The organism is Tatumella sp. JGM130 (genome assembly GCF_018257525.1).
GTDB lineage: Bacteria > Pseudomonadota > Gammaproteobacteria > Enterobacterales > Enterobacteriaceae > Tatumella > Tatumella punctata.
The window spans coordinates 1-115,343 of the sequence record NZ_JAERJS010000006.1; the positions used below are offsets into that span (position 1 = coordinate 1).

General features: G+C 49.5%; 105 protein-coding genes, 2 tRNA genes and 2 pseudogenes (1 of these 109 running past the window's edge). 45 read left to right on the forward strand and 64 right to left on the reverse strand.

All coding sequences use genetic code 11. The features are described 5' to 3' along the window. Position 1: 1 nt before the first annotated feature. Positions 2 to 77 (reverse strand) — tRNA-Gly (locus JK211_RS04225). A 146-nt stretch (positions 78 to 223) separates the two neighbouring features. After that, positions 224 to 772 carry an oligoribonuclease gene (gene orn, locus JK211_RS04230; RefSeq protein WP_212707433.1) on the reverse strand — a complete coding sequence of 183 codons (549 nt, stop codon included), beginning with the start codon at positions 770 to 772 and terminating at the stop codon, positions 224 to 226. Positions 773 to 874: 102 nt separating this feature from the next. Between orn and rsgA the strand changes: the two genes are divergently transcribed. The 3 genes from rsgA to mscM all read left to right on the forward strand — a co-directional run bounded on the left by rsgA (position 875) and on the right by mscM (position 6,267). Then, positions 875 to 1,927 (forward strand): small ribosomal subunit biogenesis GTPase RsgA, encoded by a 1,053-nt coding sequence (gene rsgA / locus JK211_RS04235; RefSeq protein WP_212707434.1) that lies wholly within the window; start codon positions 875 to 877, stop codon positions 1,925 to 1,927. Between the two features lie 91 nt (positions 1,928 to 2,018). Then, positions 2,019 to 2,915, forward strand: a complete 897-nt coding sequence (gene asd, locus JK211_RS04240; RefSeq protein WP_212707435.1) for an archaetidylserine decarboxylase — start codon at positions 2,019 to 2,021, stop codon at positions 2,913 to 2,915. Positions 2,916 to 2,931: 16 nt separating this feature from the next. Next, complete coding sequence (mscM, locus tag JK211_RS04245; RefSeq protein WP_212707561.1) at positions 2,932 to 6,267, forward strand: miniconductance mechanosensitive channel MscM; 3,336 nt, start codon at positions 2,932 to 2,934, stop codon at positions 6,265 to 6,267. Positions 6,268 to 6,313: 46 nt separating this feature from the next. Here the strand turns inward: mscM and epmA are convergent, their stop codons facing one another. From epmA to efp, 3 genes are all read right to left on the reverse strand, one after another. Continuing rightward, positions 6,314 to 7,291: an elongation factor P--(R)-beta-lysine ligase gene (gene epmA / locus JK211_RS04250; RefSeq protein WP_212707436.1), complete on the reverse strand. Its 978-nt coding sequence runs from the start codon at positions 7,289 to 7,291 to the stop codon at positions 6,314 to 6,316. A gap of 311 nt (positions 7,292 to 7,602) precedes the next feature. After that, entirely contained in the window at positions 7,603 to 7,734 is a 132-nt protein-coding gene (locus tag JK211_RS04255) for an entericidin A/B family lipoprotein (protein ID WP_212707437.1), read from the reverse strand. 54 nt (positions 7,735 to 7,788) lie between these two features. Further along, on the reverse strand, positions 7,789 to 8,355 hold the full coding sequence (efp, locus tag JK211_RS04260) for an elongation factor P (RefSeq protein ID WP_212707438.1): 567 nt from the start codon (positions 8,353 to 8,355) through the stop codon (positions 7,789 to 7,791). Positions 8,356 to 8,395: 40 nt separating this feature from the next. Here efp and epmB point away from each other — a divergent pair, with 40 nt between their 5' ends. Together epmB and JK211_RS04270 are read left to right on the forward strand one after the other, a co-directional pair. Continuing rightward, positions 8,396 to 9,424, forward strand: coding sequence for an EF-P beta-lysylation protein EpmB (gene epmB, locus JK211_RS04265; protein ID WP_212707439.1), 1,029 nt, complete (start codon positions 8,396 to 8,398; stop codon positions 9,422 to 9,424). A 153-nt stretch (positions 9,425 to 9,577) separates the two neighbouring features. Then, positions 9,578 to 10,006, forward strand: a complete 429-nt coding sequence (locus JK211_RS04270) for a DUF1090 domain-containing protein (RefSeq protein ID WP_212707440.1) — start codon at positions 9,578 to 9,580, stop codon at positions 10,004 to 10,006. 91 nt (positions 10,007 to 10,097) lie between these two features. On the opposite strand, the gene JK211_RS04275 is transcribed toward JK211_RS04270, so the two are convergent. The 4 genes from JK211_RS04275 to JK211_RS04290 all read right to left on the reverse strand — a co-directional run bounded on the left by JK211_RS04275 (position 10,098) and on the right by JK211_RS04290 (position 13,546). Further along, positions 10,098 to 10,451 (reverse strand): DUF4156 domain-containing protein, encoded by a 354-nt coding sequence (locus tag JK211_RS04275; protein WP_212707441.1) that lies wholly within the window; start codon positions 10,449 to 10,451, stop codon positions 10,098 to 10,100. A gap of 312 nt (positions 10,452 to 10,763) precedes the next feature. Next, positions 10,764 to 12,410 (reverse strand): chaperonin GroEL, encoded by a 1,647-nt coding sequence (gene groL, locus JK211_RS04280; protein ID WP_212707442.1) that lies wholly within the window; start codon positions 12,408 to 12,410, stop codon positions 10,764 to 10,766. A gap of 47 nt (positions 12,411 to 12,457) precedes the next feature. Next, on the reverse strand, positions 12,458 to 12,751 hold the full coding sequence (locus JK211_RS04285; RefSeq protein ID WP_025901066.1) for a co-chaperone GroES: 294 nt from the start codon (positions 12,749 to 12,751) through the stop codon (positions 12,458 to 12,460). A gap of 324 nt (positions 12,752 to 13,075) precedes the next feature. Continuing rightward, positions 13,076 to 13,546: an FxsA family protein gene (locus tag JK211_RS04290; protein ID WP_212707443.1), complete on the reverse strand. Its 471-nt coding sequence runs from the start codon at positions 13,544 to 13,546 to the stop codon at positions 13,076 to 13,078. Positions 13,547 to 13,922: 376 nt separating this feature from the next. Here JK211_RS04290 and aspA point away from each other — a divergent pair, with 376 nt between their 5' ends. From aspA to JK211_RS04320, 6 genes are all read left to right on the forward strand, one after another. Beyond that, positions 13,923 to 15,356 (forward strand): aspartate ammonia-lyase, encoded by a 1,434-nt coding sequence (gene aspA, locus JK211_RS04295; RefSeq protein ID WP_212707444.1) that lies wholly within the window; start codon positions 13,923 to 13,925, stop codon positions 15,354 to 15,356. A 138-nt stretch (positions 15,357 to 15,494) separates the two neighbouring features. Continuing rightward, positions 15,495 to 15,818, forward strand: a complete 324-nt coding sequence (cutA, locus tag JK211_RS04300) for a divalent cation tolerance protein CutA (RefSeq protein ID WP_212707445.1) — start codon at positions 15,495 to 15,497, stop codon at positions 15,816 to 15,818. Then, complete coding sequence (locus tag JK211_RS04305) at positions 15,794 to 17,521, forward strand: protein-disulfide reductase DsbD (protein WP_212707446.1); 1,728 nt, start codon at positions 15,794 to 15,796, stop codon at positions 17,519 to 17,521. Before cutA ends, JK211_RS04305 begins: the two co-directional genes overlap by 25 nt. A gap of 51 nt (positions 17,522 to 17,572) precedes the next feature. After that, the gene (locus JK211_RS04310) at positions 17,573 to 18,139 is read left to right on the forward strand and encodes a transcriptional regulator (protein WP_212707447.1); all 567 of its coding nucleotides are present in this window, start codon (positions 17,573 to 17,575) and stop codon (positions 18,137 to 18,139) included. Positions 18,140 to 18,700: 561 nt separating this feature from the next. Beyond that, positions 18,701 to 18,776: transfer RNA gene (locus JK211_RS04315), tRNA-Phe, on the forward strand. Between the two features lie 625 nt (positions 18,777 to 19,401). Continuing rightward, positions 19,402 to 20,577 (forward strand): site-specific integrase, encoded by a 1,176-nt coding sequence (locus JK211_RS04320; protein ID WP_212707448.1) that lies wholly within the window; start codon positions 19,402 to 19,404, stop codon positions 20,575 to 20,577. Positions 20,578 to 20,643: 66 nt separating this feature from the next. On the opposite strand, the gene JK211_RS04325 is transcribed toward JK211_RS04320, so the two are convergent. Beyond that, complete coding sequence (locus JK211_RS04325; RefSeq protein WP_212707449.1) at positions 20,644 to 22,554, reverse strand: DUF927 domain-containing protein; 1,911 nt, start codon at positions 22,552 to 22,554, stop codon at positions 20,644 to 20,646. 102 nt (positions 22,555 to 22,656) lie between these two features. After that, positions 22,657 to 23,835, reverse strand: coding sequence for a site-specific integrase (locus tag JK211_RS04330; RefSeq protein ID WP_212707450.1), 1,179 nt, complete (start codon positions 23,833 to 23,835; stop codon positions 22,657 to 22,659). Positions 23,836 to 24,158: 323 nt separating this feature from the next. Between JK211_RS04330 and JK211_RS04335 the strand changes: the two genes are divergently transcribed. The 8 genes and pseudogenes from JK211_RS04335 (at position 24,159) to JK211_RS04370 (ending at position 29,474) form a co-directional block, all read left to right on the forward strand. After that, positions 24,159 to 24,512 carry a hypothetical protein gene (locus JK211_RS04335; protein ID WP_212707451.1) on the forward strand — a complete coding sequence of 118 codons (354 nt, stop codon included), beginning with the start codon at positions 24,159 to 24,161 and terminating at the stop codon, positions 24,510 to 24,512. Further along, on the forward strand, positions 24,505 to 24,951 hold the full coding sequence (locus tag JK211_RS04340; RefSeq protein WP_212707452.1) for a hypothetical protein: 447 nt from the start codon (positions 24,505 to 24,507) through the stop codon (positions 24,949 to 24,951). The genes JK211_RS04335 and JK211_RS04340 overlap by 8 nt, the downstream gene beginning before the upstream one ends. A gap of 66 nt (positions 24,952 to 25,017) precedes the next feature. Then, positions 25,018 to 25,497 carry a lecithin retinol acyltransferase family protein gene (locus tag JK211_RS04345; RefSeq protein ID WP_249213755.1) on the forward strand — a complete coding sequence of 160 codons (480 nt, stop codon included), beginning with the start codon at positions 25,018 to 25,020 and terminating at the stop codon, positions 25,495 to 25,497. 77 nt (positions 25,498 to 25,574) lie between these two features. Further along, positions 25,575 to 25,886, forward strand: a complete 312-nt coding sequence (locus tag JK211_RS04350; RefSeq protein ID WP_212707453.1) for a hypothetical protein — start codon at positions 25,575 to 25,577, stop codon at positions 25,884 to 25,886. A gap of 287 nt (positions 25,887 to 26,173) precedes the next feature. After that, positions 26,174 to 27,244 carry a glycosyltransferase gene (locus tag JK211_RS04355; RefSeq protein ID WP_212707454.1) on the forward strand — a complete coding sequence of 357 codons (1,071 nt, stop codon included), beginning with the start codon at positions 26,174 to 26,176 and terminating at the stop codon, positions 27,242 to 27,244. Between the two features lies 1 nt (position 27,245). Then, a complete protein-coding gene (locus JK211_RS04360) occupies positions 27,246 to 28,496 on the forward strand; it encodes an O-antigen ligase (protein ID WP_212707455.1) in 1,251 nt (416 codons plus the stop codon). Positions 28,497 to 29,116: 620 nt separating this feature from the next. Further along, positions 29,117 to 29,320: pseudogene (locus tag JK211_RS04365) on the forward strand (IS3 family transposase); the annotation flags it as partial. A gap of 43 nt (positions 29,321 to 29,363) precedes the next feature. Continuing rightward, positions 29,364 to 29,474, forward strand: coding sequence for an IS3 family transposase (locus tag JK211_RS04370; RefSeq protein ID WP_371734580.1), 111 nt, complete (start codon positions 29,364 to 29,366; stop codon positions 29,472 to 29,474). Positions 29,475 to 29,605: 131 nt separating this feature from the next. Here JK211_RS04370 and JK211_RS04375 read toward each other — a convergent pair whose 3' ends face one another. Beyond that, positions 29,606 to 30,340, reverse strand: coding sequence for an aspartate/glutamate racemase family protein (locus tag JK211_RS04375; protein WP_212707457.1), 735 nt, complete (start codon positions 30,338 to 30,340; stop codon positions 29,606 to 29,608). A gap of 650 nt (positions 30,341 to 30,990) precedes the next feature. After that, the gene (locus tag JK211_RS04380; RefSeq protein ID WP_212707563.1) at positions 30,991 to 31,476 is read right to left on the reverse strand and encodes a cold-shock protein; all 486 of its coding nucleotides are present in this window, start codon (positions 31,474 to 31,476) and stop codon (positions 30,991 to 30,993) included. Between the two features lie 368 nt (positions 31,477 to 31,844). Here JK211_RS04380 and frmR point away from each other — a divergent pair, with 368 nt between their 5' ends. From frmR to copC, 5 genes are all read left to right on the forward strand, one after another. After that, positions 31,845 to 32,120, forward strand: coding sequence for a formaldehyde-responsive transcriptional repressor FrmR (gene frmR / locus JK211_RS04385; RefSeq protein WP_212707458.1), 276 nt, complete (start codon positions 31,845 to 31,847; stop codon positions 32,118 to 32,120). 32 nt (positions 32,121 to 32,152) lie between these two features. Further along, on the forward strand, positions 32,153 to 33,262 hold the full coding sequence (locus JK211_RS04390; protein WP_212707459.1) for an S-(hydroxymethyl)glutathione dehydrogenase/class III alcohol dehydrogenase: 1,110 nt from the start codon (positions 32,153 to 32,155) through the stop codon (positions 33,260 to 33,262). Between the two features lie 302 nt (positions 33,263 to 33,564). After that, positions 33,565 to 34,635 (forward strand): solute carrier family 23 protein, encoded by a 1,071-nt coding sequence (locus tag JK211_RS04395; RefSeq protein WP_256441130.1) that lies wholly within the window; start codon positions 33,565 to 33,567, stop codon positions 34,633 to 34,635. A gap of 320 nt (positions 34,636 to 34,955) precedes the next feature. After that, complete coding sequence (locus JK211_RS04400) at positions 34,956 to 35,405, forward strand: DUF2946 family protein (protein WP_212707461.1); 450 nt, start codon at positions 34,956 to 34,958, stop codon at positions 35,403 to 35,405. 155 nt (positions 35,406 to 35,560) lie between these two features. After that, positions 35,561 to 35,935: a copper homeostasis periplasmic binding protein CopC gene (gene copC / locus JK211_RS04405; RefSeq protein WP_212707462.1), complete on the forward strand. Its 375-nt coding sequence runs from the start codon at positions 35,561 to 35,563 to the stop codon at positions 35,933 to 35,935. Between the two features lie 151 nt (positions 35,936 to 36,086). Here the strand turns inward: copC and JK211_RS04410 are convergent, their stop codons facing one another. After that, the gene (locus JK211_RS04410; RefSeq protein ID WP_212707463.1) at positions 36,087 to 36,767 is read right to left on the reverse strand and encodes a hypothetical protein; all 681 of its coding nucleotides are present in this window, start codon (positions 36,765 to 36,767) and stop codon (positions 36,087 to 36,089) included. 421 nt (positions 36,768 to 37,188) lie between these two features. Here JK211_RS04410 and JK211_RS04415 point away from each other — a divergent pair, with 421 nt between their 5' ends. Next, positions 37,189 to 38,658, forward strand: coding sequence for a peptide MFS transporter (locus JK211_RS04415; protein ID WP_212707464.1), 1,470 nt, complete (start codon positions 37,189 to 37,191; stop codon positions 38,656 to 38,658). A 54-nt stretch (positions 38,659 to 38,712) separates the two neighbouring features. On the opposite strand, the gene JK211_RS04420 is transcribed toward JK211_RS04415, so the two are convergent. The 3 genes from JK211_RS04420 to JK211_RS04430 form a co-directional block, all read right to left on the reverse strand. Further along, positions 38,713 to 39,924: an MFS transporter gene (locus JK211_RS04420; RefSeq protein ID WP_212707465.1), complete on the reverse strand. Its 1,212-nt coding sequence runs from the start codon at positions 39,922 to 39,924 to the stop codon at positions 38,713 to 38,715. Positions 39,925 to 40,040: 116 nt separating this feature from the next. Next, entirely contained in the window at positions 40,041 to 40,937 is an 897-nt protein-coding gene (locus JK211_RS04425) for a LysR family transcriptional regulator (RefSeq protein ID WP_212707466.1), read from the reverse strand. A gap of 13 nt (positions 40,938 to 40,950) precedes the next feature. Further along, complete coding sequence (locus JK211_RS04430; RefSeq protein WP_212707467.1) at positions 40,951 to 41,445, reverse strand: OsmC family protein; 495 nt, start codon at positions 41,443 to 41,445, stop codon at positions 40,951 to 40,953. A gap of 490 nt (positions 41,446 to 41,935) precedes the next feature. Here JK211_RS04430 and JK211_RS04435 point away from each other — a divergent pair, with 490 nt between their 5' ends. Next, positions 41,936 to 42,808 carry a nucleoside-specific channel-forming protein Tsx gene (locus JK211_RS04435; protein ID WP_212707468.1) on the forward strand — a complete coding sequence of 291 codons (873 nt, stop codon included), beginning with the start codon at positions 41,936 to 41,938 and terminating at the stop codon, positions 42,806 to 42,808. Positions 42,809 to 43,045: 237 nt separating this feature from the next. After that, positions 43,046 to 44,461, forward strand: a pseudogene (locus JK211_RS04440) (MFS transporter). Positions 44,462 to 44,518: 57 nt separating this feature from the next. Here the strand turns inward: JK211_RS04440 and JK211_RS04445 are convergent. From JK211_RS04445 to JK211_RS04455, 3 genes are read right to left on the reverse strand one after another with little or no spacing between them, the layout of a single operon-like run. Continuing rightward, the gene (locus JK211_RS04445) at positions 44,519 to 45,841 is read right to left on the reverse strand and encodes a cytochrome c (RefSeq protein WP_212707469.1); all 1,323 of its coding nucleotides are present in this window, start codon (positions 45,839 to 45,841) and stop codon (positions 44,519 to 44,521) included. A 12-nt stretch (positions 45,842 to 45,853) separates the two neighbouring features. Further along, entirely contained in the window at positions 45,854 to 47,638 is a 1,785-nt protein-coding gene (locus tag JK211_RS04450; RefSeq protein WP_212707470.1) for a GMC family oxidoreductase, read from the reverse strand. A gap of 2 nt (positions 47,639 to 47,640) precedes the next feature. After that, entirely contained in the window at positions 47,641 to 48,378 is a 738-nt protein-coding gene (locus JK211_RS04455; RefSeq protein ID WP_212707471.1) for a gluconate 2-dehydrogenase subunit 3 family protein, read from the reverse strand. A gap of 301 nt (positions 48,379 to 48,679) precedes the next feature. Here JK211_RS04455 and sbmA point away from each other — a divergent pair, with 301 nt between their 5' ends. Beyond that, positions 48,680 to 49,915 (forward strand): peptide antibiotic transporter SbmA, encoded by a 1,236-nt coding sequence (gene sbmA, locus JK211_RS04460; RefSeq protein ID WP_212707472.1) that lies wholly within the window; start codon positions 48,680 to 48,682, stop codon positions 49,913 to 49,915. A gap of 215 nt (positions 49,916 to 50,130) precedes the next feature. Continuing rightward, complete coding sequence (locus tag JK211_RS04465) at positions 50,131 to 51,048, forward strand: ParB/Srx family N-terminal domain-containing protein (RefSeq protein ID WP_212707473.1); 918 nt, start codon at positions 50,131 to 50,133, stop codon at positions 51,046 to 51,048. Between the two features lie 88 nt (positions 51,049 to 51,136). Here the strand turns inward: JK211_RS04465 and JK211_RS04470 are convergent, their stop codons facing one another. The 3 genes from JK211_RS04470 to gltP all read right to left on the reverse strand — a co-directional run bounded on the left by JK211_RS04470 (position 51,137) and on the right by gltP (position 54,765). Next, complete coding sequence (locus JK211_RS04470) at positions 51,137 to 52,180, reverse strand: YncE family protein (protein ID WP_212707474.1); 1,044 nt, start codon at positions 52,178 to 52,180, stop codon at positions 51,137 to 51,139. 224 nt (positions 52,181 to 52,404) lie between these two features. Then, on the reverse strand, positions 52,405 to 53,322 hold the full coding sequence (gene murQ / locus JK211_RS04475) for an N-acetylmuramic acid 6-phosphate etherase (protein WP_212707475.1): 918 nt from the start codon (positions 53,320 to 53,322) through the stop codon (positions 52,405 to 52,407). A 135-nt stretch (positions 53,323 to 53,457) separates the two neighbouring features. Beyond that, a complete protein-coding gene (gltP, locus tag JK211_RS04480) occupies positions 53,458 to 54,765 on the reverse strand; it encodes a glutamate/aspartate:proton symporter GltP (protein ID WP_212707476.1) in 1,308 nt (435 codons plus the stop codon). Between the two features lie 515 nt (positions 54,766 to 55,280). On the opposite strand from gltP, the gene acs reads away from it, so the two are divergent. Then, complete coding sequence (gene acs, locus JK211_RS04485) at positions 55,281 to 57,236, forward strand: acetate--CoA ligase (protein WP_212707477.1); 1,956 nt, start codon at positions 55,281 to 55,283, stop codon at positions 57,234 to 57,236. Between the two features lie 57 nt (positions 57,237 to 57,293). Here acs and JK211_RS04490 read toward each other — a convergent pair whose 3' ends face one another. From JK211_RS04490 to JK211_RS04500, 3 genes are all read right to left on the reverse strand, one after another. Beyond that, complete coding sequence (locus JK211_RS04490) at positions 57,294 to 57,836, reverse strand: YfaZ family outer membrane protein (RefSeq protein WP_212707478.1); 543 nt, start codon at positions 57,834 to 57,836, stop codon at positions 57,294 to 57,296. 127 nt (positions 57,837 to 57,963) lie between these two features. Further along, a complete protein-coding gene (locus tag JK211_RS04495; RefSeq protein ID WP_212707479.1) occupies positions 57,964 to 58,662 on the reverse strand; it encodes an LrgB family protein in 699 nt (232 codons plus the stop codon). Next, entirely contained in the window at positions 58,655 to 59,083 is a 429-nt protein-coding gene (locus JK211_RS04500) for a CidA/LrgA family protein (RefSeq protein ID WP_212707480.1), read from the reverse strand. Before JK211_RS04500 ends, JK211_RS04495 begins: the two co-directional genes overlap by 8 nt. A gap of 102 nt (positions 59,084 to 59,185) precedes the next feature. On the opposite strand from JK211_RS04500, the gene JK211_RS04505 reads away from it, so the two are divergent. After that, positions 59,186 to 60,088, forward strand: coding sequence for a LysR family transcriptional regulator (locus JK211_RS04505; protein WP_212707481.1), 903 nt, complete (start codon positions 59,186 to 59,188; stop codon positions 60,086 to 60,088). A 37-nt stretch (positions 60,089 to 60,125) separates the two neighbouring features. Here the strand turns inward: JK211_RS04505 and JK211_RS04510 are convergent, their stop codons facing one another. Continuing rightward, positions 60,126 to 61,775 carry a Na+/H+ antiporter gene (locus JK211_RS04510; RefSeq protein WP_212707482.1) on the reverse strand — a complete coding sequence of 550 codons (1,650 nt, stop codon included), beginning with the start codon at positions 61,773 to 61,775 and terminating at the stop codon, positions 60,126 to 60,128. A gap of 133 nt (positions 61,776 to 61,908) precedes the next feature. Further along, positions 61,909 to 62,433: a redox-sensitive transcriptional activator SoxR gene (gene soxR / locus JK211_RS04515; RefSeq protein WP_212707483.1), complete on the reverse strand. Its 525-nt coding sequence runs from the start codon at positions 62,431 to 62,433 to the stop codon at positions 61,909 to 61,911. A gap of 102 nt (positions 62,434 to 62,535) precedes the next feature. Between soxR and soxS the strand changes: the two genes are divergently transcribed. After that, complete coding sequence (soxS, locus tag JK211_RS04520) at positions 62,536 to 62,928, forward strand: superoxide response transcriptional regulator SoxS (RefSeq protein ID WP_212707484.1); 393 nt, start codon at positions 62,536 to 62,538, stop codon at positions 62,926 to 62,928. Between the two features lie 210 nt (positions 62,929 to 63,138). After that, on the forward strand, positions 63,139 to 63,420 hold the full coding sequence (locus tag JK211_RS04525) for a YjcB family protein (RefSeq protein WP_212707485.1): 282 nt from the start codon (positions 63,139 to 63,141) through the stop codon (positions 63,418 to 63,420). Positions 63,421 to 63,620: 200 nt separating this feature from the next. Here the strand turns inward: JK211_RS04525 and JK211_RS04530 are convergent, their stop codons facing one another. Continuing rightward, a complete protein-coding gene (locus JK211_RS04530; protein WP_212707486.1) occupies positions 63,621 to 65,996 on the reverse strand; it encodes a glucose/quinate/shikimate family membrane-bound PQQ-dependent dehydrogenase in 2,376 nt (791 codons plus the stop codon). 734 nt (positions 65,997 to 66,730) lie between these two features. On the opposite strand from JK211_RS04530, the gene JK211_RS04535 reads away from it, so the two are divergent. Beyond that, complete coding sequence (locus tag JK211_RS04535; RefSeq protein ID WP_212707487.1) at positions 66,731 to 67,369, forward strand: LysE family translocator; 639 nt, start codon at positions 66,731 to 66,733, stop codon at positions 67,367 to 67,369. A 114-nt stretch (positions 67,370 to 67,483) separates the two neighbouring features. Here JK211_RS04535 and JK211_RS04540 read toward each other — a convergent pair whose 3' ends face one another. The 6 genes from JK211_RS04540 to JK211_RS04565 all read right to left on the reverse strand — a co-directional run bounded on the left by JK211_RS04540 (position 67,484) and on the right by JK211_RS04565 (position 73,904). Continuing rightward, the gene (locus JK211_RS04540) at positions 67,484 to 68,881 is read right to left on the reverse strand and encodes a cytosine permease (RefSeq protein WP_212707488.1); all 1,398 of its coding nucleotides are present in this window, start codon (positions 68,879 to 68,881) and stop codon (positions 67,484 to 67,486) included. Positions 68,882 to 69,048: 167 nt separating this feature from the next. After that, positions 69,049 to 70,518 (reverse strand): aldehyde dehydrogenase, encoded by a 1,470-nt coding sequence (locus tag JK211_RS04545; protein ID WP_249213044.1) that lies wholly within the window; start codon positions 70,516 to 70,518, stop codon positions 69,049 to 69,051. An 8-nt stretch (positions 70,519 to 70,526) separates the two neighbouring features. Beyond that, positions 70,527 to 71,564, reverse strand: a complete 1,038-nt coding sequence (locus JK211_RS04550) for an LLM class flavin-dependent oxidoreductase (RefSeq protein ID WP_212707489.1) — start codon at positions 71,562 to 71,564, stop codon at positions 70,527 to 70,529. Further along, positions 71,561 to 72,499 (reverse strand): flavin reductase family protein, encoded by a 939-nt coding sequence (locus JK211_RS04555; protein WP_212707490.1) that lies wholly within the window; start codon positions 72,497 to 72,499, stop codon positions 71,561 to 71,563. Before JK211_RS04555 ends, JK211_RS04550 begins: the two co-directional genes overlap by 4 nt. A 3-nt stretch (positions 72,500 to 72,502) precedes the next feature. Next, on the reverse strand, positions 72,503 to 73,330 hold the full coding sequence (locus tag JK211_RS04560) for an alpha/beta fold hydrolase (protein WP_212707491.1): 828 nt from the start codon (positions 73,328 to 73,330) through the stop codon (positions 72,503 to 72,505). Then, the gene (locus JK211_RS04565; RefSeq protein WP_212707492.1) at positions 73,302 to 73,904 is read right to left on the reverse strand and encodes an amino acid synthesis family protein; all 603 of its coding nucleotides are present in this window, start codon (positions 73,902 to 73,904) and stop codon (positions 73,302 to 73,304) included. Before JK211_RS04565 ends, JK211_RS04560 begins: the two co-directional genes overlap by 29 nt. A gap of 498 nt (positions 73,905 to 74,402) precedes the next feature. Between JK211_RS04565 and JK211_RS04570 the strand changes: the two genes are divergently transcribed. Together JK211_RS04570 and JK211_RS04575 are read left to right on the forward strand one after the other, a co-directional pair. After that, positions 74,403 to 75,083, forward strand: a complete 681-nt coding sequence (locus JK211_RS04570; RefSeq protein WP_212707493.1) for a GntR family transcriptional regulator — start codon at positions 74,403 to 74,405, stop codon at positions 75,081 to 75,083. Continuing rightward, positions 75,083 to 75,367, forward strand: a complete 285-nt coding sequence (locus JK211_RS04575; RefSeq protein ID WP_212707494.1) for a DUF1330 domain-containing protein — start codon at positions 75,083 to 75,085, stop codon at positions 75,365 to 75,367. Before JK211_RS04570 ends, JK211_RS04575 begins: the two co-directional genes overlap by 1 nt. A 180-nt stretch (positions 75,368 to 75,547) precedes the next feature. Here the strand turns inward: JK211_RS04575 and JK211_RS04580 are convergent, their stop codons facing one another. From JK211_RS04580 to purU, 8 genes are read right to left on the reverse strand one after another with little or no spacing between them, the layout of a single operon-like run. Then, positions 75,548 to 76,165 (reverse strand): XRE family transcriptional regulator, encoded by a 618-nt coding sequence (locus JK211_RS04580; RefSeq protein WP_212707495.1) that lies wholly within the window; start codon positions 76,163 to 76,165, stop codon positions 75,548 to 75,550. Next, the gene (locus JK211_RS04585) at positions 76,162 to 76,965 is read right to left on the reverse strand and encodes an IclR family transcriptional regulator (protein WP_212707496.1); all 804 of its coding nucleotides are present in this window, start codon (positions 76,963 to 76,965) and stop codon (positions 76,162 to 76,164) included. The genes JK211_RS04580 and JK211_RS04585 overlap by 4 nt, the downstream gene beginning before the upstream one ends. A gap of 59 nt (positions 76,966 to 77,024) precedes the next feature. Further along, positions 77,025 to 77,609: a sarcosine oxidase subunit gamma family protein gene (locus JK211_RS04590; protein ID WP_212707497.1), complete on the reverse strand. Its 585-nt coding sequence runs from the start codon at positions 77,607 to 77,609 to the stop codon at positions 77,025 to 77,027. Next, positions 77,609 to 80,527: a 2Fe-2S iron-sulfur cluster-binding protein gene (locus JK211_RS04595; RefSeq protein ID WP_212707498.1), complete on the reverse strand. Its 2,919-nt coding sequence runs from the start codon at positions 80,525 to 80,527 to the stop codon at positions 77,609 to 77,611. Before JK211_RS04595 ends, JK211_RS04590 begins: the two co-directional genes overlap by 1 nt. Next, positions 80,524 to 80,841 (reverse strand): sarcosine oxidase subunit delta, encoded by a 318-nt coding sequence (locus JK211_RS04600; RefSeq protein WP_212707499.1) that lies wholly within the window; start codon positions 80,839 to 80,841, stop codon positions 80,524 to 80,526. Before JK211_RS04600 ends, JK211_RS04595 begins: the two co-directional genes overlap by 4 nt. Before the next feature lie 11 nt (positions 80,842 to 80,852). Further along, positions 80,853 to 82,094: an FAD-dependent oxidoreductase gene (locus JK211_RS04605; protein ID WP_212707500.1), complete on the reverse strand. Its 1,242-nt coding sequence runs from the start codon at positions 82,092 to 82,094 to the stop codon at positions 80,853 to 80,855. 14 nt (positions 82,095 to 82,108) lie between these two features. Next, entirely contained in the window at positions 82,109 to 83,020 is a 912-nt protein-coding gene (locus JK211_RS04610) for a bifunctional 5,10-methylenetetrahydrofolate dehydrogenase/5,10-methenyltetrahydrofolate cyclohydrolase (protein WP_212707501.1), read from the reverse strand. Next, the gene (gene purU, locus JK211_RS04615) at positions 83,020 to 83,883 is read right to left on the reverse strand and encodes a formyltetrahydrofolate deformylase (protein ID WP_212707502.1); all 864 of its coding nucleotides are present in this window, start codon (positions 83,881 to 83,883) and stop codon (positions 83,020 to 83,022) included. The genes JK211_RS04610 and purU overlap by 1 nt, the downstream gene beginning before the upstream one ends. Positions 83,884 to 84,424: 541 nt before the next feature. Here purU and glnT point away from each other — a divergent pair. From glnT to JK211_RS04640, 5 genes are all read left to right on the forward strand, one after another. Beyond that, positions 84,425 to 85,759: a type III glutamate--ammonia ligase gene (gene glnT, locus JK211_RS04620; RefSeq protein ID WP_212707503.1), complete on the forward strand. Its 1,335-nt coding sequence runs from the start codon at positions 84,425 to 84,427 to the stop codon at positions 85,757 to 85,759. Positions 85,760 to 85,788: 29 nt separating this feature from the next. Continuing rightward, positions 85,789 to 86,709: a glutamine amidotransferase family protein gene (locus JK211_RS04625; RefSeq protein ID WP_212707504.1), complete on the forward strand. Its 921-nt coding sequence runs from the start codon at positions 85,789 to 85,791 to the stop codon at positions 86,707 to 86,709. A 2-nt stretch (positions 86,710 to 86,711) separates the two neighbouring features. After that, positions 86,712 to 87,392, forward strand: coding sequence for a protein glxC (locus JK211_RS04630; protein WP_212707505.1), 681 nt, complete (start codon positions 86,712 to 86,714; stop codon positions 87,390 to 87,392). Between the two features lie 14 nt (positions 87,393 to 87,406). Next, on the forward strand, positions 87,407 to 88,732 hold the full coding sequence (locus JK211_RS04635; protein ID WP_212707506.1) for an FMN-binding glutamate synthase family protein: 1,326 nt from the start codon (positions 87,407 to 87,409) through the stop codon (positions 88,730 to 88,732). Positions 88,733 to 88,796: 64 nt separating this feature from the next. After that, on the forward strand, positions 88,797 to 90,095 hold the full coding sequence (locus tag JK211_RS04640) for an ammonium transporter (RefSeq protein WP_249213756.1): 1,299 nt from the start codon (positions 88,797 to 88,799) through the stop codon (positions 90,093 to 90,095). 86 nt (positions 90,096 to 90,181) lie between these two features. Here JK211_RS04640 and JK211_RS04645 read toward each other — a convergent pair whose 3' ends face one another. Further along, the gene (locus JK211_RS04645; RefSeq protein ID WP_212707507.1) at positions 90,182 to 90,541 is read right to left on the reverse strand and encodes a helix-turn-helix domain-containing protein; all 360 of its coding nucleotides are present in this window, start codon (positions 90,539 to 90,541) and stop codon (positions 90,182 to 90,184) included. 80 nt (positions 90,542 to 90,621) lie between these two features. Between JK211_RS04645 and JK211_RS04650 the strand changes: the two genes are divergently transcribed. Next, a complete protein-coding gene (locus JK211_RS04650) occupies positions 90,622 to 91,602 on the forward strand; it encodes an NAD(P)-dependent alcohol dehydrogenase (protein WP_212707508.1) in 981 nt (326 codons plus the stop codon). Positions 91,603 to 91,738: 136 nt separating this feature from the next. Here the strand turns inward: JK211_RS04650 and JK211_RS04655 are convergent, their stop codons facing one another. The 13 genes from JK211_RS04655 to JK211_RS04715 all read right to left on the reverse strand — a co-directional run bounded on the left by JK211_RS04655 (position 91,739) and on the right by JK211_RS04715 (position 102,789). After that, entirely contained in the window at positions 91,739 to 92,344 is a 606-nt protein-coding gene (locus JK211_RS04655) for a hypothetical protein (RefSeq protein WP_212707509.1), read from the reverse strand. Positions 92,345 to 92,359: 15 nt separating this feature from the next. Further along, positions 92,360 to 92,878: a hypothetical protein gene (locus tag JK211_RS04660; protein WP_212707510.1), complete on the reverse strand. Its 519-nt coding sequence runs from the start codon at positions 92,876 to 92,878 to the stop codon at positions 92,360 to 92,362. Positions 92,879 to 92,959: 81 nt separating this feature from the next. Beyond that, positions 92,960 to 94,375 carry a shufflon system plasmid conjugative transfer pilus tip adhesin PilV gene (gene pilV / locus JK211_RS04665; RefSeq protein ID WP_212707511.1) on the reverse strand — a complete coding sequence of 472 codons (1,416 nt, stop codon included), beginning with the start codon at positions 94,373 to 94,375 and terminating at the stop codon, positions 92,960 to 92,962. Between the two features lie 7 nt (positions 94,376 to 94,382). Then, positions 94,383 to 94,997, reverse strand: a complete 615-nt coding sequence (locus JK211_RS04670) for a prepilin peptidase (RefSeq protein ID WP_212707512.1) — start codon at positions 94,995 to 94,997, stop codon at positions 94,383 to 94,385. Beyond that, positions 94,997 to 95,464 carry a lytic transglycosylase domain-containing protein gene (locus JK211_RS04675; RefSeq protein WP_212707513.1) on the reverse strand — a complete coding sequence of 156 codons (468 nt, stop codon included), beginning with the start codon at positions 95,462 to 95,464 and terminating at the stop codon, positions 94,997 to 94,999. Before JK211_RS04675 ends, JK211_RS04670 begins: the two co-directional genes overlap by 1 nt. 4 nt (positions 95,465 to 95,468) lie before the next feature. After that, entirely contained in the window at positions 95,469 to 96,050 is a 582-nt protein-coding gene (locus tag JK211_RS04680) for a type 4 pilus major pilin (RefSeq protein WP_212707514.1), read from the reverse strand. A 15-nt stretch (positions 96,051 to 96,065) separates the two neighbouring features. Next, positions 96,066 to 97,148, reverse strand: a complete 1,083-nt coding sequence (locus JK211_RS04685) for a type II secretion system F family protein (RefSeq protein ID WP_212707515.1) — start codon at positions 97,146 to 97,148, stop codon at positions 96,066 to 96,068. Then, positions 97,145 to 98,632, reverse strand: a complete 1,488-nt coding sequence (locus JK211_RS04690) for a GspE/PulE family protein (RefSeq protein WP_249213042.1) — start codon at positions 98,630 to 98,632, stop codon at positions 97,145 to 97,147. The genes JK211_RS04685 and JK211_RS04690 overlap by 4 nt, the downstream gene beginning before the upstream one ends. Continuing rightward, the gene (gene pilP / locus JK211_RS04695) at positions 98,625 to 99,155 is read right to left on the reverse strand and encodes a type IV pilus biogenesis protein PilP (protein WP_212707516.1); all 531 of its coding nucleotides are present in this window, start codon (positions 99,153 to 99,155) and stop codon (positions 98,625 to 98,627) included. The genes JK211_RS04690 and pilP overlap by 8 nt, the downstream gene beginning before the upstream one ends. After that, entirely contained in the window at positions 99,142 to 100,410 is a 1,269-nt protein-coding gene (gene pilO2, locus JK211_RS04700) for a type 4b pilus protein PilO2 (RefSeq protein ID WP_212707517.1), read from the reverse strand. The genes pilP and pilO2 overlap by 14 nt, the downstream gene beginning before the upstream one ends. Before the next feature lie 5 nt (positions 100,411 to 100,415). Continuing rightward, positions 100,416 to 102,035, reverse strand: a complete 1,620-nt coding sequence (locus JK211_RS04705) for a PilN family type IVB pilus formation outer membrane protein (RefSeq protein WP_212707518.1) — start codon at positions 102,033 to 102,035, stop codon at positions 100,416 to 100,418. Between the two features lie 8 nt (positions 102,036 to 102,043). After that, positions 102,044 to 102,445: a type IV pilus biogenesis protein PilM gene (locus JK211_RS04710; RefSeq protein ID WP_212707519.1), complete on the reverse strand. Its 402-nt coding sequence runs from the start codon at positions 102,443 to 102,445 to the stop codon at positions 102,044 to 102,046. A gap of 11 nt (positions 102,446 to 102,456) precedes the next feature. Further along, positions 102,457 to 102,789 carry a toxin co-regulated pilus biosynthesis Q family protein gene (locus tag JK211_RS04715; RefSeq protein ID WP_256441131.1) on the reverse strand — a complete coding sequence of 111 codons (333 nt, stop codon included), beginning with the start codon at positions 102,787 to 102,789 and terminating at the stop codon, positions 102,457 to 102,459. 886 nt (positions 102,790 to 103,675) lie between these two features. Between JK211_RS04715 and JK211_RS04720 the strand changes: the two genes are divergently transcribed. Then, positions 103,676 to 104,272: a hypothetical protein gene (locus JK211_RS04720; protein ID WP_212707521.1), complete on the forward strand. Its 597-nt coding sequence runs from the start codon at positions 103,676 to 103,678 to the stop codon at positions 104,270 to 104,272. 603 nt (positions 104,273 to 104,875) lie between these two features. Here the strand turns inward: JK211_RS04720 and ssb1 are convergent. Continuing rightward, on the reverse strand, positions 104,876 to 105,424 hold the full coding sequence (ssb1, locus tag JK211_RS04725) for a single-stranded DNA-binding protein (protein ID WP_212707522.1): 549 nt from the start codon (positions 105,422 to 105,424) through the stop codon (positions 104,876 to 104,878). 455 nt (positions 105,425 to 105,879) lie between these two features. Here ssb1 and uvrA point away from each other — a divergent pair, with 455 nt between their 5' ends. Then, the gene (gene uvrA / locus JK211_RS04730; protein ID WP_212707523.1) at positions 105,880 to 108,711 is read left to right on the forward strand and encodes an excinuclease ABC subunit UvrA; all 2,832 of its coding nucleotides are present in this window, start codon (positions 105,880 to 105,882) and stop codon (positions 108,709 to 108,711) included. A 190-nt stretch (positions 108,712 to 108,901) separates the two neighbouring features. Next, the gene (locus JK211_RS04735; RefSeq protein ID WP_212707567.1) at positions 108,902 to 109,966 is read left to right on the forward strand and encodes an NAD(P)-dependent alcohol dehydrogenase; all 1,065 of its coding nucleotides are present in this window, start codon (positions 108,902 to 108,904) and stop codon (positions 109,964 to 109,966) included. A 270-nt stretch (positions 109,967 to 110,236) separates the two neighbouring features. Here JK211_RS04735 and JK211_RS04740 read toward each other — a convergent pair whose 3' ends face one another. From JK211_RS04740 to dnaB, 6 genes are all read right to left on the reverse strand, one after another. Beyond that, positions 110,237 to 110,551 (reverse strand): helix-turn-helix transcriptional regulator, encoded by a 315-nt coding sequence (locus JK211_RS04740; protein WP_212707524.1) that lies wholly within the window; start codon positions 110,549 to 110,551, stop codon positions 110,237 to 110,239. A gap of 15 nt (positions 110,552 to 110,566) precedes the next feature. Beyond that, positions 110,567 to 111,658: an alkene reductase gene (locus JK211_RS04745; protein WP_249213759.1), complete on the reverse strand. Its 1,092-nt coding sequence runs from the start codon at positions 111,656 to 111,658 to the stop codon at positions 110,567 to 110,569. A gap of 234 nt (positions 111,659 to 111,892) precedes the next feature. Continuing rightward, positions 111,893 to 113,086 carry an amino acid aminotransferase gene (locus JK211_RS04750; RefSeq protein ID WP_212707526.1) on the reverse strand — a complete coding sequence of 398 codons (1,194 nt, stop codon included), beginning with the start codon at positions 113,084 to 113,086 and terminating at the stop codon, positions 111,893 to 111,895. Between the two features lie 50 nt (positions 113,087 to 113,136). Further along, positions 113,137 to 113,757, reverse strand: coding sequence for a YitT family protein (locus JK211_RS04755; protein ID WP_212707527.1), 621 nt, complete (start codon positions 113,755 to 113,757; stop codon positions 113,137 to 113,139). Positions 113,758 to 114,001: 244 nt separating this feature from the next. Then, positions 114,002 to 114,484: an Lrp/AsnC family transcriptional regulator gene (locus JK211_RS04760; protein ID WP_212707528.1), complete on the reverse strand. Its 483-nt coding sequence runs from the start codon at positions 114,482 to 114,484 to the stop codon at positions 114,002 to 114,004. Positions 114,485 to 114,582: 98 nt separating this feature from the next. Further along, on the reverse strand, positions 114,583 to 115,343 hold the 3' portion of the coding sequence (gene dnaB, locus JK211_RS04765; RefSeq protein ID WP_212707529.1) for a replicative DNA helicase. Its footprint extends 646 nt past the window's final position; 761 of the gene's 1,407 nt are visible here — the last part of the coding sequence; its start codon lies beyond the right edge, outside the window — the gene reads right to left on this strand; it ends in the stop codon at positions 114,583 to 114,585.

A 115,343-nucleotide genomic window follows, 5' to 3' on the forward strand; every position in this document is an offset into this window, starting at 1 on the left:
CTGGAGCGGGAAACGAGACTCGAACTCGCGACCCCGACCTTGGCAAGGTCGTGCTCTACCAACTGAGCTATTCCCGCGCCGGTAACGTATAAAATTCTTCATCGTTACGGGGTGCGAATTATACGAGAATAATTTCCCTGCGCAAGCCCCGCAGATGATATTTTTCGTCTATCCGTGCTGACTGCTGGTTTAATCGGCAAATTGCTGAGTAATCCGCCTGTTTTCAGAGTTTAAGAAAATTTTCGCGGTAATAACGCAGCTCAGCCACCGATTCACGGATATCGTCCAGTGCCTGGTGGGTCCCTGTCTTTTTAAAACCCGGCAGAATTTCAGGTTTCCAGCGCCGCGCCAGCTCTTTTAATGTGCTGACATCAATAGCGCGATAATGGAACCATGCTTCAAGTTCCGGCATATATTTATATAAAAAACGGCGGTCCTGGCCGATACTGTTACCGCAAATAGGTGAAGCGTTCGCCGGTACCCACTGCTTCAAAAACTCCAGTGTTGCCAGCTCAGCAGCACGGTCATCGTGATTGCTGTTTCTGACACGTTCAACCAGCCCGCTCCCCGTATGGGTACGGACATTCCAGTCATCCATCAGGGCAAGCTGCTCATCTGACTGACGGACCGCAATAACCGGCCCTTCCGCCAGAATATTCAGGTCAGCATCGGTGACCAGGGTAGCAATTTCAATTATCCGATCCCGTTCCGGATCCAGTCCGGTCATTTCGAGATCGATCCAAATCAGGTTATTTTCCCTTGCTGTTGCCATGCTTATCTCTCACCGTTGCTAAAATCGTCTATTGATGACTATTAATGGTATCATAGCCGTTTTGTACCGTCGGGCGAAGTCCGGCACAACATGAGAGGAAGTGTGAGCAAAAATAAACTGTCAAAAGGTCAGCAACGCCGTGTCAATGCTAACCATCAGCGACGCCTGAAGCCACGTGTTGAGAAAGCGGAGCCGGATGACAGCCTTTTTGGTGAACCGCAGGAAGGTATCGTCATCAGTCGCCTGGGGATGCATGCCGACGTGGAAGACCACCAGGGAAATACCCTGCGCTGTAATCTTCGCCGTACTCTCCGTTCACTGGTCACCGGCGACCGTGTGGTCTGGCGTGCGCCGAAAAGCGGTACGGGGAAAGGTATTGTCGAAGCAGTACATGAAAGGACTTCGGTACTTAACCGTCCCGATTATTATGACGGCCTGAAACCTGTTGCCGCGAATATTGACCAGATAGTCATTGTGTCGGCTATCCTGCCAGAATTATCGCTGAATATTATTGACCGTTACCTGATTGCCTGCGAAACCCTGAATATCGCGCCATTACTGGTGCTCAACAAGACCGATTTACTGGACGAAGAAGCACGTCATTTTGTTGACCAGCAAATGGATATCTACCGCAATATCGGTTATCAGGTACTGATGGTATCCAGCCATAACCAGCAGGGGTTACAGCCTTTAGAGCAAGCGCTCACTGACAGAATCAGTATTTTTGCCGGACAGTCCGGCGTCGGGAAATCCAGCTTACTGAATACCTTGCTGGGACTGACAGTGGCTGGTGAAAATGAAATCCTGACCAACGAAGTCTCTGATAATTCAGGTCTGGGGCAACATACCACCACCGCAGCACGATTGTATCATTTTCCGAAAGGCGGCGACGTTATTGACTCGCCGGGAGTCCGGGAGTTTGGTCTCTGGCACCTCGATGCAGAACAAGTCACCCGCGGATTCGTCGAATTCGCTGACTATATTGGTCACTGTAAATTCCGTGACTGTAAACATGATACAGATCCGGGCTGTGCTATCCGCCAGGCAGTAGAAGACGGCAAAATTAATGAAATCCGCTTCGACAGCTATCACCGGATTCTGGAAAGTATGGCTTCAGTGAAAGTCAGAAAAAATTTTTCTGTCAGTGAGGACTGACTGACATAGCGGCGGGTTTCGCCATCTCATTAAGGCATCGCTCGCGTTCGCCTTTTTTATTTTAAACGTCGTGATTACGCCAGGAGGCAAAATGCTGGAACGAATCAAACTTGGCATTAACGCAATTTTACCCAAAAAACAGTTAACCGAACTGGCCGGGTGGGCAGCAAGCCGTCGCGGTGGCTGGCTGACCCGTACTCTGATTGATATTTTTGTCTGGTATTACAAAGTTGATATGTCAGAGGCTGCACAGAAGAACACCTCTGCCTACCCGACATTTAATGATTTCTTTGTCCGCCCCCTTAAAGAAGGTGCGCGGCCTGTCGATAATAACCCGAACCACCTGATTCAGCCCGCCGATGGTGCTGTGAGTCAGGCCGGACGGATTGAAGAAGACCAGATTTTTCAGGCCAAAGGCCATTATTACTCTCTGCAAGCCTTACTGGCGGGTAACGACACGCGGGCTGCCGACTTCCTGAACGGCCAGTTTATTACGACCTACCTTGCTCCGCGCGACTATCACCGTGTTCATATGCCATGTAATGGTATTTTACGAGAGATGGTCTATGTCCCCGGCGATCTGTACTCGGTTAACCCGTTAACTGCACGCAATATCCCGAATCTGTTTGCCCGTAACGAGCGGGTTATCTGTTATTTCGATACAGACTTTGGCCCTATGGCTCAGATTCTGGTCGGTGCCACCATTGTCGGCAGTATCGAAACTGTCTGGGCAGGAACGATTACTCCGCCACGCGAAGGTGTGATCAAACGCTGGCATTATCCGGCAGCGGATGCTGAAGGCGCCGTAGTGCTACTGAAAGGCGACGAGATGGGCCGCTTTAAACTGGGCTCTACGGTAATTAACTTGTTTGCCCGCAATAAAGTTATCTTCAGTGAGTCTCTGGAAGCCGAAACGAAAACCCGTCTCGGCCAGCCACTGGCTACCCCGTATACGGATATCAGCACCGACAGCACTGTCACAGGATAAACCGGAGAACGATAACGTGCGCGCGATTGTGGTTTTACTGCTGGGATTAACGCTCAGTTTTTCACTGTATGCGGCCTCTGTTCCTGATGCAACACAGCTAAAACAGGCACTGGAAGAGGCCAGAAGCGCTAAAATCAGTGCCGCCCAGACCGAGCAGGTACAGTTATTACAGGCTGCACTTGAGTCTATCGATCAGCGCACGGCGTCTCTTGAACAGGCTCGTCAGTATCAGTCTGTTATTGATAATTTCCCTAAACTGTCTAAACAACTGAGGCAGCAAATTGCCTCAGTCACAGATAACCCTAAAACCGTTAACCCGTCGCTTAATAGCAGTGACCTGGAACAGGAAATCCTGCGGGCCAGTAGCCAGTTACTGGAAGAAGGCCGTCAGGCTCAGCAGGAACAGGATCGGGCACGGGAAATCAGCGACTCGTTAACCCAGCTGCCTCAGCAGCAAACAGAAGCCCGCCGAGCTCTGGCTGACAGTGATCGCCGTATCCAGGGTCAGCAAACTGCGGCGACCCGGCTGGGACAGGCCAGAGTCTGGGCCAGAGAGGCCGGAAATGCAGCCAGTAAAGCGCGGGTAAATGAGCTGGAGCTGGCACAGTTGTCTGCCAGTAACCGTCAGGAACTTGCCCGCCTGCGGGCCGAGCTCCACCAGAAAACGATGTCACAACTGGATGCCTATCTGCAGGCATTGCGTAATCAGCTAAATAATCAGCGTCAGCAGGAAGCCCAGCAGGCGCTGGAGCGTACCGAGCAGTTAGCAGAGAACAGCGGCGAACTTCCGCCGGGGATCAGCGAACAGTTCAATATTAACCGTGATCTTTCAGCGGACCTCAATCAGCAGGCCCAGCGTATGGATCTGGTGACCTCCCAGCAGCGGCTGGCGGCTAACCAGACATTACAGGTTCGTCAGGCCCTCAGCACGTTACGTGAACAGTCACAATGGCTGGGAGAGTCCAATTTACTGGGAGAAGCATTGCGGGCACAGGTGGCCCGTTTACCGGAAGTGCCTAAGTCGCAACAGATTGACAGTGAAATGGGAGAGTTACGGGTTCAGCGTCTCCACTATGAAGATCTGCTTAATCGTCAGGCAAGTCTGCATTCACTGACCCAGGAAAACGGTACAGCACTGACCAGTGAGCAGGTAAAGATTCTTGACGCCCAGTTAAAAACCCAGCGGGAATTACTCAATTCACTGATTTCGGGATGTGATTCGCTGATCCTTGAAATTACCAAGCTGAAAGTAGCTAACACACAGCTACAGGATGCTCTGAACGATGTCAAAGATGCCACCCATCGTTATCTGTTCTGGACCGCTGATGTCGGCCCGGTCACTCTGCATTATCCGGTGCAGGTTGCCCAGGACTTATCCCGGTTGCTGTCACTGGATACCTTTGGCCAGCTGGGTAAGGCCTTTATGATGATGTTCACTGCCAGGGAGTCGATTATTCCGGTGGTGGGCGCATTATTCCTGGTGGCGATAAGTCTCAGTTCCCGCCGCCATTACCGGGCCTTTCTGGCGCGCGCGGCCTCTAAAGTCGGTAAAGTAACACTGGACAGTTTCAGTCTGACTGTACGTACGGTGTTCTGGTCGATTCTGGTCGCCCTGCCCCTGCCGGTGCTATGGGCTGCGCTCGGTTACGGCCTGCAACATGCCTGGCCCTATCCTATCGCGGTCGCCATTGGCGACGGGGTAACCGCAACCCTGCCGGTATTATGGGCATTTATGATCAGTGCATCGTTTGCCCGGCCTCACGGGCTGTTTATTGCTCATTTCCGCTGGCCGCAGGCCAGTGTGGCCAGAGCAATGCGCTACTATTCGCTGACCGTCGGGGTCATTGTCCCTTTGATCATGGTGCTGATTACTTTCGATAATCTGGATGACAGACAGTTTTCTGCTTCACTCGGCCGCCTGAGCTTTATTCTTATCTGTATCGCCCTGACTGTCGTCACTAATGCCCTGAAACGGGCCGGCCTGCCGCTTTATTTTGACAGGCAGGGCAACAGCGACAATATGACTAACACCCTGCTGTGGGATGTCATGATGGCTATCCCGCCTATCGCAGCACTGGCATCCTGTGTCGGTTATCTGGCAACAGCGCAGGCCCTGCTTGCCCGGCTGGAAAGTTCACTGGGCATCTGGTTTGTACTGCTGGTGATTTATCATATTATCCGTCGCTGGATGCTGATTCAGCGACGCAGAATTGAATTCGACCGTGCACGGCAAAAACGTGCCGATATGCTGGCCAGCCGTGCCCGCAGCGGAGAAGAAGAAAAGGAACACCACGGTTCTGCCACAGAAGCGCCTGACATTGAAGAGCCGGTGGTGGATCTTGATACCATCAGTGCGCAATCACTGCGGCTGGTACGTTCTCTGCTTACCCTGGTCGCTCTGGTATCCCTGATTCTGCTGTGGTCAGAACTGCATTCGGCATTCTCTTTTCTGGAAAATATTCCGTTATGGGATGCCGGTTCAGGGACTGCCGCCGGTGAAACTATTCAGTCTGTGACTCTCGGGGCGGTACTGATTGCCATTCTGGTACTGATTATCACCCTGCAGCTGGTGCGGAATATGCCGGCCCTGCTGGAACTGGCAATATTACAACATCTCAGCCTGACCCCGGGGACCGGATATGCTATTACCACCCTGACCAAATATCTGTTAATGATCATCGGGGTAATGACAGCATTTTCTATGCTGGGAATAGACTGGGCAAAACTGCAATGGCTGGTCGCCGCCTTAGGTGTCGGGCTGGGCTTCGGACTACAGGAGATTTTTGCAAACTTTATTTCCGGCCTGATTATTTTGTTCGAAAAACCGATCCGCATCGGCGATACCGTAACTATCCGTGAACTGACCGGCACCATTTCCCGCATCAATACCCGGGCAACCACCATCACAGACTGGGATCGTAAAGAGATTATTGTGCCAAACCGGGCATTTATTACCGAACAGTTTGTGAACTGGTCATTGTCCGATGCTGTTACCCGTGTGGTTCTGACCATTCCGGCCCCTGCTCACGTTAACAGTGAACTGGTCACCCGGGTGCTGAAACAGGCAGCTGAACGCTGCAGTTACGTACTCAGTACCCCACCGCCGGAGGCCTTTCTGGTCGATCTTCAGCAAGGGATACAGTTATTTGAATTGCGTATTTATGCGGCCGAAATGGGGCACCGCATGCCATTACGTCATGAGCTTCATCAGTTAATTTTGCATGGTTTCGCGCAAAACGACATTGAGATGCCCTTCCCGCCATTCCAGGTGCGGATGGAAAAGGTCGGCAGTGCATTACCGGGCAGCCAGGGAACACCTGCGACCAAAACTTATAAATCAGGCGGACTATAAATTCGGGGAGAGTTACTGGCCCGGAAGAATTCAGGGCCAGTGGCTGTCAGCAGCGATCAACAGGGAAAGCGATCACCTCACTCAGCGATGTGGCTTTCAGTGCCAGCATAATCAGGCGGTCGACCCCCAGCGCAACTCCGGAACAATCGGGCATGCCATACTCAAGGGCTGCCAGCAAAAACTGATCTATCGGTTGTTCAGGCAGTCCCCGCGCGACACGACGCCGGTTGTCCTGCTCAAAACGCTGCCGCTGCTCATCGCCGTTAGTCAGTTCACGAAAGCCATTTGCCAGTTCGATGCCTTTGTAATAGACCTCAAAACGCTCAGCAACACGGTGGTCTTCGGTACTGATTTCGGCCAGTGAGGCCTGTGATGCCGGGAAGTGGTACACAAATGCCGGTTTATCCTGACCAATATGGGGTTCAACACCCAGCATAAATAACAGCTGCAATAGGGTGTCAATATCATCTTCAGATGCGGCTAAATCACCGGCTCCCAGGCTAGCAGCCACCGCCACTAACGCATCTTTATCCGCAGACAACGGATCAATGTTCAGGCAACGAATAAATGCCTGCTGATAAGACAGTGTTTCGCCACTGTCACATTCCAGAATCTGCTGCAGAAGATCATCCACTTCATTCATCAGCCGGTACATATCATAGTGCGGACGGTACCATTCCAGCATGGTGAATTCAGGATTATGATGCCGGCCGGCTTCTTCGTTACGGAAACTGCGGTTCATCTGATATATAGGGCCACTGCCGGCGGCCAGTAACCGCTTCATATGATATTCAGGGCTGGTCATAAGCCACAGGTCACGGCCCTCAGAGGCCCCCGGGCCGACAAACCGGGTACGGAAAGGCACCAGATGAATATCGGTCACCGTTGCCTGGCTCATGGCTGGAGTATCTACTTCAAGGACACCGCGATCTGCAAAAAAACGCCGGATATCCGCCAGAATAGCCGCACGTTTAAGTAGATTAGCTACCGGGGCGCTGGGTTGCCAGGTTGCGGTTTCGTTCATCTGTAGTACTCCTGATCTGACAAAAGGGAGGCAGTCTACATGCATGCAACTTAAACGACAAACAATCTTGTCCTATGACCGGTCTGAATACAGGACAAAAAAGGTGACAGCCGCTCACCCAGCGACCAGCCAGCCGCAGGCCTCCGCCAGCCAGTAAAATTGCTCCGTGAGAGCATAAAGAGAATACAGGGATATTCTGTCAGCGGAGCGACATAACAACCGGCATCCGTCGAAGATGAACTGATAGCCTGTCAATCCGGCAGTAAAACAGCAGACAACACAGCAGCCATCAGGTGCGCTTTGTCCGCGTTTTATTCAGCGACTCTGGAGATAGCATTACCGAGGTGCGAAACATCCTCACCAAAACCATGAAAGGTATTACATCCGCTCAGGACTGATGTCAGTAAACAGAGTAACAGGATCTGCAGGCTGCGTTTTTTCATTTTCTTCAATCCGTCATGCAGGCGCACCGCTGCGATGCGATGCGCCTGACAGACTTACTTAACGCGTGATACGTATTCGCCGGAACGGGTGTCAACTCTAATGACTTCACCAATCTGAACGAATAATGGTACTTTGACTACCGCACCGGTTGTCAGGGTTGCAGGTTTACCACCGGTACCGGCAGTATCACCTTTCAGGCCGGGATCGGTCTGGGTAATTTCTGCTTCGATAAAGTTCGGCGGAGTGATAGCGATCGGGTTACCGTTCCACAGAGTAACGATACATTCTGCCTGATCCTGCAGCCATTTACCGTTTTCGCCTACAGCTTTCTCATCCGCAGCCAGCTGTTCGAAGGTATTGTTATTCATGAAGTGCCAGAACTCACCGTCGTTGTACAGATAAGTCAGAGTCACATCAACAACATCCGCACCTTCAGCAGAGTCAGTAGACTTGAACGTTTTTTCGATCAGTTTACCGGTCAGCAGACGACGCATTTTTACACGGGCAAAAGCCTGACCTTTACCAGGTTTAACAAACTCACTCGCTTCGATGGCATAAGGTTCGCCATCAAACATAATTTTAAGACCGTTACGAAAATCGTTGCTAGAATATGTTGCCATGAAGGCCCTCGACATATGGATACTGGACTAAGCCAAAAAAATGGCAAACATTGTAACCCTAAATACCCCCTCCAGAGAAGATTGGTTGCATCAACTTGCGGAAGTTGTCACCGAACCTGATGAATTACTGAAACTTTTAAATCTGGAACACCTGCCGGCACTGAGTGCCGGAGCCGATGCACGCCGGTTATTTGCCTTACGGGTACCGCGTGCTTTTATCCGGCGGATGGAAAAAGGCAATCCGGATGATCCGTTATTACGCCAGGTACTGACTCTGCAGGAAGAGTTTATTGTCACCCCCGGCTACAGTACCGATCCGCTGGAAGAGCAGCAAAGCGCGGTCCCCGGCGTACTGCATAAGTACCGTAACCGGGCGTTATTACTGGTCAAGGGCGGCTGCGCGGTGAACTGCCGTTATTGTTTCCGCCGCCATTTCCCTTATCAGGATAATCAGGGAAATAAGCGAAACTGGCGCGCTGCGCTGGACTATATTCGCCAGCATCCGGAACTGGATGAAATTATTTTTTCCGGCGGTGACCCGTTGATGGCCAAAGATCATGAACTGGACTGGCTGATCAGCGAACTGGAGTCAATACCGCATATTCGCCGGCTAAGGATCCACAGCAGGCTGCCGGTCGTTATTCCGGCACGGATTACTGATGGCCTGTGTCAGCGTCTGACCGGCACAAGGCTGCAGGTCATTATGGTGACCCATATTAACCATGCCAATGAGATAGACCAGCCACTGAAAGATGCCATGGGTCTGCTGAAAAAAGCAGGTGTGACCCTGCTGAATCAAAGCGTGTTATTACGCAGGGTGAACGATGATGCCGGGACGCTGGCGGCGCTGAGTAACGCCCTGTTTGACTCCGGCATTTTGCCCTATTATCTGCACGTATTAGATAAAGTTCAGGGCGCTGCACATTTTTATGTCTCTGATGATCAAGCACGACAAATCATGCGCCAGTTGCTGACGCAAGTATCAGGCTATATGGTGCCAAAACTGGCCCGGGAAATCGGCGGGGAGCCAAGCAAAACCCCCCTGGATTTACAACTAAGACAAAACTGAAAGAGAATATTTACTGATCAAACGCAGCTAAACTGCGTCATAAAACCTCTATTATCCCCGCCACGGCTTGTCCGGGGCTGTCAATTGCCCGGACAACGTTGTTTTGTTGCGCCTGTCCGGCACAACGCGAAAAACGATATCTAAGGATAATTTATGAAAAGAACAGTAACTGCCCTGAGCCTGACCTTAGTTTCTCTGCTGACGATTAATGCTGCCAGTGCCGCAGAAAGTTGTGCTGATAAGCGCGCTTCTATCGAGAAAGAAATCAGCTATGCGCGCCAGCATAACAACACCTTTAAACTGGCGGGGCTGCAGAAAGCACTCGATGAAGTGAATACCCATTGTACTGCCGCATCAGTGCGTAACGATGCACAGCAGGCGGTGAGAAAGGCCGAAAAGAAACTGAGCGAAAAACAGAATGATTTGCGGGAAGCTGAACAGGATTTGAACCAGGCCATTGCCCGTGACAACAAAAGCAAAATTAATAAATATCAGGAAAAAGTGACTGAGAAAAAACAGGACCTCGAGAAACTGACCCGCCATCTTGATCAGCTGAATAGTGAACTGAACTCACTGAAATAATACTACTGCGACAGACAGAGGCCCTGCTTCCGTCTGTCCCTGTCGGTGCGCGGGGAAAGTCCCCGCCACTACCGCGACTATTCAGACAGTGTTACGGGCATTTATAAATCTGTCCCGACATTTTTGTCGCCACCGGCACAAAACTGGAGACAATCGACAGTCCCGGGGTGCTGGCACCATAGATCACATTACCGCCCATTTCGGCCGCTTTATTACGCAAGTCATTTGCCGCACCGCGCATGGAACTGCCCCCCTCAGCCCCCTGACCTGATAACCAGTTACTTTGTTCCCCGATGGCATTACCGAGGAATTTACACTGTGCAGAAGGCTGCTCATCGACAAAACGGACACTCTGACCACTGGACGTCAACTGATTACCGGCAGAACTACATCCCGTCAACATTGCAGCAGCCAGAAACAGCCCTGCAGAGATTTTTAAACGCATATTCTTCCTCATTATTTTCGTTATGCCAGAACCGACAACCATGGCAGCATTTAACCAGAGAGAGGGAAATATAATCCGCAATAGTGTTTTACACCATAGCGTCTGACAAATTAAAAAACCAGCCACATAATGCACTGGCACACAATCTCCGTCTGATACGGAGCCTGACTGTTATAACACAAGTTTATGACGAAAAAAAAAGACCCGGATCCAAAGGATACCGGGTCTGCGGATGAACAATGAAACAATCAGACAGCAGCAATGCCCTGACCGACTGCGGTTGTACTTACCCGCAGGTAAGTACAGCCGGTATTACATCATGCCGCCCATGCCGCCCATGCCACCCATACCGCCGGCAGCACCTAAGTCAGCTTTGTCTTCTTTCGCCAGGTCAGTCACCATGCACTCGGTAGTGATCATCAGACCAGCAACAGATGCAGCATACTGCAGCGCTGAACGGGTAACTTTGGTCGGATCCAGGATACCGAAGTCGATCATGTTACCGTACTCTTCGGTTGCTGCGTTGTAACCGAAGTTACCTTCACCGTTCTTCACTTTGTCAGCCACAACAGAAGGTTCTTCACCGGCGTTGTCGACGATCTGACGCAGCGGAGCTTCCATCGCACGCAGTGCCACGCGGATACCCACGTTCTGGTCTTCGTTCTGACCAGTCAGCTCTGCAATCTGTGCAGCGACACGTACCAGAGCAACACCACCACCGGCAACCACGCCTTCTTCAACTGCTGCACGGGTTGCGTGCAGAGCATCTTCAACGCGGGCTTTTTTCTCTTTCATTTCAACTTCAGTCGCTGCGCCGACTTTCAGCACGGCAACACCACCGGCCAGTTTCGCTACGCGCTCCTGCAGTTTTTCTTTGTCATAATCAGACGTTGCTTCTTCGATCTGCTGACGGATCTGAGTCACACGACCCTTGATTGCAGATTCGTCACCGATACCATCAATGATAGTGGTGGTGTCTTTGCTGATAACAACACGTTTAGCCTGACCCAGATCTTCCAGGGCAGCTTTTTCCAGCTCCATACCGATCTCTTCAGAGATAACAGTGCCACCGGTCAGGATAGCGATATCCTGCAGCATTGCTTTACGACGGTCACCGAAGCCTGGTGCTTTAACCGCAGCAACTTTCACGATACCACGCATGGTGTTAACAACCAGAGTTGCCAGCGCTTCACCTTCAACATCTTCTGCAATGATCAGCAGGGGTTTGCTTGCTTTAGCAACCGCTTCCAGTACTGGCAGCAGCTCACGGATGTTAGAGATTTTCTTATCCGCTAACAGGATGAAAGGCTGTTCCAGTTCAACGGCACCGGTTTCCGGTTTGTTGATGAAGTAAGGAGACAGGTAACCACGGTCGAACTGCATACCTTCAACCACGTCCAGCTCGTCCTGCAGACCGGTACCTTCTTCAACGGTGATAACACCTTCTTTACCGACTTTTTCCATCGCCTGAGCAATCAGAGTACCGACAGACTCGTCAGAGTTTGCAGAGATAGTACCTACCTGAGCAACGGCTTTAGAATCAGAACAAGGAACAGACAGGGCTTTCAGTTTTTCAACTGCAGCAACGACAGCTTTATCGATACCACGTTTCAGGTCCATCGGGTTCATACCCGCAGCAACTGCTTTCAGACCTTCGTTAACGATAGACTGAGCCAGAACGGTCGCAGTGGTAGTACCATCACCGGCCGCGTCGTTAGCTTTAGAAGCAACTTCTTTAACCATCTGTGCACCCATGTTTTCGAACTTGTCTTCCAGCTCGATTTCACGCGCAACAGAAACACCATCTTTAGTGATGGTCGGTGCACCAAAAGATTTATCCAGCACAACGTTACGGCCTTTCGGGCCCAGGGTAACTTTTACTGCATCTGCCAGTACGTTAACACCACGCAGCATTTTCACCCGCGCGTCATTACCAAATTTTACGTCTTTAGCTGCCATTTGAGATATTCCTTAAATTTAGTTCGTTGGTGGAATAGATTGCCGGATTACTCGGTTACCACGGCCAGGATGTCGTTTTCTGAAATGATCAGCACTTCCTGGTTATCAATTTTCTCAGTTTTAGCGCCGTAACCTTCGTTGAAAATAACGACATCACCCACTTTCACGTCCAGTGGTTTAACTTCGCCGCTTTCAAGAATGCGGCCATTGCCTACGGCCAGCACTTCACCACGGGTAGATTTCCCCGCAGCAGAACCGGTCAGAACGATGCCGCCAGCAGATTTAGCTTCTACTTCTTTACGCTTGACGATAACGCGATCGTGCAATGGACGAATAGTCATTTTGATAGCTCTCCTTTGAAATGCCCAGTCACTGGTTTATTTAGGTTGAATACCGGCCGTTCAGGCATCGGCTTCATGCAACCAGAGATAGGGTCAGGGGAAGAACCTTTCAAGGGTAAAAAAAATAATTTTTTTAATTTGGATAACAATCACTGTTTCCCATGAGATTGCAGAACAGTCTGCCGCATTATGGGCATAACTGGCCTTCGGGACACCATAAAATGCTGAATTTATCTGTAACCGTAACAAAAAGGGCGGCATTCCGCCGCCCCCGAAAAAACCGTTCAAATCCAGCCCCCCCACCTGCGGGACCAAAGCCAGAGCCTAACGGTTATCTGAAGAGTGATCATCTTTATGTTCGATCACATGCTGGTTTTTACGTTCAAACTCGCCTTCAACGGTAAAACCGCCGTCATTCGCCGCCGCTCCTCCGCCGCGCCAGACTTTCAGGTAAGGCATCACTTTGAGGGTCAGATGTTTTTGTACCGGCGGCAACAACAGCAACAATCCCAGGAAATCAGTAAAGAAGCCCGGCAGGACCAGTAAAAATCCGGCAATGATTAATGACACACTTTTGGTCATTTCGGCGGCCGGATTTTCGTGACGGGCCAGCTTCTCCTGTAACAACATAAAATTCTTCACGCCCTGATTTTTCACCAGCGAAATGCCGATAGCAGAGGTAAAGATCACCAGTATCAGCGTCAGTAATACACCAATAACATGGGCTACCTGGATAAACAGTGAAATTTCTACCCAGGCAAGCAGGAAAAAGAAAATAAACGGTAACCAGCGCACGGCGGTCTCCTGTAAGTAACGCCCGTGCTACAGCAGGGCTGAAAAATCAATAACATCCTCAGGATGATAGTTTGATAGATGGGTATAACAAAAAGTGATTTCAACCATTGCCGGTAAATTCGTTATAACTAACTCTCCGTGAGTCTGTACGCTTTACCGGCCTGCAGTCATTTACAGCCGGCGGCTGTTTTTAGCGGTTATGTTATAAACAAGTGACTATAAAGTGATCTGTGTTGCTTATTTTTTCTGTAAACAGAATATCATCGTGCGGATGAACTGATATACAGATAAAATTCCGGTATCAGTGGTACACAATAAATACTCACACTCTCTGCGGCACACAGCTTTAGTAAGAAAGCACAATAAGAAGGTTATCATGGTTAACAACATTCGTATCGAAGAAGACCTGCTCGGTATGCGCGAGGTTCCGGCGGATGCTTATTATGGAATTCACACGCTACGCGCAATAGAAAATTTCTATATCAGTAGCAGTAAAATCAGTGACATACCAGAGTTTGTTCGCGGCATGGTGATGGTGAAAAAAGCAGCAGCCATGGCTAACAGGGATCTGCAGACCATCCCGCGTCATATTGCAGAAACACTGATTAAAGCCTGTGATGAAGTACTGAATAACGGTACCTGTATGGACCAGTTCCCGGTCGATGTCTATCAGGGCGGTGCCGGTACCTCTGTCAATATGAACACCAATGAAGTGCTGGCCAATATTGGTCTGGAACTGATGGGACATAATAAAGGCGAATATCAATATCTTAACCCGAATGACCACGTCAATATGTGTCAGTCGACCAATGATGCTTACCCGACAGGCTTCCGTATTGCTGTGTATAATTCACTGCTGAAGCTGGTCGATGCTATCAATGCACTGTCTGAGGGTTTTCAGCGTAAAGCCGAAGAATTCCAGACTGTCCTGAAAATGGGGCGTACCCAGCTTCAGGATGCGGTCCCTATGACCCTCGGTCAGGAGTTTCACGCATTCAGCGTGCTGCTGAAAGAAGAGACCCGCAGCATTATGCGTACTGCCGAACTGTTGCTGGAAGTTAACCTCGGCGCAACCGCTATTGGCACACGGCTGAACACCCCAGACGGTTATCAGCCACTGGCAGTGAAATATCTGGCCGAAGTCAGCCGGTTACCGGTGGTTGCTGCCGAAGACCTGATTGAGGCGACCTCAGACTGTGGTGCCTACGTTATGGTGCATTCGTCACTGAAACGGCTGGCCGTTAAACTGTCTAAAATCTGTAATGATCTGCGTCTGCTCTCCTCCGGCCCTCGTGCTGGTCTGAATGAAATTAATTTACCGCAGTTACAGGCCGGATCATCGATCATGCCAGCCAAGGTCAACCCGGTGATCCCTGAAGTCGTTAACCAGGTGTGTTTTAAAGTCATAGGCAACGACACCACCGTCACAATGGCTGCCGAAGCCGGTCAGCTGCAGCTGAATGTGATGGAGCCGGTAATTGGTCAGGCTGTTTTTGAATCCATTTCCATTCTCAGCAATGCCTGCTTCAATTTACTGGAAAAATGCGTTACCGGCATTAGCGCTAACCAGCAGATTTGTGAGTCTTATGTATTCAGCTCCATCGGGATCGTGACGTATCTGAACCCTTATATCGGTCACCATAACGGCGATATTGTCGGTAAAATTTGTGCTGAAACCGGAAAAAGTGTCCGTGAAGTTGTGCTGGAACGAGGTCTGCTGACCAATGCTCAGCTGGATGATATTTTTTCAGTCGAAAACCTGATGCACCCGGTATATAAAGCCAGACGTTATACGGAAGATAACCAGTAATCCCCCGCGGCCTGATGCCAGTGCATCAGGCCCTATCCTGTCACCGTTCAGCTCTTTTCTGAATATTTCTGTTACCCTCTGTCTTCTGTTGCTGCTGAAAAAAAATGCTATCATGCCCCCCTGACTCAGGAGTGAGCAATGAATCCTTGTTCTGCCATTATTGTGTTATGTTCTGCCCCCGACAAGGCTACGGCGACCGCCCTGGCCCGACTGGCCATCCGCCGTAAGCTTGCCGCTTGCGTTAATCTCCTGCCGGGCGTGACCTCGATGTACACCTGGCAGGACCAGTTGGAATGTTCCGAAGAAGTACAGTTGATCTTCAAAAGTGATACGGAACATCAACAGGACTTACTGTCACTGCTGAAACAGGCCCATCCTTATGATGTCCCTGAATTACTGGTGATCCCTGTTCAACACGGAGATAGTGAATACTTGTCATGGTTGCACGCCTCACTCGCCTGATTTTTCTGGCAGTTACATTATTCAGCCTGCAGACGCAGGCTGCCTTATTCGATAATGGCTCATCACCTCGCTTTGTTACGGTGAATCAGGCCTTTGGCTTTGACTTTAGCCAGAATAACAACCGCGTCCTGCTGAAGTGGCAGGTAAAGTCCGGCTATTACCTGTACCGCCAGCAAATCAGTATCGTTGCGGCCAACGCGACTATTGCCAGCATAGATCTGCCACAGGGCCAGCCTCATGAAGATGAGTTTTTTGGTAAAAGCCAGATCTTCCCCGAAGACCTGCAAGTTCCGGTGATACTGAAGAGTACCGGGCCGGCAGCCAGCCTGAAAGTCAGCTACCAGGGTTGTGCAGCAGCAGGGTTCTGTTATCCGCCGGAAACCCGGGAAATTCCCCTGTCACAAATCACGGCGGACAGCCCCTCCCCTGAGCCTGCCGCCAGTGTCCCGGCCACGGCTTCCGGGGCCGGTATACCTTCGTCACGCCTGCCGTTTTCTCCGTTCTGGGCTTTATTGATCGGTATTGGTATTGCCTTCACTCCCTGTGTTTTGCCGATGTATCCGTTAATCTCGGCAATTATCCTCGGTGGCCGTCGCGATATCTCTGCATCACGTATACTGCTGCTGGCCTTCATTTATGTGCAGGGTATGGCGGTCACTTATACACTGATGGGCATTATTGTGGCCGCCGCCGGATTACGTTTTCAGGCCACATTACAGAGTCCGCTGGTACTGCTGACACTCTCTGCCGTTTTTATCCTGCTGGCATTATCAATGTTTGGCCTGTTCTCTTTGCAACTGCCGGCATCACTGCAGACACGGCTGGCGCTATTCAGTAACCGGCAAAAAAGCGGCTCTGCCGGCGGCGTATTTCTGATGGGGGCCGTAGCCGGTTTAATTTGCTCCCCCTGCACCACCGCACCTCTTAGCGCAATTCTGCTGTATATCGCACAGAGCGGTAATATGCTGGCCGGTGGCGGGACCCTGTATTTATATGCCCTGGGTATGGGGCTGCCGTTAATTATCGTCACCCTGTTTGGCAATAAACTGTTGCCTAAGAGCGGCCCGTGGATGCAGTCAGTCAAAGAAGGTTTTGGCTTTGTTATTCTGGCGTTACCGGTCTTTCTGATTGAACGTATTGTCGGGGACGTCTGGGGGCTACGGCTATGGAGTCTGCTGGGTGTAGCCTTTTTTGGCTGGGCTTTTGCCCTGAGTCTGAGAAGTCCGAAAGGCTGGGTACGGATATTACAAATTTTATGGCTACTGCTGGCATTAGTCGCGGCGCGTCCGCTACAGGACTGGGCATTTTCTGCCGCGCCGACTAATAACAGCGGAGATCAGTCTCCTGTATTCCACAACATCAGCAACATTGCCGGTCTGCAACAACAGCTGAGTCAGGCACAGGGCAAAATCACAATGGTTGATCTTTATGCCGACTGGTGTGTTGCCTGTAAAGAATTCGAGAAATACACCTTTACAGACCCGCAAGTCCGGCAGGAGTTTGCACAATATCAGCTGGTACAGGCAAACGTTACTGCCAATACCGCACAGGATAATGCGCTGCTGACTCAACTGAACGTGCTGGGGCTCCCGACCCTGCTGTTTTTTAATGCCCGCGGTAATGAAATCCCGGACTCACGGGTCACCGGATATATGAATGCCGGAGAATTTCTGGCACATTTACAGAAGCTTCGCGCTGAATAACATCATCCAGATGCGCCGGCAGTGGCCGGTGCTGCATTTACGGAGGTTAATGTGTCGCAGGAACAGATACTTGAGCAGGTATTACTTTTACTGGAACAACAGGGCCTGGCGGCCGCCGGCAACCTGAAACAGCAATTACAGGCCCGGGGAGCAGAACTCCCTGAACAGACCTCTGAAGAGCTGTTATTACGCGATGCCCTCGACTTTCACGGCCGGCAGATCAGCGAATGGCGCGAACGGATAACACAGGACGAAGCACTGACCAGCAGCCAGAAATTACTGATGCGTTACACTTTGCTTGAGGAACATGTCCGCCGTGGCCGTTTCCCGGGCTGTCTGTTTATTGCTGCCTGCAGTATTTACCCGGCGCCACACCACCCGATACATCAGGTGGCAGAGCAACAAAAACAGGCCTCCTGGCAATATACCCACCGGCAGCTAACCGCCCTGGAACTGGATAATCCGACGATGGTCACCGACCAGCTGGAACTGGTGCTGGAGGGTTGTCTGAGTAAACTACTGGTTAAACGTAATCTTCAGGATATTGCCACCGCCCGCCGGCTGGCAGAAGATATTCTGCAAGTGGCATTGTGCCGCCAGAACGGTGCTCTCAGCTGACCACCGCTTGCCAGGGCTGTTATCTTCAGGCCGCTCTGGTACCCTTAATCAATCAAGGCCCGGGCCTGTCATAATTGCCTGCCGGTAAATAATGGGTCACCATATCCTCCCCCGCTTGCCAGCGATGCAGTAACAAACCCGCAGGTTCCATGATAAAACAAGCTGCTGCCTGTCTGGTAAAATCCGGGGCGGCCTGATGAGAGGTTCCCGGTGCAGAGCACATCAGAGTATTGCCTGAATGGCTGACCATATAACGATCTGCATGATCACACAGCCGTCGAATGCCTGACTACTCAAGCTTTCCGGTCAGTTATTTGCTGATAATTAATCATATAGGTACAGACGTGATCACTGTCAGGTAAAAAGCCTGTGCAAAGACATTAATCGGGATTCCCCGGCAGAATATCTGCCCGTCAGCGCATCTATCCGTGGCGATAGTAAAGTAAAAGTCAGTAAAATAGCCGTTTTCGTATATAAAGCAATCAGTCAGTGCGATTTTAGCATTTCCTGCAGTAAAAAGAGTTGACGCATCAGGGCCATTACGGTTTAATGCGCCCCGTTGCCCGAATAGCTCAGTCGGTAGAGCAGGGGATTGAAAATCCCCGTGTCCTTGGTTCGATTCCGAGTTCGGGCACCACTATTTACAAGGCCTCGCAGAAATGCGGGGCTTTTTCGTTTCTGCTGTATGGTCTATTTATGGTCCTTCCCCGGGGTGTCTTTTGCTTCACCCTCCCTCCCTCCTGGTTCTGACAGTCACAACCGTCTTTTTCGTACCTTTTCCCGCTGTTGTACTGATTTCCCTGACACTGTGTCAGTGTGGGTTCCGGTCTGTGTCAGTTTTACCCTCTGTATTACTCTGCTTGTTTCTCACTGTTTTACGGTCCTCCTACGGTCCTGCTCTGGCGTTTAGTGTCACTCACTCAATATCAGAATGTGAAATCACGGGGGGACGGGGGAGCTGTGTTAGCTACTGATTTATATGTATTTTTCAATATTCCCTGCAGGGGGTTCACAGGGGAAGTCCCCTGAGCCTCCGGGGGGTGACGGTTTTCCCCCGATAGTCGCGGGGGTTTCCTCGGATATTCCACGTCATGCATTACTGATTTTTCAGTGCCAATTCTTACAGTTAATGCACTTTCCCCGTTTCCCCGTACTGCGCACACTGATACCGGAATGCAGCATAAGACAGACACATATTATTTCTGTGCAGCTACTGACAGTCTGGTTTTCCGGTCTGTCATCCTCAGTGAAAAGGAGTGTGTATGTCATCACCTACCCGGTTTCGTTTTACCAATACCCTTATCAGAACACTGCCTCCTCATCCGGCAGATTCCCGCAGTACGGATTGTGAATACAGTGATACCGAAGCTTCAGGTCTGAAGTGTTTAGTCGGTAAAAATCAGGGCTCCCGTCGTTTTCTGTTTCGCTATCTTTATCATGGCAGAAAGCGTGCGATTGCAGTGGGCCACTGGCCTGATATCGATGTCAGTACAGCCCGAAAGATTGTTACAGAACACAAACGGTTACTGGCAACCGGCGGGGACCCCAAAGCCTCTAAAGATGCAGCACGGCATGAGCTTACTCTGGATGAGCTGTTTTATGATTACTATCTTCCTGTAGCAAAGCAGTCCAAAGCCAGCTGGAACAAAGATAATCAGCGTTTCCGTGACCATATTCAGCCGGTACTCGGGTACTACCGTCTTTCTGATATTACCCCTTCACAGGTCCTTACGCTGCAACAGAAGCTCATGCCCTCACTGGCAGCAGCCACCTGTAACCGGGTCATTGTGTTGGTAAAAGCCCTCTATACGTGGGCAGGGCGTCAGGGGTTAACGAATGTCCATCCGGCGAAGAATATTGCCTTATTGCGTGAAAATAACGCCCGTCAGCGCTATTTCTCTGAGCAGGAGATACGGCAGATATTCCGGTCGGCAGCAGAGGATAACAATCAGGTGGCAGCGACCTATATCCGGTTACTGTTACTCACCGGTTTGCGACGGGATGAACTGAGGCTGGCCAGACGGGAGCATATTGATTTTGTACAACGCACTCTCTGGCTGCCTGTGACCAAAAATGGTCAGGGACGGATTGTGCACCTGAATGCCCCGGCCATGGCATTACTGAAGATACTTCCTGCTCCCGGAGGTAACCCCTGGGTATTTGCCGGTAAAGAAGAAGGGAAGCCACTGGCAAACCCGGTGAAGGCTTTTCATCGTATTGTGAAACGGGCAGGTATTTTCGATAAAGATGTTTGCCTGCATACCTGTCGGCATACGGTTGCAGCACTTATCGTCTCTCACGGGGGAACGCTTTACGATGTGCAGGTACAACTGGGGCACCGGAGCAGTCAGTCATCACAACGTTATGCTCATCTGCATCCGCAGCGTTTGCGCCATACCAGTCAGTTGCTGGCTGAGCGTATCGCGCTGCCTTTGTGATTGTCGGGTATAAAAAAAGCAGAGGGATAACCTCTGCTTTTCTGTCTTTTCCGGGTCTGTACTTCTCTAGCTGAAATCACTGTTCATAAAGCTGCGATGGATATGATAGTAGTCCTGCTCCATCCCTCTTCTTTTTCTTTTTTTGAAGTGCCCCTCACTTTCAGGAGTCAGGTATCCGTTATCACACAGTGCCTTCGCGCCCTGTGCCACACTCATATTATGCTTTGCACAGAGTGCTGAAAAAGCATCCTTATAGATGAGAATATCCGTGGTCTTTGCATCCAGAAAGCCACTCCGGCTGCTCACCAGCAGGTCATCTTTGATACCCAGTGTACTGAACTGCACATGCAGGTTGTTCAGTAGCCAGGTACGCAAGGCCGTCATGAAAGATGTTTCAGGATCATACCGACTCTGGGTATTGTTCTGCCAGTGGTAGGCCAGCATGAGCACAGATTCTTCAATCTGCTCTTCCGTAAAAGGCAGAATACCCCATTGTACCGCCAGTTTCCCGGCCACAGAGACCAGTGCAAAACGTTTCATCGCGCGCTTCTGGATAGCACTCAGGCTGATGGCTTTATCGTCATCATCATCGTCACTTTCTTCAAGCTGACTGATAAAACTCTCAGTTTCATCAGTTATCATTTGATGCAGTTGCTGGCGAATGTTGTCTGCCGGTAGCAGAACACCATTGTCATCTTTTTGTGTCAGAAAGTGGCTGATAAACAGCTTCCCTGCGGTCCCGTAGTATTCTGACAGCCCTGATTTCAGCGTGTCTGCCCAGCCAATGAGCGCCTCCATAGAGACGTCCTCATCTTCAGCCAGTAAAGAACGTGAATCTTCCGGCATCACTTCAAGACTGATAGTTCTGTGCTCCAGTCCTCCTGTCAGGACTTCTTTGTTTGAGGAAAGTTTCTCTGACACTGACATTTCACCGGAGGACAGGATGATGGTATTCCAGGTAAAGTTATCACGGACCTCTAGCGTTTTATCCATCCTGATTTTTGACTCACCTGACGTGATGTTATACAGCGTGGAGCTGAAGCCTCTGTTATTGTGAGCACCCAGCTCGTCAATGCAGGCCACAAGGCCTGAAAAGTCTGCCAGTGAACGCTCCAGAGCATTGGAGGTAGTATTCCAGCGTAAGATATTGGAGCCTTTCTGTCCGGGTTCATTCCCGGAACCGTGTACTGACATCGCAAGCTGCAACAGGATGGTTTTCCCGGTCGTTGAGCCGCCGTAAAAATGAAACATACTGATATCCATACCTGCCGGTTTCAGAAGCATGGAGGCCAGTGAGGCACTGAGCGCAAAGACCTGATGATAACCGTGCACATTTTCTCTGATGAGGGTCATCCATTGCTGATGAGTTCCGAGCGGAGCTATCATTTTATTTCTGCTCCCCTGTCCCACTAAAGAGACGAAACGGGTATTGTCCCGAACCAGGGGCATTGTCCCGTGCAGAAAGGCATCATAGCCCTCACTGAATCCCATCCCGTCAGTCACTATCACCCTGGGCAGAACCATACGCATTGCTTTGTGTACGAAACTTTCAAAATACTTCTGTGGCTGAGGACCGGACCCTAACCCGAATCCTGCGCTGATAAGCTCTGACAGTCCCCTGCCGTCTTTCCCGAAGGCACTCAGTCCGAGATGCTTGTACACAATTTTACCGGTAACATTAATGGTCATCAGACCAATCCCCAGATTGCCATCACCGGATTCGTTACTGTAGATACAGTAAGGAATGACCGGAGTTGAGCACAGCATTATGCCGTCACCCTTGGTGTATCTCAGCTCGTGAGGATAGTTTTCATACCCGTGAGGCAGCCCTGCAACGGAACCGGAATGACCGGATGTCCGGATCGTTTCCAGTATCTTTTTCGCGGTAATTTCGGGGTTATCCGCTTCAGTCAGATTTTCCTTAATACACTCAGGAAGTGCCTGTGTGAGTGTTATTTCAGCATTTGTTTTTTTCATCTTTTAAATCCATTATATGGGTGTTGCAGATAACAGGCTGGACTGGTGGGGACCTGATGCAGCCTGCTGCGGTTATGGACCTTTCGTAAGAAAGGTCCTGTTTTATGCCATCGCGCGGTTAATCACATCGTGATAGCGTGCAGGACTGGCATGAAGATAAATTTCGGTTACTTTGATAGTACTGTGCCCGAGTAAATCCTTTACGGTGTAAATGTCCGCACCGGATTCGATGAGTGTGGTGGCAAAGGTATGCCTGAGTTCGTGGATGGTGTAGTGCCTAATACCGGCAGATTCACACAGGGATTTTTGCAACCGGCGTGGCTCTGAGACCGGACCGTTATCAGCCTGATTAGGGAAAGTCCAGTCTTTATCGCCCAGGTACTGTTTTATCGTGGTCAGCAGGACAAAAGCTTTATCACATACCGGTACAACCCGCGTCTTACCGTTTTTTGTCCGTCTCAGCACAATCGTTTTTCGTGACCAGTCGATATCCGTCATTTTCAGATAGCGGGTTTCACCGAGACGCAAACCGGTCAGTCCGAGAAACATCAGTAAAGCAATTCCGGCATGCCCCGGATTCTGGTGATATTTTGCCTCGCAGACAGCCATCCACTGACGAAATTCTTCACGACTCATGGCTTTTCGCTGTGAAGTGGTCTCTGGCTGCATCCGGAGAAACTCTGCCGGACTTGCCGTGATATAGCGCATCCTACGGGCATAACTGAATACAGCCTTCAGCAGCGCCAGATGACGGTTCCGTGTGGACGGCCTGACAGGCAGTCCGGCGAGGTAGTGGGCAATATCGGATTCCTGCATGGCAGACAGTCTGATATTACCCAGCTGAGGTTCCAGATACTTTTTGATTTTTGACAGGTCAGTATGTGCCGAGCGTTTGGCTCCGGCAACCAGCACATCACGGACATAGTGCTGTAGCAGGCTGTTGAAGGTCATGTTATACACAGCACCGTAATGTCCGCTCATCACGGCAGCACGCTGACGCAGCTCAGCCTTTTTTGTCCGTACCCAGTGACGGGCTTCTTCCAGTGGCAGTTCACTGACTTTCCCTACAGGCAGGTAATGAGAAATTCCGCCGACGCTGGTACGAAGGATATAGGATGATGCACCGCCGGGTCTGAAGATGATTTTCAGGCCGGTTTCTTTGGCATCACTGATTTCAGTCACTTTAGACTGACAGGAAGACAGCAGTTGCAGTTCAGCAATCAGCTTTCGGGTGAAAGGGACAGGGCCTTTTACAGGCAAAGATACAGGTAACGTTTTCATGCACACATCTCTTCTGGTGAGTTATTCAGTCATTGAGATGCTGGCCAGCACTGCGGAGAATAGTAGGGTCCCTGAAAAAAAATATCAATCCACCCCTCCGGTGGCATGTTGCGTTATCGGCTGATTTTACCCCTGGACTTCCAGGGGGAAAGTTTTTTGCCCTGGAAGTCCAGGCGTGATTTTTTGGAAAAAAAAGTAAAAAACCGCCAAGCAACAGCACTAAATGTTAATTGGTAAATTGTTTATTGTTCGTTATGACACCGGATCTCAGCGTAACTCAGGCACATATTATTTTCAGGACATCACTTTTATGGACTGAAATTATGCAAACACTGTATTCACTTTCTCACCTTAACCGGCTTTCCCTTCCTTCGTCAGTCACTGCAGCATTACATCACCACCTGACCGAGCATTTTGACTCTCCTGCTCAGGCACAGGAATTCTGGTCATCGACCTGTACTGTACTGTGGCAGCTTAACAATAACGATACTCTCCCTGACGAAACACTTGTGCAGGTTGCTCTGAAGTACCCGGAGTATGTTTTATATCTGGAGGGTGGCTGGTATCTGTTACTCGGCATTGTCAGTGATGACGGTCAGGGGGTATATCTGCTGTTTCCTGCCACTACCCGTATCCCGGAATTAGCAGAACATATCAGGGAGGCGGAGCATGGCTAAAAATGTTAAAGCATTATCGTTGCCTGAAGATTCCGGAGAATATTGCACAGTATTCTGCGGCGAAACGGAGAAAATTAACCCTCACGCCAGAGGAAATATCACCTTTGCACTGGGGATACACTCAGCCACAAACACCCCGGTGCTTCGTCTCATTTCTAATCAGTGCAGTGGTCTCTTTTCCTCTGAATGGATAGAAATACCGGCAGTTGTGTCCCTTCTGGAGACTCTGAACGCGTCCTTTTCATCACAGGTATTCAGCACGCTGTTCAGCCATAAAAGTCGTAACAACCCCGGTTTTCTGGCCGCAGTGTTACGCAGCCCGGAAGTCTGTTTTATTGAGGAGGCACCGGGTACGGTATTTATGCACCAGTGCTTCCCTGACCTCATGCACAGAGCAGAGAAACTGAATCTATTCATTGCCGGTCGTCCGTCTGTGTGAACACTGAAATTTCTTTACTCCGGGAAATTCTCTCCCGGGGAATTATTTTTTGGAGGTATAGCGGGTATGACATCTTCTGTTTTCAGCTTCTGGTCATGGAAGAATCTGGCTATGTCACTGTGGGATAATCTTGATATGAACTGTATCAGGGAGCCTGCTGTCGGCGGCATAGTCCAGTGCGAGTTACTGTTTGATGTGACACTGCACAGCGGTATTTATGTTGGTAACGGGAAGATAGTTCACCTGGAAGGGGACGGAAACATCAGTTGCAGCACCGGTGAACAGTTTCTGAGACGATTAGGGGGCTTTAACTCAGCCATTTCGATTTATACCGATTGCAATGATATGACCCCTTCAGGACATACTGCAGCCAGGGACAGAGCATTATCGTGGGTGGGGAAGCCTTATCGATACCATCTTCTGAACTCGAACTGTCATCGTTTTACAGCACGTTGTCTCACAGGCGAATCCTGTAATGATGTATGTCTTGCGTCAGACCTGGACAGATTCCGTCGGGGTACCCACTGGCGGGTCTGGCGGCGCTGATTTACAGCCCGGTTCAGGCACTAAAACCATAACAGGTTATTAGACACTATTAACCCGGATTAGAGGAAAATAATCTAATGCTTATCCAACGTACTTATCAGCTGGTTGATGCCAGTGCCCGCTATAAAATTAACTTATGCGATTATCGACAGGCCATCACGCGTGCGGCAGAGCTATCGTTCAGAGAGTTATTCTGTGATATCGATGTACAGAGCACTTACTTCACACTGACTCTCGATAGTGATACACCCAAAGTAAAACACGGTTTACTGGTCAACTTTGGCAAAACCATCGCAAAACAAACGCATGGACTCTGTGAAGAAGCGATGCGTACCTATCAGAGTGACAAACACCCACCCAGTCGGCAGTTATTTCGCTGTTGTGAGTGATTTCAGCCCCTTAACCGCTTTTGGTTAAGGGGATAGAATTTTGCGTTAAGAGTAGATTTTGAGTCATAAGGATTTGCTGTAAGTGCACCAGTTGGTGATTCGGAACTGATACTTTGCAACGGGAAAGCCTGTATTCTCGGGGAGCACATGATCTGACCCTTCAAATCAAAAAAAATTATATCCACTCAAAAGCGCCAATTCAAAAACATAGCTGGATATTAAAATTCTCAAGTAATAAATCATATGATATTATTGTATTTAACATATCTGACAATATAAACTAAATCATGAAAAAAATAATATTTTTAACACATTCAATTTCTGGCCGTGGTGGTATGGAAAATGTGACCAGGCAGGTGATTAATTTATTGATACGCAACGGTTATCTTGCAAGTATTTATATTATCGAAAATGAAGATAAAATTAAAGATTTCACTTGGCTAGATGGTATTAAAAAAAATACAAGCAAGGCATTTTCAAAAAACAGGAAGTTACAAAATTTTATTCATAAGATTAAACTGAAATTTTTTCTTAACAGAGAGAATCCAGATCTTATAATTTGTATGAATACTGTTCCATGTATGATTGCCAGGGCCGCTCTCGACTCATCTTCCTCAAAAGCAAAACTATCTACATGGATGCATTTGCCTCCACTAGAAAGATACCGCCCGCACTATCTGAAACTAGCAGATCACCACTTTGCTATAAGTAATGGCATCAAAGGTGAGTTCAAAGAACTTGGCGAAGATGAAAGGAAAATTAGTGTAATATTCAACCCAATAAAAAGAAATGATCATACAATTACGCCGGTTGGAATCATGAAATTTCTTTATGTTGGGCGGGTGCTTTTTGAAGACCAAAAAAGAATAAAAGATTTGCTATTGGCATTATCAGAAATAAAAAATTTCTGCTGGACGCTAGACATTGTTGGGGATGGAAGTGACATACAAACCTGCAAAGATTTTTCTGGTTACCTCGGCCTATCAGAATCTGTGACATGGCATGGATGGCAGGGGGATTGTTGGGGCTATATAGAGACAGAGATTAAAAATACAAGCTGCCTTCTTCTTACGTCCCGTCATGAGGGGTTACCACTGGTATTATTGGAAGCTATTTCTCGCGGCATCCCATGTATATCCTCTGATTGCATGTCAGGCCCGGCAGACATCATAAATCAGGATAATGGCCTATTATTTGAGCCAATGAACATTTCCGACTTGGTTGAAAAGATAAATATTATGAAAGATAATATCCATAATTACGACTCGCAAAAAATCAAAAAAAGCATTAGCAAGTTCTATGAGGAAAACTATCTTAACAATCTGATAAATGAAATAAATAAAATTATCGAGAAATGACATGAATAAGAAAAAAACAACTTATTACACTGTTAATGGGATAATAATTCTCATAGCAATAACCATCTCAGTTAACCTTTTTCGAGATAAATACCCTCAGATAATTTTCAATTTATCTTCTGAGATAGCTTTTCTATTTATACTCTTTGACGTTATCAGAGGAAGAGTTAAGCTGCCTACAATGAATGGCGCTGTTTTGTTTTTTATTTCTCTAATTATTGTAGCCTGCGTCCGTGGCGGATGGTATTTTTATGAGAGCTATTCATTAAATTACCAATTAGTTATGAATACTGCCATTAACAATTTGCAGAACTATCAATTGCAAGCAAAACGCCTATTGATGGGGACAGTCACCGCTATCTATGTATACAAAAATAGGGAGAAAATCTCTGCTGTCACAATCTGCATTTCAGCACTGGTCATTATGCTCGGAATCATCACAACAACTTTTTTCAGCATTCACCAATACTTAGCCTCTGGTGAACAACGAACAAAGCTCAATGTTGATGCGGCAAGTAGTAGTTCATACATCGTGCTATTCATGTATTGCTCAGTAATTTCAATGCTCAGGTATGTTAGAACGAACCTAGCCATCATCATTTACAGCTTGTCATCAGTATCATCAATCATTACACTTTACTTGTGTAATACACGGGTATCCTTCATCGCTTTCCTGCTAGTGTTTTTATCTTCGTTATTTTATATGTGGCATATATTTAACCCCAGAAAACACGTTAAGTGGATCCTCTACATCATCATCCTGTCTGTCTGCATACCCGTGTTTTCCGGGCGGTGGAAAGAGGGAATCAATGATATTAAAGAGTACAAATATGATGATTCAACGTCACTGGGAGCAAGGATTGCCATTTGGTCTGCAGCCATGGATTTCAGTGAATCAAATCTATGGTTTTCTTCCCCTCAGGCGAGAACAATTACTACAAGAAATTATATCAAAAATAATTTCCCAGAAAATAAAGAGGCTTGGAAAAATGTTCAGTATAATATGCATAACGAATTCCTTGAGACACTATCCCTTCAGGGGGTAATTGGCGTTATTTCATTGGTTGTTTTTTATTTATCCTTTCTATTTGGTGTAATAACAAAAACCATTCCACATCAGACTTTTTACCCAGTAATTTCATTGTTTATTTGTGGGATGAGTGACTCTGTACTTATCAACCCGCAGAGCACTATGATTTTTATTTCTGCAATTATTTTATCTTTCATTAATCCTGCAAAAAAAATACTTTAAGACGTAATTTATATCGATGCGTGGGGTTTTCTTTCCCCATGCATTAAATATTTATATGACAAACCATTAGAAACCAATAACATTTATCTAATTATACTTAATAATATATCACCAAATTTACAGTCTCCACTAAAGAAATAGTGATTAATGCATTACCAGTTAAATAGTTCTTGTGGTTGTTAGACAAAAGTAATCAATGGATTAGTAGAATTACCATTTCTAATGGATAAGTAATATTCATACTAGCGAGCCTGTTTTCATTAGGTATCCATATGTTATAAGGAAAATCATTGTAAGTGGATGATTTTAATTACGACTCAATAAGCACTATGGTAAAAATGTGGTAGGTCTGAGTGATAGTTTGTGTAAAGGACTTTTAGTAGAAAACAACAACACCCAGCTTACTCATTATTATCATACTTACTCTAAAGTGCTGTTTTTTTTATTTTTTTTCCCTAAAGGGATTGAAAATCCCCGTGTCCTTGGTTCGATTCCGAGTTCGGGCACCACTATTCTGAAAAACCCGCCTCTGGCGGGTTTTTTGCTTTCTGCGCACCGCTGATCCATAAAAGCGGGTCCGGCACACTCGCCTCTTCCCTGAGACTTGATCTGATCTCACCCGTAAACAGTACACATCCGGATTACGCGATGAAGCCCTGAAACTCGCTGAACCTATCGGCATTGTGGCCACAGCACGTGAGCTCAGCCTGTATGAATCTCAGCGCTATGCCAGACGCAGCACACTAAAGAGTGCCCATTCATCTTCCCGGCGTGAGCAGGAAACATCTGTTGAAATTGCCCGCCTTAAGCGTCAACTGGCTGAAAGCCGAAGGTATCCGGGGTGAATGCCTGGTCAGTCAGGAAATAATGCGGGAAACGGCATTTAATTATATCGGGTGTGATTACAATCGCTGGCGTCGTCACAGTGCCTGTGGCGGTCTCAGCCCCGAACCCTCTGAACACCAGAAACCCGCTTAGGGCTATGTCGACATTACGTGGGTAAAATCAAAGATCTGCTTCCGGGAAATCGATAAACCTTCAATGCTCTGTTCTTTTTATCTAAAAAATGGCGCAAAAAATTGAACAGATAACATATTTTCTTGTTCCTGTTAAAGACATGATGGTGCATGCAGCGACTGAGCTGACCTCGCCTTAGCAAAACTGCGAATGGTCGCTTCAGCCAGACTTGATGCAGTATCAACAATTGACAGATGCTGCTGAGGATGGCTTTTAAGTAATGGGCTGATGTCAGTACAGGCAATAATCAGCCCCTGGGCGCCAGCTTCCTGCGCCAGAGAAGTCAGGTTTCGCCACTGCGTTATCACTTCAGGACAGGTAAATCCGTTTTGCTTAATCAGCGCTATCAAATGTGTAGTGATAGCACGTAATGGGTCAGAAGCTACACAGTGCTTTCCCATCAGATGTAAACGCTGCTGATAAAAACCCGCATCAAGCGTAGCCTCAGTAGCAATCACGGCGATGTTCTCCGTTTCGGACGGCAGGCATTCAAGTGCGCAGTCGGCAATGTGCAGGACAGGAATACCGCCGCTGGCCTCCTGCATTTCATTAAAGTAGCAGTGTGCCACATTACAGGGAACCACGATCAAATTGACCCCGGCGTTTACCAGATTGCTAATGCCATCGCGCAATGCCGCGGACATTGCGGCATCATCAATCACACGGTTAGGGAAAAAAGGAGTCGGCAAGGAAATAATATGCATTTTTGGATAGTCGATATCGAATCTGGCCCCGTATTGCTTTTGGCACTCATCGACCAGCATATCAATAAAAGGCGCTGTGGAACGAGGCCCCATGCCGGCTAACACCCCAAGACTGTAAGACATTACGCACTCTCTGTGATAAAGGAAAAGAAGGATTTACGTTAAATCAGGTTGAGTTTCTTCCCGGTGCTTTATTTCTTCTGAGATAAACCAGTTAACAATCTGCTTATAAATTTTTTCTATAAGGTCTGAGCTTAACCCCTGTTCTTCAGCCCGGGCTCTGCATTATTTCAGCCATGGCGTCAAATCGGGATGCTGCTTTAACAAATTCATATCGTTCACCAGGTAATGAGATTACCTGACGATCGATACGATCGATTTCAGTTCTGATCTCTGACATGCCAGCGCACTGAGTAGCTTTTCCTCGCTACTTTTTTCAATCATGGTAGTCCTGTTGCAATTTAACTTACCGGTCCCGATAAGCGAACACAGAGACTTTGGTTATCGTACATGCAATAAGACGTTATGGGGAGTGCGCCGCTGCATTTCACTTGCTTAAATGCCACTCTGTCTGAATAACTTAATGCTAAGGTACGCATGCATTAGCATTAACAAGGAGAGACTGTATGGAAGTTGAAACGATAAAAGCGAGAGGCATTTTTTAAGATGTGAAGGTAAATAGGGGATCTGATTCTCTGCCATTCCCCCCTTTTTACATCAGGATAGCGCCACAGACTTATACTGCAGGGCGCTGACGCCGGACAGTACGATACTTATCGAACCTTAAGTAACTTAACCGTATAGTCGATATCAATTTCATCTTCAGAAAAGATCAGAGTTGTTCCCTGGAAAGTGGTGATCGCCAGTTTTTTCAGTGAACGCATTCCGCCGGAGGTGGCTGACGATTTTGGCCGGATGCTGTTCATCAGTGCCCCCACCGACAGTACTGTATTTTCTTTATCGATACCCGCATCGACAGGCACTTCCTCACTGTATACCACAAACGATTTAATTGCGGTCAGCTTCAGACGCTCTCCGGCAATATAGATATATTTGCTGTCAGGGATCACTTTTACCGAAAAAGCAGACAGGCCTTTATTATTGGTGGTCGGCTCAAAAGTCACTGCCGCATCTTTCTTAATCAGCTCCGGGTTGGCGACTTTAATCACATGAAAATAACGGTTATCGCCGTTTTCATCTTTGATAAATCCAAAGCCTTTATCTTTAAACCAGGTTGTGATCGTTCCGTTCATCGCTATTACCGCCTGTTCACTCGTTTATCTGCCCAATTTTTGCAGCGCGCAGTGTAAATTACAATGCCTGAACAGACTATGTTTTTAGGTTATCTGCCGGCAATAAAATTCTGTGCAGTCACGGATTATGGCCCGTGCCGGGTTCCGCCCTGCCAGATACCAGTCCCGAGCGGCAGCGCGATAATGTTGCGGGTAATTCACCGCAATTAAAATCGTTATTTAAATCATATGGTTTAGCGTTCCGGCACCGGCCATTCCACAGGTTTTTTTGTTGCCTGAGGCCACCCGCCGGTACGAAAAAATATTAACACCCCTTCCAATACTATACTCCCATATAGTATATTAGTCGCCATCACCTGAGTGAGAAATGTACGATGCCAAGTACCCCTGAAGCAAAAAAGAAAACCCTGACCCGTGTCAGACGCATCCGCGGGCAGATTGATGCCCTCGAAAAAGCGCTGGATGACGGGCATGAATGCCGTGCAATATTGCAGCAAATCGCTGCGGTACGTGGTGCAGTCAATGGTCTGATGGCCGAAGTTCTGGAAAGCCATATCAGAGAAACGTTTGAGGGGAGTGAAACCGATAGCCGGCAGCTCAATACCTCAGTTAACGATACGATCGGGCTGGTTCGCGCTTATCTTAAGTAACCAGATCCTCCGCTGAACAAAGGAAACTCACTATGAAATCACGTGCTGCGGTCGCTTTCGGGCCGGGAAAACCGCTGGAAATCGTCGAGATTGATGTCGCTCCGCCTAAAAAGGGTGAGGTGTTAATCAAAATTACCCATAGCGGCGTTTGTCATACCGATGCTTTTACCCTGTCAGGCGATGATCCTGAAGGCCTGTTCCCTGTGGTCCTGGGCCATGAAGGGGCCGGTGTGGTCGTCGAACTGGGTGAAGGTGTAACCAGTGTCAATGTGGGTGATCACGTTATCCCCCTGTATACAGCAGAATGCGGAGAGTGTGACTTCTGTAAATCCGGTAAAACTAACCTGTGTGTCGCGGTACGCGAAACCCAGGGCAAAGGAGTGATGCCGGACGGAACATCACGTTTTTCCTATAATGGTCAGCCTCTGTATCACTATATGGGGTGTTCAACCTTCAGCGAATATACCGTAGTGGCTGAAGTCTCACTGGCTAAGATTAACCCGGAAGCGAACCACGAACATGTCTGTCTGCTGGGCTGTGGGGTGACCACTGGCATAGGCGCGGTACATAACACGGCTAAAGTACAGGCCGGGGATTCTGTGGCTATCTTTGGTCTGGGCGGTATCGGCCTGGCTGCAGTGCAGGGTGCTCGTCAGGCAAAAGCCGGGCGTATTATTGCTATTGATACTAATCCGGACAAATTCGAACTGGCAAAACAGTTCGGTGCCACCGACTTTATCAACCCGAATGACTATGATAAGCCTGTGCAGCAGGTCATTATTGAGATGACCAAATGGGGCGTCGATCATACCTTTGAATGTATCGGCAATGTCAATGTCATGCGGGCTGCCCTCGAGAGTGCTCACCGTGGCTGGGGACAGTCTGTCATTATCGGGGTAGCCGGTGCCGGTCAGGAAATTTCCACCCGTCCGTTCCAGCTGGTCACCGGACGTGTATGGAAAGGTTCCGCATTCGGTGGTGTCAAAGGCCGTTCCCAGTTACCGGGGATGGTAGAAGACTCAATGAAAGGTGACATTGAGCTGGCACCTTTCGTTACCCATACCATGACGCTGGATAAAATTAACCAGGCATTTGATCTGATGCATGAAGGTAAATCTATCCGTACCGTTATCAATTTCTGATGATGCTCAGCCCTTCCGCCAAGAAGGGCATTTTCCTGCCGGACGGAATCCCCCCGCGACGCACCAGACACAACCTCTCTGTCTCTGCCCTGTAGCCAGCCTCCGCGCTTAAGCCCCCCGCAGGTCCTGATACTACCCGAACAGTTCTTTTATGGTGCATCGCCCCTGTGAATGAACCAATTAGCAGCAAACAGAACAATGATGAATCTGTTGTTTCATCCGCGCCACAGACAATTTTCTTTCCCTGACCTGACAGTACCACTGAACGGCGATGATGACAGGGAGGCACCCCTGATCAGATACTGGCCATGATCTTTGGTTGTAATCTGGTCGCGGCAATTATCCCGTTGCTCGTCAGCCGTTTTATCCACCGCTTGTCCTGTCTGCTCAGCCCTCTGGTCACCGGCAGCGTGATTGTTCTGATTGGTATCAGTCTGATCAGGGTCAGTATTTGCGACTGGGGAGGCGGGTTGGGTGCTGCCGATTTCGGGGCACCCTCGAATCTTGGTTTAGGTGCTCTGCCCCTGGCGGTGATTGTCATCATGAATTGCAGCCGTTCACCGTGGATCAGGCTGTCGGGTATTATTACTGGTATTGCGGCTGGCAGTGTGGCCGCCTGGCTGACCGGTTCTTTCCATCCGCATTTTGCCCCCGGAGGTCCCTTACTGACATTACCGGTGCCTTTCCGGTTCGGGCTGGACTTTACCCTGAGCTTATTTATTCCTGTCGCCCTGGTGTCGTTTATTTCGATTATTGAAGCGGCAGGAGACCTGACCGCTAACTGTGTGTTGTCACAACAGCCACTGACCGGTCCTGAGTTTGAACAACGGATGAAAGGCGGCATTCTGGGAGATGGTATTAGCTGCCTGCTGGCAGCCATATTCAGTACCTTCCCCCGCACCACCTTTGCACAGAATAACGGCGTTATACAGATGACCCGGGTCGCAAGCCGTTATGCCGGCTTCCGGATTGGCGGAATATTTATCGTGCCGGGTCTGTTCCCGGAGTTCAGTCACCTGCTGGAACAGCTGCCCGGGCCGGTACTGGGCGGCGCTACACTGGTGATGTTTGGTCATGTTATCGCTGCCGGTATCCGGGTCATGAACCGCGAACCGATTGACAGCCGCGGTATGCTGATTATTGCCATTGCTTTCGGGGTCGGCCTGGGCATTGAAGCGCAGCCGGATATTATTAAGCAGCTACCGGCATTTGCCCGGACACTGATGCAGAATGCCGTGACCAGCGGCGGTTTACTGGCGATTATACTGAACATCATTCTGCCCAAACCGGCAAACAGAATGGATGTAAACACTCACTTACTTAACAGCGATAATACCCGGTCTCATGGAGAAAACATCGCTGACAGGCCCTGATGTCAGGGCATCATCAGAAACGTCAGTAAGTAAAGACTTACCCTCGATAATTGTCAGGCAATAGCCGTTCTCAGAGGCTGGCTTCAGGTGTTTCCCTTGCGGGATATCTCTAAGCGTCATGGTCGCAGAAAAGCCGGGAAAAGGTCCCCGGCATCCACCCCGCACGTTCTTTACGGTCAGCCCGCGGCCTGACCTCCGCTCATAAATACGCAAAGTAAATGCAAAATAAAGATAATAAAAACCATCATTATCATTAACAAACAAGCTGAAAAAATATTACACTGCAGGCATAACTTACCGATGTCTTATGGAATTGCTATTTGTCATTTCTGATACGGCTGTCACACACTAAGCTTCCTGCTGTTGTTGCTATTCTGGCAATGCTGATGCTGTTTATTGCTCCGGATATCTCCCGTAACCTGCATTCGCCCTTGTCTGATACTCAGACGGCCCGGCAGTCTGTTGCTACTGCAAACAGTATGTCCGCAGAGATGACAGTAACTGCTCTGTCAGCGGCCGAAAAGACTGCGGCAATTCACCCTGTACCGGCCGCGCCGCCCATGACAATGCCGGGTGAGGATGTCTGCGGTTACTGTGTGCTGCTGCACATGCCAATACTACTGATAATGATGATTATTCTGTGCAATCTCAGTCTGAGATTATGCAGGGAAAAGCCATGTATACAGCGTTTGATTCTGCCAGCCGCGCAGTTCGCCGGAGATCAGCAACCACGGGCTCCCCCGGCCAGTGAATATTGGCAGATCTGCTGAGATTTTTTGGCGATGCAGATTATCAGTATCAGCCGGTGTTATCAGGACCCGCTGCTCAGATATGCGGGAACGCCTTTTTAATCATCACCGGTATAAATAACCTTAATCAGGGCCGGTATATCGTCTTTAGCGGCCCCGGCGTTACAGGAATAATCATGTCTTTTATTTCTAAATCTGTGATATTCGCGATGGTATTACCGGGCAGCTTACTGCTCAGCCAGCAGGCACTGGCACACGCGCACCTGACTCTGGCTTCACCGGCCAGCCAGAGCGAAATATCAGTACCTCCGCAGCAGCTAACCCTGCATTTTTCAGAAGATCTGGAACCCGCATTCACCGGTGCCAGCCTGTCCGACGAAAACGGCAGCAAGGTCACTACCGGGAAGGGAACCGTAAAAGCATCAGCGAAAAATGTTCTGGTTGTACCGGTCACTCACCCGTTAAGTCACGGCGCATACCAGGTCAACTGGCATGCGTTATCGGTTGACGGTCATAAAACAACCGGCAGTTACCGTTTCCGCGTGAAATAATGCATCACCTGACCGGGACATACTCCCCGGTCAGGTCTCCGCTATTCTGAACCGTAACGGGCGGCAACAGAGATGCGGAGACAAGATTTCCGGCAGCAAAAACAACCCGTCAGTGACAGGAAAATAACCGTTTTTCTATAAGAGAAATAAATTATCGTTTACGCTTAAAATTCACCTCAAATGCATAAGCTATTTTTTGCAGATTTCGCTGATTAATTAATGACAGATGCGTGAATCTGACCGACATACGTTGCTGATACCCCGGATGGCCGGCTAATTCTTCTTCCAGCGGATTAATCGCAATAATTTCGATGCTGGTATTAAAGTCACCATATTCGCCGAGCGATAACCGGGCTTTTTTAAATACTGCACCGACAGTGACCGTTTCAGGTAATATCTTCGGAATATAAACCCCCACTCCGCCGGCAGAAAAATCATAAATAAAAAAAGGCTGTGGTACGATCAGGCCAGAGGCGGGTAAAGTCAGGGTGAAATGTTTCCATAATGGCAGTGGTACCCGCAAATTAACTCTGCGCTGGTAGTAGTAAAAATTATCAGGGATAGTCCCGGTAATTAATCCGTCTGCAGCCATGTCCGGTGAAGTTTCAGGGTGAATAGTAAATATTATTTTTGCTTCACTGCCTTCGGCAATCAAATCGAGCTGACCGGGAAGGGACACCGTTTCCTGCAAAGCTTGCAGAAAAATACGCCCCGTTTCAAGGCGCACGACTTCAAAACCGATCCCCTGCCCGCTGCTAAGCTGCAGGTGTTCTTTTTCCCTGAATAAAGTTCTGAGAATAGCCATCAGCTCAAAACGATCATTTTTAATCATCCGGTAATCCGCATCAGAACACACCATAGCTGCTAATTTTCCCTGCATAATAAGGCGATAAGGATAACATAACCGCCTTTACATTCGCTGCGGTAAGCATACTCAGGGCAACAGCGGGTTATGCCGTGACATGACCATCCGCGATCAGCGGGTCCGGTAACGGCCCCTGTCTCCCCGTTACCGGCCGGAACATCCGGCGATAAGCACCGGTTTTTTATGCTGTCGTTAACTTATAAGATCATATTATTTTTAATAAAATGCGTCATGAACCATATAAAATGCATAAAAAATCAAAGTAAACAGTTGAGAGTTTTACGGAAAACTGGCATTTTTTTACAAACCTTACAAAGGGTCTGCCGGATTTTCCCCGTGAAAGCCCGTAACAACATATCACAACATCATCTATAACAAGGGGAAAGCGTTGAACGCTTCAGTTAAAACTCTCTCAGAAAAAAGCGCCGGTTCCGGTGTGCTTTTTTTCATTCAAATGTTTTCGACCCTCGGCTTTGCCGTGCTGTACTCCACTCTGGTCCTGTACGCCACCAAAAAGCTCGGATTCAGTGAAGATTCAGCTAACGCCATTATGGGCGTTTTCGGCGCATTTAACTATGGCCTGCACCTGTTTGGCGGCTATCTTGGCGGACGTTACCTGAGTAACCGTAACCTGTTTGTGCTGGGGATGGTGCTGCAGATTATCGGCTGTTACCTGATAGCGACCGCCGGAGTCAGCGGACTATACTGGGGACTGGCGATGTTCCTGACCGGCAGTGGCCTGAACGTGACCTGCCTGAATATGATGCTGACACAACGTTTCGCACCAAATGACCATCGCCGTGAAAGTGCCTTCCTGTGGAACTATGCAGGGATGAACCTCGGCTTTTTCCTCGGATTTACTGTCGCAGGGTATTACCAGTTAGATGCTGACTACCGGACACTGTTCCTGTTTGCCACTTTAGGTAATATTCTTGCCATCCTGCTGACGCTGATCTATTGGAAACAGTTAAAAGATAAAGATACGCCATTAACTACTGTCAGCCCGGCGGTATTCCGTAAGCGGTTACTCGCCGGTATAGCTATCCTGATCATCTTATTGCCGGTGATCCGTATAATGCTGGGCCATGCCGGTATCAGCAGCTATTTTGTTATTGCGGTCGGGATTCTGGTATTTATCCTGCTGTGTCTGATGGCTGCGAAACATCCGGTGGCTGCTGAGCGTTCACGGATGGGGGCTTACCTGATCCTGATGCTGGGTTCACTGGTATTCTGGTCTCTGTACCAGCTGGCACCTATGGGCCTGATGCTGTTTTCAGAAAATAATATCAATCTGAATGTCTACGGCTGGCAGGTTGCTCCCCAGTGGATTCAGGATATTAATACCATTGTTATTGTTATCGGTGGCCCGCTAATGGCGGCCTTCTTTAACCGGTTACGCGCCAAAGGCTTCCGTATTGATATCCCCTTACAGTTTGCTTCTTCCTTAGTATTTATCGGACTGGGGATGCTGGTCTTACCTGTGGGTATCGACCTGGCGGGTAACGATGGGTTAATGGCCTTTAAATGGATTGTAATCAGCTACATTCTGCAGAGTATCGGTGAGTTACTGATTTCGCCGATTGGTTACGCCATGATCGGAAAACTGGCACCTAAACAACATCAGGGCCTGATGATGGGAAGCTGGATGATGGTGACCGGCGTTGCTTCGGTACTGGCCGGATACTTCTCCGGTATGATGCCACAGAACAGCGGCTCGACCCCGGTCGCAACCAATCCCGGATACAGCCATATCTTTAATATGCTGGGCTGGGGCTCGGTGATTGCCGCCGCCATCATCGCACTGCTTATTCCGTTACTTCGTCGTCTGATCACTCCTCTGGTCAGCGCAAAACAGTAATCTGCTACCCGCCTGGCACTTGTAATTGTGCCGGGCGGGTATACTTTCCCCTGTTCAGTCCGTGCTTTTCTGAAGCCAGATCAGATTCAGTAACCCCGCCGCCAGCATAACGACTGCCGTTGCAGGAAACACGGCCGCAGTCCCCCATTGTCCGGCGACCAGACCGCCAAATAACGGTCCGCTGACCTGACCGACATATTGTGCTGAAGTGGAATATCCCAGCAAACGCCCTGTATTACTGGCCTCGCTGTGATGGCGGATAATGGCCGTAATACAGGGCAGCATGCCTCCCAGCGCCAGCCCCATACCAAACCGTAATACCACCAGTTGCCAGACCTGGTTCACAAATGCCTGCGGAATCAGTAATATTCCGCATATCAGTAACCCTGTCGATAAGACCCGCCAGTGCCCTATTCTGTCAGCCAGTGCCCCGATACGCGGAGCCGCCAGAATACTGCCGGCGGCGGTGGCCGCCATCACGATTCCGGCCAGCAAAGTGGCCTGTGTCAGTGTCGCCGTTAACGTCGCAATATATAACGTAATAATTGGTTCCACAGACATACTGGCAAAGACCAGTAACATTCCCGTGACCCACATCATTTTTACCGGAAAAGCAATCGCCGCTGTGGTTTCCCGCGTCCCTGACCTGACCTGTTTAACCGGCCGGGGATGTTCTTTAAGTAATAATAATGTCGCCAGAAACGTGAGAAAAATAATTGCTCCGGTCAGCAGGAACGTCTGCCGGATGCCGATCAGCCCGGGCAGGATCCCGCCCACCAGCGGCCCTGCAATATTACCCGCCATAATGCCGGAGGAGAGGATCCCCACCGCCCAGCCGGTTTTCTGTTTCGGGGTTTGAGAAGCCACCACAATCATCGACCCGGAAGCATAACCCCCGAGTAATCCGGCCAGTAACCTCAGGGCTACCAGCTGCCAGGGCGCTGTAGCCATTCCCATCAGCGACATGGCAATCGCCATCCCTGCACTGGCACGGATCAGCATCAGCTTACGGCCGTATTTATCAGCCAGCCGTCCCCATAACGGAGCCGTTAACGCTGCTGTCAGAAAAGTTGCTCCATAGGCGACAGCCGACCAGTGCGCGATGCTGTCATTGCTGTCCACTCCCAGAGAACGGAGGTACAGCGGCAGGAATGGTAGGAGTAAGGTCATGGCAACCAGGGTAGTGAATGACCCGAAGGTGCATACCCAGAGATTACGCCGCCAATAAATATCTGGTTCCGCCGTACTGCCAGAAGAGCCTGTCATCGAAAGTAACCTGTGTATTGTTAAGGAATTACCTACAATAACCTTCAATGTCTGTCAGAAATATCTCCGGCCGGATATTTACCGGCAGCCCGTCGATTATTACCACAGCGTAATAATCATTGATGACTCAGTTTCTCTGCCAGCATATCGCAGAGCAGACTGACCGCTGATAAGCTTTCTGCCGGCTGTTTAAGTAATAAGTAACTGTGGTAGCTGGGTAACTGCCAGCCGGGTAATACCGGCTGCAAACTACCGTCCGCCAGCGCCTGATGCACCATATACGACGGCAGGCAGGCAATTCCTGCCCCGGCGCAGGCCGCCGTGAGCAAAGCCATACTGTTATTGGCACGCAACCGGCTGACCGCATTAATTTCAACCCGTTTTTTATCTTTGCGAAAACAGAGCGCGGCCTGATGTGCCTGGCCATGGAACGTCAGTAACTGATGACGGTTAATGTCCCGTGGCCGGATAACCGGTGCATGTCCGGTCAGATACTGCGGGGCCGCATACAGGCCCCAGTGAATGGCAGATAAAGGTCTGACCCGCGAATAGTCCGGCGGACGCTGACGGACAACAATCGCCACATCAATATCATCCTGCGCCATGTCAGGTTCGCGATCACTCAGGTCCAGATCGATCCTGACATGAATATGCTGCTGCATAAAGGTCTGGAGCAGCGGCACAATACACTGACATCCATAAGTGACCGGTGTCATCAGCCTGACCTGTCCCGTGGGCTGACGGTGCATTTGCCGGATAAAATCATCAGCCTGTTCAAGCTGTTCGCTGATGCGCTGGCAGTAACGGTAATATAACCGGCCACACTCAGTGACCGTCACTTTACGGGTAGTACGCTGCAACAGCTTTATCGCCAGCCGTTTTTCCAGTGCAGCAATTTCTCTGCTGACACTGGCCGTCGAAATGCCCAGAATTTTTGCCGCATGACTGAAGCTCTGCTGTTCAGCCACCCTGCAAAAAATGTACATCGCGGTGATATTTTCACCCTGTTGCATCGGGGTTCCTTTGTCAGTCAGCCGGTGCGGAATCAGCCCCGCATCCGGCCAGAAACACCGGTTCGCAGTTCACTGGGAAATTCAGTGAATTAGCTATAAAACAGGCCTCGTGTGCCTTATGGTGTAAGTCAGCAGCCAGTGACTGTTGCTGCAGATTACGCAAGGTAATTTCCGGCCGCAGAGTGATCTGCGTGAAATGCCCGCGGTCCCCTTCCACCATCGTACCTTCCGGGTTGTCCTGATATCCGTCAACTACCACTCCCGCATCCGCGCACAAATGCAGATACCATAATTTGTGGCAGGCAGATACTGAGGCTAACAGGAGTTGTTCCGGATTCCAGCATGATTTGTCACCTCTGAATGCAGGGTCAGCACTCAGGGCTATCGTATCTCTGCCAGCAGCATGCAGTTCTGCAGAACGATCATACGCCTTATAGGAGGCGGTCCCTTCCCCGCGGTTTCCTGTCCAGAGCAGGGTAACCTGGTAGTGGTGCTGTTTTATAGCCATCAGATATCCTCAGGGGGTGATGTCATCCGGAGCGAGGTTCGCCCTCGGATGATTATAAGATTGCATAAGATGAATCATAATATTTATTTATGTTTTGATCATAATAACCGCAGTCTGAAACGTGCGCGGTGAGGTAACCCGCAAGGATTTTCCTGCTGGCTGCAGGGTGCTGTCTATGACATTTTTCTGGCCCGCAACCGGTTACTTTTTACTAACTGCCACAGAGTTTACCTTTCTTAAGCAGTAAAAAGTTCAGTTTATATCGTAAATTAATGTGATCTGTATCACATTAATGATGATTAAAACTGCAACATATTTTGTCAATTGTGAATTACATCGAATTACTCGGGTATGATATCCGGCATGATCCAGCCTGGTGAGGTTTCGATGATATCGAACCTGTTTTTCCGGTTTGATTTCTTTTTCTGTACCTCTGCTGACTGTGATAACAGGGGTACTCTTTAGGCAAATTGCGGGTGTTTAATATAAAATGAAATATAAATTAATGATGGCAGCAACTTTGCTGGCGGGTTCAGCAATCAGTCCTTCTTATGCGGCAGATACATCACCTCAGTACCTGTCGGACTGGTGGCACCAGAGTGTCAATGTCGTGGGCAGTTACCATACCCGGTTCGGACCCCAGCTAAATAACGATTTATATCTGGAGTATGAAGCTTTTGCTCACAAAGACTGGTTCGATTTCTACGGTTATGTAGATGTGCCTAAATTCTTCGGCACCGGTAACGGTAACGACTCAGGGATTTGGGACAAAGGCAAAGGTTCTCCGCTGTTTATGGAAATCGAACCACGCTTTTCTATTGATAAGCTGACCGGTACCAGCCTGGCCTTTGGCCCGTTCAAAGAATGGTACTTTGCTAACAACTATATCTATGACATGGGCCCGAACAATGCTAACCGTCAGAACACCTGGTATATGGGTCTGGGTACAGATATAGATACCGGCACCAAACTGGGATTATCACTGAACGTTTATGCTAAATATCAGTGGGAAAACTACGGCGCGGAAAACCAGAACAGCTGGGACGGCTATCGTTTCAAAATTAAATACTTCCTGCCTCTGACGACATTATGGGGCGGTAACCTGAGTTATATCGGTTTTACAAATATTGACTGGGGTTCAGATCTTGGTGAAAAATCCGGTCCGGTCCGTACCAGTAATTCTATTGCTTCCAGCCATATTCTCGCCCTGAGTTATGACCACTGGCATTATTCACTGGTTGCCCGTTATTTCCATAATGGCGGACAGTGGGCCGACGGTTCAGAACTTAATTTTGGTAAAGGCAACTTCACTACCAAAAACACTGGCTGGGGTTATTACGCGGTCATTGGTTATAATTTCTGATAATTATCCGTTAACTCGTATCGTCCTTTGCTGACGATATCCCCCGGCCGGCACCCCCTGTCCGGCCGGGGAAAGAAACGCTCCAATCGCCCCGCAGAATTAATATTATTTAACCTCGTTTTTTTTGTTTTCTTCGCTTATTCTGCTATTTGTTCACTGCTGTTCACTCCCTCTATTCAATACTAATAATCTGTTCAGCAGCATCGCAAATACAGCTATCCCGAGGTTAATTTCATTATGTCATCCGTCTGTACTGCAGCAGAGACCTGCTCTGCTGTTCAGCAAAATAATAAATACACTATTGCCGCCCGAATTGATGCATTACCTTCCGGTAAAAGCCTGTGGGTTTTTATTTCTTTACTCGCTCTGGGTGGTTTTTTCGAACTCTATGATTTATTCGAAACGGGATATATTAGTTCAGGTTTACTCTCTGAGAAAATATTTCATCCGGGGAATGCCGGTATTTTCGGAATATCTGATCAGGCCGCATTTGCTTCCGTCACTTTCCTTGGCTTATTTATCGGTGCCAGCTTACTGGCGAAATATGCAGATAAATTTGGCCGCCGTATGACCTTCATCTTCGCCCTCGGCTGGTACGGTATTTTCTCGTTAATGATGGCGTTTCAGAATACCGCCGAAGGGATTATTTTATGCCGTCTGCTGGTCGGTATCGGGCTGGGGGTCGAGCTGGTCACTATCGACACCTATCTGGCAGAGTGGATGCCGGCACATTTACGCAGCAGGGCATTTGCCTTTTCTTTTTTTATTCAGTTTCTGTCAGTACCTGTCGTTGCCCTGATGTCCTGGTGGCTGATCCCGAAGAGCTGGTTACATCTGGAAGGCTGGCGCTGGGTCGTAATTGCCGGGGCGGTATGTTCACTGGTGATCTGGCGTATTCGCCGTAACCTGCCCGAATCGGCCCGCTGGCTGGAACAACAGGGACGTTATCAGGAAGCCCACCGGGTACTGAGTGCAATGGAAAAGCGCTGCGGTATCACACCACCACCGTGGGAAATATTACCCGCGGCAGTTCAGAACTCGCCCCGTGTACAGGGAAGCTTCCGCGAAATATAGGCCCGCCAATGGCGTAAACGAACCCTGATGCTGGTGGTGATGAATTTTTTCCAGGCGATTGGTTTCTTTGGTTTTGGTAACTGGCTGCCGGCACTACTGTCGGGTAAAGGCACCAGCCTGACCCACAGCCTGCTGTATGCTTTTTTTATCACCCTCGCTTATCCGCTCGGTTCACTGATTTGCAGCCGTTATGCCGATAAGTTTGAAAATAAATGGCAGATCGTTATGGCATCGTTAATGACTGTCATCTTCGGTACTCTGTTTGCGCTGGCGGACAGTCCGTTGCTGATGATTATCTGTGGTTTTCTGGTGACATATTCCAATGCCTGGCTGACCTTCAGCTATCATGCTTATCAGACCGAGATATTTCCGACTCATATCCGTGCCAGGGCCGTCGGTTTCTGTTATTCATTCAGCCGCCTGTCGACAGTCTTTAGCAGTATTATGATCGGCGTGATACTGCAATACGCCGGCAGTCAGGGGGTGATTGCCTTTATCGTGTTCAGTATGCTGATGGTAATGTTATCGGTGGGTATTTTTGGCCCCGCCACCCGCGGACGCGACCTGGAAAATATCTGATATATAACAGACCCTCCCCGCGATCTCTGCGGGGAAGGTCTGTCAGTGATCATACGGTTACGGCTGTTTTGATAATCCTTCAACCGTCGCCGCACCTTGTTTGGTACTGACCGTCGCCGATTTCCGCATATCTGCGACCTGATCCGCTGAAACTGTCGACGAGGCAGTGTTACCCCAGCTGTTACGAATAAAGTTCACCACATCAGCCACCTGCTGGTCGTTAAGTCTCCAGCCAAAAGCCGGCATGGTGACCGCAGAAGGTGCGCCATTGACCCCGGGTAAGGTATCCCCTGTCAGCACAATATGGATCAGCGATGCCGGATCCTGCGCTAATACTACCGGATTACCTTTCAGTGCCGGGAAGAAACGGGTGTAACCTGTGCCATCGGTTTTATGACAGGCAGCACAGCTGTCCACATACTGTGCAGCACCGGTCTGATGATCGTCACCTTTCCACAGTGCCTGAGCTGTCTGATCATTCGCTGTAAACCCTGGCTGGCTGGCATCCCGCGGACTGAGAGATTTCAGGTAACTGGCAATGGCATTGATATCATCGGCGCTCAGATATTGCAGACTGTGCTGTACCACATCCGTCATTCCGCCGAAAACAGCCGTATGATCGTTACGGCCGTAACGCAGGAACTGGGCGATATCTGACGTACTCCAGCGTCCCAGACCATCACGATCATCCCCCCGCAGACTGGTGGCCGTCCAGCCATCAATCGGCGCATTGCTGCCGGACAGATAATCGGTGCCCTGACGATTATTCAGGGCTTTTTCCTGCATAGTGATACTGCGCGGTGTGTGGCAGGCACCACAGTGTCCGAGGCCTTCGACCAGATAACGGCCACGGGCCTGTACCGGATCTTCTCCGGCGGCCGCTAGCGCCGGAGCCACCTCAGGGGCAAACATTTTCCGCCACACCGCCAGCGGCCAGCGCATAGAGAGCGGCCACGGAATGCCGGTCGCGTGATTGCTCTGACTTACCGGTGCCACCCCATGCATAAAGTAGGCATACAGGGCATGCATATCGTCATCACTGACCACCGCATACGACGGATATGGCATTGCCGGATAAAGAGTGTCGCCGTTTTTAGCAATCCCGTGGCGCACCGCTTTCTGGAAATCATCGTAGCTGTAGTCACCGATACCGCTGGTCTTGTCCGGGGTAATATTGGTCGAATAAATCGTGCCAATTGGCGTTGCCATTGGCAGGCCACCGGCAAAGGGTTTTCCTCCTTCGCTGGTATGACAGGCCACACAGTCTCCTGCACGGGCCAGATACTCACCACGCTTTACTAAATCCTGCCCGCTGTTATCGGCAGCTACCGCAGAAAAAGCCATTGCACTGAGCAACAGCGTTACTATTCTTTTTTTCATTGTCTGTGCCTCTTATGCCTGTACCAACGGACCCGGGTTTTTCAGGTAAACCTCACGAATGGTTTTTGCTGACCAGTAGGTCAGTGCAGCCACCATCCCGGTCGGGTTATAACCCAGTCCCTGCGGGAAGGCTGAGGCTCCCGGTACAAACACATTTGGCACATCCCAGCTCTGCAGATAGCGGTTAATCGCGCTGGTGTTTGGATCTTCCCCCATAATCGCCCCGCCGTTCATATGGGTGGTCTGATATACGGTGGTATCAAAATGAGTGTCTGCCGTCTTAGCGCCGCCGATAATCATTTTCGGGTTCATTGCTTTGGCAATGTTATGCATTTTCGACACCATAAACTGCGACATTTTGATGTCGTTTTCCTGCCAGTCAAAAGTCATCCGCAGTAACGGCTGACCGTGGGCATCTTTATAGTTAGGATCAAGGTCAAGATAGTTATTGCGATAAGACTGATGCGCACCATGAGCATCCATCGATACATGGTGTGTATAAGTATCAGCCACCGCCGCTTTCCATTCACTGCCCCACGCCGGGGTTCCTGGTGGTGTCGGCAGCCCGGAGATCGGTTTCACACCGGCCTGGTTAACCCAGAGAGGTGAGCCACCGACAAAACCGAGCGGACCATGGTCAAAGTTATCGGCATTAAAATCATCGACCCCGACTCCTGCACCGCCGGCACCGATAAACGGGTTAGTGGTGATATTTTTGTCAAACAGCGCTTTCAGGGTAGAGATATTCTGGTAGGCAAAGTTACGGCCGACAACACCTTCATTAGTTATCGGGTTATAAGGCTTACCAATGCCCGACAGCAGCATCAGATGGACATTGTGGAACTGGAAGGCTGACAGGATCACCAGATCGGCTGGCTGGATCTGCTCGCGACCGCTGGCATCCACATAAGTGACACCGGTCGCCCGTTTTTTATCGTCCGTCAGATTCACCCGTAACACATAAGAGTCATTACGCAGCTCGAATTTTGGCTCCTGACGCAGGGCTGGCAGAATATTGACGTTCGGCGAGGCCTTTGAATACATATAGCAGGCATAACCACTGCAATAGCCGCAGAAGTTACAAGGCCCCATCTGTGCACCATAGGTGTTAGTGTAAGGACCGGACGTATTCGCCGAAGGCATATCATAAGGATGATAGCCGACCGATTCCGCCGCCTCAGCAAACAACTGTGCTGAATAGGTCCGTTTCTGGGCCTTTAACGGGAAATCATCAGAACGGTCCGGGGCAAACGGGTTACCGCCTTTCCCTTTACCCACCAGTTTTCCTTTGACTGTCCAGGCGGTACCGGAAGTGCCAAACACTTTTTCTGCCTGATCAAAGAAAGGTTCCAGCTCATCATAACTGACACCAAAATCCTGGATCGTCATCCCCTGTGGAATAAAGTTTTTACCGTAACGTTCTTCATAGTGGCTGCGCAGCCGCAACTCAGCCGGATCAACACGAAAATGAACGCCTGACCAGTGCAGTCCCGCGCCTCCGGTACCGGTTCCAGGAAGGAACGCATTTAACTGGCGATACGGAACAGCCGTCTGCGAAGGATTGTGGCGGACGGTCACGGTGCTTTTAGACAGATCCTGGAACAGCTTTTTACGCACATTATAGGTCAGTTCATCAATAGACTGAGGATATGCGCCATCAGGATACGTATCACGCTGTGGTCCGCGTTCCAGTGCCACCACATGCAGACCGGCTTCGGTCAGCTCTTTGGCCATAATCGCCCCGGCCCAGCCAAAACCGACAATCACTGCATCTGCTTTTTTCATTTCATTGGCCATGATTATGCCCTTTCTCCGCGAATTGATACCGGTGGGAACGGATAATGTTCACCACGTTCTACCCAGTCCATAAAATCAGCTCTGGCACCGGGGAAACCTATCAGCGTCCAGCCAGCCATTCCCTGGTTGCCACCGTGGATCGGATCACTGAAGAACCCTTCGCGGGTATTTTGTAACAGATAGGAAAAAAACAGCTTACTTGGCAGTTGTGTGAACTGAGCCTGACCGGTTTCAAACGCTTTCAGGGCCGCGATCTGCTGGTCAGCATTCAGGTCAGCGAATACTTTCTGGTACTGTTTTTTACTGTACTCATCTGCTTCTGCCAGACCGAGGCGATAAATTTGTCGCGGCACCAGCGGCAACTGGTATCCCAGTTCTTTCGGGGTATCCGGCGCAAAAGGTCCCTGCATATACCAGTTTGATCCGGTCGCATAAGGCGTATTCATCTGCCGGTCAATATACTCAGGGACACCGGTTTCCAGTGCACCCGGGCCGCGGTCATCGGCGGGAATTAACCGGGCAACCGCCGCAGTAATAAACGCATACTCTTCTGCGGTAAACCAGGATGGCTGATATTCGCGGGCCTGCTGAGGACCATTATCAGGGCGATCGGCAGCCATGGCTGCCGGACTAAATGCAAGTGAACCTATGGCGGTGCTACCAACAGCCATTGCAGGAGCTAAAGTGATCGTTTTTAGTAAAAAATCCCTGCGCGACTGTCCGTTCTTATGTTCTGACATGACATTGCCTCAGTACCGCATATAATGCGGCATGAAATGTTAAATTTTATATTGATGTTTATTTTGTCACCAGCAAAAGTAACAAAACGGTGTTACCGGTAACAATGTGCTTTATTGTATACCTGTTATTAATAAGGTTCAGCAGAAAAAAACATCAATCTCTATTTTTATTAACATTTTCTTGTACTGCGGAAGGTGATAACCCCGCTACACGGGGCTTGTCACTGTCAGAAACATCCTTCAACAGACAGTTAACAGGCTTTAACGCTATAACAGGATGTGACTATTTAATGGAGTTGCTATGTTTAAATGTTTTTTCCCTCGCCCCGGGCTATTCTTCAGCAGCGCGGCTATCTGGAGTCTGGTGGCTATTCTGATCTGGTTTCTTGCCGGCGAAGGCGCATTAGAGGGGATACCTGCCCTGGCAAAAGCGGCCAGCAGCCCGTTACCTGCCACCGTATTCCGCTTTATCCATCTGTCACAGTTGTGGTTTTATTTATACTTCTGGATTGCCACTGCCTTATTCGCTTTGTGCTGGCGGATTATCGATAACCATCCATGGCAACTCTGGTCGGTCTGGGGCTCGGCATTGATAATTTTTTCCACCTGGTTTGGTGTACAGGTCGGGGTCGCGATTAACGCCTGGTATGGTCCGTTTGGGGATTTAATCCAGAAAGCACTGACCAAAGCCGGCTCGGTACCGATCACCGTCTTCTATTCTGAAGTGATCGCTTTCCTTGGCATAGCGCTGGTCGCGGTGGTTATCGGGGTCATGAACTCCTTTTTTGTCAGTCACTGGGTATTCCGCTGGCGTACCGCGATGAATAACTACTATATGGCCAACTGGCAGCAGTTACGCCAGGTGGAAGGGGCGGCCCAGCGTGTGCAGGAAGATACGATGCGGTTTGCCGGCACTCTCGAAAGCTGGGGGGTGAGCTTTATTCAGGCGATTATGACCCTGATTGCTTTTCTGCCGGTATTAGTCAGTTTATCCCACCATGTGAAAGACGTGCCCTTCCTCGGCAATATTCCTTATGCTCTGGTGATTATTGCTTTACTGTGGTCCCTGTTTGGTACCGGCCTGCTGGCCATGGTCGGGATTAAATTACCCGGACTGGAATTTCGTAATCAACGAGTAGAAGCCGCTTACCGTAAAGAGCTGGTATATGGTGAAGATAACGCCGAACGCGCCCTGCCGCCGACGGTACAGGACCTGTTCAGCCGGGTAAGATATAACTACTTCCGCCTGTACTTCCATTATCTGTACTTTAATATCACCCGTATCCTGTATTTACAGGTCGATAATGTGTTTGGTTTGTTTGTATTATTCCCGTCTATCGTTGCCGGTACCATTACCCTGGGGATCATGAACCAGGTCTCTAACGTGTTTGATCAGGTGAGATCATCTTTCCAGTATCTGATTACCTCCTGGTCAACACTGGTTGAACTGATGTCAATTTATAAACGTCTGCGCAGCTTTGAGCAGATCCTGCAGGATAAGCCACACGACGAAATGATGCATGACGCAGCAGAGTAAACCGGCTTACATCGCGTGTCGTCCAAAGTGACACGCGATATCCTGCAGTTTGTGGTTCATTCAGATAACAGAGGTAAAAAAGGTCGCTATTCCGGGAGATAGTCCGGCGCAGTCATGCTGTACTGTGACAAAGCAGGTTGATTCTGATCGGCTGCCGTGACACAGCCATCAATGAGCTTCCGCAGAACCCAATTGTTTTACTATGGAACGTCAATATGAAAAGCACCGGATTATCCTGTCTGCTGGCACTGCTGACCGGCATCGCCTCAATGCACAGTATGGCAGCAGATACCGCGACCATTAAACAGCTTGCGGTCACAGACATTCATCCTACCCAGCCAGCGGTTGGCTATGATGAAATTCGCTATAAAGTCGCCCTTTTCCGGGCCAGCCCTCGCCAGTTATTTGATAGTTTCTGCGAAAACAACGGCGCGGGAAAAGTCAGTCACTTTACCCGTCAGTCGGTGATCACTAACCCCGGCAGTTTCAGTTGCCAGTCGCCGTACGGTACTTATCCCAATGCCATTAAAAGTGCGGTCATCGGGCCTGACCACCAGCTATACCTGACCGATGGTCATCATACGGTCAGTGTATTCCGTGAAATTGCCGGCAATCAGCCATTTAATTTCAGCGTCCGAATCACTAATGACCTGAGTTCACTGCCCGATATGGCAGCATTCTGGCGCTGGATGCAGCAGCATAATCTTAGCTGGTTAAAAGATCCGGCAGGTAATGCCGTTGCCCCGGCAGACCTGCCTGCTCAGGTTGGTATGAAATTTATGGCCAATGATGATTATCGTTCAGTGGTCTATTTCCTGCGTTCGGTGTCCTATAAGAAGCCGGAAAACGCACCGCCGTTCCTTGAATTCTATTTAGGTGACTGGCTGCGTCATAACCAGCCGTTTAACGACGGAGCACTGACCCGTAAGAGTGGTTATGCAGGTTACCTGGCGAAAGCTGCGCAGGCGATGACTCAGGCGGATGGCAGTACTCATACCACCGCAGAACCATCGTCACCGACCCTCGCTCAGTTGGGTAAACTGGATACGGTTAACCAGAAAAAACTGCAAAAACTGAGCGCTGCCGGCGGGAAACTTTCAGTGTTATTTGCTGCCCCGGCCAAAAAAGCCTGACTGAGATATCGGAGGGTTATGCCGTTGTTCAACGGCTGACGCAACAGAGAAAGGCCCGCAATAACGGCGGGCCTTTTATCTGATTCGCTTACAGACGGATACTCATGACTTCATCAGCAGAAGTCGCAGGCTTATCACGTGTCGCCGGTTGTTTAACCGAAACAAACAGGGTATTGCCATCGGCGGACAATGCCAGACTGTTCGGTAATCCGGGCGCTTTTACCGTCTGTTTCACTGAATAATCTTTTGTATCGATAATACTGACAGTTCCCTCTTTACGATGGGTAACATAGAGCTCATCGCGGGCAGGGTTAAACAGTACTGCCAGTGATTCAGGTACCGCGATAGTATGAATAACTTTTCCGGTCGCGGTATCAGCAACCAGCACCCCTGCCTGTTTAAAGTCCGTGATAAACAGCCGGTTCCCTGTTTTATCCAGCGCAATATTCAGTAACGCACTGTCTCCGCTCTCCACCACCCTGACCCGTTTTTCGATACGATTATTGCCAGTGTTAATCATCAACAGCTCACCATCGCTGTTGGTGATATACAGGGTGTGGTTTTTACTGTCCAGTGCCACGCCGGTAGCAATTTTCCCTGTGTTTTTAATCGTATCCAGCAATGTCAGATTTTTTGCATCAACCACCCAGACCACGCTGTCAGCACCGACGCCGGGGATATACAAACGGTCAGTCGCCGCATCAAACACGATTTCACGTACCTGTAACGGTCGCAGAGTCTCAGTGCGTTTACGGCCATCCAGCACCAGATGTTTAAGCTCTGCGCCGCTATTCACATCGATCAGGGTTACTGCACCTTCACGGCTGTTACCGAGGAATAAACGGTTATTCTGTTGATCCAGGGCGACACCAAACGGTTTATGGGTATTTTTCAGTGTCCGGACACTCTGTAAGCTCTGTGGGTCCAGCCGGTATACCATGCCGCCCTGATCGTCGCGGCCCTGCGCGCTGGCCACAAACAGCGTATTGTCAGGCTGGCTGTAGACCAGTTCATATAACCCTTTATCTACGGGTTTACTCATAACGGATACTTCTGCGGCAAAGCTGTGAGCAGAAAATAACGCGGTAACCAGTACCAATGGACGGAAAAAAGCATGATGATAATTAAACATGTCGATAACGTCTCCAGAGTAATAAGCGGCACATAACCGGGGTATGGCCGGATCAGGCCTGCGTGATCAAAGATAAGGAAATGATTTTCCATTTGATAAGAATAATCATTTACATACTGGATGAATAGTATTTTATGATGACCACGGACCAATAATGCCTGGTTTGTGAGTGACCACTACTTTCTCTGGCTGCTGTTATCGGGCTGACAGCAGCCGGCAGCCGCTCAGAGCTGCGCAGGTAATACGGCTAATAATGCCTGACGGATAAAGCCCTGATGCTCTGCCAGTAATGCACTGGCTTGTGAAGCCTCCAGTCCTGCCAGTAACATAATAATCGCTGTCTTACACTGTCCCTGGCAGGCGTCCAGTGCCTGCTGCGCATCGGCAGCCTGACAGCCCGTTGCCTGCATCACAATATTCACCTGCCGCTGTACCAGTTTATGGTTAGTCGCTTCCACATCGACCATCAGGTTACCGAACACCTTACCACTGCGGATCATTGCCCCGCTGGACAGCATATTCAGTACCATTTTTTGTGCCGTTCCGGCTTTCATCCGCGAAGAGCCGGTAATGACTTCGGGTCCGACCACCGGCGTCAGCGCAATAGTCGCCCTGGCGGCCATTTCGCCATCCGGATTACAACTCAGGGACACCACCGTCGCCCCACATTGCTCCGCGTATTCCATCGCCCCCAGCACATAGGGCGTTCTGCCGCTGGCGGCAATACCCACCAGGATATCCCGCTGAGTAAAGTCGATGGCCTGCAGATCCTGCACACCCTGTGCACGATTATCTTCCGCATTTTCCACCGCCTGCAGGATAGCAGGCTCTCCGCCGGCAATCAGGCCAGCCACCTGACCGCGCGGAGTTCCGAAGGTTGGCGGGCACTCACTTGCATCCAGAATACCCAGCCTGCCAGAGGTACCTGCACCACAATAAATTAACCGGCCGCCACAGGAAAAAGCCGCAGTGATTGCATCCACTGCGCGGGCAATATCCGGCAGGATAGCTTCTACCGCAAGGGCAACTTTTTTATCTTCCTGATTGATTACCGCCAGCATCTGTTCTGTCGTCAGCTGGTCGATAGTTTCACTGGCAGGATTACGGCCTTCCGTAATCAGTTTGTTTAAGTCGGTGGTCATCGGTTACGCATCCTGTGGCAAGTCAGGCTGCATCATAGAACATGCGGCGCAGAGGCGAAAGCAGCGGGTGGCCAATAGGCGGAGAGGCGTGGCGGAAAAAATAACGGGGCCGCTACGGCCCCGTCGATCAACACATCAGTCTTCGAGCAGATGCGCTTTCATTTTTTGCTCATAGGCCAGCGCTTTTTCTGAATCGAACTGTTTTTCCCAGCGGGCAATCACCAGCACGGCTAACGCATTACCTACCACATTCAGTGCAGTACGCGCCATATCCATAATACGGTCGACCCCGGCAATAAACGCCAGTCCTTCAAGAGGAATACCGACACTGCCCAGCGTTGCCAGCAGTACCACAAAGGAGACCCCGGGCACCCCGGCAATCCCTTTTGAAGTGACCATCAGGGTCAGCACCAGGACGATCTCTTCAGTCAGAGACAGGTCGATGCCATACAACTGGGCGATAAAGATGGCAGCAATACTCTGATACAGGGTGGAACCATCAAGGTTAAAGGAATAACCGGTCGGTACCACAAAGCTGGTGATCGAGTTAGGGGCACCATAGGCTTCCATTTTTTCCATAATCCGTGGCAACACGGTTTCAGAGCTGGAGGTGGAATAGGCCAGAATCAGTTCATCTTTCAGGATGCGAATAATCGTCATAATACGCAGACCACAGATCCTGGCCACCGCCCCAAGAATTACCAGCGCAAACAGTAAAATCGCGGCATATACCAGACCGACCAGTTTTGCCAGTGGCACCAGAGAAGCGAAGCCGAAGTTGGCGATGGTCACGGCGATCAGGGCGAAAACCCCCACCGGCGCATAACGCATAATCATATGCGTCACTTTAAACATGGTTTCTGATACTGAGCGGAACAGACCAGTCAGCGGATCACGGTGTTCTGCCGGTAAGGCTGACAATCCCATACCAAACATCACCGAGAAGAAGATGATGGCCAGCATATCGCCGTTAACCAGTGAGGCAAATATATTCTGCGGAATAATGGATAAGATCGTCGATACCAGACTATGAGGGCCACTTTCCACCTGCCGGGTGGTAGCTTCATATTTTGAGATATCCGTCGTGGTCAGGGTCGACATATCAATACCCGAGCCCGGATGGAAAACGTTAGCTAACGTAATTCCAAGGACAATGGCGATAGTGGTAATGACTTCAAAATAAACAATCGTTTTGACGCCAATACGCCCCAGTTTTTTCGCATCACCGACACCGGCAATACCGACGATCAGCGATGATATAACGATCGGTACTACGATCATCTTAATCAGATGAATAAAGATATCACCGGCAGGTTTAAGTACATTAATAATTAACCAGTCCCGGTCATCTGGCTGGTTATGCAGGACAGCACCCACTACCACACCCAGAACCAGAGCAATAAGTATTTGCCAGGCAAGACTAATCTTTATGCCTTTTTTCATTTTTATTTCCTTAGTCGGACTTCCCGCTCTCTTCTCACAGCCAGAGAATTATTTTGGGAAGTGAACAAACACCGGGTTAATACAGTACTAATCTTATAGAAAATTGCTGACAAACCCTGCATAAGAGATAGATAATTAACATTTTTAGACAGGTTATGGCAACCTTATTCCGTAACGAATAAAAAGCACAGTTAACCTGCACCTTGCCTGCCCGCAACAAATTTATGTTATAAGTCACTGTTATAAATAGTGATAACAGGAGACATTCCCCGATATTTTATCGTAACAGCCGACTCAGTTAATCCTGAGTGAGATTCAGGAAGCAAATAACAAACCAAAAGAAATTTTTATAACTACTGCTTTTAACTATCATTTGGTAAGAAATGAGGTAACCCTCCGATAATACGACTTTTCTCTGTCACGTGATCTGCAACACAAAAACAAAATATCCCTTTCTGTAATCATTTAAATAACATTAAAAATACATAATATTAACATTTTACAGGAGGCCTGATATGAGCCAGATCTATAAACACCCGATCCCCGCGAGCATCGCTGAGCATGCCCTGATCAGTCCGCAACAATACACCACAATGTACCAACATTCTGTGAACAACCCTGATACTTTTTGGGCTGAACAGGGGAAAATTCTGGACTGGATCACTCCTTTTACTAAGGTAAAGAACTCTTCTTTTGCGCCGGGAAATATCCGTATTCGCTGGTATGAGGACGGCACACTGAACCTGGCGGCAAACTGCCTCGATCGCCACCTGGCAACCAGCGCAGATAAAACAGCCATTCTCTGGGAAGGTGATAATCCCGATGAAAGCCGGCATCTGAGCTACCGGGAGTTACATCAGCAAGTCTGCCGCGCCGCGAATATGCTGCGCCAGTTAAATGTTAAAAAAGGCGATGTTGTCGCTATTTATATGCCAATGGTGCCGGAGGCGGCCATTGCCATGCTGGCCTGTGCACGTATCGGGGCGGTACATACGGTCATTTTTGGCGGTTTTTCCCCGGATGCCGTTGCCGGACGGATCATTGATTGCGGTGCGCGGCTGGTGATCACCGCCGATGAAGGAGTACGTGCGGGTCGAACGATCCCCCTGAAAAAAAATGTCGATGATGCACTAAAAAATCCGGCGATCACCACTATCGAAAATGTGGTGGTTTTTCGCCGCACCGGCGGTTTTTCCGGCTGGCAGCAGGGGCGTGATCTGTGGTGGCATGAACTGATGGCTGCCGCCGGTACAGAGCACCTTCCGGTGGCGGTTAATGCCGAAGACCCGCTGTTTATTCTCTATACTTCGGGCTCTACCGGTAAGCCAAAAGGGGTATTGCACACTACCGGCGGATATCTGGTGTATGCCGCCACAACGTTTAAATACGTTTTCGATTATCATCCGCAGGATATTTACTGGTGTACTGCTGATGTGGGCTGGATCACTGGCCACAGCTACCTGTTATATGGCCCGCTGGCCTGCGGTGCCACCACACTGATCTTCGAAGGCGTTCCTGACTGGCCAACGCCGGCCAGAATGTCACAGGTCGTGGATAAACATCAGGTTTCGATTCTCTACACCGCCCCGACGGCAATCCGTGCTCTGATGGCAGAAGGCGAAAAAGCCATCGCCGGTACAGAGCGTACCAGCCTGCGAATTCTGGGGTCAGTCGGCGAACCCATCAATCCTGAAGCCTGGGAATGGTATTACCGGCATATGGGTAACGGCCATTGTCCGGTTGTCGATACCTGGTGGCAGACCGAGACCGGGGGCTTTATGATCACCCCGTTACCGGGTGCCACTGAGCTGAAAGCGGGCTCTGCTGCTCGTCCGTTTTTTGGCGTACAGCCGGCGTTAGTCGATAATCACGGGGTGGTGCAACAGGGAGCCGGTGAAGGGAATCTGGTGATCACTGACTCCTGGCCGGGTCAGGCACGGACCCTGTACGGTGATCACCCGCGGTTTGAACAAACCTATTTCTCTGCCTTTAAAAACTGTTATTTCAGTGGTGACGGTGCGCGGCGTGATGAAGACGGTGATTACTGGATCACCGGCCGTGTGGATGACGTTCTTAACGTTTCAGGACACCGCCTGGGGACCGCAGAAATAGAATCAGCACTGGTTTCTCATCCGAAAATAGCAGAAGCGGCAGTGGTGGGAATTCCTCACAGTATCAAGGGACAGGCAATTTATGCCTATGTCACCCTGAATGCAGGCGAAGAACCGACGGCAGAGCTATATCACGACGTCCGCCAGTGGGTACGTAAGGAAATCGGACCTATCGCGACACCGGATATCCTGCACTGGGCAGAAATGCTGCCAAAAACCCGCTCGGGGAAAATTATGCGTCGTATTCTGCGTAAGATTGCGACCGGAGAAACCACCGGACTGGGGGATACTTCAACCCTGGCTGACCCGGGCGTGGTTGAAAAATTACTCGAAGAGCAGCAGACAATAAAAATGCCGTAACCGGCCTGCGTTTATACTGCCAGATAACCCCGCAGACCAGGCTGCGGGGTTGATCACTCAGAAGCTGACAGAAGCGCTGAGGTATGGACCATTATTCAGGACGTTATTTTTATTGCTGTCTTTGTTATTCAGTTCAACATACTGATACCCGGCGCGCAGAGTCAGCAATGAAATCGGAGTAAAGCTGACCCCCCCGGCCGCTTCCTCATAGTGGTTGAGGTGTGCCGAGAAGGATTCAGGAGCGTAATAGTATTCACCATACACGCCCCACATGCTGTTCAGTTGATAACTGACACCCGAACCTACAGCAACAGTAAAGCCGTCTTTACCGTTTTCCGGATGCGTAAATAACGCTTTCGCCGCAGGAGAGACATTTAACGGCCCCACCGACAGGTTATATCCCAGCGCTGCTCCGGCGACACTGCCGTCATCATTGCTGCGTAACCAGTTACCTTTCAGAAACAGGCCGGGTGATGAAGACCCCAGCCCGACACTCAGGTTAGTACTGTGCTTACCGACATCCACACTGCCTTCAATAGCCTGAGCCATACCGCTGGCCATCACACCCGCCAGCCCTGCTGCAAGGATAATTTTTTTCATTGTAATACTCCCGGATAAATAAAAGACGCGCTACCCGGACATTTGACCAGCATAGAAAAGCAGCGGCAACCTGTTTATCGGTAAACGAAAGTATATTTCATCATATTCTGAAATATAATGTTCACCCTTATGCCACCGCCCACATAATATGACCAATAATCGGCGCAGCCAGAACCGTTACCACCCCGGCCAGCATCATCACCAGACTGGAAACCACACCTTCCTGAGGCCCCAGCTGATAGGCTTTTGCGGTACCGGCACCGTGGGAAGCTGCTCCCAGTCCGGCTCCTTTTGACAACCCCTGTTTAATCGCCAGCCGGAGGAACATAAAATCACCAATCGCCATCCCGAAGACCCCGGTCAGCACCACAAACAGGGCGACCAAATCAGGCTGTCCCCCTTCCTGCCGGGCCGCAGCCAGTGCAAACGGGGTAGTTATCGAGCGGACGGCCAGGCTACGCTGGATCTCTTCAGGCAGAGTAAATAAACGCGCCAGCCAGACGGAACTGCACACCGCCACCAGGGTCGCGGTCACCACACCGGCACTCAGAGACATCCAGTGACGTTTTATAATGTAGACATTCTCATAGACCGGTACGGCAAAGGCGAGGGTTGCCGGGCCCAGCAGCCATAACAACCAGTGGCTCTGGGCGATATAATCGTTCCAGCTGATATGTGTCACCAGTAATAGGGCCACCAGCACCATCGGTGTCATCACCAGTGGCATCAGAATCAGAATACGCCAGCGACGATATAAACGTTTATTCAGGTAATACACCAGAATCGTCACGACAAAACATAACAGACTGATCAGCAAATCATTCATGGCGGGCCTGCTTACGTGCTGCACGCTGTGTTTCATAACGGTAAATATGTTCCACCACAAAAGAGGTGGCAGCTAACACCATCACGGTACTGATAGCGATAACCAGACAAATACGGACACCATCTTCACGTAACAAAGTACCGTAATTGACCACTGCCACCACTGCAGGGACGAAAAACAATAGCATCTCGGCCAGCAGCCAGTTAGAGCCGGCTTTGACCCACTTCAGTGGCAGCACACGACTGACAATTAACAACAGCATAAGTACCATGCCCACAATATTCGCCGGCAGGGGAATATGCAGCCATACCACCAATTGTTCAGAAAATAAAAATAAGCCGATATAAATCAGAACCTGTACAGGCAGCTGTAACAAATGGGGTAATTTTGTCAGCCGCTGCGAACGAAGGGCTGCAAGCATGGTGAATTCCTCGTGGAAAGTGAATGTTGTCAGTATACAACCCGGCCACCAGGTGAATAAAATGAACTAAAATTATCTTAACCATGCCATTTAGGAATAGTTATGGATGTAAAGGCTATTCGGTATTTTACTGAAGTTGTGCGCCAGCAGAGTTTTACCCGCGCGGCAGAGAAACTGTACGTCACTCAGCCGACAATCAGTAAGATGCTGCGCCAGCTGGAAGAGGAACTCGGCTGTACCCTGCTGCTCCGGGAAGGCCGTAAGCTGTACCTGACGGACAGTGGTAAAGCCGTATATCAACGGGGAAACGCTATCCTGCAGGAGTTCCGCCAGCTGGAGGCCGAAATAAGCGACATTAATCAGTTAATGACCGGGGAACTGCGGCTGGGTATACCGCCAATGGTCGGTATGCAGATTGTCGGCTCAATCTCTGCTTTCCATAAACGCTATCCGGGGGTTGAGCTTAAAATTTCCGAATTTGGCGGGCTGGCGGCCCAGCAGGCTGTGTTACAGGGGCGTCTTGATATCGCCATGACCGCATTACCTGCCGAAAGTGAGTTTCCGCTACAGGTATTACCGCTGATGGAACACCGGCTATGTGTACTGGTGCCACGCACTGATGCCTGGCTGCAACGGGAACGGGTTTCTCTGGAGGAAGTGGCGAGGTTTCCGCTGCTGGTCTTCAATGAAGAGTTCTCCCTTAACCGCCAGTTGAATAAATTATTCCAGCGGATGGGACTGACACCGGCTATTGCTATCCGCAGCGGACAATGGGATTTCCTGGCGGCAATGGTTCAGGCCGATATGGGCGTTGCGATTTTGCCCGAACCTATCTGCCAGCGGCTGGATCCGGCGTCACTGCTGTGGCTGCCCCTGGAGTCAGAACTGACCTGGACACTCGGCCTGGTCTGGCGTGACGGTAACTATATTTCCAGCAGTACCCGCGCCTGGATTGACTGCTGCCGCGAGTTCTGGCCGGATAATCCACCGGTGGTTTCTTTATAGTCCATGGCGGGAGCCTGTCTGGCTCCCCCCGGGGCGGTTACTCTTCTTTTTCTATCAGTAAGGCTTCCAGTAAGTCGAGATCGCGTAACAGCTTTTGCATCGACTCATTACTGATTTGCTGAGTCGCACGCATATGATAGACCTCCGCCCGCTCGGCACGCAGTGCCGCCAGACGAAAACGCCGTTCCAGATTCTCGGTAAACATAGCCCGTTCCACATCGTCTTTACCGTCAATCCTGCGGCGTAAATTGCCGGTCACACGGGAGCTGACTTCTTTCAGTACATCAGGGTCAATATTCTCCTCCGGGTCTTTCGACAGGCGCTCTTCCATCTTATACAGGCTATCGATGGCCACTTTAGCCATCACCGCACGGGCAGTACGCAGTTCACGGGCATTTTCACTCTTATCCATTCCCGGGATACCACGCAACAGCACCGGCAGAATAATCACCCCGGCAATCAGGGAGAACATAATCACCCCTGTTGCCAGAAACACTAATTCGTAACGGGCGGGAAAGGCATCACCGTTCGCCAGATACAACGGAATTGAAAGAACACCGGCCAGAGTGACCGCCCCGCGAACCCCGGCAAAGGTGGCAATCAGCATCTCACGGGTCGAGTAATTACTGAACTCCATCGGGTTTTTCTTCAGCACACGCAGGCTGAGCCGCTGCATAATAAACAGCCAGCAGAAACGGACCAGTAATAAGGCGCTATAGACCAGGGCTACATCAGCAAATAAAGTCCAGATACTGACATTGGTATCGGCGTTCGCCTGCTGTATTGAGGTTTCAAGGATACTGGGTAACTGCAGACCCAGCATCAGGAAGACCATGCCGTTAAACACAAATTCCAGCATTTGCCAGACACTGTTTGCTCTTAAACGCATGGCTAACGGTGCCTGACGGATAATCCCCGACCGGGTGATGGTCATCCCTGCCGCCACTGCCGCCAGGATACCGGAGAACCCGAAATGTTCGGCAATAATATAAGACGCAAAAGGCAACAGCATCAGCAACACCGTTTGTGTTGCCGGGTCATCCCCGCTCCAGCGGCTCAGCAAGCGTAACGATTTACCGTACAGCCAGCAGATCAGTACCCCGGCCACCAGCCCGCCGACAGCAACTTTAAGAAATTCGATAGTCGCACCGGACCAGGTAAACACCATCGTCCCCATCGCTACCGCAACGGCAAACTTCAGTGATACCAGGCCGGAAGCATCGTTCATTAAGGCTTCACCCTGAACTATCGACATGATTTTCTTTGGAATACGCCCTTCCCCGACAATACCGGAAAGTGCGACGGCATCGGTTGGAGAGAGTACCGCTGCCAGGGCAAAGGCGGGGATTAAAGGAATACCCGGCACCGTCCAGTAAATCAGATAACCGATACCCACCACCGTTATCAGCACCAGCACCAGTGCCAGACCGATAATTTCCCGGCCATGGTGCAGAAACTCACTGGTCGGTGTTTTCCAGCCATCAGCAAACAGTAACGGCGGGATAAACAGCACCAGGAACAGTTCCGGGTCAAAATCCACATGCAGGCCGACAGACGGCCATGCCAGGATCGCACCGGCAATGATCTGTACTAACGGTAAGGGGATATGAAAAGGGAGTAATCTGCCAGCGACCCCGGACAGCGAAACAACCAGCGTCATAATCAGTATGGTAAAGAAGATTTCCATGCTTTCCTTTAGCCTCTTCCACAGGCGTATAAATATCAATTACAAAATCATATACCTGATAGTGTAAAACAAAATAAGACAATTAAACGCATCCCGGTGTGCGAAATATCCTCTGCCCGCAGGGTTTACAGATTTATCCTTGTTCCGCGAGACTTTTTCCGCCTGATTCAGGCTGCGGATCCCCGCGACTGTCTGCCGGCGGGTTTCTCTCTAATAATACTGCCCCCTGCCCGCTGGCCGCTAACTGGTCGCCCGGGTTACGTAACGGACAGTCACGCATCGACAGACAGCCGCAGCCGATACATCCGTTCAGATCATCACGCAGGTGAGTCAGAGTCTCAATCCGTTTATCCAGCTCTTCGCGCCAGTGACGGGTCAGGGTTTCCCATTCCCCGACAGACATACGTTTATTTACCGGCATCTGCGCAAGATTTTCACTGACTGTTGCCAGCGGGATACCAATCCGCTGAGCCACTTTAATAATCGCTACCCTGCGTAATACATCACGGCTATACCGGCGCTGATTCCCGCTATTACGGGTACTGGCAATCAGCCCTTTGCTTTCATAAAAATGCAGGGCTGAAACCGCCACCCCGCTGCGGCGCGCAACTTCCCCTGGCGTCAGTACCGGCTTCGGATAGTTTCTCTCTTTTTTCATATTCGGCCTTTACCTCAAGTTAACTTGAGGAATTATACTCCATCCCGACATAAATACCGAACCACTCCCCCGGTGACCAGCCTTACCGTAAAGGACAGAACTATGATGCAAGAAGAAATCATTCATTCGTTAACCCAGTGGATTAACCAAAATCTCGGGAAACATTTATCGATCGATGAGGTCGCTGCTAAATCGGGATATTCGAAATGGCACCTGCAACGTATGTTCCGCGCAGTGACACAGCAAACCCTTGGCGACTATATTCGTGAGCGTCGTCTGGAGATGGCCGCTGTTGCCCTGTGTAAAACCCGGCGTCCGGTATTTGATATCGCCTTACAGTATGGTTATGAGTCACAGCAAACTTTTTCACGGGTGTTCCGTCGCCAGTTCGACCAGACACCGACCGCTTATCGCCAGACGATGCGCTGCAATGAATTCCATACGGACAGCCGCACCGCCACCGGCCATCATGCGACCGCTTCCGGTATGATGTAACGATAATGCTGCCAGGCTGGCGGCATTACCTGTACTCTGCCGCTTCCCCCCTCTTTTCAGCGCTTATTTTTTGTTCTCCCCCGCAGATTAACCGTCTATAATGTGACCCGCATCACAAATTCAGGCTGTCCGGCCTGCTGATCCCCCGCGGTCAGGAGACCCGTCGGCAGAGATCACCGCACTTTATTTCAGCGCCGGTCACAGGTAAAAATGGCTACATTAACTGCAAATTTTCTTATTATGCGCTGGGGATTACTCAGTGCACTGGCGATGTTTCTCGCCAGTAGCGCCACGATCAAATGCCGGCGGCATCACCTTACTCTGTTCAGTGTTCTCTGTGCCGGCTTCGGGGTGATCATGTCCTGCTGGTTCGTGACCGGTCTGATGGGTATTCCTTTCAGCGCTGAACAATGGCACGGGTTTGTCAGCAACGCTCAGGATATTCTGACTCAGGTGATCAAAAATACCCCGTCTTCCTGGCCTGATGAATAGGGTTAGTTCAGGAAGGGCATTCTGAAAATGGCTGGCTGCCTGCCGGAGGCCCTTACCGCAGACCGGCAGTCACAGACATCGGCAGGGATGCCAGAGTCTGGCGAAAACCGAAAAAAATCCCCGCCGGCAATACTGCCGGCGGGGATTTTTTATCAGGGATGTATACAGGGTATAGCACGCTATACCCTGAACAATCACCGTTAAGGTAATTTATAAGCGACGATGTAGTCGCCCATTTTAGTTCCGAACGAACCATGTCCGCCGGCAACAATCACCAGATACTGCTTACCGTCAACTTCATAGGTCATAGGTGTTGCCTGACCACCTGCCGGCAGACGAGCCTGCCACAGCAGTTTACCGTCACGTACGCTGTAAGCACGGATGTAGTCATCCAGGGTCGCAGCGATAAAGAACACGTTACCGGCCGTTGTGATTGGTGCACCCAGCATCGGAGTACCGACGGTGATTGGTGGTAAAGGAATCGGACCGCCGCTGTCGCGGATAGTACCAATACGTTTTTTCCACACAATCTGGTTAGTTTTCAGGTTAACCGCAGACACAAAGCCCCATGAAGGTTCCATACATGGCAGACCAAACGGTGACAGGAACGGATTCAGTTCAACACCATAAGGAACACCATACATGTGCTGCAGGCCTGCTTCGCCACCTGAACCACCGCCACCATTTTTAGGCGGTTCCATCGGGTTGTTCGGACCACGAGGGATCAGTTTTGAAACAAACGGCAGTTGCATCGGGTTAGCAATAGCGAAGTCGCTGCCACCGTTAACTGAAATACCACCCCACTCGAACATACCCAGGTTACCAGGGAATACCAGAGTCCCCTGCTCTGATGGCGGAGTGAAAGTACCGTCATACTTCAGACGGTGGAACATGATACGGCAGATCATCTGATCAAACATCGTACCGCCCCACATCTTACTGCCGGTCAGTTTTGCCTGAGGACGGAAAGTAAGTTCAGAGAATGGCTGGGTCGGAGACACATGGTCACCTTTAGCCGCGCCCTGTGGTACCGGAAGTTCCGGTGCCGGTACAACCAGTTTGCCGGTTTCACGGTTCAGGACAAAAATGTTACCTACTTTAGTCGGTACATAAATGATCGGCTGAACCTTACCGTCTTTATCAGTAATGTCTGCCAGCGTTGGCTGAGCCGGAATATCCATATCCCACAGATCGTGATGGACAGTCTGGTAGAACCACACTTCTTTACCGGTCGTCGCATTCAGCGCCAGAATACCACTGGCGTAACGCTCCTGCTCCGGAGTACGGTCACCGCCCCAGATATCAGGGGTAGTTACACCCATCGGCAGGTAGACCATATCCAGTTTGGCATCATAAGCGGCTGGCGCCCATGAGTTAGGAGAGTTGGCGCTGTAGTGCTGACCATCTGCCGGAATGGCGTTTGGATCTTTAGCACCCGGATCGAATGCCCACAGCAGTTTACCGTTATTCACATCGTAGCCACGGATAACGCCTGACGGCTCGCGGGTAGAGTAGTTATCGGTAACTGCACCGGCAATCACAATCACTTTATCAGTGATGATTGGCGGGGAAGTTGGCTCATAGCCACCCGGGAAGGCATTCGGCTGCTGATGTTGCAGATCCAGCTCACCGTTATTAGCAAATTCTTTACACAGCTGGCCATTTTCCGCGTCGACTGCAAACAGACGACCATCATTGACTGGCAGGTAAATACGGCGTGAACAGGCAGCAGGAGATGCCGGAGCATTCTGCGGGTTCACAGCAGCATTGAAGTCGTGATAAGAAACACCACGGCAAGTCATATGCTGGAAGGTCGGGTCGTATTTGATTTTTGGATCAAAACGCCATTTTTCTTTACCCGTCGCCGCATCAATCGCCACCAGAATCTGGTGTGCAGTACAGGTGTACAGCAGATTACCTACTTTCAGCGGTGTCGCTTCGTTAGTAATCTCGCCCGGGTCATCAGCACGTTTTACATCGCCTGACTGGTAGGTCCACGCCACTTGCAGATTTTTAACATTATCTTCATTAATCTGGCTAAGAGGAGAGTAACGGTCACCTGCCTGAGTACCACCATAAGCGGTCCAGTCGGCACCGGCATTCGCCTGAGATGGCGCAGCTGGTGCTGCAACATTCAGCGTACCGTTAATTTCCTGTGGATCTTTACCGAAGAACGCACCAACGACCATTGCCAGGTTGATTACAATTGCAATCACCATCAGCGCCGTCGCTTTTTTGTTTGGTGCGGCCAGCTGGCGATAAACGAATGGCAGAATCATCCAGATACCAAACAGTACCCAGATATCCAGACGTGGCGCCAGAGCCCAGAAATCAAGGCCGGATTCACAATAGGCCCAGACAGCAGTGCCTAACAGGATGAGAGTGTAAAGATAAAAAGCACAGCTTCTTTTCTTTAACAACATAACAGTGAACACCGCCATAGCGATGCCGCTGATCAGATAGTAGGACGTTCCGCCCAGCGTCAGTAACCAGCCACCGCCGATTAGTAACCACAAGGTGCAGAATACCGATATTACTAGTGTTATGAGGCGAAAACCTCGGGATTCCCGTGACATTCAATTAACCTTCAAGTCAACAACTGTATATATAAGTAAAAGAGTCGACTATAAGGTTAGACCTTTTTAATTGGTTTTAATAATGTTTTTTGTGATCCTGACACATTGACAATAACATTTTTTCATAGTCCTGATGACAGGTCGCCAACAAAACTGTTCATTTATCCGTACAAATTCCTGAAAAAAATCTACACATTAGCGGCACGATTCAGATTTTTCCGGAGACAGGCCATATAGCTGAATAGAAAAAATAATGTATTTAAAAGAATAAATAAGAATAAAGAAATGGCAGATAATCTGCCGTATCTCAGCTACTCTGGAGAGTGGTAACGGTTACACTAATATCCTGTTTAAGACGGTACCGCTAAACATCCGGCAGCCGGACACCCTCAGAGTAAAATCGCCCCTGCCTCTCCCCCTGACGCCCTGTCCTGACAGCCGCTCTGCGATGACTCCCCGGCCGCTTTTTCTGCGCCAGTCCACTGATAGTAAAGATAACTTATTATTTTATCAGAAGATAATGCTTATACCGGTGCTCAGCGGCAGATCTTATCGGGAAAACACCGGGCAGGCAGTTTTACGCTTGCTCCTTTGCCGGGAGCTGCGGATACTGGCCAAAGGATACCCTCCGCTACAGATGGCAACCTGCAATCTCAGAACCCCGCAGGTTCCGTATTAACCTTCAGTACCGGACAACGGCTATCCCATAACGACAATAATCAGGGGTTGATTCAATGCTTCAGTTTTCTAACGGTTTTCTGCTGAGCCTTTCACTGTGCCTCGACATTGGTATCGCGAATATTGCGATGCTCACTCTGGCAATGCAGCGCGGTTACTTTTACGGTTTCTGGCTGGGTATAGGCAGCTGTATTGGTGATTTAGCCTATGCGTTACTGGCCATGACAGGTCTGGCTGTCTTACTGAAGTTTGAAGCGGTGCGCTGGGTACTCTGGGTGGGCGGAGGAACAATATTAGTCTGGTTTGCGATAAAGATGCTGCGGGCAGCATTACAACAAACGACAGCGTTGAAGGTCAGTGAAGCCATCGCCTCCGGATCATTACCCCGTGAATTTTGCCGCGGCATTCTGCTTGCCATCTCTTCACCGTCCGCGATTTTGTGGTTTGTCACCGTTGGCGGGGCTCTGATTTCACGGCTGGGTCAGCACAGCATTGCGGCATCCGGCCTGTTCCTCGGCGGATTTTTTACCGCCGGGGTACTCTGGACCTGCACACTCTGCCTGGCAGGCAGTGTCGGCGGGAAATTACTCGGCAACCGCTTACTGACATTTTCCTATCTGGCATCCGCAGTCATTTTCAGCTATTTCGCAATAACGGTTATCATCTCTGGCTACAGGGAATTTATTACCGGTTAAAAAAAGAGATCCCGCCAGATCAGCGGAACCTGCCACAGGTATGATTTCTGTGGCAGGTAAAAGACAGCTTACCGCGCTGGATGATGTCAGAAAGTCATAACTCTCTTACAACCTTCAGGTTATTTTCTGAAAAACTTTACTGTAGCTATGTCGGGTCCTGCGGGCAAATACCGGGTAGATGACTGATGTAATAACAAGGCTGATAACCCATGATAAGTCAATGCCGGGAATAATATTGGTATAAGGCCCCTGAAAGAAGGCATTTTCAACAAAAGGTATTTGTACAAGGATACCAATAAAATAAACAAACATTGTTTTTAGATTCAGTAATCCATAACATCCTCCGTCCGGACTAAAAATAGCACTGACATTATACCTTTGTTTATTAATAACATAAAAATCAAGAAGATTAATCACTATCCATGGTGTCAGGACAGAGATTAATGCCAGAATAAGATTAATAAAGAAAGCAACGAAATGTTTTGATGTTTCAAGTGCAACGATAATACTCATCGATAACACAACAACTGAAACAATTAACCGGGTAATAACTCCGGGAGAGCGCTGTGGGAAAAAAGTATGAGCTGCGGTAATCAGAGATAAGACCGCTCCGTATAAGTTCATCGAGTTATGACAGATAATATTAATTAAAAACAGTATCATTAATACCGGTCCCAGCCATCCGGTGGCATGGCGTACTGATACCATTGCATCACTGTCTGGTGCGATATTCACTGCAATCATTCCGAAGACAAAAGCCAGTATCGTTCCGCCACATGCGCCGAGATAAGTCGCCCAGAAAGGCCTGGCGATCCCTGTGCTGGCAGGTAAATAGCGTGAGTAGTCCGACGTATAAGGTGAGAAACTGATTTGCCATACTGCCCCGATACAAAAGGTCCCGAACCAGCCCGCAAGACTGAAACCACCCCGCAGCCAGAAATTCTCAGGCAGCGGATGTGACAGCATAAGCACCAGACCGGTTATCATGGCCGCCCCCATTACCCATGCTCCGAATTTGTTAATCCGGTGTATAAACCGGTAACCGATAATACCAATGATCGTGGCCAGCATTGCTCCGAGAATGGTTGAGCTCCTGACATTGATATCAGGAATAACATTATTGATTAACTTTCCGGAAAGTGAAATATTTGAAATAAAGAAACCAAGATAAATAACAGTAGTGAAACTGATCACCAGCAATGAACCATAACGACCAAACTGGGCCCGGCTTTGTACCATCTGTGGTATCCCGACTTTCGGGCCCTGAGCCGATGTCAGCCCGAGAAAAATACCACCAAAAAGGTGGCCAGTAATAATTGCAGTCAGTGCAGAAATAACATCAAGATGAAAAGATTCTGTCGCAATAGCGCCACTGACAACTGCTAATGGCGCGATATTAGTACAAAACCATAATGTAAATAAACTGTGAGATTTACCATGCCTTTCTGATTCTGTAACAAAGTCTACCGATTTATCTTCTATTATTCTTTTCTGAGTGGTTTTTTTATTCACATCACCCTCCGGAATTAATGATACTTAATTTTTAAAATAGAAAGACCTTCCTTTAAAAAGTACAAATCCGTTCCGACAAGCATAAGCCTGACGTAATTAATTCATTGATATAAAGCAGAATTATCTGTATGGGGAATTAATTTTCATTTCCCCCATATCATTAACCCCTAACGCATAATAAAGGGGTCATCAATAGGCTCATCACTGGTCCGTAGCCATACCGTTTTCGTGGTCGTGTACTCCAGAGCAGCATCAATTCCCCCTTCACGACCAAAACCAGATTTCCCAAACCCGCCAAAAGGCGCTAACGGAGATACAACACGGTATGTGTTCACCCATACCACACCACTGCGAACTTTTCGGGTCACCCGATGGGCAAGCGTCAGATTACGGGTAAAAATTCCCGCCGCCAGACCATATTCGCTACTGTTTGCCAGTCGGATAGCATCGGCCTCGTTACTGAACGTTAATACAGATAATACAGGTCCGAATAACTCTTGTGAGACAGAGTCGGCGTCAGGACACTGACTGCAATCAAGGATTGTCGGAGGATAGTAAAATCCTTTTTTTCCGACAGGCTGATTCCCGAGGATAAGTTTTGCTCCCCGGGCAATACTGCGGGTCACTACCTGTTCAATTATTTCCTTTTGAGCGGCAGTACACAGCGGGCCAAACTGAGTTTCAGGATCCTGAGGACATCCGATAATGATCCCCTGTGCTTTAGTGACCAGCAGATGAAGAAACTGTTCTTTTACAGTTTCCTGTACCAGTAATCGTGATCCCGCGACACAACTCTGTCCGCTTGCTGAAAAGATCGCAGCGATCTGTGCATTAGCAGCACTTTCCAGATCGGCATCAGCAAATACAATAAAGGGTGATTTTCCCCCCAGTTCCAGTGAAGTGCTGGCGAGGTTTATGGCACTGTTACGGATAATATGCCGGGCCGTTTCGGCTCCGCCGGTAAATGCAATATGATCAATCAGCGGGTGAGAAGTCAGACAGGAACCACATTCTTCAGCAAATCCCGTAATAATATTAATAACTCCGGGGGGAAATCCGGCTTCATCAATCAGCCCGGCAAACGCCAACAGAGGTGTCGGGGCAACTTCTGCCGCTTTAACCACCAGGGTACATCCTGCCGCAATCGCCGGACCAATTTTTACCGCAGACAAAAATAACTGGCTGTTCCAGGGAATAATCGCGGCCACAACCCCCAGTGGTTCGCGCTTTATCCAGGTCTCCATATCAGCCTTATCAATGCTCAGACTACTGCCGTCCATTTTATCCGCCAGACCGGCATAAAAACGATAATACTCTGCCACATAAGCAATCTGCGCCCGGGTTTCGCGAATAATTTTCCCGGTGTCCAGGGTTTCCAGCCGTGCGAGTTTCATCGCATCACGTTCAATCAAGTCCGCCAGCCGTAATAACAACCGCCCACGTGCCCCTGCTGTCAGAGTACGCCAGCTGTCGGATTCAAAAGCCCGGACGGCAGCATTAACAGCATTATCCGTCTCCTCTTTACGGGCTTCAGCAATACAAGCCCAGGGCTCTGCAGTGGCCGGATTCAGAGAAGTAAATGTCGTATTACCGGGAACAAACTGACCATCAATATAAAGTTTGAACGATTCCATCATATCTCCGTTTAACGAAACTCAGGGGCAACATGGCGGATAAAACGTTCCAGGCAGGCTTTCTTACGCTCAAACGTCATACCATTATCCAGCCACAGGGCATATTCGTCATAACCCAGCGCTTCATATTTTTTCAGTCTGGCAATCACTTCATCTGCACAGCCGATAGCCAGATTTTTGCGCATAGCATCAACACTGTAATAATTGCTGGCGGCAATTTCCTCTTCACTCAGCGCCTGAATAAGTCCTTGCCGCACCGGGCGCTGATTTTTAAACCAGGCACCAAAATAGTTATAGAAACGATGAATTTCGGTAGCCGCCTGCCAGGCATCATCTTCATCACCGGCCACATAACCGTGTTGAAGCAACATAATTTTAAGCGGTTTTTCCGGTAAATATTCACGGCATGCGCCATGAAAACAGCCGATCAGGCGTTCTATTTCCTCATCGCCCTGATGCAACGGAGTACACTGGACATTACAGCCATTTTTCACTGCAAAATCATGGCTATTAGGATCCCGGGCCGCGACCCAAATCGGAGGGTGAGGTGTTTGTACCGGTTTTGGTGAGGATGTCGTGGCCGGGAAATTCCAGTATTCCCCCTGATGTGTATAATCGCCCTCCCACAGGGCTTTGATTGCAGGCACTAATTCACGCATCCGCTGCCCTGCCTGCCAGGCATCCATCCCTGGCATTAACCTTTCATATTCGTAAGCATATGCACCACGGGCGATACCAAGGTCGAGACGACCACCGGTGATAAGATCGGTCATTGCGGCTTCACCGGCCAGACGGATAGGATGTGTAAAGGGAGCAATAATTGTCCCCGTCCCCAGGCGGACGTTTCGGGTGCGGTGTGCAATATCGACCAGATTGATAAAAGGATTCGGGGCAATGGTGAAATTCATTCCATGATGTTCACCGGTCCAGATAGCATGTAATCCGCCCTGGTCAGCTATTTCACATAACTGCATCATCTCTTCATATAACCGCTGCTGGTCATCTTCCGCAGAAATTCGTTCCATATGCAAAAACAGAGACAGTTTCATACAACCTCCCGATGGACAGAGTTAGCTAACGGATGGACAGTGCCGCGGGTATCATCACCGTAATACAGGTTATAGTTGCCACTGCGGTATTCTGTGACGAACCTCGTCAGCAACGGTTTCAGTGCTGCATCCGCGAAAGACAGTCCGGTAAGCTGCTGTAGATCAACCCATTCTCCGCCCTGTACCGCCGACAACGCCGCTGTCGTCGGCAGATTACACAAAAAGACGACATGTCGTTGTTTATGCTGCCGGTTCTGCCAGAGGGAATAAATAAAACCGGGGCTTGCTTCGGTAGTCAGTTCGCTGACGATGATCCCCGGGCATTCACTGGCACTGCTTTTCTTAATCTGACGAACCGGCAGCCTGTAGCCCTGCTGTGTTTTCACGACCAGTACTTTTCCTTCTGCTTCAATCAACGTACTGACAATATCCTGCGCGTCGATCAGGGATTCTGCGTTCTGGTAAGGGGTAAAATAGCCCCCGCGGTAATACCCCAGACCCGGCTGAGCATTGGCAGCAAACTGTTTCACTTCACCAATTAAGATCGCATGATCACCCGCATCAACAACCTGATGCATCGCACACTCAAACCAGGCAGCGCTGCCACCCAGTAGCGGTGTCCCTGCAGTACCTGTATGCCAGGCAACCCGCGAAAAGCGATCAGACATTTTTCTGGCAAAAATATCGGACACGTCTTTCTGTTGCTCAGCCAGAATATTAATCGCGAAGTATGATGACTGAACAAAATTGTCAAAGTTGGCCGACCGTTTATCAATGCTGACCAGCAGTAAAGGCGGATCAAGTGATACGGATGAAAATGAGTTAGCCGTAAAACCCTGTGGCTGATCCAGAGGGTCAAAGGTCGTCACAACCGTCACTCCGGTCATAAATGCACCAAAAGCATCTCTTAATTGTTTACGTTTTTCGTCGTCCATCACTTACTCCTTAACTGGCTCTGGCGGGCTGACAATGGCAGTGTCGGGGCTAAGAAACGCCAGGATCTCCTGGTTAACACGTACCCCATCGGTCAGGTTCAGCATATGCCGGGCATTTTCGACGATAACTGCTTTACCAGAACGGGCAGCATCGGCCATCGCGGCTGTCATCTGTGGATTTGAATTGCTATCTTTTTCACCGGTCATCACCAGTACCGGACAGTCCATTTCATTCCAGCGGTCAGAATACACACGATCGCCGGTGGCAAATGCCTGATAGGCCCGAGCGTAACCATGGCGATCAACTTGCTGTAGCCAGGTGCCGACTCTGTTACGCAGCGGACTGTCAGCAGCAGAATCATCGAACCAGCGTTCAAGAGGAGCATCAAGCCTGACATCTCCCTGAGCAAGCTCCTTCGCACGTTGCAAAACGGCCTTGCGGGCTGCCTCATCCCGCTTGTACACGCCGCTGATTACCACGGCATGACTCACCAGCTGAGGGTAATCAATGGCTATACCTGCGGTAATAAGAGCTCCCATCGAGTGACCGGCAATAGCAAAACGTTGTTCCTTACGGGCTTGCAGGAATGATGCCAGCCATTCCACATAATCTTTTAATGTCGCCGGGTGGCTGAAACCGGTACTCTGACCATGTCCCGGCATATCGACAGCAATAACCCTGAAATAACGGCTGAGTTGTTCGGTTTGTAAAAACCAGGTATCGGCATTCATGCCTACTCCATGGATAAGCACTAAAGGCGGCCCGTCACCTTCTTCCAGATAGCTAACCCGGGCGCCAGAGTCAGACAGCTGCTGGATTTTTCTGGTCATGGCCTAACTCTTTCAGGTCGAGGTAACGGTTACCGATGCGATGATGTGGTCGTCCGCCGAGCGCTGCACCAAGAGCAACCACAATTTCATTACTGAAAGGGGCATCATTAATCGCGAACTGCATGGTGAGATAGTGTTCACGGGTGCCTTCATCACTGGTCCCCATCATCGGGATCAGAATCGGAGAATTCGCCGGACCACGGGTGTTATTAAACGCCAGGTATGTTTTCCCCTTAACCGCCGAACGGTAATGGTTCCCGAAATGTAAGGTATGGATCAGGGCCGAAGCATGTTCCAGTTCACCCGCCAGTCCGGTCACGGCACATTTTCCATAGGCGACAACCTTCTCCCCCCCGCCGGCTTCCCGAATAATTAAACCGGTAAGTAACTCGCCCAGTACGGGTGCCAGCTCACGGATTGCCGGTGAAAGGTCGTCCACATAGCCCTTATCAGCCCAGGGGTTAGTCACTACGGCTGCCGCCGCAATCATCACTAGCGGGGAAGTGGCTGCTTTACCACCATCGGAGTAGACAGTTTCGGTAGTCACTATGGTTTTACGGATCTCTGGATGCATAACAAACGCCCTCTAATGTTAATTAATTGTTAATAGCAAGTGCAGTTAATCGATATAACATTGGAATTTATGGTATGTCAAAATTTGGTATACCATCATATGGCATTCTTATGCGCTGCCGATGTGGCTGATAAAACTAAAGAATAAATACTTATAATTCATTACATTAGAATAAAAACCTTTCCCATCGTTATCCGAATAGGGCGCCGGTTCTGTATTGTGATTTAATTCACAATACAGTCAGAAAAATTAAAGAGATTATTTTTAACTTATTGATTATTAATATCTAAATTAATTCAATAGACATATAAACCCTGAAGATGGATAAATTGTGAGCTGCATCATTTTCCCTGCTGAACAACTCACCCGTCAGACGGGATATACATATATGAAAAACAGGACAGGATTGATTTCATGTAAAGAATAGTGCTAATAGTAAAAGATAACGGAGAACATTTTCTCTGCCGAAAAATAGAAATATTCAATACTGAGAAAACCATGGCTGATATTCACTCTCTGAAGATAGAAAATACACCGGTCACTTTACGGGAACTCGCCCTTGAAAAAATAAGGGAGGCAATTATTTCCGGATATTTTAAAGCAGGTGATCGTTTAGTGGAGCGCAGTCTGTGTGACGAATTAGGCGTTAGCCGTACTGTCGTTCGTGAAGTTATCCGTTATCTTGAAGCCGAAGGTTTAATAGAAAATATACCTAAAAAAGGGCCGATTGTTGCCGTATTAAGCTGGGAAATAGCCAGCCAAATCTATGATATTCGCCAATTACTGGAAACTGAAGCCGCTAAGGACTGTGCAGAAATAGCCACCGCTACCGATAAAAAGCAGTTATATAAACAACTGATGCAAATCGCTAAGGCGGGGCAGGCCCGGAACGAAACTGAACAAATTTCGGCATCTATGAGCTTTTACGAAAGTATTTTTTCTATTGCAAATCATACTATTGCATGGGAAGTCGTTCAGAGGCTCAACAGTCGTATCAGCCGTCTCAGGGCGCTGACACTGGCGTGCCCTGCACGTAAGAAAACAGGTTTTGAACATATGTCGCGGATTTATCAGGCCATTGAAGATAATAATCCGCGACAGGCAAAAGAAGCTGTAAAAAAACATCTGACTGAGGCTGCCAGCCTGGCCAGGTCTGTTCTTGAAAACGGAGATAAATAATGTCTGCTTATTGGGTAGCTCACGTAAATATTCACAACCACCAGCAATACCAGAAGTATATTGAACTCGCTCCGGAAGCATTCAAAAAATATCGAGGGAGGTTTATTGCACGCGGGGAAAAAGCAACAACACTGGAGGGAGAGACATTTATAAAGCATGTAATAATAGAATTCCCTGATTATAAATCAGCACTTGAATGCTATAACTCCATAGAATACCAGCAAGCAAAAAAAGAAAGAATTGAAGTAGCAAATGCTATGATAACAATTATTGACGGACTATAAATGACAGCTTAAAAAAACCATAAACAACACGTTTATGGTTTTTACTCCCATAAATAAAACATATATTAAGTCTCTGTAATTCATCATTAAAACCAGATGATTAAATATGAATGTCTGTCATTACAAAATAGTGCAGTGCGCATTACTTCAGTGCAATTCAAGTAAAAAAATGAGAGCAAATCAGCCCTCATCCTGGTCATCATAATGAATTACCGATAATAGCTGTATCGGTACTTTCAATAACTTTTCAGGTCCATGCGGGACCCCGCCATCAAAAGAAAGACTGTCTCCTGGCAACATAGGATAGAGATGTTTTCCATGACGATAAATCAATTCCCCCTGCAACAGATAAAGAAACTCATGCCCGGGATGGGAAAAATTAGGGAACTCTTCACTGGCATCATCCATTGTCACTAAAAAGGGCTCATAGAGTTTCTGTGGTCCCTGAGCATAGCTCAGTAAATGATAAGAGTGACCTGCCTCTGTCCCGGTGCGCACCACCTCCATTCCTTCACCGGATTTAATTAACTGGGCCCCGCGCTTAGCTATATCATAATCACTGAAGAGTTTTGATACGGGTAAACCAATGGCATCACAAAGCCGGTTAAGAATATCAAGACTGGTCGAAACATGGGCATTCTCAACCTTACTCACCATACCTACACTGACCCCGGCGATACGTGCAACATCCGATATTTTATACCCCTGGGAGATACGGCGTTGCTTCAGTGAACGGGCAATATGTTGTTCCAGACTGAGCGGACTTTCGCGCTGACTGACAGTTATTGGTTTATTCATCTGTGGGTCACTTTCTCCGCCATTTTCCTGATATTACCCAGTTCAAACGAAATACGCCGGGCAGTCGCCAGTAATGCATCACGGATCACTTTCCTCTGATGAGGTTCTTCCATAAAAGCATCTGGCCCGGACACATTTATTGCTGCGACAATCTGGTTATGGTGATCCCGTAACGGCGCAGCAATCGCCGTGGCAAAATCAGAACGATGCTCGACCCACCCCTGCATACTGTCCTGCTGTATTGTCTGTTTCAGCTCAGGTAACGAACGGGGAGCTGCTGCAGAATATCCGTCCAGTCGGGTATGCTGATAGAGGCTCTCCAAATCCGTTTCCGTAAGGCCGGTCAACAGAACACGGCCCATCGCACTGCAATGGCAGGGTATACGGGTACCTATCGGGACATTAACCGATAAACGTTGTGACGCAAAAGAACGATAGATATACACCGCATCCTGCCCTTCACGGATACTCAGATGACAGGACATAGAGACGCTATTACGTAATGTATTTAAATGCGGCATCGCAATATCAACCAGATCACGGGAGGCAAGGTAACTGAATCCGTTAGAAATCACCTGAGGCCCCAGCTGGTAGGTGTTTTTAGCCACTTTCTCGAGATAGTTCATCTCAGTAAGTGTGGTCACAATACGATAAATAGAGGATGTGGACACGCCCAGTTTGTCAGCAAAGTCCTGAACAGTGAGTAACCGGTCACGGCTGTTAAACATTTCAATAATGGTCAGCCCGCGAAACAGGGCTGGTACCCTGTAGTCGTTATCAGTGAGCGAAACGATAGACATATACACCTGCGTCGGGTAAATCCGGGCGAATGCCCGGTGATAGGGATGTAAAATAAGGCTTAGTCACTAAACTCCGATACTGCATCCGTCAGTACATCACGGAAGTAAGCTGCCATCGAAGTATCAGTCAGTAGCCAGAACTGTGGCAATTCTGACCTTGTCACGTTAATCACAATAGCGCTGGCACGGGCAACCGAAGTCTGCACCACCGCCCCCGCAGGAAAGTTGTCCCGTGACAAATCTACGGCACAAAGTTTTGCCATCATTTCAGGCAGGAAACTGCCTGAAAGTGCAATACAGGCGTGGGTATCCTGTCGTGGTAACAGGTAACAGGACAGTTCGCTGAGTACCCATGTCTGTGCCTGGTGAGCAATCCGCTGGCTACTCTGCTGATCTGATGAAAGTAACAGATATTCAGTCGGTGAAAGACGGGCCACCAGACAGCCATCATCCTGCCAGACAGCCTGGTTAGCCGTATCCGGCAATGTAAAACCGCGCTGTTTCAGATAATAGTCGGCATGCCGGCCACGAAATCCGGCCCTGCTATAATGGCTGAAATCATCTATACCTGCTGTAAGGTACCCGCCCTCCTGCACCAAATGGTCGAGTGGACCTGCAGCGATTGCCTGTATCGTTTGCATCATTAAAGCTCCTGTCGCTGATTTTCAGCATCATAAAAGGGCACTTTTACCACCCTGGCTGATACCTCTTTACCGCCCTCAGTGCGAATCGTGATCCTTTCTCCGGCGGATGCCTTATCTGCTGATGCATAGGACATGCCAATTATTGCGTTCAGGGTGGGTGAATATTCACATGAAGTGATATTGCCGGTGATCCTGTCGCCTTCAACGACCAGATGCCCCTCCAGCGGCTGAGGTGACCCGGCAGGTAAGCTGAAAGCCACCAGTTTGCGCACCGGCGTCTGTGATTCCAGAATATCTATCGCACGGCGACCAATAAATTCAGGCTTATTGCGGTTAACCGCCCATCCCATATTGATCTCTGCCGGATGGCTCATTCCGTCCGTATCCTGCCCGATAATTACATGACCTTTTTCAAGTCTCAGCAAGCGTTGAGCTTCAACGCCGAATGGCCGGATATTCAGTTCCTTACCTGCTTCTGCTAATGCATCCCAGAGCGCCTGACCGTAACGGGACGGCACATGGATTTCATAACCCAGTTCGCCGACAAAACCGACCCGCAACAGCCTGGCCGGGATCTCTGCCACATGCCCTTCCCTGCATGCAAGATAGGGAAAAGCCGCAGCAGAGAGGTCGATATCTGTACATATTTTTTCCAGCACCTGTCGCGAGTTCGGGCCGGCAAGATTTACCGCAGCCAGAGCTGAGGTCACATTGGTGATATCAACATCCAGTCGCCAGCGGATATTCCATTGCAGCATTGACTGATAGACCCTTGCTACACCACTGGTGGTCGCGGTTACATAAAAATGCTGCTCTCCCAGTCGACAGGCCACACCATCATCAATAACCACTCCCTGCTCATTAGTCAGTAATGCATACCGGGTACGCCCGACCGGTTGTTTGATAAAAGCAAAGGTATACATACGGTTAAGAAATTCAGCCGCATCCGGCCCGCGTAACTCAATGCCTCCCAGGGTCGTCACATCTATCATGCCCACATTGTTACGTACATTCAGGGCTTCTGCCTGTACTGCAGAAGCTTTGTCCCTGAGGGTCTCCGTCCGGTACCAGCCGGGTCTCAGCCAGTTACCCGCAGGCATCATCTGCGCCTGTAACGCCAGATGGCGCTGGTGCATCGGTGTGACACGCCACGGGTCAAAATGTCGTCCGGCAAGATGAGATAAACTTTCTGCGTTCAGCGGTGGCCGTGCTGTCGTAATCCCTGTTTCGCTGACACTACGCCGGGTGGATTTTGCCACCAGCCGGGCCGTCGGCAGGGCCGAATGACGTCCCTGTGAAGGACCCATTCCGACGGTTGAAAAACGTTTTACCAGCTGAACATCCCGGTAACCATGACGGGTGGCATTCACGATATCCCTGATTTGCAGATCTTCATCAAAATCAACGAACTCTTTACCTTTTGGATGGGGAAAAATCGGCCATGGATAATTAATCTGTGGTTTCTCTCCCCCCGCTGCCGCAGGAAGACCGGCCTGCGCCTGAGTAAAGCCGAGTTGCTGTAAGGCTCGATGACCGGCAGTAACCCCATCCCGCAGAACCTCTCCCAGAGAATGCCAGCCATTAATCGACCCCGCAGTGAACATTCCTCCGGGCAATCCACTCAGGGAAAAACTGGCAGTCGCATCGTCATAACTCAGTTTGCCACCTGCCTGACAGGGCAACTGCCAGGCGGGCATATAACCGGCAGACATACAGAGTAAATCGCAATCAATATTTTTCCCTGCTTCCGCCACACTGCCCTCACCGGTGATGACCCGCACTTCCGCGCCTGACACTGCTCCGCTGATGCGATCTTTATACGCTTCATACACAGTAGCATTGGTAATAATCTCAGTACCGGCCGATCTCACACGGCTGACCACCGCCGATTCCGCGACTTCAGCCCGCATATCTACAATTGCTGCAACCTCTACCCCCTGTTCAGCGAGGGTCAGAGCAGCAAAATATGCATCATCGTTGCCTGTCAGTAATACCGCCCGCTGGCCTGGTTTCACCCCGTAGTGAGACATCAGACGCAGCGCTGCACTGGTAAGCATCACCCCCGGTAAATCATTATTCCGAAAAATAACTGGCTGATCGTACGCTCCGGCCGCCACTACCACACTGCCGGCACGGACTTTATACATCCGCTGCCCCTGGATTACGGGCAGATAATGATCAGTAAACCAGCCATTACAGGTGGCATTTTTCAGTAACCGGATACGCGGATGTTCGTCAATACGGCGGGAAAGAGAGTGTAAGACCTGTTCACTTTGGTCCGCATCGGTAGAAAACCGTGACCATGTCAGAGAACCGCCGATAATCGGCTGCTGCTCTGCAATAATGACCCGCGCTCCGTTATCTGCCGCGGTCAGTGCCGCCTGTATCCCTGCCGGTCCGGCCCCGACAACCATCAGATCACAAAATAAATAAGCCTTATCATAATAACCGGGAGTGGCTTGTAAATTGAGCAGCCCGAGCCCCGCTTTCCTGCGGATCAACGGTTCCCAGCGTTTCCACATCCCTGCCGGTTTATAAAAAGCCCGGTAATAAAAACCGACCGGCATAAAACGGGAAAACATTTCAATACGCTGGTCACGGTCATGGTCAAGAGAGCCCTTATAGTTCTGTCCTCTGACCTTTAACCCGTTTGTCACTTTACGGATATCTGCCAGTACATTAGGTTCGTCAGGCAATTGCACGAGGGTATTGGCATCTTCTCCGGCCATGCTCAGTATTCCGCGAGGACGGTGATATTTAAACGATCGGGAAAGCACTTTTCGCCCGGAGGCCATCACGGCACTGGCGATAGTATCGCCATAAAAACCGCTGATTGTTTCCCCTTCAAACGTAAAGTCCAGCGGGCTATTACGTTCGATCAGTCGTCCCATCGGGGCGGAAAGACGGGCTTTTTTCATACAACCACCTCCGGATCCTGCCGGATGCTGGCCGGCAGATCATTACTGTGCGGGTTAGGGAAAATTTCACTGGCATCGAAAGTACGGATAATCTCGTCCGTCAGTGTGTTGCGTTGCGCCAAAAACCAGTAACCGGAAGGAGCATGGAACCACCACTCCGTCACGATACCTGCGCTGTTATCCTCATAAAAGACATAATCAGCCCACTGGCGATCGCTGCAACTTAACTGTTCTGGCAGGGTCTTTAATTCACCGCCATAGACGAATTCACTGATATTGCGCGGCCCATTCAGCGGGCAAAACATAATTTTCATCCTGCACTCCTTTAATGGCTGGCCGCAGTGGCGCCCATTTCGTTAACCTGAGTAAACCTGGCGAAACGCTCCAGCCGGAATGGCTCTATCAGTGCCGGCGTTTTCCCGCCGCTGGCGATCATCTCAGCCATGGTTTTGCCGCAAATAGGCGTTGCTTTGAACCCCCAGGTGCCCCATCCCGCATCAAGGTAATAATTCTGTACCGGGCTTTCCCCCATAATAGGACTGTAGTCGGGAGTCATATCAGTGATCCCTGCCCATTGCCGCATAAGCCGTGCTTTAGCAAGGAACGGAAACATCTCAATACCATGAGCGATCAGACTCTCTTTGAGATCCAGGGTAGATCGGGTGCTGTACAACGGATAAGGATCGGATCCTCCGCCAAACACCACCTCCCCCCGGCTGGTTTGCTGAACATAGCAATGTAATGCTGAAGAGCTGACCAACGGGTCGAGGAAAGGTTTTACCGGCTGGGTGACCATTGCCTGTAAGGGGTATGACACCACAGGTAACCGGAAACCGGCTTTTGCTGCCAGCAGAGAACTATGCCCCGCTACCGCCTGTACCGCACAACCACATCCGATGGTGCCGCGGTTAGTTTTGACTGCCGTAATACGCCCGTCTGTAATCACCAGATCTTCTGCACTCGTCATCTGATGAATTTCCACCCCGCGTTTTGCCGCCTCTTTCGCGTAACCCCAGGCAACAGCATCGTGGCGGGCAGTTGCCCCGTCGATATGCCATAGACCCGCCAGTACCGGTAAATTCGCAGGGTCCAGATTTAACGTCGGTACCAGTTCCTTAATCTGCTGGCGATCTAACATCTCTGTCCGGCCACCAAAATGTTTGTTGACCTCTGCCCGCTGACGGAACGCACGCACAGTACTGTCGGTATGCGCCAGAGTCAGTTGTCCCCTTTCTGAATACATAATATTGAAATCGAACTCACCAGAGAGGTTACGGAACAGCCTGACCGACTCGCTGTAAAATTTTACGCCTTCAGAGGTCAGGTAATTAGAACGAATAACCGCTGTATTACGGGCGGTATTGCCTCCCGCCAGATAGCCTTTTTCCAGTACCGCAACATTAGTAATACCGTGATACTTCGCCAGGTAGTAAGCAATAGCAAGACCATGCCCTCCCCCGCCGATAATCACCACATCATAGTGTGGTTTCAGATCCTTCGGTGCCGGGAGATCGACTTCAGCAGGATAAGCTGATGACAAGCCGTACTTTAATAATGCGAATGGCATAATGAACTCCTTACTTAGCCAGGCTGGCTTAGTACTGCCTGTTGTGTTTGTAATTCAGCGGCTAACACGGTGTTCTGCATCAGGCAGGCAATAGTCATCGGGCCTACGCCGCCAGGTACAGGAGTGATCGCTCCGGCGACCATGCTGACGCTGTCATAATCGACATCGCCGATCAGTCGGGTACTGCCATCAGCAAGGGTAATACGGTTAATTCCCACATCAATAACCAATGCTCCTGGCTTGATCCAGCTGGCTTCTATCATCTGTGGCTGTCCGACTGCAGCAATCAGAATATCCGCCTGGCGGGCAAGCTGTGCCGCATTCTGGCTACGGGAATGTAAGGTGGTCACTGAACAGTGGGCGTGCAGTAACAAGCTGGCCATAGGTTTTCCGACAATATTTGAACGCCCGACCACCACAGCATGTTTTCCGGTCAAATCACCGCCATACTCCTGTAATAGTAATAAGCAGCCCAATGGGGTACAGGGCGTTATCACCCGTTGTCCCTGCAACAATCCACCGGCATTTTGCGGATGAAAACCGTCAACATCTTTTAGCGGTGAAATGGCGCGGACAATCGCAGCTTCATTAATACCTTTCGGTAATGGTAGCTGTACCAGAATACCGTGGACCTGAAGGTCTTTATTCAGACCCTCAATCGTGGACAGTAATTCAGCCTCCGTTAACTGGCTGTCAAAACATAATTCGACAGACTTTATTCCGGTCTTTTCTGCAATACGTAATTTATTGCGGACATAGATCTGACTGGCAGCATCATCTCCGACAAGAATAACGGCAAGGCACGGATAAACTCCCCGTTTTTTTAACTCATCAACCTCCCTGCGGGTATTCTCCAGTAAGGATTCAGCACTTTTTTTTCCATCAATTTTTTTAGCAACAGCCTGAGAGTTTAATAAAGTCGACATCAGAAAATCACCGTTTTATTTTCATCAAGGAAAATGCGATGTTCAGTGTGATATTTCACCGCACGGGCAAGAGCAATTGTCTCGGTATTTCGGCCTGCGACCACCAGATCATTTGGCCGGTAGGTGTGATCTACCCGCTGCACTTCCTGATCAATAATCGGCCCTTCATCAAGGTCTGAAGTGACATAATGCGCCGTTGCACCAATCAGTTTTACCCCACGCTGATAGGCCTGGTGATAAGGTGAAGCCCCTTTAAAACCCGGCAGAAATGAATGATGGATATTTATCGCCTTACCGGCCAGTTTTTTGCATAAACTATCACTGAGAATTTGCATATAACGGGCAAGAACAACCAGTTCAGTCTGCGTTTCCTCAACGATATTTAATAGCTCAGCTTCCTGTTGTGGTTTATTTTCTTTGTTTACAGGAAGATAAACAAAACGGATCCCTTCACGTTCAGCCATTGGACGTAAATCAAGATGATTTGAAACTATCGCGGTAATATTTATGTTTAGCTCACCTTTATTTCTCCGGTAGAGAAGATCTGTCAGGCAGTGGTCAAACTTACTGACCATTAATACGACCCGCATTGGTTTCGCCGTATCAAAAATATCCCATTTCATATTCAGTTTTTCTGCTACAACAGAAAAACCAGGTTTAATACTTTCAATATCGGCACTGACATCATTATCAAAACGGAAACGGGCACGTAAAAAAAGATGGCCGAGATGCTCGTCATCAAACTGAGATAACTCACTGATATAACATTTACTTTCACTCAGGAAACCGGTAACGGCTGAAATAATTCCCGAGTTAGCCGGACAGGTTGCGGTAATGATAAAATCACTGACTGTCGAAGACATAGTAACTCCGATTATATGAAAGGTTAGCTTTATATATAAATAAAAAAAGAACCATGATCAAACAATAGTCACTCGCAGATTCTTATGTAACAGATTTAATTCATATCATCATCCTTGTCCAGTAAGTTTTTAAAAACAGTCCATTTAATTTTTAAAGAAATTCATTATTCAAATATGAAAATCGCTTTTCATATATAAATACTTATCCGCTGAAATTTTATTAGTGAAAATAACTTCACTGTATGAAAAAAAGTGCCCTGAAATAAGTCACCATTTTGGTGAAACAGATTACTCCGCAATTCATCACTGCTAATAGAATTTTAAAATAATCATCAGTTATACGCCGATCAGGCGAGCCTGGAATAAGAAATACCAAAACAAATAACAAAAAATCAATATGTTATAAAAAATACTCCCTGTATCACCGGTTTTGGCACAGCTTCTGCATTTTCCTGTCAGTGAAAAAATATTCCTGACGGGAATGTATCCTGGCCCACGTATCCCAGAGACGTGCCCAATGTCATCGTTTTAAGAGGTAGTTATGTCACCTGAACAAGCTATGCAGTTTTTACAGGACAATAATGTGCGATACCTCCTCGCTCAGTTTGTTGATATTCATGGTGCGGCAAAAACGAAATCTGTACCCGCAAAATGCCTGATGGATGTGGTCGAAAAAGGGGCCGGTTTTGCCGGATTCGCAATATCAGGAATGGGGATGCAGCCTAACGGACCTGACTTTAGTGCTCGGGGTGATCTGACGACATTATCTCTGGTGCCCTGGCAGCCGGGCTACGCCCGTATTGTCTGCAATGGTTATGTGAATAATCAGCCACACAATTGTGATAGCCGTGTGGTTCTTCTGAAACAGGTGGCACGATTACAGGAAAAAGGCTGGGTACTGAACAGCGGCCTGGAACCGGAATTCTCTCTGTTCAGGCGGGGGGAAAACGGCGAAATTTTACCTGCTGACAATAGCGATACGCTGGCGAAACCCTGCTACGACTATAAAGGACTGTCCAGGGTCAGACCGTTTCTGGAGAAGCTGACCGAGTCATTACAGGGGGCCGGATTCGATGTCTATCAGATTGACCATGAAGACGCCAATGGGCAGTTCGAAATAAATTATACCTACAGCGATGCATTAACCTCGGCAGACCGTTTCACCTTTGTCCGTATGGCTGCCGCTGAAATTGCTTATGCGCAAAATTTACTCTGTTCTTTTATGCCAAAACCTTTCGCGGATCGACCGGGTAACGGGATGCACTTCCATCTGTCGATGTCTGACCATCAGGGAAATAATATTTTTTATGACCCGAACGATCCCCGCGGACTGGGTTTATCAAAAATGGCCTATCACTTTATGGCCGGTATGCTACATCACGCAAAAGCCCTGTGCGCTTTTGCCGCCCCTACCGTTAACTCCTACAAACGTTTAACCGGCGGAGGATCGGCAACCGGTGCTACCTGGGCACCGGTATTTATTACCTATGGCGATAATAATCGCTCCGCCATGATACGCATTCCTCATGGCCGCCTTGAATTACGGTTGCCAGATACGGGAGCAAATCCTTATTTAGTGCATGCGGCGATCATTGCAGCCGGACTGGATGGCGTGGCTCGTCAACTCGATCCGGGTAAAGGCCAGAGTGGAAATCTTTATGCTTTCACTCCGCAGGAGTGCCGGCGTGAAGGGATTGAACTGCTGCCGCAGAATCTGAAAGAAGCTCTCGATGAACTGGAGCGCGATGAAATCCTTCGGGAAAGCATGGGGCCGGAAATTGTCGATGAATTTATCAAGGTCAAACGCCAGGAATGGCACGAGTATCACCGTCATGTTAGCGAGTGGGAAACACGCCGCTACCTTGAATTCTTTTAATTGTAACGCCGAAAAGTAAAGGAAATCCTATGTGTGGAATTGTCGGTCTCTACTTTAAAAATGCTTCCCTCGAACAACAGCTCGGCAAACTCTTTCGTCCGATGCTGATTTCGATGACTGAACGTGGCTGTGATAGTGCAGGGTTTGCCATCTACGGTGATGAATATGACGGTGGCATAAAACTGACCCTGCGTTCTGATAATCCGGACTTTGACTGGAACAGCCTGGCTGATCGTCTGGCAACCGAGTTTGGGGCGCTGGATGGCTGGTTCCGTAATAACAGTGTTGCTGTCTTTAAATTACCGGCCAGCGAATCACAGGCATTATCCTGGCTGGCACTGCATGCACCGGAAGCAGACGTACTTAGCGCCGGACACAGTATCGAAATACTGAAAGGCGTCGGTTTACCTGCCGAAGTTGCTGATAAATATTCTCTGGAACAGATGAAAGGCAGCCATGCTATCGGTCATACCCGACTTGCGACTGAAAGTGCCGTAACCATTGAAGGCAGTCATCCTTTTTCTACCGGGATGGATCTCTGTCTGGTGCATAACGGCTCACTTTCCAACCATAACCGGTTACGAGAAAAACTGAAACGTGAAGGGATCCACTTCAAAACTGAGAACGATTCTGAAGTTGCTGCCGGTTATTTAGCATGGCGCTTATCACAAGGTGATTCACTGAAAACCTCCCTTGAACATGCCCTGAAAGATCTTGATGGCTTTTTCACATTCACTATTGGTACCCGTGACGGATTTGCAGTACTGCGTGATCCGATCGCCTGCAAGCCGGCCGTGATTGCCGAAACAGATGATTATGTGGCAATGGCATCAGAGTACCGTGCACTGGCCAACTTGCCGGGAATTAAAGATGCCAGAGTCTGGGAACCTGAACCGGCAAAACTGTATGTATGGGAACGTGGCGTGACACAGTCTGAAGGAGCGGTATAACAATGAAAACTTACGATTTAACTCAGGGTGTACGTGAACTCAATCAGGCTCTGCATGATGCAGACTGCACAGCAGAAACCAAACAGTGGCAGGTCATTAACCCCGATGGTGCGCACAATATCGCCTGCGGCGTAAATGCTGATGTCAGTATTAATATCGATGGTCATGCCGGTTATTACTGTGCCGGGATGAATCAGCAAGCATCCGTCACAATTAATGGTAATGCCGGTGTCGGACTCGCAGAAAACATCATGTCAGGTACTGTCCGGGTGAAAGGAGATGCTTCCCAATCGGCGGGAGCTACCGGCAATGGCGGTCTGCTGATTATTGAAGGAAATGCGGCTGCACGATGTGGTATTTCCATGAAAGGTATCGATATTGTCGTTAAAGGTAATATTGGTCCAATGAGTGCATTTATGGCCCAGGCAGGATGCCTGGTCGTGTGTGGTGATGCGGGAGAAGCTCTGGGGGATTCCCTGTATGAAGCCCGTATTTATGTAAAAGGAAAAGTCGCGTCTCTGGGCGCTGATTGTGTACAGAAAGAGATGCGGCCGGAACATATTGAAGAGCTGGGGCTGTTATTACAACAGGCAGGGTTTGATGAATCACCCACGCTATTCACCCGCTATGGATCAGCACGGCAACTCTACAATTTTAAAGTGGATAACGCGTCCGCGTACTAATAAAGGAACATAATATGACTGATAAATATAATCCGGCGTTACGCGAATCCGCCACCTATAACCGTACCGTCATTGCAGAAATTCAGCGGGCCGCAGAAACCGGAATTTATGATATTCGCGGCTGGGGGGCCAAACGCAAGGTCCCGCACTTCGATGACTTGCTATTCCTCGGGGCCAGTATGTCCCGCTATCCCCTGGAAGGTTATCGCGAAAAATGCAGTACCGAAGTCGTACTGGGAAGCCGTTATGCTAAAAAACCGCTGGTGATCAGCACCCCGGTAACTATCGCAGGCATGAGCTTCGGTGCTCTGTCAGCGCAGGCTAAAGAAGCGCTGGGCCGTGGCGCTTCAGCGGTAGGTACTTCAACCACCACCGGAGACGGTGGTATGACAGCAGAAGAGCGTGGTCAGTCCAGTAAACTGGTATATCAGTACCTTCCGTCACGTTATGGCATGAACCCTGATGATCTGCGTAAAGCCGATGCGATTGAAGTTGTTTTGGGTCAGGGTGCAAAACCGGGCGGCGGCGGGATGTTGCTGGGACAGAAAATATCAGAACGTGTGGCAAAAATGCGTTGTCTGCCGCAAGGCATTGACCAGCGTAGTGCCTGCCGCCACCCGGACTGGACCGGCCCGGATGACCTGGCAATCAAAATTGCCGAACTGCGGGAAATTACTGACTGGCAGGTACCCATTTATGTCAAAGTCGGCGCAACACGTACCTACTATGATGTCAAGCTGGCAGTTCAGGCCGGCGCAGACGTTGTAGTCGTGGACGGTATGCAAGGGGGGACTGCAGCAACCCAGGATGTGTTTATTGAGCATGTAGGTATTCCTACGATGGCTGCGATACCTCAGGCAGTACAGGCATTACAGGAACTGGGGATGCATCGTGAAGTGCAGCTGATTATCTCGGGCGGGATCCGTAATGGCGCCGATGTTGCAAAAGCTATTGCCCTCGGTGCCGATGCTGTTGCTATTGGGACGGCCGCATTGATTGCACTCGGTGATAATAACCCGCGTTATGCCGAAGAGTACCAGCAACTCGGTTCTGCCGCCGGCTTTTATGATGACTTCCAGGAGGGCAAAGATCCGGCAGGGATTACCACCCAGGATCCGACACTGAGCCAGAGACTCGATCCGATCATTGCCGGAAAAAAACTGGCTAACTACCTGCGGGTGCTGACTCTTGAGGCACAAACCCTCGCCAGAGCCTGCGGTAAATCGCACCTGCATAACCTGGAACCTGAAGACCTTGTCGCGCTGAATGTTGAGGCTGCAGCCATGGCACGGGTTCCTCTGGCCGGAACACACTGGATCCCCGGCCAGCAATATAAATAACCCCGCTTCCTGTTACGGGCCTCAGTGACAGAGGCCCGTTAATCTGTCACTACTGAGGTACCTCATGAAACAAACAATGCTGCTGGCGTTGCCGGTTTTACTGTGCAGTTTTCCGGTATTCGCTGCACCTGTATTAAACAGTGGTGATACAGCGTTTATGTTTATCACGGCCTCACTGGTATTGCTGATGACATTACCGGGACTGGCCCTGTTTTACGGCGGGATGGCACAAAGTAAAAATGTATTATCCGTATTAACGCAAGTATTTAGCGTCACGGCACTGACTGGCGTTATTTTTGTTTTGTATGGCTACAGCTTTTCATTTACCGATGGTCACTCACTAAACCCTGTAATTGGCAGTGGTCAGAAAGTTTTTCTGCGGAATATCACTACAGATTCCCTCACCGGTACCGTACCGGAATATGTTTATGTCTTCTTTATGCTGACTTTTGCTGCCATCACTCCGGCGCTAATTACCGGCGCATTTGCTGAACGGATACGCTTCTCTTCGATGCTGGTTTTTATTACTCTGTGGGCCACTATTAACTATATCCCGCTGGCACATATGGCCTGGGGCGGCGGCTGGATCGCTGCATTGTCGGTACAGGATTTTGCCGGGGGCGATGTTGTACATATTAATTCCGGGGTAGCCGCCCTGACGGCTGCAATCATGATTGGCCGTCGTCAGCAATTTCGGACATCCGCACTGATTCCCCACAATATGACAATGACGATGACCGGCGGCTCTCTGCTGATGCTCGGCTGGCTGGGTTTTTGCGGCGGCTGTGCGCTGGCAGCTAACGGTTACAGTATGCTGGTGATTCTTAATACCCTGCTGGGCGGATTCGGAGGAGCGCTGTCCTGGATGCTTCTCGAATGGCGGATTCATAAACGTCCCGGTTTACTTGGCATTATTACCGGTGCCGTGGCGGGGATGGTCGGAATTACTCCGGCCTGCGGATATACCGGACCTGCCGGGGCAATCTGTGTCGGCTTACTGACCGCGCCTGTGTGTCTGTTTTTTATTGGCCGAATTAAACAACGTCTGAATATTGACGACGCCTTCGATGTCTTCGCTATTCATGGTATCGGCGGTATTGTCGGGGGAATACTGACCCCCGTGTTTGCCCTGACCCTTCTGGGAGGAAGCGGTTTTTCTGCCGGACGTCACCTTACGGAACAATTACTGGTGAATGTCGGAGTCATTCTGTTTACTCTCGTCTTTTCTGCACTGACCAGCTGGATTGCTTTAATGCTGGCGGCAAAAATATGCGGCGGATTGCGCACCAGCCGTGAAAACGAAACAGAAGGCCTGGATATTACAGAACACGGTGAAACCGGATATCGTTTCGGTAATAACTAGCCCACAGCCTGTCAGTGATCAGGAAAATCTTTCACTGACAGGCTATTCACTCCGCCCATAACAACAAACACACCGTGCCCGCGCTGCTATTCTGCAAATTTTTCTCCCCAGTCACGCATGCTCAGTAATACAGGTTCAAGGCTCTTTCCCAGCCTGGTCAGTGAATATTCGACACGGGGAGGGACTTCCGGATAAATTTTGCGGGTAACTATCCCATCAGCTTCCAGTTCACGCAATTGCAGTGTCATCATTCTGGGTGTGGCAGATGCTGTTCGCCTGCATAACTGGTTAAACCTTAAGGTTCCGCCAAGAAGATGGAATAAAATCACGGGCTTCCAGACACCGCCAATCACAGACAACGTAACTTCAACGGCACACCCGGTACGCTGAGGTTTCCGTATCCGTGATTTACTCACTGTTTTATTCTGCTCTTCACTATCATTCATGATACTACCTGCTTTATTTGTACGTACTTACAATAAATATATTTTCCTGTCAGGCTACTCTTTTTACAAGGAGCATCATTATGAAAGGCTATATCCTGACAGGAAATATTTCACCGGCACTTCATCTGACAGAGTTACCGGCACCGGAACCCGGCGAAGAACAGGTGCGAGTAGATATAAAAGCGGTTTCTCTGAACTACCGTGATCTGCTGGTCGCAGAGCAGACACAAGGAGATATTCCTCTTTCCGACGGAGCCGGCGTTATCAGTGCAGTTGGTTCAAAAGTCACCGGATTAAAGGTCGGTGACCGGGTGGTGATCGGTTTTATGCCCGGCTGGGCAGAAGGCGAATTTTCTGCAGAAAAGCAGGCCAGCTCCCTCGGCGGGCCGGGAGTTAATGGTGTGCTGACAGAACAGGTCAGGGTACCGGCTTCCGGTGTCACCCTTATCCCGGACAGCATGTCATTCGAACAGGCCGCCACCTTGCCGTGTGCCGGTGTCACTGCATGGTCAGCACTGTTTGAACGTCGTCCGTTGCAACCCGGGGAAACCGTCTTACTGCTGGGTACCGGAGGGGTTTCTGTGTTCGCACTTCAGCTGGCAAAACTGGCGGGAGCGCGCGTCATTATCACCTCTTCTTCCGATGAGAAACTACAACGGGCGAAAGCTCTGGGGGCGGATTACACCATCAATTATAAAACGAACCCTGCATGGGCTGATGAGGTTCTGTCACTGACCAACGGCACAGGCGCAGACTTAACAGTAGATGTTGCCGGTCCTCAGACATTAAATGACTCCCTGAAAGCGACCCGGTTTGGCGGACGTATCTCTCTGATGGGCGTACTCACCGGTTTCAGAGGTCCCATTGATACACTGTCTGTTCTTGAGAAACGTATCACACTGCAAGGGATTTATGTCGGCCCTGTCAGTACTCTCAGCTCACTGGTCAGGACCGGTATCGAGCCTTATATTGATCAGGTTTTTGACTTCTGCGAAGCAGAGTCTGCCTATACAACGCTGAGAGAGAAGAGCCATTTCGGTAAACTGGTCATTCGTATTTAGTATCCAAAGGTATAAACCGGCCGGAGCCTAATCTCCTCCGCCACGAGTAAAAAGGCGGCAACGTTATCCGCTGCCGCCTGTGTGCTCTCCGGAATATCACCAACCCGTTACGGGCCGGCTTTACCCTTCAGCCGGATTATTTATGAACGTAATAACTTGCATAACGTGACTGTTCAATATTGGCAGTCCAGCGGCCTGCAACCACATTATTATCCCAGCCATACCAGTTCGGGTAAGAGGCTGATGCAATCCCAATTGAGCAGTTAGTGGTCGGGTTATGGACATACCCCCCGCGATAGCTTCCCTGTGTCCAGCGCCGTACGACGACCTGAATCGGCTGAGCGTAATAGCCGGGAGCAACATTGATATTCCAGTTGTAGTTAGTGCTGAAACTTTGCTGATGGCTATAGTTAGCACTCACATTGAACAGACTCAATGCATCACCAATCACCGGTATTTTACTCAGATTTAAACCTACGGTGCCGCCCCACTGATAACCCGTGGTTTTGGTCTGTCCCCAGATATAAGTACAGCCAGTCACGCCGCCAGAGCCTTTCGGACATAAATACACCGGCCCGCGCCAGATCCAGTCTTCCCAGGTATTGCGATCCTGAGTCTGGGCAAAGGCTTTCGAATTACTGGTCAGTAATACATTTTCTGTATGTCCGACAAAACAGGTGGCCGCAAAACTATTCGATAGCGGAATCAGTGCCGCTAATAATGTCAGTGAAATTTTCTTCATTATTTGTCCCCTGAATTATTGGAAGATCTGGTCCGGCGTATTATCGGAACTCACAGACGACGTGGTTTTCTCGTCTGAGAATAATTCGGCAGAGTACTGGCTGGTTGTCAGCTCAACCGGCGTCATCAGATAACCATCACCTGACGGTGATGTTTTAAACATAATGGCATCTGCCGCAACTGAAGACCCGATAATCTGACTGGCTAACTGCGCGGCTTTGGTACTGCCTTTACTGCCATCGAAAATAACCTGTTTGCCATTATTTAATGCCTGAATTACCGTGTTTTTTAATGACTGGCCGGCATTCAGTGAATCACCCACTAATAAAATATCGTAATTATCGGCACTGCCTGCGGTATATTTTGTTTTAAGGTAGTTAAATACCCCGCCATTACTGTCAGACAGAGAATAATAAACCGGTGTTGTTGCTGCACTCACTGGTTCCTGAGTTGCTGACGTCTCTGCTGCCATCCCACTGCCAACAAACGTTCCTGCCAGCGAGAAAGCCAGTATGCTTTTCATCATCTTATTCATTATAAACCCCGTAGTTATAGAGAGTGATATATACTGCTAATCGTTTTATATTGAGAACACCTCCTTATATTTATTTTAAATTTACTGATAGGCTGATAATGAGAACTGACCATTACCACATCCATAAGCCTGAGCCGGGTGTGATACCACAGAAAATCCGGCGCCAGGCGGAATAGCGAAAATAACCGATGAGCTGGGTGTAATATTTTTACCCTGACTACTGTTATTCGCCACCAGAATGCCATTAACCATCGCCCGAAGATCAGAGAAGTTATAACAATATCCGTCTCCGGCCACCCGACTCAGTGACGTATTCCCGCCACTGGCTGATATCCATACCATCTCTCCGGTACCATTCACGCCCTGATATATCCCGCTACGTCCGCCAAGACTGGTCAGATGAATATTATTTTTCATAAACCCGACCCACTGGCCGTTATAGCAAATTAAAATACCGGCACTTCCGCCATTGGCAATTAATCCGTCATCACTACAGGGGGTATTCAGTGAGGCACTGCCTTTAATATCCAGATATTCCCTGGCTGTCATCCTCCCGTCAGCGGATATTTTTCCTGCCTGAATTTCTCCGGCCGTTGAAATTCCTTTGTCTTTCCAGACCCTGACCCATTGATCATCATTCATATAGAACCCGCCGTTATGGGTACTATTAATCCAGCCTTTATCTCCGCGGGTTACCAGTGAGCCGCCCACTGAGCGAATATCCGTTTCAGCGGTGATATTGCCACCACTCCATATCCCTGATTTTGCAGAAAGATTACCCGATGATACCCCGTCACTGACCGAGATATCCCGTGCTGTAATCTCGCCGGCATTACGCAACTGATGGCGAGTCAGGTCTATATCCGCATGCATCTGATTCAGCTCCGGATGTCCGGTAACGGCATAACGGTACAGTCTGTCACTTTCACTAAAAACACTATGCATAGTATCTGCAGAGAGTAATATGGCGAGATGTCCCCGGCTTGCCGGAATTCCGGATAACGCCGTGTTTATCTGCCAGCTGCCATCAACCCCTGTTGCCTGATTATCTTCACTGATATATCCCGACTCACCATGCATTAGACGTGCAATATAACGCATTCCTTTTTCACTCAGGGGGTCGCCCTGCCGCGAAAGAAGTAATCCGGTAATATTTTTATTTGTAAGATTGTCGAGGGTAAAAAAAATACTATACTGCTGTCCCTGATTATTCTTCAGAGAGATATTTTTACCCAGATAACCTTGCTGTTGTAATTGCCTGGCGGTGACTGCAACCACTTTTTCTGCCAGCAGCGATTTCTGTAAATCCGCATAATGATCTTTAAGATAATATTCTGCCGCCTCGGAAAAAATATTAGTTTGCCTGGCCGTTACCATCCACTCCTGAAGCTGTAAATAATCACTGTAACGCTGATAACCTATCGGTGCAGCAATAAGAATCAGGGCCAGTACCAGACTCAGTGAAAAAAGAGTATCTCCTCGATGTATTTTTATCATACATTTATTATATCTTTATTAAATTAATGAAACCTGTCATTGACCATAGGGCGAAAGCAACAAAAAAATATGGCGCATAGGGTAATACCCTTTTATTAATCATCAGAGCGGAAAGAAAAAGCAACAAAAAACCACTTCCGGCCACCATACATATTTCACGCCATCCCATCCAGAAACTCATTCCGCTAATAAAAAAGATATCTCCCTGGCCGATAGAGTCCTGATTTATGGACAGCGAAATTATCCTTACCAGCTGAAATGATGAAAAGAAAACCACCCAGACAATAGAGCAGTTGATTATTTTATCAGTGCCACATTGTAATAAGATGATTAATAATCCGCTCAGCGTGAAACTCATCGTAAAACGTAATGGCAGCCAGAAATTACTGATATCAATAACGGTAAATAAAATTCCCCATACTAAAAATACCCCGATCACTGGCGGGCTGGCGGGAGGTTCAGGCACCACCAGATACATACCGTAGAGTGCACTGAACATCCCCGTCACTGACAGCATCAGCGTAGCTGCGGGCTGGATCCCCTGATGTCCGCGAATAAATTGTTGTGACTGCCTGACCATCAGGATACCCGCCGGGATAAATAACAGTATGCTGCTGAGCATTAGTCCTCCTCCCGCTGTGAATACCTGATATATGTCAGATAAACCTTATGAATATAGCGCTGCCTTGCCGGATCCCGGCCCTGTAAAAAACCCGTATTATAGGTCGCCAGACAGGCCCAGTTATTGCCACAATACCTCAGGTGACGGGCCAGAATCGCGGCTCCGGTGTCAATATTCAGGCACCCGTCTTTCAGCAAATCAGCTGCCGAGGTGATCCGATGCTGGCGGATAAGCCCGGCAATATGTACCGAATTAATCTGCATTAAGCCATAATCCCTGCTGATAACCCGGCCCTGCAGGTTCCGGTTAACACCGATACGGTCAGCCACACCATGACTCTCAACCTCACTGATCGCCCTCAGTAAATTCACATTAAGATGGTAATGGCGGGCCGAACTTTCAAAACAATCGGCGGCAGTACAATGCAGGGATAACAGGGATAGCACAGCAAGCAGCCAGCCTTTCATGCTGTCAGTTCGCGCTGTAAAATTCGAGACGGTTATTATCCTTACCGCCCTCTGCAGACTGGCAATCTGCTGCTGCCATCGCCGCCCCCTGACTACTGGTATAATCATGGCCGTTGACACGGATATGATCGATAAAGGTGGTACTGCCGAGTTTAGTGATCAGTGTGGTACAGGCTTCGTCAGGAACACCGTCATAGCGCAGTACAAACCCGCTATCACTCCCCTGTCCTGATACACTGTCCGGAGCCAGAGTGACACTTTTCCCCCACAGGTTATTCAGAATTGCCTGCCCGGACGATTTATCTCCCATAATCGCCATATTGCCAGGCGCACCACCAAAACGGATCAGCGCCCCGGTCATTTCCCGGTCCGAAGCGAACTGATAACTCCCTCCGACTTTCAGCATATTACGGGTATTGGTCATCAACTCACTGATATTCCCCATCTCAGTATTAGTATCATTACGGCTGAATAACCCGCTTCCCACACTGATGCCAATCACCAGAACAATAAGTGAGATAGTGATCCAGATTCCGGCTTCGAACAACGAGATAGCACCCCGATGTACCCGTGTTGCTGTAGTCATTTTTTTTTCCTCTGATCATTGATGCACCGAAATAAGATTGTTCAGATCCTGGGTAGAAAGCAGAATTAAAATCATGTAGCCGGCATTCAGGCTAAGGCAGACATATCCTGTCATTGTTGCCGTTCTCTTGATCTGCTGAACTGTTTTTACCAGCCAGTCGCTGGCAAAATTCTCAATAATATTTTCCGCATTATCTGCGGCAGTCAGTACCCGTAGCTTTTTGACAGTTTCTGCTGAAGGGAAGGCATAGCCCGTCGCAAAAAGCGCTGCCCCCAGATGTTTACCCTGCCAGACCTGCTGCAAAGTGGCCTCCAGCCTTTCGTACAGCCAGGGAGAAGCCCGCTGCATTAACTGCCGGAGACTCTGCTCTGTTTTTACCTGAGCACGTAATAAGGCAGAAATATTCAGCAGGAAGCTGACACCCTGAATATCCCGGTACAGTTTCCACGGCAGCAGGTGATCAAGCAGATGGCAGCGTACCCGCCCTGTCAGATTAGGCAGTGACCAGATAACCCATGCCAGCAGTAAAATAGTGCCTGTGATAATGAACAATAGGTTATCGCTCAGGCCGCGGGACAGGACAGATAAAGCACGCAGTGATCCCTGCCACTGGTCTTCACTGACCAGCGCCGCCAGACGCGGAAGAAAACGATGGCTGACCAGCTGAACCATAAACAGACAAGACACCAGCAGCAGGCACGGGTAAGCCAGTGCCGAACTGCAGGCGGAACGCATCTCCTTTGTTGCTCTGGCGATGGTCATGGCACGGCGAATCGCGGCAGCAAGATCTCCGTCACTGACGCCGGTACTGAGAAGTAAAAGTTCCTGTTCCGGCACCCAGCCACGTAAACCTTTATCCAGCGACATACCGCAGGTCAGTGCTTCAGCGATGTCCTGCAGGCAGTAAACCCGCGGGCTTTTTGCCGAACGATCACTGAGGATCAGCGTATTAACGGCATCAGCCAGTTTGAACTGGTTTTCCAGTAAAAAAGCTAAATCATCGTACAGACTGATCCGGTCATTACCGGAAAAAGTTTTTAATGCCAGCTGACGGCTCAGGCGTTCACTGTGCTCACGCCACGGCAGACTCTGTTTCATTGCCCGCCACCTCCCTGCGCTATATGATCTTCATCTAAAGGACTGATCAAATCGGCTTCGAGGGGATCGGCCATCCCCTGGCGGAGATAATCTTTCAGATGGGCGGTACGGGTAATCCCCTGCTGGTGTTCCAGCCAGTAATCACGGGCTGCTGCTTTACCTTTATAGCGATACAGTTCCATAAACCGCGCATCAGGCCGGATCACCTCTGCGATCATTTTCCGGCCGACGGTACCCTGCCAGCACTCAGGACATCCGTCCGGATGACGGAAACAGAGTTTTTCTGCATCACAATGTTGCTGCAGAAATTCCCGCTGTTGTCCGGACAGAAAGGGTAATTTTTGCTGCCAGCTCAGTTTGCAATTCGGACAAAGTACCGCAATCAGCCGCTGTGCTATCAGACCAATCACCAGCTGAGCATCGGCAATTTCGGGCAACGGCACCCGCAGGGTGTCCGTCAGTCGCTCAAGAATCCCGATAGCGTCGTTGGCGTGCAGTGTTGTTTGTACCAGATGGCCAGACTTTGCAGCACTCAGGGCTGCTCTGACCGAGTTATGATCACGGATCTCACCGATGATCATTGCGTCAGGATCCAGACGCAGCGCCGAAGAGATCCCGCGCGACCATGCCTGGCTTAGCGCTTGCGGATCGGTACGATCGGCAATTACCGGTGTCTGTACCGCACCCGGGATCATCCCTTCGGGCGGATCCTCAATCGTTAACAGTCGTTTACTCTCTAAACTCTGCTGTAGATAAAGCCGGCTGAAACAGCGCAGAGACGTACTTTTACCGGACCCCGTCGGCCCGGAAATAATAATGATCCCTTCCGGACGGCTTAGCATACGGGTAATTAGTGTCTGTTGTGCTGGCAGGAATCCCAGTCCGTGCGGTGTCGGCAGTGATTCACTGTCATCAGGTAATAGACGCATAACAACATATAAGCCGAATTCAGCAGGTGTGTGGGCATAACGTGCGCCGAAAATCCCCAGCTGTCCGACAAACTCGCTGCGTAACCGGCCATCCTGAGCTCTGTTGGCATTAAAACTCTTTTCGGTCACATCGCACATAGAGAGTACGATGGTGGCCGCCAACTGCAAACCTTCTTCACGCTCCAGTTGCGCCACAGTCCGGAGCTGGCCATGGATCCGCAGCTGTACCAGGGTGACATCCTGATAGCCAATCAGCAGGTGAATATCTGACGCATTCAGCTTCACCGCCTGACGAAAATAGCTGATCACCCGTGACTGTTGCTCTGAACGGCTCATCTCCGTGGCTGCCCGGCCACTGTCCTGACTGCTCTGTAACTGGCGCAGTTGATCAAGATGCACCGGTTCAAACCGGGTCGCGGGTGCCTGACGCAGTAAGCCCGCCAGTGCCGAGGCTGTCAGAGGGTCATGGCGGTGAGCTTCAGAGAAATAGACCCTGGGTTCCTCTGCTGAATGATCGATATAGATATACGCAGAAATATCCTGGCGATTAATCATTGTTACCCCCGCTGAATGCCAGCAGCTTCGGCGCTTCCCCGGCTCTGCCGATCATCACTTGCCGGGCAGTAATGGCAATAACACGGTACTGACCGTCGGGTAATAGTGTATTTTTTGTGACAGTCAGTGGTTGCCCGCCCGGTATCTGTAACCGGGCATTCAGCTGCTGGCGGTTACCCCAGATTTGGATCACCAGCGGTAACCCGGGCTGTTGTTCACTTTTTACCGGAACCGCTAACCGGGTACCGGCCATATTGTCCGCCACTGGCGGGTTCTCCGCCGCGGGCAAATGTTGCCCGTCTGATATTCCGGCCATTACCGGCGGCTGGTTCGCCTGCAGATATTTATCCAGCTCGCTGCGGGCCCGTGCATTTTCCAGCTTTGCCTGATTAAACAGTGTTTCTTCCTGGATTTTCTCCAGATCACCCAGAGAATATCCGTTCGCCGGATCGGCTGCCAGCGCCCGGCCGCCATATATCAAGCCGATCAGGACGCCCCGTATGCTGAAATTAATCAATTTCATATAAACGTCCTTCCACCGTGAACAATAATTTGCCTTCCGTTCTGCTGATATCCAGCCGGATAAAACTGAGGTTCTGAGCCTGCATCACAGCAGAGCTCAGTAATAAACGCGGACTTAAACCTGTCACCAGCGTAAATGTACGCACAGAATAGTGCGCAGCACCGGCAATCGTCTCGCGTTCTGACAGCTGCAATTGACTGTGGGTACGTTGTGCCAGACTCACCAGCGCCGTTAAAGATACCGTTGTCGCCGCTGCCGTGTGATGTACAGCAACCGCAGGCAGGGCAAGTTGTAACTCAGCTTCATCACCGGCACCCGGCAGGTTAAAGCGGTAAGCCTGCGGGCTAAGGCCATCTGCCGACAACCCGCGGATAAAGTCATCAATGGTGCCTGTCCCTTGCATTGAATAGCGGGCCAGTACATGTGCCGGCTCAGCAGTACAACTGACATGGCTGAGTCCCCAGTCCGCAATCATCACCGGCAGACTAACCAGATGCTGCTGGCAGGCGGCAAGCGCGTCACTGAAAGCGGGCTGATGTGCCCACGGCAGTGTCGGCTGCCCGGCGGCCTGCTGACGTTTCTGCTGCAGTAAGTAGCGTTGCGCAGCATCAATACGCTGCTGCTGTTGCCAGTTGTTCCGCCATAACAGTCCGGAAATCACCAGTGCGCAGAGCACCAGCAGCCCGCCAGCCACTCTGAGCCGGGAACGGTGACCTGACGCTTTCAGTCTGAACTTACGCGGCAGCGGCGAAGACTGTGGCAATAAATCATCAAGACACAGACCCGCGATCCCGTCTCCTTTCCCCTCCCCGCCTGGCGTACGGTATTCATGCCACTGAATATCGGGCCGGTTGAGCAGCAAAAATTGCCGGATATGCTGCCGGATCTCATCGAGACTCCCCAGACGATCGCTGAAAGGTGATAACTCCTTTCCGGCTTTGGCAATAAACCAATACAGCCCTTTTTCCAGCCGGCAGACGGCATAACTGTCGGCTGGCATTTCCCGGAGCACGATCAGTGCCAGCGGATAGCTTTTTTCCCGTCCTTTGCTGTCCGGGGAGAGTTCGATCGTTCCCAGCAGACAGCCCGGGTCTCCGGCTGCTTCCGGGGTCAGAATAACGCGGAAAATATGCGGTACATCAGGCAGTCTCTGCCGGATTTTACGCGCTCCCCGGACCGGCAGGTAACGCCACTCCAGCCCCAGCACCAGTTGCCGGCCGGCGTGCAGGATGCAATATGGTTTTATCCCCGACATCACTGTCACCCCATCAGTACCGGAGTGATCAGAATAACCAGTGCCGACTTCCCTTTACTGCCACCCTCTCCGCCACCAAACAGGAAGAAATGTGAATGGTTAACGCCCTGGTGATCGTCACTGTTGCTGACCGACTGATACCCGCTCAGCACCAGAGTCTGGCCTGACTGCATCAATACCCGCTGGGTAAAGATTTTCATCCGGGTTTTCATCAGTTCAATGGATGCATTCTGGCTGGTAAAGGTGCGGAAGGTCGGATCATCTGACATATTAATCGCGAACTGGAGCTGCATACGGGTAGAATCCGGCATCAGATACGGCAGGATAGTCATATTCAGGCCGGTGGTTATCGTCGACTTGCTGATACTGCTGGAAGAACCGACATTCGCCGTATTCTCGGTACTGGTATCGGAGGCATAATCCTGCTGTAAAGCAACCTGCACAGGAACCGCTGACAGGTTAGTGGTCATACTGGATAACTGGGTAACAACACTGAGATGTGTCTGTTCAGCCAGAGCCTTCACCAGGGCCGCACTGCCTTTACCTTTACCGTCCAGAATCGAGATACCACTGCTCATCATTTCACTGGCTGCATCTGAATAAGGTGATGTCAGTGACAGGCCCAGATTGCTGTTATTGAAGACAGCTTTCCAGTCAATGCCCAGCTGATCGTTATCTTTATTATCAATACTATAGACCTGCACATTCAGGACAACCTGGCGGTTGAGCTGCGTATTACGATCACTGATATAACGACCGACATCACTCAATACCTGAGGGGTATCGCGAACCGTAAGCACACCATCCGTGAGATTCATACGCCCTTTTCCCGGTGTCAGCATCATCGAAATAGTACTGGCAATATCACGATACAAGCCGGACTTAATTTCCATAGTGGTCGACTGAGAGGTGGTGTCCGAATCTTTATCAGCCCCGTTTGTCGCGTTCTGACTACCGGCCGTGGTTGTATTATTCTGATTTTGAGAGGAAGTCGTGCCACTGACCGTGCGGGAATAAAAGCTGGCATTATTATCCATAAATAATACAGGGAATGTTTTGGTCGCCAGGTAAGAGATAACAACCCGCTGCCCCTGATATTCCCAGCTCAGTCCCTGGCGGGCAGTGATATTATCCAGCAGTCCGGATACCGGTCCCTGCCAGAAAATATTATTCAGTCCGGAGTTGGCGGAGATTGTATTATCCGGCGCCCCGCTTTCGGGTAAAAGATCGTTCATGGCAGGTTCACGGGTAGTATAACCTTCGGTACTGTCTTGTTTATTCAGTGCATCGGGAGTGATTGTGACAGGAATATGACACTGTTCGGTAATCAGTGAAGAAATCGCTTCAAGCCGGATATCACCCGGATGATTAATGGTCAGATTACAGGCAGGCAAATTGCTGTGACTGCTACGGGAGTTATTTAATGGTTCCGGATTAATCCATTGAGACTGTTCATTAATAACATAGGGATGCGACTTATTAAATGGCATCATAGCATCGGCTTGTGACGTCAGTTGATTATTATTTTTTTCAATGTCACTTATTCTCTGCCAGCTGCTACAGCCGGATAATTGAACAAAAACTAATGATAACATTGCCAGTGTGGTATTTTTTTTGAAATTCATAAACCATTTTATTCCTGGTAATAATAAATAATACTTCCGTCACTGATATCAGGAGGGATATCAATACTGACTGCTTTTCCCTCCATGTCATATAGCTGCTGAGAACGCAGTGTATAAAACAGTCTGCTATGATGACTGAGTAGCATCAGACAGCCTGTTAATCCGGGCTTATCCGCCGTCCATATAAAATGCTGTCCGCCACGCTGCTCGTAATGCAGAATGATCTCGCCGCTGATGTCTTTCTCCGGCATATCCGCGTCTGAATACTGCCACCGTGCCACGGCATGCAGGAAAAATATCGCCTGACGCTGGCAATTCTGGTCACTGATCTCTGTCTGAACCTGCTCCTGTGGTGACAAAAAACTGAATAATAATCCCCCGAGAAAAACTGATAAGATCCAGTAGTACATAATACGGACTCTTAGCGGGTATCGATTACCACCAGACACTGACTCTGATGAATATGAGCATACAGTGGTATCTGTGCTGCTGAATACAGGTTAATTATTTTTGTCACCGAGGATAAATAATCTCCCTGAAAAATAAGAGGTGCATCGACAGGATAATCTACATGCGTCTCCCAGATTATTTCCCAGTGCTCCATTCCGCGGATATCACAGCCTGTTTCGGCAGACCATTGCACCATTCCTTGCTTCAGAGTCATCCCCGCCGGAATGTCATAATTTTGTTTTCTGCTGATCACCGGGGGATAACTATCCCCCGAAAACTGGCTATATCCGGCAGCATTTACCATCGGAGAAAATAGTAAAAATGTCACAATTAAAAATACTATATTCCTAGTCACTGATTATTTTCTCTGGCCAGAATAAATATTAAATAGCACTAATTGTTAATCATTAAATTCAGTATAAGGAGCCTGATTTACTTAAGCAAACAAAAGTTTACGAAATCCTTACCATGCAACCTAAATAAGATGATACCTCTTTAATCTGGATGTATAACCAATAAATACCAACACTAAACCACAAAAAAAATAAATAAACAGATTTTAAAACTAATTAGCTGATTAATGATCACTTTGTTTATTTGAAGGTAAGTTATTATCATTATAATAACTACAGGGTCTGCATTTTTGTTTCACTTTTATGACAAAAAATTATTTTTTTCATATTTATAATTATCCGAGTGATTATTAAGATGATGCCAAATAATAAAAATAATATTCCGCATAATAACAGCAGATTAATCTGCCATAACACTTTCGGCAGATGATAAATAGGGATAAATTTCAGGATGGCCGGACAGCGGGTGAATAAATTTACCCGGGGGTATAACGAGACACATCGTCACAGCACAATACGCGATATGGCACCGGCAGAGAGATATTACGGAGAAGCACCTGCACTGTTGAAATAACGGGATACATTGTACCGGAGTACGAGACAGCAACGTTCTCAACGCAAGTCAGAGAAAATGAGAAAGTGGTAATCTGAGAGACCGGGCTCTCTCTGCATCAGCAGCCGGTAAACAGGCTGTTTAGATTAACCCGGGATAACAGCGGTTCTGATACTTACCGGTTAACGCAGCGCCTGTTTTATAACCAAAATTTACCGGGTGCTTTTAGAGTCATATATATATATCATTACATTCGTTAAAATAATTAATGATTTGAGGATATTATGAAACCGACGCTGGTGTTTTTCTCTGCTTTATTTTTATCGGGTTGTGCCTTAACACCGAAAGTAGAAACAGTACAAAGCTATTGGATCTACGATATCAAAACCAATAAAACTCCATCCCAATTAGAAGACTCTGTTGTTAGTGCTATACAATCTCAGATGTCATCATTAGCAGTAGTCAGAAATATTCCGGAAGCATCATTACCTGAGAAACCAGGACGATTCATAATGAGTGATGCGTTCTCAAACACCAACTTTGCTGCATTAGCAGCAAATAGCGGAGTCTCATTGAAAATGGTCACCTGTGACGGAGCCTTAGCGACAGCGAGGTCTGATGATACAGGGATGCAAAGCTGGGGGGAAAACACAACCTTCAATAGTTGTTTATGGCAATACAACGGCGGTTACCATTTAGACATTGTTGTGTCATTCACTAATGAGAGTGGTGGTTATGATGCTAAGTCTATAGCTAAAGCGATAATGACTCCGCTGATAGGAAACAGCCAAAATCTCATCCCTGTCCGAATTAATAACATTGAAAAACAAATATCGGAAGGTGGAGAAAATATTAAGTTAGTTGATAGTTATAAAGGATAACAAAAACTACTACTAAAACGCGGGAGATTACCAGGACCTGACCGGATCACAATTCAACCATTTTTCTGTGCAACTGACGGCAGGTTGTGACTGGCCACTGACTGCAGGGAAACGAGTATACAATTACGGATTATCCGCCTGGTGATCATCCCATAAAATATCGTGAGGACATCATAAAGATTGCAGCATTGTATAGACTGTCAGAAAGCAATAATGAATTAATTATCTTAACTAAATGATTGTGTGAAGAGCTGCGTATCCGTCGGCTTTCTGTCTTTGCTGGAAACCAGTGCGACAGAAGGTTGCTGGCAGGGCGCTACGCCGATCAGACCTGGCAGTCGTATGCTGCTGAACGCGCGTGAAGCGCGACCTGTCGCTGGCGCTGTACCTATAAGTCATTGTTCAAAGAAGAACGACAGACGCCGGGCCAGGGTAAAAATGCGGGAAATACCGCTAACATCAACCAGTCCCTTATTTTTCTGACTCCCCGTTTTTGACTAAGCTGCCAGAAACTTGCAGATTGTATGGCCCTGAAAAATAAAAAACCCCTGAATTAACAGGGGCCTATATATATTTTTTTTACAGACAACTCACAAGTCAACTCTAGAACGGGATATCGTCGTCAAAATCCATTGGTGGTTCGCTGCTGGCAGGTGCGCTGCTCTGCTGCGGACGCGCCGCGGCAGGGGCATTACCGCCACCACTGAACTGATTACCCCCCTGCTGCTGTGGCTGCTGTGGCTGGCCCCAGCCATTGTTGTTGTTTTGTCCGCCGGCAGGTGCTCCGCCTGCATTTCCGCCCTGACGGCCACCCAGCATTTGCATGGTACCACCAACGTTAACCACAACTTCGGTGGTGTAACGATCCTGACCACTCTGGTCCTGCCATTTGCGGGTACGCAGCTGACCTTCAATATAGACCTGAGAACCTTTACGCAGATATTCACCGGCGACTTCAGCCAGTTTGCCAAACAGGACTACACGGTGCCATTCGGTAATTTCTTTGTTCTCACCGGTCTGCTTATCACGCCAGCTTTCCGACGTGGCCAGTGTAATGTTGGTAACCGCACCACCATTTGGCATATAACGGACTTCCGGGTCCTGCCCCAGATTCCCGACAAGTATTACTTTGTTTACGCCGCGACTGGCCATATACGTCTCTCCTGAAGAATAATTACTCTGAGTCTAAGCCGCCAATCATAACACGGCACAGCCGATTATTGATACTTCATAACCCGTTTCACTGTGCGCAGAAGGTCGCATTTCCCCGCGAATACACACAGGGTAAACCGCAGACCGATTGTTCTGTCAGATACGGTATGCAGGCCGGCAGCCCTGGCCTGGCTGCACTGCATCCCTCCGGTACAGCAGGTTACAGGCAGAGAGCTTCACAGGTATTCTCTGACCTGAATCTGATAACCATTAAGCAAAACAAAAGGTTGCCTTTTGTCCTGACAGTGATTAATCCCCCGGCCAGCGGCCGGACGGCATTTCCGGTAAACTACTGGATATTTAATCAGTTTATTTTTTATGCCATAATAATATGTTTGATTCTCCCCATGTCTCGCCCGCAGACATGGACGACGCTGATAATCCGGGAAAGGTGAATGGATAAGATCGAAGTACGGGGTGCCCGCACCCATAACCTGAAAAACATCAATCTGATTATCCCCCGCGACAAACTGGTCGTGGTCACGGGTCTGTCTGGTTCAGGTAAGTCGTCTCTGGCATTCGATACGCTGTATGCGGAAGGCCAGCGTCGTTATGTTGAATCTTTGTCGGCCTATGCCCGTCAGTTTCTGTCGCTGATGGAAAAACCGGATGTCGATCATATTGAAGGACTGTCTCCGGCAATTTCTATTGAGCAGAAATCAACCTCACACAACCCGCGTTCAACGGTCGGTACTATTACCGAAATCCACGATTATCTGCGCTTGTTGTTTGCCCGTGTCGGTGAGCCACGCTGCCCTGATCATGGTGTCCCGCTGGCCGCCCAGACCGTCAGTCAGATGGTTGATCAGGTATTACAACAGGATGAAGGCAGCCGGTTAATGTTGCTGGCCCCGGTGATCAAAGACAGAAAAGGCGAGCACCTGAAAACCCTCGAAAATCTTGCTGCCCAGGGATATATCCGCGCACGGATCGACGGCGAGGTGTGCGATCTTTCCGATCCGCCAGCACTCGAATTACAGAAAAAACATACTATTGAAGTGGTGGTTGACCGGTTTAAAGTCCGTGACGATCTGGCGACCCGACTGGCGGAATCCTTTGAAACCACACTGGAATTATCTGGCGGTACCGCCATAGTGGCGAATATGGATGACAATAGCGCACCTGAAATGCTGTTTTCGGCCAACTTTGCCTGTCCGGTCTGTGGTTACAGTATGCGTGAACTGGAGCCACGGCTGTTTTCGTTTAATAACCCTGCCGGCGCCTGCCCGACCTGTGATGGCCTGGGAGTACAGCAATTTTTCGATCCGCAGCGGGTGATCCAGAACGACGAACTGTCACTGGCCGGGGGAGCGATCCGTGGCTGGGATCGGCGTAATTTTTACTATTTCCAGATGCTGCGCTCGCTGAGTGAGCACTACCAGTTTGATATTGAAGCGCCGTTTAATACCCTGAGTGACAGCGTTAAAAAAGTGATCCTTAACGGCTCGGGAAAAGAAAATATCGAATTCAAATATGTGAACGATCGCGGTGATACTTCTGTGCGCCGCCACCCGTTTGAAGGCGTATTACATAATATGGAACGCCGCTACAAAGAAACGGAATCCAATGCGGTACGTGAGGAACTGGCGAAATATATCAGTAACCGTTCCTGTACCAGTTGTCATGGCACCCGGTTACGTAAAGAAGCCCGTAACGTGTTTGTCGCCGAAACAACATTACCGCAGATCTCCGAAATGAGTATCGGCCATGCCACTGAATTTTTTGCGGCACTGGCATTAACCGGACAACGGGCAGCCATTGCCGAAAAAATACTGAAAGAAATCAGCGAACGGCTGAGTTTTCTGGTCAATGTCGGCCTGAACTATCTTTCCCTGTCCCGCTCTGCGGATACCCTTTCCGGGGGAGAAGCTCAGCGTATCCGCCTTGCCAGCCAGATTGGCGCAGGGCTGGTCGGGGTAATGTATGTACTGGATGAACCCTCAATTGGCCTGCACCAGCGTGATAACGAGCGTCTGCTGAATACCCTGATCCACCTGCGTAATCTGGGGAATACGGTTATCGTCGTCGAACATGATGAAGATGCCATCCGTGCCGCCGATCATGTGATTGATATCGGCCCGGGCGCCGGTGTACACGGTGGTCAGGTGGTGGCAGAAGGGGACGTTAACAGTATTATGGCCAACCCGGAGTCACTGACCGGGCAGTTCCTGAGCGGTAAACGCAAAATTGATGTTCCTGAACAGCGGGTAAAAGGAGATCCCGGGAAAGTGTTAAAACTGACCGGCGCACGGGGTAATAACCTGAAAGACGTTACCCTGACTCTGCCTGTCGGGCTGTTTACCTGTATCACCGGTGTGTCTGGCTCAGGTAAATCAACCCTGATTAACGATACCCTGTTCCCTCTGGCCCAGCGTCAGTTAAACGGTGCCACTATTATTGAACCGGCCCCTTACCGCGATATCAGTGGTCTGGAGCATTTTGACAAAGTGATTGATATCGACCAGAGCCCGATAGGCCGTACCCCGCGTTCTAACCCGGCGACCTATACCGGTATTTTTACCCCGGTGCGTGAACTTTTCGCCGGGGTACCGGAGGCACGGACGCGCGGTTATACGCCGGGCCGTTTCAGCTTTAATGTGCGGGGCGGACGCTGTGAAGCCTGCCAGGGCGACGGGGTAATTAAGGTTGAGATGCACTTTCTGCCGGATGTTTATGTGCCATGCGATCAGTGCAAAGGTAAACGCTATAACCGTGAAACCCTGGAAGTAAAATATAAAGGGAAGAATATTCACGAAGTGCTGGAAATGACCATCGAAGAAGCCCGTGATTTCTTTGAAGCTGTGCCGGCACTGTCCCGCAAGCTGCAGACCCTGATGGATGTCGGCTTGTCCTATATTCGTCTTGGTCAGTCAGCAACGACACTGTCAGGTGGTGAAGCGCAACGTGTCAAACTGGCACGTGAACTTTCTAAACGCGGGACCGGTCAGACCTTATATATTCTCGATGAACCAACCACCGGGCTGCACTTTGCTGATATCCAGCAATTACTGACGGTACTGCATCAGTTGCGCGACCAGGGCAACACTATTGTGGTTATCGAACATAATCTGGATGTGATCAAAACGGCGGACTGGATTGTTGATCTCGGCCCGGAAGGTGGCAGTGGTGGTGGTGAAATCCTGGTCGCCGGCAGTCCGGAAACTGTCGTGGAATGCGAACAGTCACATACAGCCCGCTTCCTGAAACCACTGCTTAATAAGCATTAATTTCAGTCAGTTAAATAATAGTTATTTCTGCCGCCGTGGCCTGTGCCTGATATAAGTTCAGAAACAGGCCACATTCAGCGACAACCTGCGGGGCCTGCACCGCGTCTGGTGGCTATGCTTAGCAACAGGTTCCGTCCCTCTGCCAATTCCGGCAACGGAGTTGTCTGTTATCTGTCTGACAGGAGAAATGATGAATATTATCCACGCCTATGCTGCACAGAACGAAAATTCCCCCCTCGCCCCGTTCAGCTACCAGCCACGCCAGCTGCGTGACCATGATGTACAGATTGAGATTCTGTTCTGCGGCGTCTGCCATTCAGACCTTCACCAGGCGCGTAATGAGTGGCATAACACGGTATTCCCGGTCGTACCCGGCCATGAGATCGTCGGCCGGGTCACGGCTACCGGCAGCCGCTGCAGCAGGTTTACTGTCGGTGATCTGGTCGGCGTCGGTTGTATGGTCGACTCCTGCCGCAGCTGCCCGGACTGTCAGGAAGGTCTGGAACAATATTGTGAAAACGGTTTTGTCGCGACCTATAACGGTACTGACCGCTTCGATGGCAAAACGACTTTTGGCGGGTATGCTTCTGATATCGTGGTGCACGAAGACTTTGTACTGCGGGTCCCGGCGCATCTGGATCTGGCTGGTGTTGCACCGCTGCTGTGTGCAGGTATTACCACCTACTCACCGCTGAAGCACTGGAAAGTCGGTCCGGGTAAAAAAGTCGGTATTGTCGGGCTGGGCGGACTGGGTCATATGGGGGTGAAGATTGCCCATGCAATGGGGGCCAAAGTCGTGCTGTTTACCACCTCGCCGTCAAAAGTAGCCGATGGCAAACGGCTCGGGGCCTATGAAGTTGTGATTTCGAAAGATGCAGAGCAAATGGCTCAGCATACCAACAGCTTTGATTTTATCCTGAATACTGTTGCCGCGACCCATGACCTGACCCCCTTTATTAACCTGCTGAAGCGGGACGGTAATATGACTCTGGTGGGCGTGCCTGAGCATGACCACCCGGCCCCGTCAGTCGCCAGTCTGATATTTAAACGTCGCAGTGTATCCGGTTCACTGATTGGCGGGATTGCCGGGACCCAGGAAATGCTCGATTTTTGTGGTCAGCACAATATCACTTCTGATATCGAACTGATTGATATCGCACAGATCAATGAAGCCTATGAACGGATGCTGAAAAGCGATGTGAAATACCGTTTTGTCATTGATATTAATACCCTGCGCGATCACGCCGCGGCCTGATCTGCCGAATATAGCGGGCAGATCCTTGCCCGCCATCACATTCGCAGTCTCGCGGATCGCCCCTCGCCGATAGCTGACCAACACAAAGTATATCGATGGTATTTCAGGCCAGCGGGCCGGGTTTCAGCCACCCTGAGCCATTTATCATGTTGCAGATGTTGACCTGCCCGGTTAGCGACCAGCCAGACCCTGCTTGATGCAACGGCTGGCCGCGGAGTACAGGAGATATTATCATCCGTAAAGGCTGCCAGCCTGATGACCGGCAGCCGGTCAGAGCGTCTGCAAATGTCCGACCACTACCGCGGTCAGTTGCCGGATCATCGTTTCATTACGGCGATAGTAAGTCCACTTACCCACTTTACTGGCCTCAAGCAATCCGGCTTCGGATAATGCTTTAAGGCACAGGGATGTTGCGGGCTGAGATAATCCGGCTTTTTCACTGATCAGCGAAGCACAGACACCATACACCGGGAAATCATAAAGCTGGCTGTAACCTGCAAATGCGGTGTGCGGATCTTTCAGCCACTGTAATACCGACATGCGGGTCGGGTTGGCAAGAAGCTTTATGGCGTTCTCTGGTGTCATGCAGCCTCACATCATTCAGGGGCGATATACGGGGTAATCAGTATACCCTGCGTCGCTGCCGCCATACAGTGATGATGTGTCGGTGCTGTTCAGCGGATAATTATTCTGCAAACGTGCAGGTAAATCAGGATTAGCGATAAAGGTTCTGCCAAAACCAAATAAATCAGCCCAGCCGTTTTTCAGTACCCGCTCTGCTTTCTGCCGTGTATAGCGCCCGGAACAGATAATCGGTGAGCGGAAAACGTCCCGCAGACGCTGGCGGAAGTCCTCTGGTAAATCAGGGCTGTTATCCCAGTCAGGTTCGGCGATTGACAGATAACCAATCTTCATTTCATTCAGCATCGCCGCTGCAGTCAGGTAGGTATGCTGCGGATCGGGCTCTACCAGTCCCAGGTAGACGCGGTCTTCATCGGTGCTGCTGAACAGTGGCGCGAAACGTACCCCGACTTTCTGGCTGCCAAACACGGAACTGACGGCCTCAGTCACTTGTTTCAGAAAACGCAGACGGTTTTCCAGGCTGCCGCCGTATTCATCGCTACGGAAATTAGTATGTTCGGAAATAAACTGATTAATCAGGTAGCCATTGGCGGAATGTAATTCCACACCGTCGAATCCGGCCTGTCTGGCATTAATCGCGGCCTGGCGGTACAACTCCACCAGCTCACGGACTTCTTCGGTGCTCAGTTCACGGGGCACCGAAGGTGCGGTCAGTTCACCGGTCGACGGGCCTGTTTCGATAAATACCCGGACATTGGTCGCCGGGACTGCAGAAGGCGCGACCGGCTGTCCGCCCCCGGGCTGAAGAGCGTGATGGGAAACACGGCCGACATGCCAGAGCTGGCAGAAAATCACACCACCTTGCTGATGCACTGCATCGGTCACTTTACGCCAGCCCGCAATTTGCGCCTCACTGTGGATACCCGGCGTCCAGGCATACCCCTGGCCACGGGGTTCTATCTGGGTACCTTCCGTGACCATAAACCCGGCACTGGCACGCTGACGGTAATAGTCGACCATCCTGTCACCGGGAATATTCCCCGGCTGAAGGCTGCGACAGCGGGTCAGCGGTGGTAAGACAATACGGTTTTTTAAACTGGTCCCTGACATATCTAGCGGACTAAAAAGCGACAGTTCCTGCACAATGATTTTCCCCGGTTCAACAAATAAGTTGCGTCATTATATTTACACATTTAAATATCTAAATGTGTAAATATATAAAATCAGCGGGAAATTAAAAAAACAAATAATTATCATAGGGATAAAATTGATATCACCGCACGATCTGCTTAGCCGCCCCTGCTTTCTGTTCCGCTGGCGCAGAAAACAGGGGCAGTTTCAGTCTCAGATCACCGCAGCAAAAGCCTCGGCCACCTGATGGATATTCCGGCTGTTCAGCCCGGCGACACACATCCGGCCACTGCTGATCAGATATACCCCGAATTCCTCGCGTAATCTGTCCACCTGCCGGGCACTGAGCCCCGTATAACTGAACATTCCACGCTGTTTTTCCAGATAACTGAAATCACGTCCCGGCAGCGCCAGGCTGAGTGCGGTGACCAGCGCCTGGCGCATATCCAGAATACGCAGCCGCATCTCTTCCAGTTCTGCCAGCCAGCTGGCCCGTAATTCGTCATCATTCAGGATCGTCATCACCAGTCTGGCGCCGTAAGATGGCGGGCTGGAGTAATTACGACGAACCGCGGCTTTTAACTGCCCAAGAACACAGTCAGCTTCATTGCTGCTTTCACAAAGTACCGACAAACCGCCAACCCGCTCCCCATATAAAGAAAATATTTTAGAGAATGAGTTACTGATCAGGGCCGGTAAACCGGCTTGCGCGGCGGCACGGATCCCATAGCAATCCTGCTCAGCGCCGGCACCAAAGCCCTGGTATGCAATATCCATAAACGGGATCAGTTTACGGGCTTTCAGAACCTCAATCGTCTGGTCCCATTGCGCTGTCGTCAAATCTGCACCGGTCGGATTATGGCAGCACGGATGCAGTAATACGATGCTTTGTTCCGGCAGGCTGTTCAGCGTGGCGATAAACTCCGCAAATTGTACCCCGTGGGTTGCATTGTCATACCACGGGTAATGGTTAACTCTGAAACCGGCACCCTCAAAAATAGCAATATGGTTTTCCCAGGTCGGATCACTGACCCACACTTCAGAGGCAGGAAAATAGTTTTTCAGAAAGTCAGCACCAACTTTAAGGGCTCCTGAGCCCCCGAGAGTCTGGATGCAGGCGATACGACCATTGTCTGCCAGCGGGTTATTCGCCCCGAACAGCAAGGTAACAATGGCGTTCCGGTACCCGGCCAGCCCTTCCATCGGTAAGTAAAGTGATGCCTCTCGCGGGATGTCCTGCAGCCGTTTTTCTGCTTCAGCAACAGCCCGTAATTGCGGAACGATGCCCTGTTCGTTGTAATAGAGACCAATGCTCAGGTTGACTTTGGCAACACGCGGATCTTCTTTATATTTTTCCATCAACGAGAGGATGGGATCGCCACCATAGGCATCGACATGTTGAAACACGTTGTACTTCTCCATCATTGTTCAGTGTGAGTTAGCCGCTGACGTCTGTGCTATACCCTGTAGCGGCCGGGACGGTGATTCATTGCAATAATCAGATTCAGTAGTACTGCGCCACAGACTGACGCCAGCAACATCGGCACAGACACCACCCACAGAGAAGCCAGCACCACACAGGTATCGACCGCCATCTGTAATTTCCCGGCACGCAAGCCGATCCGTTGCTGCAGCCAGAGCGCCAGGATATTAATCCCTCCGAGGCTGGCTTTATGACGAAACAGCACAATGAATCCCATTCCCATCACAATATTACCAAACAGGGCTGCATAGAAAGGGTTAAGCTGAGAAAAATGAATAAATAACGGATGCAGGTGGGTAAACAACGAAACCATGCCTACTGCAGTGAAAGTTTTCAGCGTAAATTCCCGGCCCATTTGCCTGACCGACAACCAGTAAAAGGGCAGATTAATCAGGAAAAACGCACTGCCGAAAGATAAGGGCGAAATATAACTGATCAGAAATGCTATTCCGGCGGTACTGCCGGTCAGTGCACCTGCCTGCTTCAGCATAATGATCCCGAAAGAGACCAGCAGGGTGCCAAATACTATCGCCAGTGCATCTTCTGCCAGGCTGTGGGGGACGTTTTCCGCTGCTGCGGTTTTTATCACTGTCATAACAACATCCTAATCGCTCAATAAGCACAAACCCTGTATTAAGCAATAATCACGCCACACTGATGCCCTGCACTGGCTGGCCGCAAAAACTGTAGTTATCCTATTGATATTACAGATGCCACCGCCGGTAACGTCACATTATCACGATGATACCGGCGGTGATATTGCGCATCCTCACCATAAATTATGCACTGTTTATGCATTCCGCAGGAAATTATGCACGATAATGGTGAGTGGATGGCCGTTAACCGTTATGGCTGTCGCCACCCACCAGCATCACCCCGCCTTCTTTCAGGCGATTCAGCACCACCGAGGTTTTAACATGGGCAACGCTTTGATGATCCGCCACCAGCTGGCTGATTAACCTGCTCAGGGACTGAAGGTCAGTCACCGTGACTTTCAGTAAATAGTCAGCGTCACCGGTAGTTTTATAAGCATCGGTAATTGCTGATGAGGAGGCGACACGCTGATGAAAACTGTCGACAGAAGCGGGAGTATGATTGATTAACCGGACTTCGATAAGCCCGGTAATTTCCGGTCCCGTCGCCCCGGGAGATAAACGGGCATGGTAGCCCAGAATTTTGCGGGTCTGCTCGAGATGGATCCGCCGTCTGGAGCACTGGGAGGCAGAGAGTCCGATCAGGTCACTCAGTTGCTGGCTGGTCAGCCGTCCGTTGGCCTGTAATAGTGTCAGGATCTGTATATCGTAATCATCAAAACTGGTCATCGGTAATCCGTGGCGGGCTGAATATATCCTCACAGATAACCGTATTTGCTGATCAATTGTCCAATACTATTTTTGAGCTGTCAGCATGAAAAATGTGATTATTCATCATCATACTGCGGGCCGGCATAGTTATCGAACCGCGACCACTGACCATTAAAAGTCAGTCTGACGGTACCGATAGGCCCGTTACGTTGTTTACCCAGGATAATTTCAGCAATACCTTTAAGATCACTGTTCTCGTGATACACCTCATCGCGGTAGATAAACATAATTAAATCGGCATCCTGCTCAATAGAGCCTGATTCACGCAAATCGGAGTTTACCGGACGTTTATCGGCACGCTGTTCCAGTGAACGGTTTAACTGTGACAGGGCAACCACCGGTACATTCAGCTCTTTGGCCAGCGCTTTCAGAGAGCGGGAGATTTCGGCAATTTCCAGAGTACGGTTATCTGACAATGAAGGCACCCGCATTAACTGCAGGTAGTCGATCATAATCATACTTAACCCGCCGTTTTCGCGGAAGATACGCCGCGCACGTGAGCGGACCTCTGTCGGGGTCAGGCCGGAAGAATCGTCGATATACATATTCTTCTTCTCCAGCAGGATGCCCATAGTGCCGGAAATCCGCGACCAGTCTTCATCATCCAGTTGACCGGTACGAATACGGGTCTGGTCTACGCGTGATAAGGAGGCCAGCATACGCATCATCAGCTGTTCACTGGGCATCTCCAGGCTGAAAATCAGTACCGGTTTATCCTGCAACATCGCCGCGTTTTCACACAGGTTCATGGCAAAAGTGGTTTTCCCCATCGAAGGACGGGCGGCCACGATAATCAGATCAGATCCCTGTAAACCGG

Excerpts from the sequence above, each read along its gene's own strand:
- JK211_RS04585 (WP_212707496.1), bottom strand. The coding sequence starts at position 76,965 with ATGTCTATCGTTTCGCTCACTGATAACGACTACAGGGTACCAGCCCTG.
- pilP (WP_212707516.1), bottom strand. The coding sequence starts at position 99,155 with ATGAAATTGATTAATTTCAGCATACGGGGCGTCCTGATCGGCTTGATA.
- JK211_RS04755 (WP_212707527.1), bottom strand. The coding sequence starts at position 113,757 with ATGACAGTGATAAAAACCGCAGCAGCGGAAAACGTCCCCCACAGCCTG.
- JK211_RS04305 (WP_212707446.1), top strand. The coding sequence starts at position 15,794 with ATGGTTGCACGCCTCACTCGCCTGATTTTTCTGGCAGTTACATTATTC.
- JK211_RS04560 (WP_212707491.1), bottom strand. The coding sequence starts at position 73,330 with ATGACCAGAAAAATCCAGCAGCTGTCTGACTCTGGCGCCCGGGTTAGC.
- JK211_RS04350 (WP_212707453.1), top strand. The coding sequence starts at position 25,575 with ATGCTTATCCAACGTACTTATCAGCTGGTTGATGCCAGTGCCCGCTAT.
- JK211_RS04610 (WP_212707501.1), bottom strand. The coding sequence starts at position 83,020 with ATGTCGACTTTATTAAACTCTCAGGCTGTTGCTAAAAAAATTGATGGA.
- JK211_RS04510 (WP_212707482.1), bottom strand. The coding sequence starts at position 61,775 with ATGGAAATCTTCTTTACCATACTGATTATGACGCTGGTTGTTTCGCTG.
- JK211_RS04650 (WP_212707508.1), top strand. The coding sequence starts at position 90,622 with ATGAAAGGCTATATCCTGACAGGAAATATTTCACCGGCACTTCATCTG.
- JK211_RS04745 (WP_249213759.1), bottom strand. The coding sequence starts at position 111,658 with ATGTCAGGGACCAGTTTAAAAAACCGTATTGTCTTACCACCGCTGACC.
- JK211_RS04360 (WP_212707455.1), top strand. The coding sequence starts at position 27,246 with ATGAATAAGAAAAAAACAACTTATTACACTGTTAATGGGATAATAATT.
- JK211_RS04370 (WP_371734580.1), top strand. The coding sequence starts at position 29,364 with ATGCGGGAAACGGCATTTAATTATATCGGGTGTGATTACAATCGCTGG.
- JK211_RS04340 (WP_212707452.1), top strand. The coding sequence starts at position 24,505 with ATGGCTAAAAATGTTAAAGCATTATCGTTGCCTGAAGATTCCGGAGAA.
- JK211_RS04625 (WP_212707504.1), top strand. The coding sequence starts at position 85,789 with ATGTGTGGAATTGTCGGTCTCTACTTTAAAAATGCTTCCCTCGAACAA.
- JK211_RS04655 (WP_212707509.1), bottom strand. The coding sequence starts at position 92,344 with ATGAAGAAAATTTCACTGACATTATTAGCGGCACTGATTCCGCTATCG.
- JK211_RS04435 (WP_212707468.1), top strand. The coding sequence starts at position 41,936 with ATGAAATATAAATTAATGATGGCAGCAACTTTGCTGGCGGGTTCAGCA.
- orn (WP_212707433.1), bottom strand. The coding sequence starts at position 772 with ATGGCAACAGCAAGGGAAAATAACCTGATTTGGATCGATCTCGAAATG.
- soxR (WP_212707483.1), bottom strand. The coding sequence starts at position 62,433 with ATGAAAAAAGAGAGAAACTATCCGAAGCCGGTACTGACGCCAGGGGAA.
- uvrA (WP_212707523.1), top strand. The coding sequence starts at position 105,880 with ATGGATAAGATCGAAGTACGGGGTGCCCGCACCCATAACCTGAAAAAC.
- JK211_RS04425 (WP_212707466.1), bottom strand. The coding sequence starts at position 40,937 with ATGCAACAGGGTGAAAATATCACCGCGATGTACATTTTTTGCAGGGTG.
- JK211_RS04330 (WP_212707450.1), bottom strand. The coding sequence starts at position 23,835 with ATGAAAACGTTACCTGTATCTTTGCCTGTAAAAGGCCCTGTCCCTTTC.
- JK211_RS04715 (WP_256441131.1), bottom strand. The coding sequence starts at position 102,789 with ATGGTAAATGCTGCCGGATATAGCCAGTTTTCGGGGGATAGTTATCCC.
- efp (WP_212707438.1), bottom strand. The coding sequence starts at position 8,355 with ATGGCAACATATTCTAGCAACGATTTTCGTAACGGTCTTAAAATTATG.
- JK211_RS04685 (WP_212707515.1), bottom strand. The coding sequence starts at position 97,148 with ATGAAACAGAGTCTGCCGTGGCGTGAGCACAGTGAACGCCTGAGCCGT.
- epmA (WP_212707436.1), bottom strand. The coding sequence starts at position 7,291 with ATGAACGAAACCGCAACCTGGCAACCCAGCGCCCCGGTAGCTAATCTA.
- JK211_RS04285 (WP_025901066.1), bottom strand. The coding sequence starts at position 12,751 with ATGACTATTCGTCCATTGCACGATCGCGTTATCGTCAAGCGTAAAGAA.
- pilV (WP_212707511.1), bottom strand. The coding sequence starts at position 94,375 with ATGATAAAAATACATCGAGGAGATACTCTTTTTTCACTGAGTCTGGTA.
- JK211_RS04545 (WP_249213044.1), bottom strand. The coding sequence starts at position 70,518 with ATGATGGAATCGTTCAAACTTTATATTGATGGTCAGTTTGTTCCCGGT.
- JK211_RS04565 (WP_212707492.1), bottom strand. The coding sequence starts at position 73,904 with ATGCATCCAGAGATCCGTAAAACCATAGTGACTACCGAAACTGTCTAC.
- JK211_RS04505 (WP_212707481.1), top strand. The coding sequence starts at position 59,186 with ATGGATGTAAAGGCTATTCGGTATTTTACTGAAGTTGTGCGCCAGCAG.
- asd (WP_212707435.1), top strand. The coding sequence starts at position 2,019 with ATGCTGGAACGAATCAAACTTGGCATTAACGCAATTTTACCCAAAAAA.
- JK211_RS04445 (WP_212707469.1), bottom strand. The coding sequence starts at position 45,841 with ATGAAAAAAAGAATAGTAACGCTGTTGCTCAGTGCAATGGCTTTTTCT.
- JK211_RS04735 (WP_212707567.1), top strand. The coding sequence starts at position 108,902 with ATGAATATTATCCACGCCTATGCTGCACAGAACGAAAATTCCCCCCTC.
- JK211_RS04535 (WP_212707487.1), top strand. The coding sequence starts at position 66,731 with ATGCTTCAGTTTTCTAACGGTTTTCTGCTGAGCCTTTCACTGTGCCTC.
- glnT (WP_212707503.1), top strand. The coding sequence starts at position 84,425 with ATGTCACCTGAACAAGCTATGCAGTTTTTACAGGACAATAATGTGCGA.
- JK211_RS04640 (WP_249213756.1), top strand. The coding sequence starts at position 88,797 with ATGAAACAAACAATGCTGCTGGCGTTGCCGGTTTTACTGTGCAGTTTT.
- frmR (WP_212707458.1), top strand. The coding sequence starts at position 31,845 with ATGCCAAGTACCCCTGAAGCAAAAAAGAAAACCCTGACCCGTGTCAGA.
- acs (WP_212707477.1), top strand. The coding sequence starts at position 55,281 with ATGAGCCAGATCTATAAACACCCGATCCCCGCGAGCATCGCTGAGCAT.
- JK211_RS04690 (WP_249213042.1), bottom strand. The coding sequence starts at position 98,632 with ATGATTAATCGCCAGGATATTTCTGCGTATATCTATATCGATCATTCA.
- JK211_RS04495 (WP_212707479.1), bottom strand. The coding sequence starts at position 58,662 with ATGAATGATTTGCTGATCAGTCTGTTATGTTTTGTCGTGACGATTCTG.
- JK211_RS04320 (WP_212707448.1), top strand. The coding sequence starts at position 19,402 with ATGTCATCACCTACCCGGTTTCGTTTTACCAATACCCTTATCAGAACA.
- JK211_RS04470 (WP_212707474.1), bottom strand. The coding sequence starts at position 52,180 with ATGTTTAATTATCATCATGCTTTTTTCCGTCCATTGGTACTGGTTACC.
- JK211_RS04590 (WP_212707497.1), bottom strand. The coding sequence starts at position 77,609 with ATGATGCAAACGATACAGGCAATCGCTGCAGGTCCACTCGACCATTTG.
- soxS (WP_212707484.1), top strand. The coding sequence starts at position 62,536 with ATGATGCAAGAAGAAATCATTCATTCGTTAACCCAGTGGATTAACCAA.
- JK211_RS04555 (WP_212707490.1), bottom strand. The coding sequence starts at position 72,499 with ATGGACGACGAAAAACGTAAACAATTAAGAGATGCTTTTGGTGCATTT.
- JK211_RS04670 (WP_212707512.1), bottom strand. The coding sequence starts at position 94,997 with ATGCTCAGCAGCATACTGTTATTTATCCCGGCGGGTATCCTGATGGTC.
- JK211_RS04455 (WP_212707471.1), bottom strand. The coding sequence starts at position 48,378 with ATGTCAGAACATAAGAACGGACAGTCGCGCAGGGATTTTTTACTAAAA.
- JK211_RS04595 (WP_212707498.1), bottom strand. The coding sequence starts at position 80,527 with ATGAAAAAAGCCCGTCTTTCCGCCCCGATGGGACGACTGATCGAACGT.
- JK211_RS04720 (WP_212707521.1), top strand. The coding sequence starts at position 103,676 with ATGAAACCGACGCTGGTGTTTTTCTCTGCTTTATTTTTATCGGGTTGT.
- JK211_RS04325 (WP_212707449.1), bottom strand. The coding sequence starts at position 22,554 with ATGAAAAAAACAAATGCTGAAATAACACTCACACAGGCACTTCCTGAG.
- JK211_RS04530 (WP_212707486.1), bottom strand. The coding sequence starts at position 65,996 with ATGTCACGGGAATCCCGAGGTTTTCGCCTCATAACACTAGTAATATCG.
- JK211_RS04710 (WP_212707519.1), bottom strand. The coding sequence starts at position 102,445 with ATGTACTACTGGATCTTATCAGTTTTTCTCGGGGGATTATTATTCAGT.
- JK211_RS04410 (WP_212707463.1), bottom strand. The coding sequence starts at position 36,767 with ATGATTAAAAATGATCGTTTTGAGCTGATGGCTATTCTCAGAACTTTA.
- aspA (WP_212707444.1), top strand. The coding sequence starts at position 13,923 with ATGGTTAACAACATTCGTATCGAAGAAGACCTGCTCGGTATGCGCGAG.
- JK211_RS04375 (WP_212707457.1), bottom strand. The coding sequence starts at position 30,340 with ATGTCTTACAGTCTTGGGGTGTTAGCCGGCATGGGGCCTCGTTCCACA.
- gltP (WP_212707476.1), bottom strand. The coding sequence starts at position 54,765 with ATGAAAAAAGGCATAAAGATTAGTCTTGCCTGGCAAATACTTATTGCT.
- JK211_RS04525 (WP_212707485.1), top strand. The coding sequence starts at position 63,139 with ATGGCTACATTAACTGCAAATTTTCTTATTATGCGCTGGGGATTACTC.
- purU (WP_212707502.1), bottom strand. The coding sequence starts at position 83,883 with ATGTCTTCGACAGTCAGTGATTTTATCATTACCGCAACCTGTCCGGCT.
- JK211_RS04255 (WP_212707437.1), bottom strand. The coding sequence starts at position 7,734 with ATGAAAAAACGCAGCCTGCAGATCCTGTTACTCTGTTTACTGACATCA.
- cutA (WP_212707445.1), top strand. The coding sequence starts at position 15,495 with ATGAATCCTTGTTCTGCCATTATTGTGTTATGTTCTGCCCCCGACAAG.
- JK211_RS04430 (WP_212707467.1), bottom strand. The coding sequence starts at position 41,445 with ATGGCTATAAAACAGCACCACTACCAGGTTACCCTGCTCTGGACAGGA.
- pilO2 (WP_212707517.1), bottom strand. The coding sequence starts at position 100,410 with ATGTCGGGGATAAAACCATATTGCATCCTGCACGCCGGCCGGCAACTG.
- JK211_RS04705 (WP_212707518.1), bottom strand. The coding sequence starts at position 102,035 with ATGAATTTCAAAAAAAATACCACACTGGCAATGTTATCATTAGTTTTT.
- JK211_RS04550 (WP_212707489.1), bottom strand. The coding sequence starts at position 71,564 with ATGAAACTGTCTCTGTTTTTGCATATGGAACGAATTTCTGCGGAAGAT.
- epmB (WP_212707439.1), top strand. The coding sequence starts at position 8,396 with ATGGCAAACATTGTAACCCTAAATACCCCCTCCAGAGAAGATTGGTTG.
- copC (WP_212707462.1), top strand. The coding sequence starts at position 35,561 with ATGTCTTTTATTTCTAAATCTGTGATATTCGCGATGGTATTACCGGGC.
- JK211_RS04275 (WP_212707441.1), bottom strand. The coding sequence starts at position 10,451 with ATGCGTTTAAAAATCTCTGCAGGGCTGTTTCTGGCTGCTGCAATGTTG.
- JK211_RS04450 (WP_212707470.1), bottom strand. The coding sequence starts at position 47,638 with ATGGCCAATGAAATGAAAAAAGCAGATGCAGTGATTGTCGGTTTTGGC.
- ssb1 (WP_212707522.1), bottom strand. The coding sequence starts at position 105,424 with ATGGCCAGTCGCGGCGTAAACAAAGTAATACTTGTCGGGAATCTGGGG.
- JK211_RS04355 (WP_212707454.1), top strand. The coding sequence starts at position 26,174 with ATGAAAAAAATAATATTTTTAACACATTCAATTTCTGGCCGTGGTGGT.
- murQ (WP_212707475.1), bottom strand. The coding sequence starts at position 53,322 with ATGACCACCGACTTAAACAAACTGATTACGGAAGGCCGTAATCCTGCC.
- JK211_RS04570 (WP_212707493.1), top strand. The coding sequence starts at position 74,403 with ATGGCTGATATTCACTCTCTGAAGATAGAAAATACACCGGTCACTTTA.
- JK211_RS04600 (WP_212707499.1), bottom strand. The coding sequence starts at position 80,841 with ATGAAAATTATGTTTTGCCCGCTGAATGGGCCGCGCAATATCAGTGAA.
- JK211_RS04335 (WP_212707451.1), top strand. The coding sequence starts at position 24,159 with ATGCAAACACTGTATTCACTTTCTCACCTTAACCGGCTTTCCCTTCCT.
- JK211_RS04345 (WP_249213755.1), top strand. The coding sequence starts at position 25,018 with ATGACATCTTCTGTTTTCAGCTTCTGGTCATGGAAGAATCTGGCTATG.
- JK211_RS04605 (WP_212707500.1), bottom strand. The coding sequence starts at position 82,094 with ATGCCATTCGCATTATTAAAGTACGGCTTGTCATCAGCTTATCCTGCT.
- JK211_RS04270 (WP_212707440.1), top strand. The coding sequence starts at position 9,578 with ATGAAAAGAACAGTAACTGCCCTGAGCCTGACCTTAGTTTCTCTGCTG.
- JK211_RS04680 (WP_212707514.1), bottom strand. The coding sequence starts at position 96,050 with ATGACTACAGCAACACGGGTACATCGGGGTGCTATCTCGTTGTTCGAA.
- JK211_RS04490 (WP_212707478.1), bottom strand. The coding sequence starts at position 57,836 with ATGAAAAAAATTATCCTTGCAGCAGGGCTGGCGGGTGTGATGGCCAGC.
- JK211_RS04465 (WP_212707473.1), top strand. The coding sequence starts at position 50,131 with ATGAAAAGCACCGGATTATCCTGTCTGCTGGCACTGCTGACCGGCATC.
- JK211_RS04390 (WP_212707459.1), top strand. The coding sequence starts at position 32,153 with ATGAAATCACGTGCTGCGGTCGCTTTCGGGCCGGGAAAACCGCTGGAA.
- JK211_RS04580 (WP_212707495.1), bottom strand. The coding sequence starts at position 76,165 with ATGAATAAACCAATAACTGTCAGTCAGCGCGAAAGTCCGCTCAGTCTG.
- JK211_RS04760 (WP_212707528.1), bottom strand. The coding sequence starts at position 114,484 with ATGACCAGTTTTGATGATTACGATATACAGATCCTGACACTATTACAG.
- JK211_RS04630 (WP_212707505.1), top strand. The coding sequence starts at position 86,712 with ATGAAAACTTACGATTTAACTCAGGGTGTACGTGAACTCAATCAGGCT.
- JK211_RS04575 (WP_212707494.1), top strand. The coding sequence starts at position 75,083 with ATGTCTGCTTATTGGGTAGCTCACGTAAATATTCACAACCACCAGCAA.
- JK211_RS04635 (WP_212707506.1), top strand. The coding sequence starts at position 87,407 with ATGACTGATAAATATAATCCGGCGTTACGCGAATCCGCCACCTATAAC.
- JK211_RS04420 (WP_212707465.1), bottom strand. The coding sequence starts at position 39,924 with ATGACAGGCTCTTCTGGCAGTACGGCGGAACCAGATATTTATTGGCGG.
- JK211_RS04660 (WP_212707510.1), bottom strand. The coding sequence starts at position 92,878 with ATGAATAAGATGATGAAAAGCATACTGGCTTTCTCGCTGGCAGGAACG.
- JK211_RS04500 (WP_212707480.1), bottom strand. The coding sequence starts at position 59,083 with ATGCTTGCAGCCCTTCGTTCGCAGCGGCTGACAAAATTACCCCATTTG.
- JK211_RS04740 (WP_212707524.1), bottom strand. The coding sequence starts at position 110,551 with ATGACACCAGAGAACGCCATAAAGCTTCTTGCCAACCCGACCCGCATG.
- groL (WP_212707442.1), bottom strand. The coding sequence starts at position 12,410 with ATGGCAGCTAAAGACGTAAAATTTGGTAATGACGCGCGGGTGAAAATG.
- JK211_RS04675 (WP_212707513.1), bottom strand. The coding sequence starts at position 95,464 with ATGAAAGGCTGGCTGCTTGCTGTGCTATCCCTGTTATCCCTGCATTGT.
- sbmA (WP_212707472.1), top strand. The coding sequence starts at position 48,680 with ATGTTTAAATGTTTTTTCCCTCGCCCCGGGCTATTCTTCAGCAGCGCG.
- JK211_RS04645 (WP_212707507.1), bottom strand. The coding sequence starts at position 90,541 with ATGAATGATAGTGAAGAGCAGAATAAAACAGTGAGTAAATCACGGATA.